Annotated in this window: 104 protein-coding genes, 5 tRNA genes, 2 pseudogenes and 1 riboswitch (2 of these 112 only partly in view); of the genes and pseudogenes, 83 read left to right on the plus strand and 28 right to left on the minus strand. The window is 71.9% G+C overall.

Going from position 1 to position 115,343, the window contains the following annotated elements; all coding sequences use genetic code 11:
• Window positions 1–1,398 carry the 3' portion of an acyl-CoA carboxylase subunit beta gene (locus tag B9S64_RS23820; protein WP_103490472.1) on the plus strand. The gene continues 186 nt to the left of window position 1, outside the view, so only the last 1,398 of its 1,584 coding nucleotides appear in the window; its start codon lies off the left edge, out of view; it ends in the stop codon at window positions 1,396–1,398.
• Between the two features lie 63 nt (window positions 1,399–1,461).
• Window positions 1,462–1,665: an acyl-CoA carboxylase subunit epsilon gene (locus B9S64_RS23825; RefSeq protein ID WP_103490473.1), complete on the plus strand. Its 204-nt coding sequence runs from the start codon at window positions 1,462–1,464 to the stop codon at window positions 1,663–1,665.
• Between the two features lie 95 nt (window positions 1,666–1,760).
• Here the strand turns inward: B9S64_RS23825 and B9S64_RS23830 are convergent, their stop codons facing one another.
• From B9S64_RS23830 to B9S64_RS23865, 8 genes are all read right to left on the minus strand, one after another.
• Window positions 1,761–2,342 (minus strand): ATP/GTP-binding protein, encoded by a 582-nt coding sequence (locus tag B9S64_RS23830; protein WP_014048542.1) that lies wholly within the window; start codon window positions 2,340–2,342, stop codon window positions 1,761–1,763.
• Window positions 2,323–2,982 (minus strand): DUF742 domain-containing protein, encoded by a 660-nt coding sequence (locus tag B9S64_RS23835; RefSeq protein ID WP_103492052.1) that lies wholly within the window; start codon window positions 2,980–2,982, stop codon window positions 2,323–2,325. The genes B9S64_RS23830 and B9S64_RS23835 overlap by 20 nt, the downstream gene beginning before the upstream one ends.
• A 90-nt stretch (window positions 2,983–3,072) precedes the next feature.
• Complete coding sequence (locus tag B9S64_RS23840) at window positions 3,073–3,486, minus strand: roadblock/LC7 domain-containing protein (RefSeq protein ID WP_006127847.1); 414 nt, start codon at window positions 3,484–3,486, stop codon at window positions 3,073–3,075.
• A 10-nt stretch (window positions 3,487–3,496) separates the two neighbouring features.
• A complete protein-coding gene (locus tag B9S64_RS23845; RefSeq protein ID WP_103492053.1) occupies window positions 3,497–6,736 on the minus strand; it encodes a nitrate- and nitrite sensing domain-containing protein in 3,240 nt (1,079 codons plus the stop codon).
• Between the two features lie 347 nt (window positions 6,737–7,083).
• The gene (locus B9S64_RS23850) at window positions 7,084–7,665 is read right to left on the minus strand and encodes an ATP/GTP-binding protein (RefSeq protein ID WP_003966011.1); all 582 of its coding nucleotides are present in this window, start codon (window positions 7,663–7,665) and stop codon (window positions 7,084–7,086) included.
• A complete protein-coding gene (locus B9S64_RS23855) occupies window positions 7,646–8,053 on the minus strand; it encodes a DUF742 domain-containing protein (RefSeq protein WP_003966010.1) in 408 nt (135 codons plus the stop codon). The genes B9S64_RS23850 and B9S64_RS23855 overlap by 20 nt, the downstream gene beginning before the upstream one ends.
• Window positions 8,054–8,187: 134 nt before the next feature.
• A complete protein-coding gene (locus tag B9S64_RS23860; protein ID WP_019992295.1) occupies window positions 8,188–8,601 on the minus strand; it encodes a roadblock/LC7 domain-containing protein in 414 nt (137 codons plus the stop codon).
• A gap of 9 nt (window positions 8,602–8,610) precedes the next feature.
• On the minus strand, window positions 8,611–12,423 hold the full coding sequence (locus B9S64_RS23865; RefSeq protein WP_109492106.1) for a nitrate- and nitrite sensing domain-containing protein: 3,813 nt from the start codon (window positions 12,421–12,423) through the stop codon (window positions 8,611–8,613).
• A gap of 611 nt (window positions 12,424–13,034) precedes the next feature.
• On the opposite strand from B9S64_RS23865, the gene B9S64_RS34595 reads away from it, so the two are divergent.
• From B9S64_RS34595 to B9S64_RS23905, 9 genes are all read left to right on the plus strand, one after another.
• Window positions 13,035–13,190: a hypothetical protein gene (locus tag B9S64_RS34595; protein WP_181012439.1), complete on the plus strand. Its 156-nt coding sequence runs from the start codon at window positions 13,035–13,037 to the stop codon at window positions 13,188–13,190.
• 118 nt (window positions 13,191–13,308) lie between these two features.
• The gene (locus B9S64_RS23870; RefSeq protein WP_103493548.1) at window positions 13,309–14,094 is read left to right on the plus strand and encodes a fumarylacetoacetate hydrolase family protein; all 786 of its coding nucleotides are present in this window, start codon (window positions 13,309–13,311) and stop codon (window positions 14,092–14,094) included.
• Window positions 14,087–15,598, plus strand: coding sequence for a glutamate--tRNA ligase (gltX, locus tag B9S64_RS23875; protein ID WP_103493549.1), 1,512 nt, complete (start codon window positions 14,087–14,089; stop codon window positions 15,596–15,598). The genes B9S64_RS23870 and gltX overlap by 8 nt, the downstream gene beginning before the upstream one ends.
• 99 nt (window positions 15,599–15,697) lie before the next feature.
• Window positions 15,698–16,417 carry an HAD family hydrolase gene (locus B9S64_RS23880; RefSeq protein WP_103493550.1) on the plus strand — a complete coding sequence of 240 codons (720 nt, stop codon included), beginning with the start codon at window positions 15,698–15,700 and terminating at the stop codon, window positions 16,415–16,417.
• 85 nt (window positions 16,418–16,502) lie between these two features.
• A tRNA-Gln gene (locus B9S64_RS23885) sits at window positions 16,503–16,574 on the plus strand.
• A 26-nt stretch (window positions 16,575–16,600) separates the two neighbouring features.
• Window positions 16,601–16,673, plus strand: a tRNA-Glu gene (locus tag B9S64_RS23890).
• 85 nt (window positions 16,674–16,758) lie between these two features.
• Window positions 16,759–16,831: transfer RNA gene (locus B9S64_RS23895), tRNA-Glu, on the plus strand.
• Window positions 16,832–16,843: 12 nt separating this feature from the next.
• Window positions 16,844–16,915, plus strand: a tRNA-Gln gene (locus B9S64_RS23900).
• A gap of 19 nt (window positions 16,916–16,934) precedes the next feature.
• A tRNA-Glu gene (locus tag B9S64_RS23905) sits at window positions 16,935–17,007 on the plus strand.
• Window positions 17,008–17,256: 249 nt separating this feature from the next.
• Here B9S64_RS23905 and ndgR read toward each other — a convergent pair.
• Window positions 17,257–17,973 (minus strand): IclR family transcriptional regulator NdgR, encoded by a 717-nt coding sequence (gene ndgR / locus B9S64_RS23910; protein ID WP_014048551.1) that lies wholly within the window; start codon window positions 17,971–17,973, stop codon window positions 17,257–17,259.
• A gap of 175 nt (window positions 17,974–18,148) precedes the next feature.
• Here ndgR and leuC point away from each other — a divergent pair, with 175 nt between their 5' ends.
• The 4 genes from leuC (at window position 18,149) to B9S64_RS23930 (ending at window position 21,301) form a co-directional block, all read left to right on the plus strand.
• On the plus strand, window positions 18,149–19,576 hold the full coding sequence (gene leuC, locus B9S64_RS23915; protein WP_103493551.1) for a 3-isopropylmalate dehydratase large subunit: 1,428 nt from the start codon (window positions 18,149–18,151) through the stop codon (window positions 19,574–19,576).
• A gap of 2 nt (window positions 19,577–19,578) precedes the next feature.
• The gene (gene leuD, locus B9S64_RS23920) at window positions 19,579–20,172 is read left to right on the plus strand and encodes a 3-isopropylmalate dehydratase small subunit (protein ID WP_103493552.1); all 594 of its coding nucleotides are present in this window, start codon (window positions 19,579–19,581) and stop codon (window positions 20,170–20,172) included.
• 104 nt (window positions 20,173–20,276) lie between these two features.
• A complete protein-coding gene (locus B9S64_RS23925) occupies window positions 20,277–20,504 on the plus strand; it encodes a hypothetical protein (RefSeq protein ID WP_028443234.1) in 228 nt (75 codons plus the stop codon).
• Window positions 20,505–20,647: 143 nt separating this feature from the next.
• The gene (locus B9S64_RS23930) at window positions 20,648–21,301 is read left to right on the plus strand and encodes an HU family DNA-binding protein (RefSeq protein WP_103493553.1); all 654 of its coding nucleotides are present in this window, start codon (window positions 20,648–20,650) and stop codon (window positions 21,299–21,301) included.
• 95 nt (window positions 21,302–21,396) lie between these two features.
• Here B9S64_RS23930 and B9S64_RS23935 read toward each other — a convergent pair whose 3' ends face one another.
• The gene (locus B9S64_RS23935; protein ID WP_103493554.1) at window positions 21,397–21,600 is read right to left on the minus strand and encodes a hypothetical protein; all 204 of its coding nucleotides are present in this window, start codon (window positions 21,598–21,600) and stop codon (window positions 21,397–21,399) included.
• Between the two features lie 215 nt (window positions 21,601–21,815).
• Window positions 21,816–22,499, minus strand: coding sequence for a 2-phospho-L-lactate guanylyltransferase (gene cofC / locus B9S64_RS23940; RefSeq protein ID WP_103493562.1), 684 nt, complete (start codon window positions 22,497–22,499; stop codon window positions 21,816–21,818).
• Between the two features lie 145 nt (window positions 22,500–22,644).
• On the opposite strand from cofC, the gene B9S64_RS23945 reads away from it, so the two are divergent.
• Genes B9S64_RS23945 through B9S64_RS23955 form a run of 3 tightly spaced genes read left to right on the plus strand, consistent with a single transcriptional unit; the run spans window position 22,645 to window position 25,644 of the window.
• Window positions 22,645–23,397 carry a 1-acyl-sn-glycerol-3-phosphate acyltransferase gene (locus tag B9S64_RS23945; RefSeq protein ID WP_103493555.1) on the plus strand — a complete coding sequence of 251 codons (753 nt, stop codon included), beginning with the start codon at window positions 22,645–22,647 and terminating at the stop codon, window positions 23,395–23,397.
• Complete coding sequence (locus tag B9S64_RS23950) at window positions 23,394–24,404, plus strand: NAD(P)H-dependent glycerol-3-phosphate dehydrogenase (protein WP_103493556.1); 1,011 nt, start codon at window positions 23,394–23,396, stop codon at window positions 24,402–24,404. The genes B9S64_RS23945 and B9S64_RS23950 overlap by 4 nt, the downstream gene beginning before the upstream one ends.
• Window positions 24,405–24,438: 34 nt before the next feature.
• A complete protein-coding gene (locus tag B9S64_RS23955) occupies window positions 24,439–25,644 on the plus strand; it encodes a D-alanine--D-alanine ligase family protein (protein WP_103493557.1) in 1,206 nt (401 codons plus the stop codon).
• 87 nt (window positions 25,645–25,731) lie between these two features.
• On the opposite strand, the gene B9S64_RS23960 is transcribed toward B9S64_RS23955, so the two are convergent.
• Together B9S64_RS23960 and B9S64_RS23965 are read right to left on the minus strand one after the other, a co-directional pair.
• Window positions 25,732–26,217: a DUF3515 domain-containing protein gene (locus B9S64_RS23960; RefSeq protein ID WP_103493558.1), complete on the minus strand. Its 486-nt coding sequence runs from the start codon at window positions 26,215–26,217 to the stop codon at window positions 25,732–25,734.
• A gap of 20 nt (window positions 26,218–26,237) precedes the next feature.
• Window positions 26,238–26,471: an Lrp/AsnC family transcriptional regulator gene (locus B9S64_RS23965; protein ID WP_103493559.1), complete on the minus strand. Its 234-nt coding sequence runs from the start codon at window positions 26,469–26,471 to the stop codon at window positions 26,238–26,240.
• Between the two features lie 321 nt (window positions 26,472–26,792).
• On the opposite strand from B9S64_RS23965, the gene B9S64_RS23970 reads away from it, so the two are divergent.
• On the plus strand, window positions 26,793–27,764 hold the full coding sequence (locus tag B9S64_RS23970) for a thiamine-phosphate kinase (RefSeq protein ID WP_103493560.1): 972 nt from the start codon (window positions 26,793–26,795) through the stop codon (window positions 27,762–27,764).
• Between the two features lie 10 nt (window positions 27,765–27,774).
• Complete coding sequence (gene thiD, locus B9S64_RS23975; protein ID WP_103493561.1) at window positions 27,775–28,584, plus strand: bifunctional hydroxymethylpyrimidine kinase/phosphomethylpyrimidine kinase; 810 nt, start codon at window positions 27,775–27,777, stop codon at window positions 28,582–28,584.
• Window positions 28,585–28,692: 108 nt separating this feature from the next.
• Here the strand turns inward: thiD and rpmB are convergent, their stop codons facing one another.
• Window positions 28,693–28,878 carry a 50S ribosomal protein L28 gene (gene rpmB / locus B9S64_RS23980; protein WP_003965989.1) on the minus strand — a complete coding sequence of 62 codons (186 nt, stop codon included), beginning with the start codon at window positions 28,876–28,878 and terminating at the stop codon, window positions 28,693–28,695.
• 252 nt (window positions 28,879–29,130) lie between these two features.
• Between rpmB and B9S64_RS23985 the strand changes: the two genes are divergently transcribed.
• The 12 genes and pseudogenes from B9S64_RS23985 to B9S64_RS35150 form a co-directional block, all read left to right on the plus strand.
• On the plus strand, window positions 29,131–30,783 hold the full coding sequence (locus B9S64_RS23985; protein ID WP_109492107.1) for a DAK2 domain-containing protein: 1,653 nt from the start codon (window positions 29,131–29,133) through the stop codon (window positions 30,781–30,783).
• A 48-nt stretch (window positions 30,784–30,831) separates the two neighbouring features.
• Entirely contained in the window at window positions 30,832–33,138 is a 2,307-nt protein-coding gene (gene recG, locus B9S64_RS23990) for an ATP-dependent DNA helicase RecG (RefSeq protein WP_103488934.1), read from the plus strand.
• Window positions 33,139–33,297: 159 nt separating this feature from the next.
• The gene (gene rsmD, locus B9S64_RS23995) at window positions 33,298–33,882 is read left to right on the plus strand and encodes a 16S rRNA (guanine(966)-N(2))-methyltransferase RsmD (protein ID WP_103489701.1); all 585 of its coding nucleotides are present in this window, start codon (window positions 33,298–33,300) and stop codon (window positions 33,880–33,882) included.
• 26 nt (window positions 33,883–33,908) lie between these two features.
• Complete coding sequence (coaD, locus tag B9S64_RS24000; RefSeq protein WP_181012179.1) at window positions 33,909–34,388, plus strand: pantetheine-phosphate adenylyltransferase; 480 nt, start codon at window positions 33,909–33,911, stop codon at window positions 34,386–34,388.
• Between the two features lie 97 nt (window positions 34,389–34,485).
• Entirely contained in the window at window positions 34,486–35,655 is a 1,170-nt protein-coding gene (locus B9S64_RS24005) for a cell division initiation protein (RefSeq protein ID WP_103489699.1), read from the plus strand.
• A 207-nt stretch (window positions 35,656–35,862) separates the two neighbouring features.
• Window positions 35,863–36,465 (plus strand): DUF177 domain-containing protein, encoded by a 603-nt coding sequence (locus tag B9S64_RS24010; protein ID WP_103489698.1) that lies wholly within the window; start codon window positions 35,863–35,865, stop codon window positions 36,463–36,465.
• A 2-nt stretch (window positions 36,466–36,467) separates the two neighbouring features.
• Complete coding sequence (gene rpmF, locus B9S64_RS24015) at window positions 36,468–36,641, plus strand: 50S ribosomal protein L32 (RefSeq protein WP_003965982.1); 174 nt, start codon at window positions 36,468–36,470, stop codon at window positions 36,639–36,641.
• A gap of 19 nt (window positions 36,642–36,660) precedes the next feature.
• Window positions 36,661–37,485, plus strand: coding sequence for a ribonuclease III (rnc, locus tag B9S64_RS24020; protein ID WP_103489697.1), 825 nt, complete (start codon window positions 36,661–36,663; stop codon window positions 37,483–37,485).
• Between the two features lie 78 nt (window positions 37,486–37,563).
• Window positions 37,564–38,421 carry a bifunctional DNA-formamidopyrimidine glycosylase/DNA-(apurinic or apyrimidinic site) lyase gene (gene mutM / locus B9S64_RS24025; RefSeq protein WP_103489696.1) on the plus strand — a complete coding sequence of 286 codons (858 nt, stop codon included), beginning with the start codon at window positions 37,564–37,566 and terminating at the stop codon, window positions 38,419–38,421.
• Between the two features lie 212 nt (window positions 38,422–38,633).
• Window positions 38,634–38,846, plus strand: a complete 213-nt coding sequence (locus B9S64_RS34200) for a hypothetical protein (RefSeq protein ID WP_146060082.1) — start codon at window positions 38,634–38,636, stop codon at window positions 38,844–38,846.
• Between the two features lie 52 nt (window positions 38,847–38,898).
• Entirely contained in the window at window positions 38,899–39,627 is a 729-nt protein-coding gene (locus B9S64_RS34205) for a hypothetical protein (protein ID WP_146060081.1), read from the plus strand.
• Between the two features lie 83 nt (window positions 39,628–39,710).
• Window positions 39,711–39,929: pseudogene (locus B9S64_RS35150) on the plus strand (site-specific integrase); the annotation flags it as partial.
• Window positions 39,930–39,957: 28 nt separating this feature from the next.
• Here the strand turns inward: B9S64_RS35150 and B9S64_RS24040 are convergent.
• A complete protein-coding gene (locus B9S64_RS24040) occupies window positions 39,958–40,929 on the minus strand; it encodes a CAP domain-containing protein (RefSeq protein WP_103489694.1) in 972 nt (323 codons plus the stop codon).
• A 159-nt stretch (window positions 40,930–41,088) separates the two neighbouring features.
• Between B9S64_RS24040 and B9S64_RS24045 the strand changes: the two genes are divergently transcribed.
• The 4 genes from B9S64_RS24045 (at window position 41,089) to B9S64_RS24065 (ending at window position 47,867) form a co-directional block, all read left to right on the plus strand.
• A complete protein-coding gene (locus tag B9S64_RS24045; protein WP_103489693.1) occupies window positions 41,089–41,370 on the plus strand; it encodes an acylphosphatase in 282 nt (93 codons plus the stop codon).
• 438 nt (window positions 41,371–41,808) lie between these two features.
• Complete coding sequence (locus B9S64_RS24055) at window positions 41,809–42,021, plus strand: hypothetical protein (protein ID WP_103489692.1); 213 nt, start codon at window positions 41,809–41,811, stop codon at window positions 42,019–42,021.
• 288 nt (window positions 42,022–42,309) lie between these two features.
• Window positions 42,310–46,194, plus strand: a complete 3,885-nt coding sequence (locus B9S64_RS24060) for a chromosome segregation SMC family protein (protein ID WP_109492108.1) — start codon at window positions 42,310–42,312, stop codon at window positions 46,192–46,194.
• Between the two features lie 254 nt (window positions 46,195–46,448).
• Window positions 46,449–47,867 carry a sugar porter family MFS transporter gene (locus B9S64_RS24065; RefSeq protein WP_103488476.1) on the plus strand — a complete coding sequence of 473 codons (1,419 nt, stop codon included), beginning with the start codon at window positions 46,449–46,451 and terminating at the stop codon, window positions 47,865–47,867.
• A 116-nt stretch (window positions 47,868–47,983) separates the two neighbouring features.
• Here B9S64_RS24065 and B9S64_RS24070 read toward each other — a convergent pair whose 3' ends face one another.
• Window positions 47,984–49,369, minus strand: coding sequence for a cytosine permease (locus B9S64_RS24070; protein WP_103488477.1), 1,386 nt, complete (start codon window positions 49,367–49,369; stop codon window positions 47,984–47,986).
• A 124-nt stretch (window positions 49,370–49,493) separates the two neighbouring features.
• On the opposite strand from B9S64_RS24070, the gene ftsY reads away from it, so the two are divergent.
• Window positions 49,494–50,696 (plus strand): signal recognition particle-docking protein FtsY, encoded by a 1,203-nt coding sequence (ftsY, locus tag B9S64_RS24075; protein WP_103488478.1) that lies wholly within the window; start codon window positions 49,494–49,496, stop codon window positions 50,694–50,696.
• A gap of 67 nt (window positions 50,697–50,763) precedes the next feature.
• On the opposite strand, the gene B9S64_RS24080 is transcribed toward ftsY, so the two are convergent.
• Complete coding sequence (locus tag B9S64_RS24080) at window positions 50,764–51,411, minus strand: bifunctional DNA primase/polymerase (RefSeq protein WP_103488479.1); 648 nt, start codon at window positions 51,409–51,411, stop codon at window positions 50,764–50,766.
• A gap of 427 nt (window positions 51,412–51,838) precedes the next feature.
• On the opposite strand from B9S64_RS24080, the gene B9S64_RS24085 reads away from it, so the two are divergent.
• The 5 genes from B9S64_RS24085 to ffh all read left to right on the plus strand — a co-directional run bounded on the left by B9S64_RS24085 (window position 51,839) and on the right by ffh (window position 59,685).
• Complete coding sequence (locus B9S64_RS24085) at window positions 51,839–53,314, plus strand: hypothetical protein (protein ID WP_103488480.1); 1,476 nt, start codon at window positions 51,839–51,841, stop codon at window positions 53,312–53,314.
• A 384-nt stretch (window positions 53,315–53,698) separates the two neighbouring features.
• Window positions 53,699–55,090, plus strand: coding sequence for an ammonium transporter (locus B9S64_RS24090; protein ID WP_103488481.1), 1,392 nt, complete (start codon window positions 53,699–53,701; stop codon window positions 55,088–55,090).
• The gene (locus B9S64_RS24095) at window positions 55,087–55,425 is read left to right on the plus strand and encodes a P-II family nitrogen regulator (RefSeq protein ID WP_103488482.1); all 339 of its coding nucleotides are present in this window, start codon (window positions 55,087–55,089) and stop codon (window positions 55,423–55,425) included. The genes B9S64_RS24090 and B9S64_RS24095 overlap by 4 nt, the downstream gene beginning before the upstream one ends.
• Window positions 55,426–55,462: 37 nt before the next feature.
• Window positions 55,463–57,919, plus strand: a complete 2,457-nt coding sequence (locus tag B9S64_RS24100; protein WP_103488483.1) for a [protein-PII] uridylyltransferase — start codon at window positions 55,463–55,465, stop codon at window positions 57,917–57,919.
• A gap of 218 nt (window positions 57,920–58,137) precedes the next feature.
• On the plus strand, window positions 58,138–59,685 hold the full coding sequence (ffh, locus tag B9S64_RS24105) for a signal recognition particle protein (RefSeq protein WP_103488484.1): 1,548 nt from the start codon (window positions 58,138–58,140) through the stop codon (window positions 59,683–59,685).
• A gap of 88 nt (window positions 59,686–59,773) precedes the next feature.
• Here the strand turns inward: ffh and B9S64_RS24110 are convergent, their stop codons facing one another.
• Window positions 59,774–60,679, minus strand: a complete 906-nt coding sequence (locus B9S64_RS24110) for a methyltransferase domain-containing protein (protein ID WP_109492109.1) — start codon at window positions 60,677–60,679, stop codon at window positions 59,774–59,776.
• 594 nt (window positions 60,680–61,273) lie between these two features.
• On the opposite strand from B9S64_RS24110, the gene B9S64_RS24115 reads away from it, so the two are divergent.
• The 17 genes from B9S64_RS24115 (at window position 61,274) to B9S64_RS24195 (ending at window position 74,185) form a co-directional block, all read left to right on the plus strand.
• The gene (locus tag B9S64_RS24115) at window positions 61,274–61,867 is read left to right on the plus strand and encodes a hypothetical protein (protein ID WP_014153813.1); all 594 of its coding nucleotides are present in this window, start codon (window positions 61,274–61,276) and stop codon (window positions 61,865–61,867) included.
• 157 nt (window positions 61,868–62,024) lie between these two features.
• On the plus strand, window positions 62,025–62,462 hold the full coding sequence (rpsP, locus tag B9S64_RS24120) for a 30S ribosomal protein S16 (protein WP_103488719.1): 438 nt from the start codon (window positions 62,025–62,027) through the stop codon (window positions 62,460–62,462).
• Between the two features lie 2 nt (window positions 62,463–62,464).
• Window positions 62,465–62,704: an RNA-binding protein gene (locus tag B9S64_RS24125; RefSeq protein ID WP_014048589.1), complete on the plus strand. Its 240-nt coding sequence runs from the start codon at window positions 62,465–62,467 to the stop codon at window positions 62,702–62,704.
• 90 nt (window positions 62,705–62,794) lie between these two features.
• A complete protein-coding gene (gene rimM / locus B9S64_RS24130; protein ID WP_103488718.1) occupies window positions 62,795–63,409 on the plus strand; it encodes a ribosome maturation factor RimM in 615 nt (204 codons plus the stop codon).
• Window positions 63,409–64,230, plus strand: coding sequence for a tRNA (guanosine(37)-N1)-methyltransferase TrmD (gene trmD, locus B9S64_RS24135; RefSeq protein ID WP_103488717.1), 822 nt, complete (start codon window positions 63,409–63,411; stop codon window positions 64,228–64,230). Before rimM ends, trmD begins: the two co-directional genes overlap by 1 nt.
• A 125-nt stretch (window positions 64,231–64,355) precedes the next feature.
• Window positions 64,356–64,706, plus strand: a complete 351-nt coding sequence (gene rplS / locus B9S64_RS24140) for a 50S ribosomal protein L19 (protein WP_028443269.1) — start codon at window positions 64,356–64,358, stop codon at window positions 64,704–64,706.
• A 45-nt stretch (window positions 64,707–64,751) separates the two neighbouring features.
• Window positions 64,752–65,537, plus strand: a complete 786-nt coding sequence (gene lepB / locus B9S64_RS24145; protein WP_103488716.1) for a signal peptidase I — start codon at window positions 64,752–64,754, stop codon at window positions 65,535–65,537.
• Window positions 65,530–66,570: a signal peptidase I gene (lepB, locus tag B9S64_RS24150; RefSeq protein WP_103488715.1), complete on the plus strand. Its 1,041-nt coding sequence runs from the start codon at window positions 65,530–65,532 to the stop codon at window positions 66,568–66,570. The genes lepB (B9S64_RS24145) and lepB (B9S64_RS24150) overlap by 8 nt, the downstream gene beginning before the upstream one ends.
• Entirely contained in the window at window positions 66,497–67,444 is a 948-nt protein-coding gene (lepB, locus tag B9S64_RS24155; protein ID WP_103488721.1) for a signal peptidase I, read from the plus strand. Before lepB (B9S64_RS24150) ends, lepB (B9S64_RS24155) begins: the two co-directional genes overlap by 74 nt.
• Window positions 67,445–67,495: 51 nt before the next feature.
• Complete coding sequence (gene lepB, locus B9S64_RS24160) at window positions 67,496–68,260, plus strand: signal peptidase I (protein ID WP_103488714.1); 765 nt, start codon at window positions 67,496–67,498, stop codon at window positions 68,258–68,260.
• Window positions 68,250–68,738: an NUDIX hydrolase gene (locus B9S64_RS24165; protein ID WP_103488713.1), complete on the plus strand. Its 489-nt coding sequence runs from the start codon at window positions 68,250–68,252 to the stop codon at window positions 68,736–68,738. Before lepB (B9S64_RS24160) ends, B9S64_RS24165 begins: the two co-directional genes overlap by 11 nt.
• A 63-nt stretch (window positions 68,739–68,801) precedes the next feature.
• Complete coding sequence (locus tag B9S64_RS24170) at window positions 68,802–69,110, plus strand: DUF2469 domain-containing protein (RefSeq protein ID WP_003965949.1); 309 nt, start codon at window positions 68,802–68,804, stop codon at window positions 69,108–69,110.
• 188 nt (window positions 69,111–69,298) lie between these two features.
• On the plus strand, window positions 69,299–69,658 hold the full coding sequence (locus B9S64_RS24175) for a YraN family protein (protein ID WP_028443275.1): 360 nt from the start codon (window positions 69,299–69,301) through the stop codon (window positions 69,656–69,658).
• Window positions 69,658–71,277, plus strand: coding sequence for a YifB family Mg chelatase-like AAA ATPase (locus tag B9S64_RS24180; RefSeq protein ID WP_103488712.1), 1,620 nt, complete (start codon window positions 69,658–69,660; stop codon window positions 71,275–71,277). Before B9S64_RS24175 ends, B9S64_RS24180 begins: the two co-directional genes overlap by 1 nt.
• A complete protein-coding gene (dprA, locus tag B9S64_RS24185) occupies window positions 71,274–72,449 on the plus strand; it encodes a DNA-processing protein DprA (RefSeq protein ID WP_103488711.1) in 1,176 nt (391 codons plus the stop codon). Before B9S64_RS24180 ends, dprA begins: the two co-directional genes overlap by 4 nt.
• A 249-nt stretch (window positions 72,450–72,698) precedes the next feature.
• Entirely contained in the window at window positions 72,699–73,535 is an 837-nt protein-coding gene (whiG, locus tag B9S64_RS24190) for an RNA polymerase sigma factor WhiG (RefSeq protein ID WP_028443278.1), read from the plus strand.
• A gap of 95 nt (window positions 73,536–73,630) precedes the next feature.
• A complete protein-coding gene (locus B9S64_RS24195) occupies window positions 73,631–74,185 on the plus strand; it encodes a TetR/AcrR family transcriptional regulator (protein WP_103488710.1) in 555 nt (184 codons plus the stop codon).
• A gap of 295 nt (window positions 74,186–74,480) precedes the next feature.
• Here the strand turns inward: B9S64_RS24195 and B9S64_RS24200 are convergent.
• Window positions 74,481–75,206: pseudogene (locus B9S64_RS24200) on the minus strand (peptidoglycan DD-metalloendopeptidase family protein); the annotation flags it as partial.
• A gap of 277 nt (window positions 75,207–75,483) precedes the next feature.
• Here B9S64_RS24200 and rpsB point away from each other — a divergent pair.
• From rpsB to B9S64_RS24245, 9 genes are all read left to right on the plus strand, one after another.
• Complete coding sequence (rpsB, locus tag B9S64_RS24205) at window positions 75,484–76,410, plus strand: 30S ribosomal protein S2 (protein ID WP_103488709.1); 927 nt, start codon at window positions 75,484–75,486, stop codon at window positions 76,408–76,410.
• A gap of 102 nt (window positions 76,411–76,512) precedes the next feature.
• Window positions 76,513–77,349, plus strand: a complete 837-nt coding sequence (gene tsf / locus B9S64_RS24210) for a translation elongation factor Ts (RefSeq protein ID WP_103488708.1) — start codon at window positions 76,513–76,515, stop codon at window positions 77,347–77,349.
• Window positions 77,350–77,506: 157 nt separating this feature from the next.
• Window positions 77,507–78,283, plus strand: a complete 777-nt coding sequence (pyrH, locus tag B9S64_RS24215) for a UMP kinase (RefSeq protein WP_103488707.1) — start codon at window positions 77,507–77,509, stop codon at window positions 78,281–78,283.
• A gap of 115 nt (window positions 78,284–78,398) precedes the next feature.
• Window positions 78,399–78,956, plus strand: coding sequence for a ribosome recycling factor (gene frr, locus B9S64_RS24220; protein ID WP_028443283.1), 558 nt, complete (start codon window positions 78,399–78,401; stop codon window positions 78,954–78,956).
• On the plus strand, window positions 78,956–80,044 hold the full coding sequence (locus B9S64_RS24225; protein WP_103488706.1) for a phosphatidate cytidylyltransferase: 1,089 nt from the start codon (window positions 78,956–78,958) through the stop codon (window positions 80,042–80,044). Before frr ends, B9S64_RS24225 begins: the two co-directional genes overlap by 1 nt.
• A 149-nt stretch (window positions 80,045–80,193) precedes the next feature.
• Window positions 80,194–81,300, plus strand: coding sequence for a 23S rRNA (adenine(2503)-C(2))-methyltransferase RlmN (gene rlmN / locus B9S64_RS24230; protein ID WP_028443285.1), 1,107 nt, complete (start codon window positions 80,194–80,196; stop codon window positions 81,298–81,300).
• A 99-nt stretch (window positions 81,301–81,399) separates the two neighbouring features.
• Window positions 81,400–81,515, plus strand: a riboswitch (TPP riboswitch).
• Window positions 81,516–81,586: 71 nt separating this feature from the next.
• Window positions 81,587–82,681, plus strand: a complete 1,095-nt coding sequence (locus B9S64_RS24235) for a thiamine ABC transporter substrate binding subunit (RefSeq protein ID WP_103488705.1) — start codon at window positions 81,587–81,589, stop codon at window positions 82,679–82,681.
• 59 nt (window positions 82,682–82,740) lie between these two features.
• The gene (locus tag B9S64_RS24240; protein WP_103488720.1) at window positions 82,741–84,354 is read left to right on the plus strand and encodes an iron ABC transporter permease; all 1,614 of its coding nucleotides are present in this window, start codon (window positions 82,741–82,743) and stop codon (window positions 84,352–84,354) included.
• A 2-nt stretch (window positions 84,355–84,356) separates the two neighbouring features.
• Window positions 84,357–85,388 carry an ABC transporter ATP-binding protein gene (locus B9S64_RS24245; protein WP_103488704.1) on the plus strand — a complete coding sequence of 344 codons (1,032 nt, stop codon included), beginning with the start codon at window positions 84,357–84,359 and terminating at the stop codon, window positions 85,386–85,388.
• Window positions 85,389–85,406: 18 nt separating this feature from the next.
• On the opposite strand, the gene B9S64_RS24250 is transcribed toward B9S64_RS24245, so the two are convergent.
• From B9S64_RS24250 to B9S64_RS24265, 4 genes are all read right to left on the minus strand, one after another.
• Complete coding sequence (locus B9S64_RS24250; protein ID WP_109492110.1) at window positions 85,407–86,570, minus strand: hypothetical protein; 1,164 nt, start codon at window positions 86,568–86,570, stop codon at window positions 85,407–85,409.
• Window positions 86,552–87,289 (minus strand): ABC transporter ATP-binding protein, encoded by a 738-nt coding sequence (locus tag B9S64_RS24255; protein ID WP_103488516.1) that lies wholly within the window; start codon window positions 87,287–87,289, stop codon window positions 86,552–86,554. Before B9S64_RS24255 ends, B9S64_RS24250 begins: the two co-directional genes overlap by 19 nt.
• A 249-nt stretch (window positions 87,290–87,538) precedes the next feature.
• Window positions 87,539–88,918, minus strand: a complete 1,380-nt coding sequence (locus B9S64_RS24260; protein ID WP_103488517.1) for an aspartate aminotransferase family protein — start codon at window positions 88,916–88,918, stop codon at window positions 87,539–87,541.
• Window positions 88,897–89,394 carry an Lrp/AsnC family transcriptional regulator gene (locus tag B9S64_RS24265; protein WP_028443292.1) on the minus strand — a complete coding sequence of 166 codons (498 nt, stop codon included), beginning with the start codon at window positions 89,392–89,394 and terminating at the stop codon, window positions 88,897–88,899. The genes B9S64_RS24260 and B9S64_RS24265 overlap by 22 nt, the downstream gene beginning before the upstream one ends.
• A gap of 177 nt (window positions 89,395–89,571) precedes the next feature.
• Between B9S64_RS24265 and B9S64_RS24270 the strand changes: the two genes are divergently transcribed.
• The gene (locus B9S64_RS24270) at window positions 89,572–91,011 is read left to right on the plus strand and encodes a gamma-aminobutyraldehyde dehydrogenase (RefSeq protein WP_103488524.1); all 1,440 of its coding nucleotides are present in this window, start codon (window positions 89,572–89,574) and stop codon (window positions 91,009–91,011) included.
• Window positions 91,012–91,113: 102 nt separating this feature from the next.
• Here the strand turns inward: B9S64_RS24270 and B9S64_RS24275 are convergent, their stop codons facing one another.
• A complete protein-coding gene (locus B9S64_RS24275; protein ID WP_103488518.1) occupies window positions 91,114–91,818 on the minus strand; it encodes a glycerophosphodiester phosphodiesterase in 705 nt (234 codons plus the stop codon).
• A 23-nt stretch (window positions 91,819–91,841) separates the two neighbouring features.
• Complete coding sequence (locus B9S64_RS24280) at window positions 91,842–92,876, minus strand: adenosine deaminase (protein WP_103488519.1); 1,035 nt, start codon at window positions 92,874–92,876, stop codon at window positions 91,842–91,844.
• A 118-nt stretch (window positions 92,877–92,994) separates the two neighbouring features.
• Between B9S64_RS24280 and B9S64_RS24285 the strand changes: the two genes are divergently transcribed.
• The gene (locus tag B9S64_RS24285; RefSeq protein WP_103488520.1) at window positions 92,995–93,690 is read left to right on the plus strand and encodes a DUF4190 domain-containing protein; all 696 of its coding nucleotides are present in this window, start codon (window positions 92,995–92,997) and stop codon (window positions 93,688–93,690) included.
• 49 nt (window positions 93,691–93,739) lie between these two features.
• On the opposite strand, the gene B9S64_RS24290 is transcribed toward B9S64_RS24285, so the two are convergent.
• Window positions 93,740–94,279 (minus strand): NADAR family protein, encoded by a 540-nt coding sequence (locus B9S64_RS24290; protein WP_103488525.1) that lies wholly within the window; start codon window positions 94,277–94,279, stop codon window positions 93,740–93,742.
• A gap of 228 nt (window positions 94,280–94,507) precedes the next feature.
• On the opposite strand from B9S64_RS24290, the gene B9S64_RS24295 reads away from it, so the two are divergent.
• The 8 genes from B9S64_RS24295 (at window position 94,508) to B9S64_RS24330 (ending at window position 104,219) form a co-directional block, all read left to right on the plus strand.
• Window positions 94,508–96,022 (plus strand): gamma-aminobutyraldehyde dehydrogenase, encoded by a 1,515-nt coding sequence (locus B9S64_RS24295; RefSeq protein ID WP_103488521.1) that lies wholly within the window; start codon window positions 94,508–94,510, stop codon window positions 96,020–96,022.
• Between the two features lie 45 nt (window positions 96,023–96,067).
• A complete protein-coding gene (locus tag B9S64_RS24300) occupies window positions 96,068–97,318 on the plus strand; it encodes a spermidine/putrescine ABC transporter substrate-binding protein (protein ID WP_103488522.1) in 1,251 nt (416 codons plus the stop codon).
• Between the two features lie 49 nt (window positions 97,319–97,367).
• Window positions 97,368–98,516 (plus strand): ABC transporter ATP-binding protein, encoded by a 1,149-nt coding sequence (locus tag B9S64_RS24305; protein ID WP_103488523.1) that lies wholly within the window; start codon window positions 97,368–97,370, stop codon window positions 98,514–98,516.
• The gene (locus B9S64_RS24310; protein WP_103505141.1) at window positions 98,513–99,451 is read left to right on the plus strand and encodes an ABC transporter permease; all 939 of its coding nucleotides are present in this window, start codon (window positions 98,513–98,515) and stop codon (window positions 99,449–99,451) included. Before B9S64_RS24305 ends, B9S64_RS24310 begins: the two co-directional genes overlap by 4 nt.
• Entirely contained in the window at window positions 99,448–100,254 is an 807-nt protein-coding gene (locus tag B9S64_RS24315; RefSeq protein ID WP_103491247.1) for an ABC transporter permease, read from the plus strand. The genes B9S64_RS24310 and B9S64_RS24315 overlap by 4 nt, the downstream gene beginning before the upstream one ends.
• Window positions 100,255–100,275: 21 nt before the next feature.
• Window positions 100,276–101,691 (plus strand): FAD-binding oxidoreductase, encoded by a 1,416-nt coding sequence (locus tag B9S64_RS24320; RefSeq protein ID WP_103491248.1) that lies wholly within the window; start codon window positions 100,276–100,278, stop codon window positions 101,689–101,691.
• A 141-nt stretch (window positions 101,692–101,832) separates the two neighbouring features.
• On the plus strand, window positions 101,833–102,303 hold the full coding sequence (locus tag B9S64_RS24325) for a hypothetical protein (protein ID WP_103491249.1): 471 nt from the start codon (window positions 101,833–101,835) through the stop codon (window positions 102,301–102,303).
• An 86-nt stretch (window positions 102,304–102,389) separates the two neighbouring features.
• Window positions 102,390–104,219, plus strand: coding sequence for a chitinase (locus tag B9S64_RS24330; protein WP_103491250.1), 1,830 nt, complete (start codon window positions 102,390–102,392; stop codon window positions 104,217–104,219).
• On the opposite strand, the gene B9S64_RS24335 is transcribed toward B9S64_RS24330, so the two are convergent.
• Together B9S64_RS24335 and gabT are read right to left on the minus strand one after the other, a co-directional pair.
• Window positions 104,170–104,988, minus strand: coding sequence for a phosphatase PAP2 family protein (locus B9S64_RS24335; protein ID WP_181012283.1), 819 nt, complete (start codon window positions 104,986–104,988; stop codon window positions 104,170–104,172). The genes B9S64_RS24330 and B9S64_RS24335 overlap by 50 nt on opposite strands.
• Before the next feature lie 148 nt (window positions 104,989–105,136).
• Window positions 105,137–106,477, minus strand: a complete 1,341-nt coding sequence (gene gabT, locus B9S64_RS24340) for a 4-aminobutyrate--2-oxoglutarate transaminase (protein ID WP_103491251.1) — start codon at window positions 106,475–106,477, stop codon at window positions 105,137–105,139.
• A gap of 246 nt (window positions 106,478–106,723) precedes the next feature.
• Here gabT and B9S64_RS24345 point away from each other — a divergent pair, with 246 nt between their 5' ends.
• From B9S64_RS24345 to aroA, 5 genes are all read left to right on the plus strand, one after another.
• Window positions 106,724–109,111, plus strand: a complete 2,388-nt coding sequence (locus tag B9S64_RS24345; protein WP_109492111.1) for an ATP/GTP-binding protein — start codon at window positions 106,724–106,726, stop codon at window positions 109,109–109,111.
• A 187-nt stretch (window positions 109,112–109,298) separates the two neighbouring features.
• Window positions 109,299–110,861, plus strand: coding sequence for a PucR family transcriptional regulator (locus tag B9S64_RS24350; RefSeq protein WP_103488615.1), 1,563 nt, complete (start codon window positions 109,299–109,301; stop codon window positions 110,859–110,861).
• A gap of 388 nt (window positions 110,862–111,249) precedes the next feature.
• Window positions 111,250–112,695, plus strand: a complete 1,446-nt coding sequence (locus tag B9S64_RS24355; protein WP_103488614.1) for an aldehyde dehydrogenase family protein — start codon at window positions 111,250–111,252, stop codon at window positions 112,693–112,695.
• Window positions 112,696–112,880: 185 nt separating this feature from the next.
• Entirely contained in the window at window positions 112,881–114,827 is a 1,947-nt protein-coding gene (locus tag B9S64_RS24360) for an acyl-CoA dehydrogenase family protein (protein WP_103488613.1), read from the plus strand.
• Window positions 114,828–114,904: 77 nt separating this feature from the next.
• A protein-coding gene (gene aroA / locus B9S64_RS24365) for a 3-phosphoshikimate 1-carboxyvinyltransferase (RefSeq protein ID WP_103488612.1) crosses the window boundary here: on the plus strand, window positions 114,905–115,343 show its start. The gene runs 800 nt beyond the window's last position; 439 of the gene's 1,239 nt are visible here — the first part of the coding sequence; its start codon is at window positions 114,905–114,907; its stop codon lies off the right edge, out of view.

A 115,343-nucleotide genomic window follows, 5' to 3' on the forward strand; every position in this document is an offset into this window, starting at 1 on the left:
GAGGTCGAGCAGCTGCGCCGGCACCGGGCGACCGGCTTCGGCCTGGAGGCCAAGAAGCCGTACACCGACGGTGTCATCACCGGCTGGGGCACGGTCGACGGCCGTACCGTCTTCGTCTACGCGCACGACTTCCGGATCTTCGGGGGAGCGCTGGGCGAGGCCCACGCCACCAAGATCCACAAGATCATGGACATGGCCATCTCGGCCGGTGCCCCGCTGGTCTCGCTCAACGACGGCGCCGGCGCCCGCATCCAGGAGGGCGTGAGCGCGCTCGCCGGATACGGCGGCATCTTCCAGCGCAACACCCGCGCCTCCGGGGTCATCCCGCAGATCAGCGTGATGCTCGGCCCGTGCGCGGGCGGGGCGGCCTACAGCCCGGCGCTCACGGACTTCGTGTTCATGGTCCGCGAGACCTCGCAGATGTTCATCACCGGCCCGGACGTCGTCAAGGCGGTCACCGGCGAGGAGATCACCCAGAACGGCCTCGGCGGCGCCGACGTGCACGCCGAGACCTCGGGCGTGGCGCACTTCGCGTACGACGACGAGGAGACCTGCATCGCCGAGGTCCGCTACCTCATCGGGATGCTGCCCTCCAACAACCGCGAGAACCCGCCCGTCGTCCCCAGCGACGACCCGGCCGACCGGCGCGGCGACGTCCTGCTGGACCTGGTCCCGGCCGACGGCAACCGGCCGTACGACATGCACAAGGTCATCGAGGAGCTCGTCGACGACGGCGACTTCCTGGAGGTCCACGAGCGCTGGGCCCGCAACATCGTGTGCGCCCTGGCCCGGCTCGACGGCCAGGTCGTCGGCATCGTGGCCAACCAGCCCCAGTCCCTGGCCGGTGTCCTGGACATCGAGGCGTCCGAGAAGGCCGCGCGATTCGTCCAGATGTGTGACGCCTTCAACATCCCGATCATCACTCTCCTGGACGTACCCGGCTTCCTGCCCGGCGTCGACCAGGAGCACGGTGGAATCATCCGGCACGGCGCCAAACTCCTGTACGCCTACTGCAACGCCACCGTGCCGAGGATCTCGCTCATCCTGCGCAAGGCGTACGGGGGCGCTTACATCGTCATGGACAGCCAGTCCATCGGCGCCGACCTCACCTACGCCTGGCCGACCAACGAGATCGCCGTCATGGGCGCCGAAGGCGCCGCCAACGTCATCTTCCGCCGCCAGATCGCCGACGCCGAGGACCCGGACGCCATGCGGGCCCGCATGGTCAAGGAGTACAAGGCCGAGCTGATGCACCCCTACTACGCCGCCGAGCGCGGACTGGTCGACGACGTCATCGACCCGGCCGAGACCCGCGAGGTCCTGATCGCCTCGCTCGCGATGCTCCGCACCAAGCACGCCGACCTGCCGTCCCGCAAGCACGGCAACCCCCCGCAGTAGGCCCGGCCGCCCGCGACGACCCCGCCCGCGTCCGCACCTCCTGCCCAGAAGACGGAGACACCCATGAGCGTCACCCCCGCCGAGTCCGTGCTGCGCGTCGAGAAGGGCCAGGCCGGCCCCGAGGAACTCGCCGCCATCACCGCCGTCCTGCTCGCCCGCGCCGCCGCGACGCCCGAGGCACCCGCCCGCCGCGGCCGCAGCACCGCCGGATGGCGCCGTCTGGAGCGCACCCCCGGCTTCCGCGCCCCGCACAGCTGGCAGGGCTGAGAACGGCCCCAGGGCCCCTCAGGGGCCCGGCACACCGCACGGCGAAGGCCCCCGTACTCGGAAGTACGGGGGCCTTCGCCGTGCGCGGCGGTCCCTCAGCGCAGCCGGGCCATCAGGGCGTGCTCGACCAGGGTGATCAGCGCGCTCTTGGCGTCGGCGCGGTGGCGGGCGTCCGTCGTCAGGATGGGGGTGTCCGGTCCGATCTGGAGGGCTTCGCGGACTTCGTCGGGGGTGTAGGGCTGGTGTCCGTCGAAGCCGTTGAGGGCGATGACGAAGGGGAGGCCGCTGTTCTCGAAGTAGTCGACGGCGGGGAAGCAGTCGGCGAGGCGGCGGGTGTCGACGAGGACGACGGCGCCGATGGCGCCGCGGACGAGGTCGTCCCACATGAACCAGAAGCGGTCCTGTCCGGGGGTTCCGAACAGGTAGAGGATCAGGTCCTGGTCCAGGGTGATGCGTCCGAAGTCCATGGCCACCGTGGTGGTGGTCTTGTCCCCGGTGTGGGTGAGGTCGTCGATGCCCGCGGACGCGGACGTCATCACGGCTTCGGTGCGCAGCGGGTTGATCTCCGAAACGGCACCGACAAACGTGGTCTTACCCACGCCGAAGCCCCCTGCCACCACGATCTTCGCCGAGGTAGTGGAGCGGGCCGCTCCGCCGCTAGAGCTTGCGAAGTCCACTGAGCACCCTTTCGAGCAGTGTCACATCTGGTTGGCCGCCGACGGCTTCGTCGCCGCCGGGCTGATGGATAGCGACGAGTCCGGCCTCGGCCAGGTCGGCGACGAGGATCCGGGCAACGCCGAGGGGGATCGAGAGCAGGGCCGAGATCTCGGCCACCGACTTGATCTCGATGCAGAGCCGGCAGATCCGCTGGTGCTCGGGCAACTGCCCTTGCAGCCGGGCGGGATCGGCCGTGGTACTGACCAGCGCCTCGATGGCGAGCTGGTAACGCGGCCGCGTCCGGCCGCCGGTCATGGCGTACGGACGGACCAGCGGGTTGTGCGAGGCGGGCTCCGGTGCCTGCCGCCCCACCGGCTCGACGCGCGCCGGCGGCGCGTCGTACCGCCGCGGTGGCTCCTGCCGGTACGGCCGGTGCTGCTGCCACCCGGAATCGGGCTGCTGCTGCGGCCAGTCGTCGTCCTGCGCGCGCCGGGCCTGCCGGGGCCCGACGCCCTGCCGGTGCGGCCCGCCGTACGGCTGGTACGGGTCACCGGGACCCTGTCCGCCGGGTACGGAGGGGGTGTCGAAACGGCTCTCGCCCTGGTGACCCGGAACGTGCCGACCACCCTCGAAAGGGTGTCCTCCTGCGGGTGTTGTCACGTTTCCTCCTCCGACCGACCGTCACCGTCCCAGTGGTGCCGCGTCACCGCACCTTATGGCGCGGTGACGAGAAACGCACTGTCCGTCTTGTTAGTTAAGAAGACTGCCCTGCAACTCCGCTCGGAGGTCGGGGGTCAGAACACTTCCCGCACGGTCCACGAGCAGGGCCATCTCGTACCCGACCAAGCCGATGTCGGCGTCCGGGTGGGCGAGGACGGCCAGCGAGGAACCGTCGGAGATGGACATGATGAAGAGGAATCCCCGCTCCATCTCCACCACGGTCTGGTTGACGGCGCCGCCCTCGAAGATCCGGGAGGCACCCGCCGTCAGCGACGTCAGACCGGAGGCCACGGCCGCCAGCTGGTCGGCGCGGTCGCGCGGGAAGCCTTCGGACATCGCCAGCAGGAGTCCGTCGGCGGAGACCACCACCGTGTGCGACACCCCGGGGGTGTTGTCCACGAAGTTGGTGATCAACCAGTTGAGATTCTGCGCCGCCTGGCTCATCGGGCTCACACTAACGCTCCTGGTTGTAGGTAGTACTTGTGTCCGACCCCGCGCTACGACCCCGCTGTACGCCCCGGCGCAGGTTGCTCAACCTGCCCCGGACGTCCTCGGGGGCGCGGGAGACCTGTGGGCCGCCCTGCTGGGTCTGCTCCGCGGTCCCCTCGACCAGATTGGCCTTGGGAACACGCAGCGGAAGGCCGGACGGGGTGACTCCGCCCGCCTTCGGGTCCTTGAGCCTCTCGGCCCGGTCCCAGCGCTCGTCGTTGGCCGAACGCCAGTCCTCGGAGCCGTCCCCCTCCGGCTGCGGCAGCTGGACCGGCGCGGCGGGCTGATCGTTTCCCCTGCCGGTGGGCTGCCAGTGCTGCTGGCCCGCGCCGCGGCGCGGGAGACCCGCCTCCGTCAGCTCGTGACCGGCCTCCGGGGCCGGTTCGGGGTGGTCGAAGCCCGCCTGCTCGGGCGCCTCGCCCGGAGCGGCTTCCGCCTCCGGCCGCGTGAGCGGCTCGTACCCGCCCTGGTAGCCGCCCTGGTCGGGCCACTCGGCCCCGGCACCCTGGTCCGGCCACTCGGTCCGGGCGTCCTGGTCCGGCCACTCGGGCCGCTGGGCCTGGGCGTCCTGGGCCGCGAACGGGTCGGCGTACGCGTCCGGCCCGGGAACGGAGGCCGGGTAGGCGCCTTCCGCGGAGCCGTCCGGCGCGTCCTGCCGCTCCGGCACGGCGTGCGGGGACTGCCCCGGGTAGGCGCCCCCGTCGGCGTACGGCTCGTAGCCGCCCTCGTAGCCGGTCCCGGCGTAGCCCTGCTGCTCCTGCTCCTGCGGGGCGTACGGCCCGGCCTGGTACGGCTCCTGGGCGAACTGGTCCTGCGGGTAGGCCTGCTGGGCCGCCGAGCCGTCCTGGAACGCCTGCTGCTCGTCGCCGGACCGCTCCTCCAGCGCGGCGCGCCGCTCCCCGCGCATCAGCGAGCGGTTGACCGGGTGCACCTGCGGGGAGTCCGTCTCCGGGGTCTCGTACCGCGAGTCGTCGAAGCCCAGCTCGGCCGCCGTACGCATCGCGGGCTGCTGCGGCACCGGCTCGAAGCCCTGCGCCCGCTGCTGCTCCGGGATGATCGAGGAGACGGTGAAGTCGCCCTCCGGAAGCGGCTCGCCGCCGCCCCCGTGGGTGATCGCGTCCGGCAGCATGACCAGCGAGGTGGTCCCGGCCTGTTCGCCCGAGGGGCGCAGCTGGACCCGGATGTCGTGCCGGTCGGCCAGCCGGCCGACCACGAACAGCCCCATGCGCTGGGAGACGGCGGCGTCCACGGTGGGCGGGTTGGCCAGCTTGTGGTTGATGTCCGCGAAGTCCTCGGCGGTGAGGCCGATGCCCTTGTCGTGGATCTCGATCATGACGCGGCCGTCGGGCAGCCGGGTCGCGGTGACGCGCACCTTGGTCTGCGGCGAGGAGAACGTGGTCGCGTTCTCCAGCAGCTCCGCGAGCAGGTGCACGAGGTCGGTCACGGCCTGGCCGTGGATCTCGCTCTCCGGAACACCGGTCAGCTCGATGCGCTCGTAGGACTCCACCTCCGAGGAGGCGGCCCGCAGCACGTCCACCAGCGGCACCGGCTGGTTCCAGCGGCGGCCCGGCTCCTCGCCCGCCAGGACGAGGAGGTTCTCGCCGTTGCGGCGCATACGGGTGGCCAGGTGGTCCAGCTTGAAGAGGCTCTCCAGCTGGTCCGGGTCGGCCTCGTTGTTCTCCAGGTCGGTGATCAGGGTCAGCTGGCCCTCGATGAGCGACTGGTTGCGGCGCGAGAGGTTGGTGAAGATCGCGTTGACGTTGCCCCGCAGCATGGCCTGCTCGGCGGCGAGCCGGACGGCCTCGCGGTGCACCTGGTCGAAGGCGCGGGCGACCTCGCCGATCTCGTCCTGGGTGTTGATCGGGATCGGCTGCACCCGGGTGTCCACCCGGCCGGGCTCGGCCCGCGAGAGCTGGTCGACCAGCGACGGCAGGCGCTGCTCGGCGATACCGAACGCGGCGGTACGCAGCCGGCGCATCGAGCGGCTCATCTGACGGGCCATCATCCCGGCGATCACGAACGCGGCCAGCAGGGCGACGATCACGATCGCGGCGTCGATGACCGCGTCGTTACGGGCGCCGGTGGAGATCTCGGCCGCCTCGGTCACCGCCTTGTCGACCAGCTCGTTCTCGACCGTGGTGTATCCGTCGAACTTGGCGGTGGCGGCGGCCGTCCAGGTCTCCGGGGTGATGCCCTTCGCCTTGAGCTGCTCCGGCGACTTGCCCAGACCGATCTGCTGGGCCATGCCGTCGAAGACCGAGCCGTCGATGCTCGGCGGCGTCACGAAGGGCTCACCGTCGGCCTCGGCGGCCGCACGGGCCTCCTTGAGCCGCTTGGCGCCCTCGGCGGCCTTGTCGGCCATGACCTCCTTGAGCCGGGCCGCGTCGGCCTCCGTGCCGCCCGAGGTGAACTCGGCGAGCGCGATCTTCTCCAGGTAGTTGTACGAGCTGAACGCCGTGACCTGGTCCTTGAAGGTGGCTTCCTCCCGGCTCGGGCGCACCAGCAGGTGCATGCCGATCGAGCGCTGAAGCGATTCCGCGGCCTTGGCCAGCTCGATGGCGTACACGGTACGGCCGTAGCTCGTGATGTTGCCGGTGCCCAGGCCGAGCTCGTTGGAGAACTCCATCAGCGAGTGCTGGACCTGGGTGTAGCCCTCCTCCGTCTTCACCGGGTCCATCGCCGCGGTGTAGGCGGAGTTGCGCAGCGCGGGGAGGAGCGGTTCCTCCGCCTTGAACAGCTTGAGGCGGCGGTCCAGGCCCTCCTTGGCCGGCATGTCCTGGACGGCGGCGTCGAACTTGGCGGCGGCGGCGTCCGACGTGGCCCGTGCGTCCTCCACCTCCTGGGCGGTGCGGTCGTTGGACAGCAGCGGCAGCGCGGTGAGGTCGCGCTCGTTCAGCAGCGCCTGCCCGTACTCCGAGGCGGCGCGGACGATCTGCGCCGTCTTCTCGGCCTCCTGGGCCTCGCTCCAGGTGTCGATCGAACCCTTCACCTGGAATCCGCCCATGACCAGGCCGACCAGGGCCGGGATCAGGAGGATGGCGTTCAGCCGGGTGGGTACACGCCAGTTGCGCGGGGACATCCGGCTGGTGCTGCCCGTCGCCGGTCCCGCGGTTGACGGCGTGTCGGCAGGCGGCGCCGCCGCACGGGGCGGAGGGGTGAAGTTTCCCCGCTCCGGCGCCGCGGAGCCCTCGTTGCTTCGCCTCACTCGACCAACAACCTCTCGGCGTCGGCACCTACGCTGTGCCGGATTATTCGTTCAGAGTCGTACTACACGGTGGTCGTGGCATTGCAGCACGTGGACGGGCCCCGTTCCAAACAGTCGGAATGCGCGATTCCGTGTGGCGCACTCCGCACATAAAACGGGCATAAAGAGCGAGCCCCGTCAAAAGGCGGGGCTCATGTGAGCGCAGTGGCACCGCTCGGATGCGTCGGGTATCGACCTGGGCCCAATTCTCTCTCGAAACGTTATGAAGGTGGGGGCGGGCGTGTCAAAGGACACAGGCCGCCCCCACCCGGCCGGCGCAACTTCCGCGGACCGCTGCTGACTTGGCCCTACTTGAGCCGGGCCATCAGGGCGTGCTCGACCAGCGTGATCAGACCGCTCTTGGCGTCCGCGCGATGACGGGCGTCCGTCGTGATGATCGGTGCGTCCGGTCCGATCTGGAGGGCTTCGCGGACTTCGTCGGGGGTGTAGGGCTGGTGTCCGTCGAAGCCGTTGAGGGCGATGACGAAGGGGAGTCCGCTGTTCTCGAAGTAGTCGACGGCGGGGAAGCAGTCGGCGAGGCGGCGGGTGTCCACGAGGACGACGGCGCCGATGGCGCCGCGGACGAGGTCGTCCCACATGAACCAGAAGCGGTCCTGTCCGGGGGTTCCGAACAGGTAGAGGATCAGGTCCTGGTCCAGGGTGATGCGTCCGAAGTCCATGGCCACCGTGGTGGTGGTCTTGTCCCCGGTGTGGGTGAGGTCGTCGATGCCCGCGGACGCGGACGTCATCACGGCTTCGGTGCGCAGCGGGTTGATCTCCGAAACGGCACCGACAAACGTGGTCTTACCCACGCCGAAGCCGCCCGCCACCACGATCTTCGCCGAGGTGGTGGCACGGCCCGTACCGCCGCTAGAGCTTGCGAAGTCCACTGAGCACCCTTTCGAGCAGTGTCACATCCGGCGCGCCGCCGGCCTCTCCGTTGCCCGGCTGGTGGATGGCCACCATGCCGGCTTCCGCCAGGTCCGCCACCAGGATCCTGGCCACACCCAGGGGCATGGACAGCAGGGCCGACACCTCGGCCACCGACTTGACCTCGCGGCAGAGGTGGCAGATCCGCTGGTGCTCGGGCAGCAGGGTGCCGAGATGAGCCGGGTCTGCCGTGGTGCTGACCAGTGCCTCTATCGCGAGCTGGTAGCGCGGCCGGGTCCGGCCGCCGGTCATGGCATAGGGACGGACCAGCGGCTGGTCGCCTTCACCGTCGTACGACGCGTGATGCAGCGCGCCGTACGGATCCGGTGAGGCGGGTGGCGGGGTCATGAATCCTCCGGGCGTGACAGCAGGATGTCGCCTTGCCGTCGGGAAGGGCCGGTGAGGGGACTGGGGCGGCCGGACGGGTGAGGGTTTCGGGTAGTACCTGGGTGGATCGTGTCAGGTCTCTGCCGCGAGGCCGCCTAGTGGAGCAGACTGCCTTGTAGTTCGGCGCGGAGGTCGGGGGTGAGGACGGTCCCCGCCCGGTCGACGAGGAGGGCCATCTCGTACCCCACCAGCCCGATGTCCGCTTCCGGGTGGGCGAGGACGGCCAGTGACGACCCGTCCGAGATGGACATGAGGAAGAGGAACCCGCGTTCCATCTCCACAACCGTCTGGCTCACGGCGCCGCCTTCGAAGATCCGGGAGGCACCCGCCGTCAGCGACGTCAGACCGGAGGCCACGGCCGCCAGCTGGTCGGCGCGGTCGCGCGGGAAACCTTCGGACATCGCCAGCAGCAGGCCATCCGCGGAGACCACCACCGTGTGCGACACCCCTGGGGTGTTGTCCACGAAGTTGGTGATCAGCCAGTTCAGATTCTGCGCGGCCTGACTCATCGGGCTCAACTAACGCTCCTGCTGGTGAGTGGGGCCGAGTTGGAAACTGCCGGTAGACGGGCCGTTGTTGGCCTGCCGTCCCTGCTGGATGCCCCGGCGGAGATTGGTCAGACGGCCGCGTACGTCATCCGGCGCACGCGAAACCTGAGGTCCGGACTGATGATTCTGCTGCTGAGCGGTGCCCGGTACCAAATTGGCACGTGGGACCCGTCGCGGCAGCCCGGACGTGGTGATCCCGCCGGCCGCGGGCTTCTTGGCCCGCTCCGCCTGGCGGACGAGCTCGTCGTTGGGCGAGGCACGCCAGGAGCTGGTGACCGGGGTGTCCGCCGCACCACGCCGGGGCATGGGCGGAGCCGGGTCGCCCACGGGCTCCGGGGCGGCCGGTGCCTGCGGCTCGGCGGGCGGCTGCCCGCCGCCCTGCGGCGGGCCGTGGAACCAGTTGGTCTCCAGCGTGTCGTACAGCGGCGTACGCCCGTCACCCGGACCGGCCGGCGGCAGCGCCTCCGGCTGCTGCGGCAGCGCGGGCCGGTGCTGCTGCTCGGACCGGTACTGCTGCTCGGGCGCCGGCGGACGCGGCCCGCCGAAGTCCGGGCCGTCGTGCCGCTGCGGTGCGGGCATCTGCGGAGCCTGGCCGCCGAAGCCCTGGTCGTGCGGCAGCGGGGCACCGAAGTCCGGGCGGGCGAACTGGGCGGTGCTCGCCGGGTCCATGCCCTGCTGCGGCGCCTGCGGGATCTGGGGCATCTGCGGTGCCTGCGGCGCCGAGAAGTCCGGGCGGGCGAACTCGGCCGTGGCGGCCGGGTTCTGACGGTCGTCCAGGGGCTGCCGCGAACCGGGCCCGCCGAACGGCTGGTTCGGGCCGTGGCCCTCGGCCGGGTTCACCCGGCCGAAGTCGGGCTCCTCGTGACCGCGCGGCGCGTCCAGCGGGGTGTGGCGCGGGGCGCCCGGCTCCTCGACGCCCCAGCTGGTGCTCTGGGGGCGCTGCGGCTGCGGGTTGCCGCCGGGCAGCTCCGCCCGCGGGCCGCCCGCGGGCGGAAGCCGCCGGGCCGGAGGGGCGGGCTGCTGGAAGCCGCCCTGGTTGCCCTGCTGCCCCTGGTTGCCCTGCTGGCCCTGGCCGTACGGGTCGCCGCTCTGGCCGAACGGGTCGCCGCCGCCCTGGCCGTACTGGTTGCCCTGGCCGTACATGCCGTCCTGGTGGTGCTGGGCCTGCTGCGGCTGCGGGTTCTGCCGGGCGGGCGGACCACTGCGGCCCTGCTGGCCGGAGCCCGAGTGTCCGAAGAGGTTCGGGCGGCCCGAGTCGGCGCCCGCGGACGGGTCCTGACCGCGTGCGCCGGCGCGGCCACCGCCGCCGAAGGCGCCGGAGAGCCCGCCGCCCTGACGCGGCGCGTCGTGCCGGCCCTGGCCCGGAACACCGGGTCCCTGCGTGCCGGGGCCCTGCTGCGGCTGACGCGGTCCGCCGTCGCGCGAGGGCAGGGCCGCCCGGGGCGACGCGCCCGCGCCGACCTGGCCGCGCTGGGGACCGGCGCCCAGCCCCTTGGCGGGGGCCGGGGGGCCGCCGAGACCGGCGCGCTGGTTGTTGCCGCCGCCGTTCGCTCCGCCGTTGCCGCCGCCGAGCAGTCCGCCGGGCGCACCGGGCTGCTGGCCCGGACCCTGCTTGGACGGCGGCTGCTTGCCGCCGTGCGCGACCTCCATGGGCAGCATGACCAGCGCGGTCGTACCACCGGAGTCGGAGGGCCGCAGCTGGATCCGGATGCCGTGGCGCAGGGACAGCCGGCCGACCACGAAGAGGCCCATGCGGCGGGAGACGGAGACGTCCACCGTCGGGGGCGCGGCCAGCCGCTCGTTGATCGCCGCCAGGTCCTCGGGGGAGAGGCCGATGCCGGTGTCGTGGATCTCCACGAGCACCCGGCCGTCGGGCAGCGCGTGACCGGTGACCCGGACCTTCGTCTGCGGCGAGGAGAACGACGTGGCGTTCTCCAGCAGCTCGGCGAGGAGGTGCACGAGGTCGTTGACGACGCGGCCGGCCACCTCGGTGGCGGGCACCGCGGCCAGTTCGATGCGCTCGTACTGCTCCACCTCGGACGCGGCGGCACGGAGCACGTCGACCAGCGGCACGGGACGCGTCCACCGGCGGCCCGGCTCCTCGCCCGCGAGGACGAGGAGGTTCTCGCCGTTACGGCGCATACGGGTCGCGAGGTGGTCGAGCTTGAAGAGCGAGGAGAGCTGGTCCGGGTCGGCCTCGCGCGACTCCAGTTCGGAGATCAGCGAGAGCTGACGCTGGATGAGGCCCTGGGAACGCCGCGAGAGGTTGGTGAACATCGCGTTGACGTTGCCTCGCAGGAGGGCCTGCTCGGCGGCGAGGCGGACGGCCTCGCGGTGCACGTCGTCGAAGGCCGCGGCCACCTGGCCGATCTCGTCCCGGGAGTGCACACCGACGGACTCGACGGAGGTGTCCACGTCCTGCGGGTCGGACTCGGACAGCTGCTTGACCAGCTCGGGCAGCCGGTCCTGGGCGACCCGGGTCGCGGTGTCCTGGAGACGCCGCAGCGAGCGGATCATGGACCGGGCCACCACGAAGGCGCCGACCAGCGACACACCGAGGACGACCAGGATCATCGCACCGTTGAGGATGGCCTCGCGCTGCGAACTCTCCCTCAGCTCACGGGCCTTGGTCTCCATCTCGCTGAGGAGCGTCTCCTCGATGGTCTTCATGGCCTGGATCTTGTTGGAGCTCTGGTCGTACCAGTCCATGTACGTGCGCGAGGTCTTGGAGCCCTCCATGCCCAGCGGGCTGTCGAGCACCTTCTTCGCGTACATGTCGGCCGCGGTGATCTCGGGGTTGCCGTTCTCCAGCGAGGCCAGCAGCTCGGTGGAGCTGTTGCCGGTGCTCTCGTACGTCGTTTCGAACGTCTGCTTGGACTGGGCTTCCTTGACGAGCGCGTTCCGGCCGAACGCCTGGTCGTTGTCGTCCAGGTGGCCCTTGGCGTTGTCGCTGGCGGGCAGGGCCGCCGCGATCACGGCGCGCTGCACGGAGGCGTACTCCTTGGCGGAGGAGAACGCCGCCAGGGCACGGGTCCGCTTGATCATGTCCGGGCTGCTGGTGGCCTGCGCCATGTCCTGCGAGAGGCTCAGCAGCGAGGAGATCAGCTGGCTGTACCGGTCGACCGTGTTGAGGCTGGGCGCGTCCTTGGCGTAGGCGTCCTTGCGGATGCTGGTCAGGTCGCCGAGCTGGTTGCTGATCTGGCTGACGCTCGCGTGGATGCTGTCCAGCGCCTCGTCGCCGGGGGTGTTGCCGATCTTGTCGGTGGCGTCGAGGAAGGTGGACTTGGCCCGGTCGGTGCGCTTGCGGGGCTCGGTGACCTTGTAGTCGGTCGCCTTGCCGCCGTTGGCCAGCGGGCCGGCGGACTGGTCGCGCTCGTTCTGGAGCGCGTTGGCCAGCAGCGTCGCCTGCTTGGTCATCTCGGTGAGCAGCTGCATGTGCTCCAACTGCTCCATGTCGTTCATGGATTCGTTGATGCGCATGCCGCCGAGCGTGGTCGCCGCGACCACGGGCAGGGCGAGCAGGGAGACCAGACGGGTGCTGATGCGCCAGTTACGCAGAGCGATGCGTGAACCGGCGGCGGAGGGACCCGTGGGATCGAGGGGCGGGGCGGTCTCCGCGCTCTCGCCCGTGGTGGTTCCCGGGCGTTGCGCGCGCTCGCCGCCGTCGCCGGCCGGTCCGGGGTTCTGGGCGTGCTGGGCCGAGGCGCCGCGGTCGCTGTCGCCGCGCGGCTCCTGATCCGCCGGAGCGTCCCCTCGGCCCTGGCGGGGCTGGGGAGACCCCATGCCATCCCTCTTGAAACGTCCCTGCACTAGCGTCGCAACCTCTGGACCAGGCGTCCCCCCGCGTAGAACGGCGGGACGGTGTCGGCGTCGTGGGGCGCTGGACGCGCCCCATGGTGGTCGTGAGTGACCGGCGTACTTCCCCCTCCCGCCGCCACTCGGCGCTGCGTTGCGCCCCTGCGCGCTGGGCCCTTGAACCCGGCGGCGGTGCGTGGAATTCCAGCACAGTGGCGGATCTCCAACAAGGCCCGTGTACCGGGCTGTGACCTGGATGACACCGTGTGATGAGCGGGTAACAAGCCGTGCAGAGCTTTCGGTGTCAAAGCATGTCAAAAGGGGCGGGTTTCCGGAGGGGGTGAGGTGTCCCAGACGGCATGATCGGGAGCGGAATGCGGGATTCAGTCATGCATTGTCCGTTTCCCCTGGCGCGGTCGGGCGCCCGGAATGATCCCTTTGTCGCCAACTTCGTGAGCAAACTCACATCATGATCGGCGTCTCACCGCGACTTCCGTGGGGAATCGCATGTTTAGCCTGGCGCTTTGCAGGGATAAGCGCATCCGACGAACCGGCTCCCCCTCAGGGCGGGGCCCGAGCGACAAGGGTCCACACGGCAGATGAAGACCACGACGTTCCGCAACCTGGCCAACCCCCGGCGCATCACGCTGACGCACCTGGAGGACGCCCGGACGCTTCAACTGCCGACCCCCCGGGCGAAGACCGCCGCCCTGCCGGACGTCACGGCCAACCCGCGCCGCACCGTCCGGGCCTGACGAAGACCCCCGCCACGCCCGCCGGGCGCCCCCGAAGGGGCGGGCCGGCGCCCCTCACCCGCGTTAGCCTGGAGCGTCAGTCTTCAGCCAGCCAGCAAGTGAGGGGCGACAGCATCCCGTGCGCATCGCCAGGTTCTCCATCGACGGCAATGTCGCCTTCGGCGCGGTCGAGGGCGAGGGGGCCATCGACTCCGGTGACCTCGTCCTCGACATCATCAAGGGCATCCCGTACACCGACTTCGAGCTCTCCGGGACCAAGGTCCCGCTGAAGAAGGTCCGGCTGCTGCCCCCCGTGCTCCCCAACAAGGTCGTGGCCGTCGGCCGCAACTACGCGGAGCACGCCGCCGAGATGGGCGGCGAGGTGCCCGACGTCCCGATCACCTTCTTCAAGCCCACCACCTCGGTGATCGGCTCGGGCGACGCCATCGAGTACCCCTCCTTCTCCCAGGAGCTGCACCACGAGGCCGAACTGGCCGTGGTGATCGGCCGCATGTGCCGCGAGGTCCCGCGCGAACGGGTCAAGGACGTCGTCTTCGGCTACACCTGCGCCAACGATGTCACCGCCCGTGACGCCCAGCGCCGCGAGGGGCAGTGGGCCCGCGCCAAGGGGTTCGACACGTCGTGCCCGCTCGGCCCCTGGGTGGAGACCGACCTCGACCCCGGCGACCTGGCCGTCCAGGCCACGGTCAACGGCGAGCAACGCCAGCTGGGCCGTACGAGCGACATGATCCGCTCGGTCGAGGACCTGGTCGTCCACATCACGGAGGCCATGACCCTGCTCCCGGGCGACGTGATCCTCACCGGGACCCCCGCGGGAGTTGGACCCCTGCACGCCGGCGACGAAGTCGCCGTCACCATCGAAGGCATCGGCACTCTCACCAACAAGGTGATCAAGCGTGGTTAACGCACCCTCCCCCAAGCTCTCGGCTCCGCTCGACCAGGGGGTACCCCCTCGCGTCCGTTTCTGTCCCTCACCCACGGGCAACCCCCATGTGGGTCTGGTCCGCACCGCCCTGTTCAACTGGGCGTTCGCGCGGCACCACCAGGGCACCCTGGTCTTCCGCATCGAGGACACCGACGCGGCCCGCGACTCCGAGGAGTCCTACGAGCAGCTGCTCGACTCGATGCGCTGGCTCGGGTTCGACTGGGACGAGGGCCCGGAGGTCGGCGGCCCGCACGCCCCGTACCGCCAGTCGCAGCGGATGGACCTCTACCAGGACGTCGCCGCCAAGCTGCTGGACGCCGGGCACGCCTACCCCTGCTACTGCACCACCGAGGAGCTGGACGCCCGCCGCGACGCCGCCCGCGCCGCCGGCCGGCCCTCGGGGTACGACGGCCACTGCCGTGACCTGAGCGACGAGCGGAAGGCCGCGTACGAGGCCGAGGGCCGTACCTCGATCGTGCGCTTCCGGATGCCCGACGAGGCGATCACCTTCACCGACCTGGTCCGCGGCGAGATCACCGTCCAGCCGGAGAACGTCCCGGACTACGGCATCGTCCGCGCCAACGGGGCCCCGCTCTACACCCTGGTCAACCCGGTCGACGACGCGCTGATGGAGATCACCCACGTTCTGCGCGGCGAGGACCTGCTCTCCTCCACCCCGCGCCAGATCGCGCTGTACCGGGCGCTGATCGAGCTGGGCGTCGCCAAGGACATCCCCGCCTTCGGTCACCTGCCGTACGTCATGGGCGAGGGCAACAAGAAGCTCTCCAAGCGCGACCCGCAGGCCTCGCTCAACCTCTACCGCGAGCGTGGCTTCCTGCCCGAGGGGCTGCTCAACTACCTCTCGCTGCTGGGCTGGTCCATCGCCGAGGACCGCGACATCTTCTCCCGCGACGAGCTGGTCGCCGCGTTCGACATCGCCGACGTCAACGCCAACCCGGCCCGCTTCGACCTGAAGAAGTGCGAGCACGTCAACGCCGAGCACCTGCGGGCGATGGACGTGAAGGCGTTCACCGAGGCGTGCGGCCCCTGGCTGAAGGCGCCGTTCGCCCCGTGGGCCCCGGAGGCCTTCGACGCGGAGCAGTTCGCCGAGATCGCCCCGCACGCCCAGACCCGGGTGACGGTGCTCTCGGACATCACGGCCAACGTCGACTTCCTCTTCCTGGACGAGCCGGTCGAGGACGAGGCGTCCTGGAAGAAGGCCATGAAGGAGGGCTCGGACGCCCTCCTCGTCAGCGCCCGCGCCGAACTGCTCGCCGCCGAGTGGAACGCCGAGGCCCTCAAGGCCGCCGTCCTGGCCGCCGGCGAGAAGCACGGCCTCAAGCTCGGCAAGGCGCAGGCCCCGGTCCGCGTCGCCGTGACCGGCCGCACGGTCGGCCTGCCGCTCTTCGAGTCCCTGGAGATCCTGGGCCGCGAGAAGACGATCGCCCGCGTCGACGCGGCACTGGCCAAGCTGGCCGGTTAGCGACGCCCGTAGGCGCGCCGGAGGCCGGGGTCCCCCACGGGGGAGCCCGGCCTCCGGCGTATCCGGTAGCGGGGCGGCGGGGCGGGGTAGGTTCGCCGCATGGCGATCCGCGCGGTCCTCTGGGACATCGACGACACGATCTTCGACTACTCCGGGGCCGACCGCACCGGCATGCGCGCGCACCTGGAGCGCGAGGGCTTCCCCGGGGGGTACGCCTCCCTGGAACGGGCCCTGGACGCCTGGAAGGCGATCACGGACGCGCAGTGGGCGCGCTTCGCCGCCGGGGAGACCGACTTCCAGGGGCAGCGCCGCGAGCGGGTGCGGGAGTTCCTGGGGCGGAGGATGAGCGACGCCGAGGCCGACGCGTGGTTCGGCCGGCACGCCGCGCACTACGAGGCCGCGTGGGCCCTCTTCCCGGACGTCCTGCCGGTGCTGGACCGGCTGGCCAGGAGCTTCCGGCACGCCGTCCTGTCCAACTCCAGCATCCACAACCAGGACCGCAAGCTCCGCGCGCTCGGCGTGCGGGACCGCTTCGAGGCGGTGGTGTGCGCGGTGGAGATCGGGGTCTCCAAACCGGACGCCGCGGCCTTCCACGCGGCCTGCGAGGCCCTGGCCCTGGACCCGCGCGAGGTGGCGTACGTCGGCAACGAACCCGACATCGACGCGGCGGGCGCCGTGGCCGCCGGGCTCAGCGGGATCTGGCTCGACCGTGACGGGCTCGGCGGGCGCCCCGAACTGGCCCGGATCACCGGCCTGGACGAGCTTCCCGGCCTGCTGGCGGGCGATACCCGTTTTGGAGCGCCGGACACCTTCGGGTAATGTTCTTCCTGCGCCGCCCGAGCGGGCCGAAAGATCCGGCCGGGAAGCGCGGACAGAGACAAGGCCCTCAGGGGTTGCGTTTCAGTGGGCTATGGTGTAATTGGCAACACTACGGTTTCTGGTACCGTCATTCTAGGTTCGAGTCCTGGTAGCCCAGCGCAGTACCGCACGATGAAGTAACAAGCCCCCGTTGTGTAGCGGCCTAGCACGCTGCCCTCTCACGGCAGTAGCGCCGGTTCGAATCCGGTCGGGGGTACAGATCCATCCCGCGAGAACGTCTGGGTCGCACCCATGTTCACGCGGTGACACCGCCCGGTTACCGCCGGGTGAGGATCGCTAGGGCCCCCGTTGTGTAGCGGCCTAGCACGCTGCCCTCTCACGGCAGTAGCGCCGGTTCGAATCCGGTCGGGGGTACGTGTACCACCATGGGCTATGGTGTAATTGGCAACACTACGGTTTCTGGTACCGTCATTCTAGGTTCGAGTCCTGGTAGCCCAGCGCAAGACCGAAGTAACAAGCCCCCGTTGTGTAGCGGCCTAGCACGCTGCCCTCTCACGGCAGTAGCGCCGGTTCGAATCCGGTCGGGGGTACAACTCGGCAGTACGGCAAGGTCCTTCACCCCGGTGAAGGGCCTTTTCGCTGTTCCGGACCGGTTCCCGCCGTGCGCTGTTCCGGGAGCCCTCAGGTGGTCTTGTGGCGAGTCCAGGTCTCCGGCCGCCATCTCCCGTGTGAAGCGGGCCTGTTGGACGAGATGCTCCACATCGCAGCGGCGAGCGGTGCGTGGGTGGAGGGGGCCGCCACGACGCTGGGGCGGCCAAGGGAGGGGGTGGGCGTGTGCCTCAGCCCGTGCGGCGCAGTGCCTCACTGAGCCGCGCGGCCGAGTCGATGACGGCCTGGGCGTGCATCCGGCCCGGGTGGCGCGTCAGCCGCTCGATCGGCCCGGAGACGGACACCGCCGCGACCACGCGGTTCGACGGGCCCCGCACCGGTGCCGAGACCGAGGCGACGCCCGGCTCGCGCTCACCGATCGACTGGGCCCAGCCCCGGCGGCGTACGCCCGAGAGGGCCGTCGCCGTGAAGCGCGCCCCCTGGAGGCCCCGGTGCAGGCGCTCCGGCTCCTCCCAGGCCATCAGGATCTGCGCGGAGGATCCCGCCTTCATGGTGAGCGTGGAGCCGACGGGTACCGTGTCCCGCAGTCCGGACAGCCGTTCCGCCGCCGCCACGCAGATCCGCATGTCGCCCTGCCGGCGGTAGAGCTGGGCGCTCTCGCCGGTGATGTCACGCAGATGTGTGAGCACGGGTCCGGCCGTCGCCAGCAGGCGGTCCTCGCCGGCCGCCGCGGCCAGCTCCGCCAGGCGGGGGCCGAGAATGAAACGGCCCTGCATGTCCCTCGCCACCATGCGGTGGTGTTCGAGTGCCACGGCCAGTCGATGTGCCGTCGGCCGTGCGAGCCCTGTCGCCGCGACCAGTCCGGCGAGGGTGGCCGGACCGGACTCCAGGGCGCTCAATACCAGAGCTGCCTTGTCGAGAACGCCGACGCCGCTAGAGTTGTCCATACGACGATACTCGCGTCTCACTCTGTGAAACGCAAGTTCAATTTTCCCCAGGAATTGCGAACCTGTACCGGCGGCCGCATCGCGGCTCGTAGTCGCCGCCCCGCTCGGGGGTCCGGACGGTGGCGCACCGAAATCTCTAGTTGGGCCGGCGAGGACGCCGGCCGGAGGGAAAGCGATGGGTAGGACACTCGCGGAGAAGGTCTGGGACGACCACGTCGTCCGGCGCGCGGAGGGCGAGCCCGACCTTCTCTTCATCGATCTGCACCTGCTGCACGAAGTGACCAGCCCGCAGGCGTTCGACGGTCTGCGCCAGGCCGGCCGCCCGGTCCGGCGCCTCGACCTCACCATCGCGACCGAGGACCACAACACCCCGACCCTCGACATCGACAAGCCGATCGCCGACCCGGTCTCCCGCGCCCAGCTGGAGACCCTGCGCAAGAACTGCGCGGACTTCGGCGTCCGGCTGCACCCGCTCGGCGACGTCGAGCAGGGCGTCGTGCACGTCGTGGGCCCGCAGCTGGGGCTGACCCAGCCCGGCACCACGGTCGTCTGCGGTGACTCGCACACCTCGACCCACGGGGCGTTCGGCGCGCTGGCCTTCGGCATCGGCACCAGCCAGGTCGAGCACGTCCTCGCCACCCAGACGCTCCCGATGGCCCGGCCCAGGACCATGGCGATCACCGTCGAGGGCGAACTGCCCGACAGCGTCACCGCCAAGGACCTCATCCTCGCCGTCATCGCCCGCATCGGCACCGGCGGCGGCCAGGGGTACATCCTCGAATACCGCGGATCCGCCATCGAGAAGCTCTCGATGGAGGCCCGGATGACCATCTGCAACATGTCGATCGAGGCCGGCGCCCGCGCGGGCATGATCGCCCCGGACCGCACCACCTTCGACTACCTGCGGGGCCGCGACCACGCCCCCCGGGGCGAGGACTGGGACGCCGCCGTGGCGTACTGGGAGACGCTGCGCACCGACGACGACGCGGTCTTCGACGCCGAGGTCCTCATCGACGCCACCGAGCTGGCGCCGTTCGTCACCTGGGGCACCAACCCCGGCCAGGGCGCGCCGCTGTCCGCCAGCGTCCCCGACCCGGCTTCGTACGAGGACGCCTCGGAGCGCCACGCCGCCGAAAAGGCCCTGGAGTACATGGGGTTGACCGCCGGGCAGCCGCTGCGCGAGATCAGTGTGGACACCGTCTTCGTAGGTTCCTGCACCAACGGCCGCATCGAGGACCTGCGCAACGCCGCCTCGGTCATGGAGGGCCGCAAAGTCGCCGACGGCGTACGGATGCTGGTCGTCCCGGGCTCCGTCCGGGTCGCCCTCCAGGCCGTCGAGGAGGGCCTGGACAAGGTCTTCACGGCCGCCGGCGCCGAATGGCGGCACGCGGGCTGTTCGATGTGCCTGGGCATGAACCCGGACCAGCTGGCCCCCGGTGAGCGCTCCGCCTCCACCTCCAACCGCAACTTCGAGGGCAGGCAGGGCAAGGGCGGCCGCACCCACCTGGTGTCCCCGCAGGTGGCCGCCGCCACCGCCGTGCTGGGCCATCTGGCCTCGCCCGCCGACCTGTCCGACACCCGTACGCCCGCCGGAGTCCGATAGCCATGGAAGCATTCACCGCACACACCGGCCGTGCCGTCCCGCTGCGCCGCAGCAACGTCGACACCGACCAGATCATCCCCGCGCACTGGCTGAAGAAGGTCACCCGGGACGGCTTCGAGGACGGGCTCTTCGAAGCCTGGCGCAAGGACGAGGACTTCGTCCTCAACCGCCCGGAGCGCGAGGGCGCGACGGTCCTGGTGGCCGGCCCCGACTTCGGCACCGGCTCGTCCCGCGAGCACGCCGTCTGGGCCCTGCAGAACTACGGCTTCAAGACCGTCATCTCCTCCCGGTTCGCCGACATCTTCCGCGGCAACTCGCTGAAGAACGGGCTGTTGACCGTCGTCCTCGACCAGGACGTCGTCGACCGGCTGTGGGAGCTGACCGAGTCCGACCCGGCCGCCGAGGTCACCGTGGACCTGGAGAAGCGGCAGGTCCTCGCGGCCGGGATCACCGCCGGTTTCGAGCTGGACGAGAACGCCCGCTGGCGGCTGCTCAACGGCCTCGACGACATCAGCCTCACCCTTCAGAACGAAGCGGACATCGCGGCCTACGAAGCGGGCCGACCGGCCTTCAAACCGCAGACCGTCCAGGCCTGATCAGCGCTTTTACCGCACTGCGCCCCCTGCCTCCCGGCAGGGGGCGCAGTCGCTTGTTGAGACCCCCTCGGGCGACAACTCGCCCCAGATGGCACAATCGGTGCATGGAACGCGACAGCCAACTCAAGCTCTATGGCGAAGTCGCCGACCGATTGAAGGAAGCGCACGCACGCGTGCGCGCACTGCAAGTCCCGGAGGGCGTACGGATGGCGCTCTCCCGGAAGCTGCTGGTCGTCACGGCCGCGGCTAAGCACGATCTCCCAGGTGCGGCAAGGCGCCTGGACCGATTGATGAAGGACCTCGATGAGGGCCGATTCCCCGAAGGTGACTGACTCCGCGGAACAGCGCGGCGGTCGACTTCGTTGCGGCACTAGGGTGATTAGCCCGTTTCGTGTTTGATTTGCGGTATATATCTGCCTAACGTGCGAAAACGCCTGAACAGTTTCGTTCCGGCAATGTCTCCGAAGGGGAAGACGTGAACAAGGCGCAGCTCGTAGAAGCGATTGCCGACAAGGTCGGCGGCAGGCAGCAGGCCGCCGACGCCGTGGATGTGGTGCTCGACGCGATCGTCCGCGCGGTCGTCGCCGGTGACCGTGTCTCGGTCACCGGTTTCGGATCGTTCGAGAAGGTCGACCGCCCGGCCCGCTACGCCCGCAACCCGCAGACGGGCGAGCGCGTGCGGGTCAAGAAGACGTCCGTGCCCCGGTTCCGCGCGGGCCAGGGCTTCAAGGACCTGGTGAGCGGCTCCAAGAAGCTCCCCAAGGGCGGCGAGGTCTCCGTCAAGAAGGCTCCCAAGGGCAGCCTCTCGGGCGGTTCTTCCACCCGTACGACGGCGAAGGCGGCCGCCAAGAAGGCCACCGCCAAGAAGGCCACGGCCCGCAAGACCACGGCGGCGGCCAAGAAGACCGCCCCGGCGAAGAAGACCACGGCGAAGAAGACGGCGCCCGCGGCCAAGAAGACCACGGCGGCGGCCAAGAAGAGCGCCCCGGCGAAGAAGGCCACGGCCACCAAGAAGGCGACCGCCACCAAGACGGCTCCCGCCAAGAAGACCACGGCGAAGACGGCGCCCGCGAAGAAGACCACGGCCCGCAAGACCGCCGCCAAGAAGGCGACCACCCGCAAGAAGTGAGAGCGGGCGGGCAGCGCTCACCGCTCGAAACGCGCCGGGCCGGGCTCCCCTCGGGGAGCCCGGCCCGCGGGCTTTCCGGAGCGCCGGCGGCGCCCTCAGAGCGTCTGGAGCGTCACCAGGGTGATGCGCAGCGACGCGCCCTCGCCCTCGGTCTCGATCCGTACCCGCTGCCCCGGCCGCAGCAGCAGCAGGCCGCCCGCGTCGAAGGCCGGGGCACCGAAGTCCACCGGGGTGCCGTCGTCCAGCAGCACACTGCCGGTCCTGGTCGCCGAGTCGTACGTGAACGAGGTCGCCTGCATGGGAGCCAGCCTAAGGGCTGTCCCGTCATCCCTGGTGGGCGCACGACGACAGCTACGGCACCTCGCCGCGTTGTCGGGACGCCCGAATACATCCAGTATGCGGACGTCCCTCCGCCTTGCGATGCTCCCCCACAGCCTGAACGGCGTGGGAGGTGCCCCCACCATCTGACGCCGCGCGCTGATCCACCACGGATCACGGGACAGCCCTTGAGGGCTTACCCGCACGCCCGTCCGGCCGCCGGGGCGCACAGGGCGGTGGTCCGGTGCCCCGCCCCCAGGGCCAGCGCCACCCGCAGGTCCTCCCCGGTGTCCACGTCCCTGCGGACCGAGTCGAGGCCCGCGGGCGGGACCTCCACCGCCCCCGACGCCAGGTGCCGGGCCCGCGACGGTCCCCCGAAAAAGGGCCGCAATTCCACACCGGAGGCGGCGGAAAGGAAAGTGGTGCCGATTCCCTGGGCGTCGGCGAGGAATGTACGGGGGAAAGCGGCCGCGAAATCCAGCACCCGTGCCAGTTCGGAGGGCCGCAGCGCCGGCAGATCCGCGTTGAGCGCGGCCACTGCGGCGTCCGGACGGTCCGCGCGCGCCGACCGGACACCGTGCTCCAGCGCCGCGTTGAGCCCGGCCGCCGGAACGTCCGCCACCGTACGGGCGCCGAGCGCGGCCAGCGCCGCCCCCGCCACCGGATCGTCCGTGACGACCACCACATCGCGCACCGCCGGGCAGGACAGCGCGGCGGACACCGTGTCCTGGGCGAACGCCAGTGCCAGCCGCGGCCGCTCCGCGCCGACCGCCCGCCCCAGCCTGCTCTTGGCGCGGGCGAGCGGTTTCAGCGGGACGACCAGGGACCAGGAGCCGGTCGGGTCGGTGTTCGTGGCGATCTCCCCCTCCGTACGCGTCAGGACCCATTCTCGCCCGCCGCTACGACAACCCGCGGGCCCGCCCCGGCGGGCGAGGCGTACGGTGTTCTCCACACAGCAGGCGCCCGGACCGGCACAGCACCGCCGCGGACCGGGCGGAGAACAGGCCCTAGAGGAAGGCGTCCGAGTGTCCCGCCGCAGAATCGGCTTCTGGTACCGCCTGGCGGCGGCCATCGCAAAACCGCCCCTGGTGGTTCTGTTCAAGCGCGACTGGCGGGGAATGGAACACATTCCGGCCGATGGCGGATTCATCACCGCGGTCAATCACAACTCGTATCTTGATCCGCTTTCGTACGGGCATTTCCAGTACAACACCGGTAGGGTACCCAGGCTCCTCGCGAAGGCCGGACTGTTCCGGGCGCCTTTCGTCGGCATGATGCTGCGCGGCACCGGTCAGATCCCCGTCTACCGCGAGACGAGCGACGCCCTGGGCGCGTTCCGGGCCGCCGTGGACGCCATCGAGCGGGGCGAATGCGTGGCCTTCTACCCGGAGGGCACCCTCACCCGCGACCCCGACATGTGGCCCATGGCCGGCAAGACCGGCGCCGCCCGCGTCGCCCTGATGACCAAGGCCCCGGTCATCCCCGTCGCCCAGTGGGGCGCCAACCTCGCGATGCCGCCGTACGCCAAGGAGAACAAGCTCCGGCTGTTCCCCCGCAAGACCCTCACGGTGCAGGCCGGGCCCCCGGTCGATCTGTCCCGCTTCCACGGCCTCGACCCCACCCCCGACGTCCTGCGCCAGGCCACCGAGGTCATCATGGCCGCGGTCACCGCGCAGCTGGAGGACGTACGCGGCGAGAAGGCGCCCGCCGAGCCCTACGATCACCGCAAGGCCCGTGCCGAACAGCGGCGCGAGGCAGAGGGAAAGGGATCCACGTGACGCACCCCGCGAAGGCAGCCGTCTTCGGAACCGGCTCATGGGGTACGGCCTTCGGCATGGTCCTCGCCGACGCGGGCTGCGACGTCACGCTCTGCGCCCGCCGCCCGGAGGTCGCCGAGGCGGTCAACCGGACCCGCACCAATCCGGACTACCTGCCGGGAATTGAGCTGCCCGCCTCGGTCCGGGCCACCACGGACCCCGCCGAGGCGCTGCGCGGCGCCGACTTCGCGGTGCTGGTCGTGCCCTCCCAGACCCTGCGCGCCAACCTCGCCGAGTGGACACCCCACCTGGAGCCCGGCACCGTCCTGGTCTCCCTGATGAAGGGCGTCGAACTCGGCACCACCAAGCGGATGAGCGAGGTCGTCCAGGACGTCACCGGGGTCGGCGCGGACCGCGTCGCCGTCGTCACGGGCCCCAACCTCGCCAAGGAGATCGCCGAACGCCGGCCCGCCGCCGGTGTCGTCGCCTGCTCCGACGAGAGCGTGGCCCAGCGGCTCCAGGCCGCCTGCCACACCTCGTACTTCCGCCCGTACACCAACACCGACGTCATCGGCTGCGAACTCGGCGGCGCCGTCAAGAACGTCATCGGCCTCGCCGTGGGCATCGCCGACGGCATGGGCCTGGGCGACAACACCAAGGGCTCGCTCATCACCCGGGGCCTCGCCGAGACCACCCGCCTGGGCCTGGCCATGGGCGCCGACCCGCTGACCTTCTCCGGACTCGCCGGACTCGGCGACCTGGTGGCCACCTGCTCCTCGCCGCTCTCGCGCAACCACACCTTCGGCACCAACCTCGGCCGCGGGATGACGCTCCAGGAGACCGTCGCCGTCACCCAGCAGACCGCCGAGGGCGTCAAGTCCTGCCGGTCGGTGCTGGATCTGGCGCGCCGGCACGGCGTCGACATGCCCATCACGGAGACGGTCGTCGGAATCGTCCACGAGGGTAAGTCCCCGGTGGTCGCGCTGAAGGAGCTGATGTCGCGCAGCGCCAAGCCCGAGCGACGCTGACCCGAGCCCTACCAGCAGGTACCCTCAACGCGATATGAGCAGCGAGAACCTCCCCCAGCGCCCTGAGAGCACCGCCGGAGCCGCACAGAGCCCCGCGAGCTCCGGACGGAGCTCCGAGCGGCCCCGCAAGCCGCGCGTGGCCGTCGTGTTCGGCGGCCGGAGCTCCGAACACGGCATCTCGGTCGTCACGGCCGGCGCCGTGATGAGCGCCCTCGACCGGACCAAGTACGACGTCCTGCCGATCGGCATCACCAGGGACGGCCGGTGGGCCCTGACGGCCGACGACCCGGTCCGCATGGCCATCACGGACCGGCGGGTCCCCGACGTGGACCAGCTCGCCGAACCGTCGGGGGGCGCCGTCACGCTCTCCGTCGACCCCGGCAACCGTGACGTCGTCGTGGGCGAACCCGGCGCGGTGCCCACGGTCCTGGGCGAGGTCGACGTCGTCTTCCCCGTGCTCCACGGCCCCTACGGCGAGGACGGCACGCTCCAGGGGCTCCTGGAACTGTCCGGAGTGCCCTACGTCGGCGCCGGGGTCCTCGCCTCCGCGATCGGCCAGGACAAGGAGTACATGAAGCGGGTGTTCACCTCCTTCGGGCTGCCGGTGGGCCCGTACGAGGTCGTCCGCCCCCGTGAGTGGGAGTCGGACCGCCCCGCCGCCCGCAAGCGCGTCATGGAGTTCGCCGCCGAACACGGCTGGCCGCTCTTCGTGAAGCCCGCCCGCGGCGGCTCGTCCATGGGCATCACCAAGGTCGAGGACGCCGCCGGACTCGACGAGGCCATCGAGGAGGCCCGCCGCCACGACCCCAAGTTCCTGGTGGAGTCCCTGCTGCGCGGCCGCGAGATCGAGTGCGGCGTGCTGGAGTTCGAGGACGGGCCGCGCGCCAGCGTGCCGGCCGAGATCCCCCCGGTCACCTCGCACGACTTCTACGACTTCGAGGCCAAGTACATCGACTCGGCGGCCGGACTGGTTCCCGCCCCGCTCACCGAGGAGCAGACCGCCGAGGTGCGGCGGCTGGCCGTGGACGCCTTCGAGGCCGCCTCCTGCGAGGGCCTGGTGCGCGCCGACTTCTTCCTCGCCGAGGACGGCACGTTCGTCATCAACGAGATCAACACCATGCCCGGGTTCACCCCGATCTCCATGTACCCGCGGATGTGGCAGGAGAGCGGCGTGAGCTACCCGGAGCTGGTGGACCGGCTGATCCAGGCGGCGCTGAACCGGTCCACCGGGCTGCGCTGACCCGCGCCAGGACTCCCGGGGCCGCCCGCGCGGGATTCCCCGGAGGCCGCGTCACGGCCCCGGGACGTCACGGCCCCGGGGGCCGCGTCACAGACTCTCGGGGACCGTCCGCGCGACGGGACCGGCGAACGCCGACAACGGGGTGATGTCATGGGCGAACTCGGTCCCGAGCGTCACCTCGACGTACGCCTCGCGGTAGGTGGTCGTGAACCGCGGACCGGCGTCCTCCCGCTGCTCCAGCAGCCAGTTGACGCCGTCCGCGTCGACCCCCTTGGACTGGGCGTCGTCCATCCGCGAGGGTCGCGGGACGCCGCAGCGCAGTACGATCGCCCCGTCCCCCCAGCCGGCGGTCAGCGCCGAGTCCGGTTCGGGGTCACTGCGTTCCAGGTCCACGACGGTCTCGGGCAGTTCCCTGTGCAGGGCCTCGCAGTACGCGGCGGCCCGGGACGACGGCGTGGGAACCGTGACCGCGGGCTGCCCGCCACCGGTGGAGCAGCCCGCCGCGGCCAGGACGGCCAGGGCGGCGGACGGGACGAGGCGGGCGGAGCGGGACCGGCGGCGGAGATGCGTCACCGGACCAGCGTAGACGGGGGTCAGAGGTGGACGATGGGGCAGGTCAGGGTTCGGGTGATGCCTTCCACCTGCTGGACTTTGGCGACCACCATGCGGCCGAGCGCGTCGACCGTCTCGGACTGCGCGCGCACGATCACGTCGTAGGGGCCTGTCACGTCTTCTGCCTGGATCACTCCCGGGATCTTTCCGATGGTCTGGGCGACGGTCGACGCCTTGCCCACTTCGGTCTGGATGAGGATGTACGCCTGTACCACGGAACCTCCAAGGCGGCCACGAGGATCATGTGGGGGAAAGGGACGCCACGTTATCGCGTCGCCGTGTGCCACGGGGAGACCTGGGGGCCGCCCGGCGCCCCGAGCGTGGCGTACGGACCACGGACGCCGACGTGTCCCGTGACGGTACCGACAGCGGTGGGGCCTCGCGACCGCGAGCCCGCCGGAGCGGAGGAGGGCCGGCCGCGCCGGTGCGCCCCGGGGCCGTCGGCGTGCTCCGCGGGCCGGACCGGGGCCCCGGCCCCGGAACCGCTGAAGCAGCCCGGACAGACGTCCGGTGCGATAGATGAGAGGTGAGACTCGGTGAAGGGAACCGTGGGCGAGTTGGGGGAGTTCGGGCTCATCAGAGAGCTCACTTCCCGGCTCACCACCACTCCGGCGGTACGGCTGGGACCGGGCGACGACGCCGCGGTCGTGGCCGCTCCCGACCGCAGGGTCGTGGCCAGTACGGACATCCTGCTGGAGGGCCGGCACTTCCGCCGCGACTGGTCGACGGCGTACGACGTCGGCCGCAAGGCGGCCGCACAGAACCTCGCCGACATCGCGGCCATGGGCGCCGTACCCACCGCCCTGCTCCTCGGCCTCGTCGTCCCCGCCGACCTCCCGGTCACCTGGGCCGCCGAACTCATGGACGGCCTGCGGGACGAATGCCAGGTGGCCGGCGCGGCCGTGGTCGGCGGGGACGTCGTCGGCGGCGACACGATCACCGTCTCCATCACCGCGCTCGGAGACCTGCGCAACCACGAACCCGTCACCCGGTCCGGCGCCCGGCCCGGCGACGTCGTCGCCGTCACCGGCTGGCTCGGCTGGTCCGCCGCCGGATTCGCCGTCCTCTCCCGGGGGTTCCGCTCCCCGCGGGCCTTCGTGGAGGCCCACCGGCGGCCCGAACCGCCGTACCACGCGGGCCCCGCGGCGGCCGGACTCGGCGCCACCGCCATGACCGACGTCAGCGACGGACTCGTCGCGGACCTCGGGCACATCGCCGAGGCCAGCACGGTGCGGATCGACCTCAGGGCCGGGCTCATCGACATCCCCTCGCAGATGTCCGACATCGGCCAGGCCGTCGGTGTGGACCCCCTGCAATGGGTGCTCACCGGGGGAGAGGACCACGCGATCGTGGCGACGTTCCCGCCGGACGTGAAGCTCCCGGCCCGCTGGAAGGTGATCGGGGAGGTCCTCAACCCCTCGGCGCTGCCCCAGGTCACGGTCGACGGGGCGCCCTGGACGAGCAAGGGCGGCTGGGACCATTTCGGGTCCATCGAGGACGCCCAGTAGATTCCGGTCCATGACCGTTTCCACAGCTGTCCCGCCCCGTGTGCTCACCGTCGCCGGATCGGACTCCGGCGGCGGTGCCGGCATCCAGGCCGACCTGAAGACGATGCTGGCCCTCGGCACCCACGGTATGAGCGTGCTGACCGCGGTGACCGCCCAGAACTCGCTGGGTGTGCAGGGCGCCTGGGAACTGCCCGCCGAAGCCGTGCGGGCCCAGTACCGCAGTGTGGTGGACGACATAGGCGTCCAGGCCGTGAAGACCGGCATGCTCGCCTCGGCCGCACTCGTCGAGACCGTCGCCGGACTCCTGGCCGGCACCGGCGCCCCGGTGGTCGTGGACCCGGTCGGCGTCTCCAAGCACGGGGACGCGCTGCTCGCCGCCGAGGCCCTCGACTCCGTACGCGCGAAGCTGCTGCCCCTCGCCACCGTGGCCACCCCCAACCTCGACGAGGTGGCCTGGCTCACCGGCCTCACCGTCACCGACGAACCCGGCATGCGCGAGGCCGCCGGCCGGCTGCTCGCCTTCGGGCCCCGCTGGGTGCTCGTCAAGGGCGGCCACCTCCCCGGTGACGCCGTCGATCTGCTCACCGACGGCGGCGAGGAGCACTGGCTGCGCGCCCCCCGGCTCGACAACCGGCACACCCACGGCACCGGCTGCACCCTGGCCTCGGCCATCGCCTGCCTGCTCGCCAGGGGCCAGGACGTGCCGAGCGCCGTCCGGGGCGCGAAGGAGTACGTCACCGGCGCCATCCGGGCCGGATTCGCGCTCGGCGCCGGGATCGGGCCCGTCCACCACGGCTGGTCGGCACGGACCACCGGCTGAGCCGGTACGGCCGGTCCACCCGCGACCGGGAAGAGGACAGCAAAAAGCCGGTCCACCGAGATGGACCGGCTTTTCGGGCAACCGGAAGGCTGCGCTACGACGGGAACGTCAGCGCGCGACCTTGCCGGCCTTGATGCACGAGGTGCAGACGTTGAGCCGCTTCGGCGTCCGACCGACCACGGCACGCACGCGCTGGATGTTGGGATTCCAGCGACGGGACGTACGGCGGTGCGAGTGCGAAATGCTGTTGCCGAAGCTCGGCCCCTTGCCGCAAACGTCGCAGTTGGCAGCCACGGGTCACTCCAAAGACTTCAGGTGCACTTACAGTGAATTCCGGCGCGCCGGAATCATTGCTGAAGTGGCGGTACCGGAGGAATGGCCCGACTTTCGTCGGGCAACCGAAGCAGCATACAACGGCTGCTCCGGGGATACGAAACTACCATGGCTCACCGGTCCCCCCGTCCGCACCTGTCCCCGCCGGGACCGGGCCCTGGGACTACCCTGCGGTGCAGTCCAGCCCCCACGGCCGCTTCAAGGAGGACCCCGGTGCCGCAGCCCCCCGACGCCCTGGACGCCGTCGCGGTGCGCACCTGGTGCTCCCTCGCCCTGGACGCGCTGGGCCGGGAACGCGAGGCGATCGACGCCATCAACGTCTATCCCGTGGCGGACGGCGACACCGGCACCAACCTCTACCTGACCATGGAGTCCGCGGCGGCGGCCGTCGAAGCCGTCTTCGCCGCCCACGAGACCGGCACCACCGTCCCCGCCCCCGCCGACGTCGTACGCGCCATGGCGCACGGCGCGCTGATCGGGGCCCGGGGGAACTCCGGCACGATCCTGGCCCAGTTGCTGCGCGGGATGGCGGGGGTCCTGGCCGAGGCCGGTGACGCGGACCACCTGCGCCGGGCGCTGGCCGAGGCCGCGGCCTCGGCCCGGCTGGCCGTCGCCCACCCCGTGGAGGGCACCGTGCTGACCGTCGCCACCGCGGCCGCCGAGGGCGCCGGGGCCGCGGAACCGGGCGTGGGCCTCACGGCGGTGGCCGCCGCCGCGTACGCCGGGGCGTGCGCCGCGCTGGCCCGGACCCCCGAGCGGCTCGCCGTCCTCGGCCGGGCCGGCGTCGTGGACGCGGGCGGACAGGGACTGGTGACCGTCCTCGGCGCCCTGCTGGAGGCGGTCGGCGGGCGGGCCCCGGCCGGACCGGTCCTCAGGGCACCCGGCGGGACGTCCGGAGGGACGCCGCCCCTCACCGGCGCCTGCGCCGAGGCGGACCCGGAGGGCGGCCCCGCCTTCGAGGTGATCTACCTGCTGGAGGCCTCCGACGAGGCCGTCGGCCGACTCCGTACCCGGCTGGACGCGCTCGGTGACTGCCTGGTGGTGGTCGGCGGCGACGGCCTCTGGAACGTCCACGTCCACGTGGACGACGCCGGGGCCGCCGTGGAGGCCGGAGTCGAGGCGGGCCGGCCCCACCGCATCCGGATCACCCACTTCGCGGCCGACCGGATGCGGGCCCACCGCGAACCCGTCCACCGCGAACCGGCCCAGCGCGCCGTCGTCGTGGTCGTCCCCGGCGACGGGCTTCTCGGCCTGTGCGCCGAGGCCGGGGCGACCACCGTCCTCGCCCGCCCCGGCGAACCGCCCGCCAGCGGTGAACTCGTCGACGCGATCCGCCGCGCGCACGCCCGCGAGGTGGTCCTGCTGCCCAACGACGCCGAACTGCGCCACACCGCCGCGGCCGCCGCCGAACAGGCGCGGGCCGAGGGCGTCCGCGTCGCCCTGATCCCCACCCGGGCCGCCGTCCAGGGCATCGCCGCCCTCGCCGTCCACGAACCCGGCCGCGGTTTCGACGAGGACGTGGTCGCCATGACCGCCGCGGCCGGCGCCACCCGGTACGCCGAACTCGCCGTCGCCGAACGGCAGTCGTGGACCACCGCCGGCATCTGCCAGGCAGGCGACGTCCTCGGCCTGATCGACGGCGACATCGCCGTCATCGGCGACGACGTCACCGGCACGGCCCGCACCGTCCTGGACCGGATGCTGTCGGCCGGCGGCGAACTCGTCACCCTCGTCCTGGGCGAGGAAGTGCCGGACGCCCTGGCCGGGGTCCTGGAGGAGCACGTACGCGAGGGACACCTCGCCGTCGACACCGTGATCTACCGGGGCGGCCCCCGGACGACACCCCTGCTGATCGGTGTGGAGTGAGCGGTTCCGGCGCAGCCGTCACCGCGATTGTCGGTGCCGTGGTGTGCAATGGAGCGCGTGTCTGCGTTCGATGAACCACTCAAGAAGCTGCTCGGCGGACCGACCGCGAAGGTGATGGCGGACCACCTCGACCTGCACACGGTCGGTGACCTCCTGCACCACTACCCGCGCCGGTACGAGGAGCGCGGCCGCCTCACCGCGCTCACCGACCTCCCGCTGGACGAGCACGTGACGGTCGTCGCCCAGGTCGCCGACGCCCGGGTCATGACGTTCAACGGCGGCCGTGGCAGGCGCCTGGAGGTCACCCTCACCGACGGCAGCGGACGGCTCCAGCTGGTCTTCTTCGGACACGGCGTCCACAAGCCGCACAAGGAACTGCTGCCGGGCCGCCGGGCGATGTTCGCGGGCAAGGTCTCCGTGTTCAACCGCAAGCTCCAGCTCGCCCACCCGACCTACCAGCTCCTGGACGTGCGCGACGAGGACGAGGCGACCGAGGCCGCCGACGCCTTCGCCGGACAGCTGCTGCCGATCTACCCCGCCTGCAAGCAGCTCGACTCCTGGCGGATCGCCAAGGCCGTGGACACCGTCCTGCCCAGCGCCGGGGAAGCGGTCGACCCGCTGCCCCCGTCCCTGCGCGAAGGACGCGGCTTCGTCTCCCTGCCCGAGGCGCTGCTCAAGATCCACCGCCCGCACACCAAGGCGGACGTGGCCGCCGCGCGCGAGCGGCTGAAGTGGGACGAGGCCTTCGTCCTCCAGGTCGCCCTCGCCCGCCGCCGCCACTCCGACACCGAACTCCCGGCCGCCGCCCGCGGGCCGGTGCCCGGCCGGCTGCTCGACTCCTTCGACGCCGGGCTGCCCTTCACCCTCACCGAGGGCCAGCGCATGGTCACCGACGAGATCTTCCGCGACCTGGCCACCGAACACCCCATGCACCGGCTGCTCCAGGGCGAGGTGGGATCCGGCAAGACCCTGGTCGCCCTGCGTGCCATGCTGCGCGTCGTCGACGCGGGCGGCCAGACCGCGCTGCTCGCCCCCACCGAGGTCCTTGCCCAGCAGCACCACCGCTCGATCACCGAGATGATGGGCGAGCTGGCCGAGAACTGGGGGCTGTGGCGCGAAGCGCCTCTCGACGAGGGGCGGCGGCCGGATGACGGGCGGGCGCCCGGCGGCTCGGGCCGGGGCACCAAGGTGGTGCTGCTCACCGGCTCCATGGGCACCGCGGCCCGCCGCCAGGCCCTGCTCGACCTGGTCACCGGCGAGGCCGGGATCGTCATCGGGACCCACGCGCTGATCGAGGACAAGGTGAAGTTCCACGACCTCGGCCTGGTCGTCGTGGACGAGCAGCACCGCTTCGGGGTGGAACAGCGCGACGCGCTGCGCTCCAAGGGCAAGCAGCAGCCCCACCTCCTCGTCATGACCGCCACCCCCATCCCCCGTACGGTCGCGATGACGGTCTTCGGCGACCTGGAGACCTCCGTCCTGGACCAGCTCCCGGCCGGCCGCTCGCCCATCGCCAGCCATGTCGTCCCCGCCAAGGACAAGCCGCACTTTCTCGACCGGGCCTGGGAGCGGGTCCGCGAGGAGGTCGAGGGCGGGCACCAGGCGTACGTCGTGTGCCCCCGCATCGGTGACGACACCGACGAGGCCGCCGAGAAGAAGGGCAAGAAGGGCGACGCCGCCCCGGACGACGCCGAGAAGAAGGGCAAGAAGGGCGACGCCGCCGCGGACGACGCCGAGAAGCGCCCGCCGCTCGCGGTCCTGGAGATCGCCGCGCAGCTCGCCCGGGGGCCGCTCGCGGGGCTCCGGATCGAGGTGCTGCACGGCAGGATGCCCCCCGACGAGAAGGACGACGTGATGCGCCGGTTCGCCGCCGGCCGGGTGGACGTCCTGGTCGCCACGACCGTCATCGAGGTCGGGGTGAACGTCCCCAACGCCACCGCCATGGTGATCATGGACGCGGACCGCTTCGGCGTCTCGCAACTGCACCAGCTGCGCGGACGCGTCGGACGCGGCTCCGCCCCCGGCCTCTGCCTCCTGGTCAGCGAGGCCCACGAGGCGAGCCCCGCCCGCGCCAGGCTCTCCGCCGTCGCCGCCACCCTCGACGGCTTCGAACTCTCCCGGATCGACCTCGAACAGCGCCGCGAGGGCGACGTCCTCGGCCAGGCCCAGTCCGGGGTCCGCTCCTCCCTGCGCGTGCTCAGCGTCATCGACGACGAGGAGGTCATCGCCGCCGCCCGCGAGGAGGCCGTCCGGATCGTCGCCGACGACCCCGCCCTGGAGCGGCTGCCGGAGCTGCGCACCGCCCTGGACGCCCTGCTCGACAAGGACCGGGAGGAGTACCTCGACAAGGGCTGACCGGCGCCGCGCGGGCGTCCCGCCCCGCAGGCCCGCCGGTGCGGCGGGGCGCCCCGCGAGGGGCGACCGGCACCGGGGCGGACCCGACGCCATATCGTGGGAGCACGGCGCGCGTCCCACCCCTGCGCGCCGCCCGCGACCCCCGAGGACCAGACACCCATGACCCGCGTGATCGCAGGTGTGGCCGGCGGACGCCGCCTGGCCGTCCCGCCCGGCACCGGCACCCGCCCCACCTCCGACCGGGCACGCGAAGGCCTCTTCTCCACCTGGGAGGCGCTCCTGGGCACCCTCGACGGCGTCCGCGTCGCCGATCTCTACGCGGGCTCCGGCGCCGTGGGTCTCGAAGCGCTCTCCCGGGGAGCCGCGCACGTCCTGCTCGTCGAGGCCGACGCCAGGGCCGCGCGCACCGTCCGGGAGAACGTCCGCGCCCTCGGGCTGCCGGGCGCCGAGGTGCGTACCGGCAAAGCGGAACAGACCGTGACGGGACCGGTGCCCGCGGACCCCTACGGCGCGGTCTTCCTGGACCCGCCGTACGCCGTCACCGACGACGATCTTCGCGAGATCCTGCTCACACTCCGTGCCCAGGGGTGGCTCACGGGCGATGCCCTCGTCACCGTGGAACGGAGCACCAGAGGCGGAGAATTCGCCTGGCCCGAAGGGTTCGATCCCCTGCGGGCCCGCCGTTACGGCGAGGCGACGTTTTGGTACGGTCGCGCCGCCTCTACGTGCGAAGACGCACGATGACCGCACCGGAGAGCGAGGGAACCACGTTGCGCCGCGCCGTCTGTCCCGGGTCGTTCGACCCCATCACCAACGGACATCTCGACATCATCGGTCGGGCCTCGAAGCTGTACGACGTCGTGCACGTCGCCGTGATGATCAACCAGTCCAAGAAGGGGCTGTTCACGGTGGACGAGCGGATCGACCTGATCCGCGAGGTCACGGCCGACTTCGGCAACGTCGAGGTCGAGTCCTTCCACGGCCTGCTGGTCGACTTCTGCAAGGAGCGCGACATCCCGGCGATCGTGAAGGGCCTGCGGGCTGTCAGCGACTTCGACTACGAGTTGCAGATGGCCCAGATGAACAACGGTCTCTCCGGCGTCGAGACGCTCTTCGTGCCGACGAACCCGACGTACAGCTTCCTGTCGTCCTCGCTGGTCAAGGAGGTCGCCACCTGGGGCGGGGACGTGTCGCACCTGCTGCCGCCGGCCGTCCACCAGGCCCTGGTGGAACGGATCCGCCGCCCGTGAGCCGCTGACGGGCCGTCACCAGGTGTCGGACGGGAGGCCACTGGCCGTACAGTCGTCCCGTCCGTCTCCAACAGCAGCAGAGAGTGGCGAGCACACGGTGGACGTGCAGAAGAAGCTCGACGAGATCGTCGAAACGGTCGGGAACGCCCGCTCCATGCCCATGTCGGCTTCCTGCGTGGTCAACCGCGCCGAGCTGCTCGCGTTGCTCGAAGAGGTGCGCGACGCCCTGCCCAACTCGCTCGCGCACGCCGAGGAGGTCCTCGGAGGCCGCGAGCAGGTCGTCGAGCAGGCCCGGCAGGAGGCGGGGCGGATCATCGAGTCCGCCCGCGCCGAGCGCGAGTCGCTGATCGCCGGCACCGAGGTCGCCCGGCGCTCCCAGGCCGAGGCCGACCGCATCCTGAGCGAGGCCCGCCGGGAGGCCGAGGAGGTCCGCGGCGAGGCCGACGAGTACGTCGACAGCAAGCTCGCCAACTTCGAGGTCGTCCTCACCAAGACCATCGGCTCCGTCGACCGGGGCCGCGAGAAGCTCCTGGGCCGCGGCGAGGGGACCGACCCCCAGGGCTACGAGGACCCGGACTACGCCGAGGCCCCGGAGCGCAGCGGCGACCCCGAGACCCTCAGGCGGCGCGCGGACGAGTACGTCGACGCCAAGTTCGGCGCCTTCGAGGCCGTCCTCGCCAAGACCCTGGAAGCCGTCGGCCGCGGCCGGCAGAAGCTGCACGGCCGGGTCGCCACCGACGAGCTGGGCGCGCACATGGCGGCCCAGGACGCGGCGGGCGGCCGGCTCCACACCAGCGACGAGGACCACTGGGCCGGACTGGCCGAGCTGGCCGCCCCGCAGCAGCAGGCCCCGCAGCAGCCCGTGTACGCCGAGCCCGCGCGGCAGGACTACGCGCCGGCGGCCGACTACCAGGACCCGGCGCAGGCCGACTACCAGGGCCCCGCGCAGGCCGGCTTCCAGGGGTCCCAGGACCCCGCGCAGGCCGGCTTCGCGGCCCAGGTCCCGCAGGAGGCCCCGTACGCGCAGACCTACGCCTACCAGGACCAGCCGCTCCAGCCGGACGGCTACGGCTACCAGGCGCAGCCCGACCCGTACGGCTACCAGTCCCAGCCCCAGGCCTACGACCCGAACCAGCAGGACTACGGCTGGTCCCCGCAGCCCCAGGCCCCCGCCCCGCAGGGCGACGGCGCGCTCGACGAGACCAGCCTCTTCGACACGAGCATGATCGACCTGGAGCAGCTGCGCCGGTACGAACAGGGGCGCTGAGCCGGCCGGGCCGCCGCCCGGAAGGACCGGATTGGGAGCTGAGCGGTGCGTCCAGTATCCTGGCTCCTCGGTCGCGCGTATGTACGTGATCCAGGCTGCCCGCTTCCCCTCAGGGGCGGGGGCGGTCCTCCCGAAGCCGCACATCGCACATGACTTTCGAAAGCAGGAGAAGCCCTGAACGGTCACCTCGACCACCGCAACCCCCTCGTGTTCGACACGCGCGAGCTGGGTCGGCGTCCCGGTGCCATGAAGCGGCTGACCCGGACGGTGGAAGCGCCGCAGGACCTCGGTATCGACGGGGTCATCGGTGTGCCGGAGAAGGCGCCCCTGGCGCTGGACCTCCGCCTCGAATCGGTCATGGAGGGGGTGCTCGTCACGGGCACCGCCCGCGCGACGGCCGAGGGGGAGTGCGTAAGGTGTCTGGAGCCGCTGACCCTGGAGGTCGAAGCGGACTTCCAGGAGATGTTCTCGTACCCTGACGCCGACGACCGGAGCCGCAGCGCGGATCCGGTCGACGACGCCGAGGACGACGAGGACAGGTTCTTTCTCGAGGACGGTTTGTTCGACCTCGAAACCGTGCTGCGTGACGCGGTGGTGCTCGCACTGCCGTTGCAGCCGGTGTGCAAGGAGACCTGTGCCGGTCTGTGTTCCGAATGCGGGATCAGGCTGGACGAGAATCCGGGCCACCACCACGATGCCGTCGACATCCGTTGGGCGGCACTGCAAGGACTCGCCGACACCGTTCAGGACGGCGAGAAGGACAACATGGGCGGCGCCGAACCTGGCGTCGACGAGAAGCAGGAGAAGTAGCCGTGGCTGTTCCGAAGCGGAAGATGTCGCGCAGCAACACGCGCCACCGCCGGTCGCAGTGGAAGGCTGCGGTCCCCACCCTGGTTTCGTGCGAGCGTTGCCAGGAGCCGAAGCTGCAGCACATCGCGTGCCCGAGCTGCGGCACCTACAACAAGCGCCAGGTCCTCGAGGTCTGAGCGGCTGGTGAGAGGCCCGATGTCTGAGTTGTCCAGCGCCAAGAAGCAGGCAGACAACATCAACACAGCCTCGTCCCACACGCTTCTGGAAGGGCGGCTCGGGTATCACCTCGAGTCCGCCCTTCTGGTGCGTGCGCTGACCCACCGTTCGTACGCGTACGAGAACGGCGGTCTGCCCACCAACGAGCGGCTGGAGTTCCTCGGGGACTCGGTGCTCGGCCTGGTGGTCACGGACACGCTGTACCGGACCCACCCCGACCTGCCCGAAGGCCAGTTGGCCAAGTTGCGGGCCGCGGTGGTCAATTCGCGTGCGCTTGCGGAGGTGGGCCGCGGGCTCGACCTCGGCTCCTTCATCCGGCTCGGCCGCGGTGAAGAGGGCACGGGGGGCCGGGACAAGGCTTCCATCCTCGCCGACACCCTCGAAGCGGTGATCGGCGCCGTCTATCTCGACCAGGGCCTCGACGCGGCCTCGGAGCTGGTGCACCGGCTCTTCGACCCGTTGATCGACAGGTCCTCCAACCTCGGGGCCGGCCTGGACTGGAAGACCAGTCTCCAGGAACTCACCGCGAGCGAGAGTCTCGGCGTGCCCGAGTACCTTGTCACGGAGACCGGCCCGGACCACGAGAAGACCTTCACTGCTGCCGCTCGCGTCGGTGGTGTCTCGTACGGCACCGGCACCGGCCGTAGCAAGAAGGAAGCGGAGCAGCAGGCGGCCGAGTCCGCCTGGCGCGAGATCAGCGCCGCCGCCGAGGCGCGGGAGGCGGCGGCGAAGTCCGCCGCCGGGGCAGGGGCCGCCGACATCCCTGCCGCGAACCCGTCGCACACGGACGCCGCTCCGGCCTGACCCGGTGAGAGCCCCCCGGTGCCGCCTGGCACCGGGGGGCTCTCGCTGTCCCGACCCCGTTCCCCGAGGAGCACCGCGATGCCCGAACTGCCCGAGGTCGAAGTCGTCCGCAGGGGGCTGGAGCACTGGGTCTCCGGGCGCACGGTCGAGGGCGTGGACGTCCTGCACCCGCGTGCCGTCCGCCGTCACCTCGCGGGCGGCACCGATTTCGCGGCCCGGCTCACGGGTCTGCGCTTCGGGACCGCGATGCGGCGCGGCAAGTACCTGTGGATCCCCCTGGACGAGGTGTCCGCCTCACTGCTCGGCCACCTCGGCATGAGCGGCCAGCTGCTCGTCCAGCCGTCCGACGCCCCGGACGAGAAGCACCTGCGGATCCGGGTCCGCTTCGCCGACGACCTCGGCACCGAGATGCGCTTCGTCGACCAGCGGACCTTCGGCGGCCTCTCGGTCCACGACAACACCCCGGACGGGCTGCCCGACGTCATCGCGCACATCGCCCGCGACCCGCTGGACCCGGCCTTCGACGACGCCGCGTTCCACACGGCGCTGCGCCTGCGCCGTACGACGATCAAGCGCGCCCTGCTCGACCAGTCCCTGATCAGCGGGGTCGGCAACATCTACGCGGACGAGGCGCTGTGGCGCGCCGGGATCCACTACGAGCGGCCGACGGCGTCCTTCACCCGGCCGAGGACGGCGGAACTGCTCGGCCACGTCCGGGCCGTGATGCGCGAGGCCCTCGACCAGGGCGGCACCAGCTTCGACAGCCTGTACGTCAACGTGAACGGCCAGTCCGGCTACTTCGACCGCTCGCTGGACGCCTACGGGCGCGAGGACGAGCCCTGCCACCGCTGTGGGACGCCGATCCGGCGTCGGCCGTGGATGAACCGTTCCAGCTACTTCTGCCCGCGCTGCCAGCGGCCGCCCCGCCCGGCCTGACCGGACGGCCGGCCTGCGGACCGGGCCCGAAGGCCCCGGATCCGGCGGGGGTGTCCGGCTCAGAAGCCGAAGAAATGGTGGATCAAGTTGGTGATCTGCGGCCACTAGTCGATCAACACGGCCACCTGCAATTTAACTTTCGCCTCCTGTCTAGACGGGGATAAGTGGCACTAGGTGGTGCGCCGGGCGGCGCAGTCCCGTACTCTTGCTGCATGACGACGCTGATGGATCCACAGGTACGCGAACGTACCCGTGCACGCCGAGTCGAGCTCTCGAAAGGGATTGGGGAGCCGACGGCGGGCGAGCGTCGTGCGCGCGAGGGCATCAGGGCTTCTTTCGACCGCCTGGATGGCAGCGACGGGGCGTACCTCGCACTTCTCACGGGAGCGTCAATCGAGGATCTTCGTCGCGTCGGCGCTGCCTGAGCGGAGTCTGTAGTACGTGACCAGGCCCCGCCTTCGTCCCACGTTACGTTGCGTGCACGAAGATCTTGGCGTTTCTATCCCGTCGGTGACGACTCCTCTGCACGAGATAGATCATCCTCTCGTGGCTCGCGCTCAGCAGCAGGCTGATGTGGCGCCCACGGAGAAGATCGCCAGCATTGATGACGTTGTGCTGCTTAAGTGCAAGCCGGGCGGTTCACGCTGGCGCGGAGCGGTTTGGGAAGATCAGAGCCTCGGTTCGGCTTGGCTTGTAGCTGCGGGGCAGCGCACAGCTGGAGCTCGTGACGACTTCTATCGACAGCTGTGTGATAGATGCACGCGAAAGCGGACTGCTCTAAATCGTGCTGGCGAGGAGTTGGAGCCGGGCAAGCGCACGTATAGCAAGCATCTCCTGCCGACCGATGATGATCAACTGCGCCTGAAAGCTGAGCGCGCCTATCAGGATCTGCAAGATGCGCGCGAGCGTGTCCCACAGTTGATCAAGGAAGCGCGAGGGAGCGCTGGGAAGCCGGTTCGTGGCGAGGTTTTCGGCACTGCCGTTGAGGCCGTTGTTTACACTGCTCTCGGCAGCTTCGATGAGCTCTACCTTGGCTTGAGGGTCATCGGCTCCGCGCCGGCGGGCGTCTATCACCTCATCTTGCAGCTAGCGGTACCTGAGGCCCTGGCAGATGATTGGGAGCCGATTGAGGCACCGCATAGGCCTGGTGAGCCTGGCGAGATCTTTTATTACACGCTGCTTGAGGTCCCAAGGCTGCGCAGCTGACTCACACCGAGTAGGGGTTATGAGCGGTTCGCGCGCCCGAAACGGCTCCTCGTACCCATCAACTCACCCCGACCCCCACCCCGTCCGCTCTACGGCATTTCTATGCTTCGGTGCTCCTGGACGCGGGGAGAGCATCAAGGTGCTGAGCGAGTACGAGTACCTGGGCCACCATGACCCCGGCTTCACACTGCGGACTTACACGCAATTGATGCCGTCGAGCGAGACCCGTACGCGCGCCCGCCGTGGATGCAGCCTGGGCCGCCCCGGCTGCCGATAGCGGCCCGGAGACGGCCCAGGAATAGGGATAGGTCGCGTTGACCTGCGGGGTTCTTAGAAGCCGAAGTCCTGCGTCCACCAGGGGCCGCCGGAGCCGAGGTGCACACCCACGCCGAGCGTCGTGTAGTCGCAGTTGAGGATGTTGGCGCGGTGGCCGTCGCTGGCCATCCAGGCGTCCATCACCGCCTGGGCGTCGGCCTGGCCGCGGGCTATGTTCTCGCCGCCCAGACCCGTCACCCCGGCCGCTTCGGCGCGGTCCCACGGGGTCGCGCCGTCGGGGTCGGTGTGGCCGAAGAAGTCGCGGGCCGCCATGTCCTCGCTGAAGGCCTGGGCGAGCGCGGTGAGCGAGGCGCTGGCGGTGACCGGGCTGCAGCCGACCTTGGCGCGTTCCTGGTTGACCAGGGAGAGCACGGCGGCCTGGGCGGTGGTCGCCGCCGGGGCGCTCGCCGAGCGGCTGGGGGAGGCGGACGCCGTCTTCGGCGCCGGGGCCTTGGTGGTGGGGCTCGCGCTCTTCTCGGGGACGGCGGTCTTCGGAGCCGTGGTCGTCCGTTCGGGCGTGGCCGTGGCGGTCTTCGAGGGCGCCTCGGTCGTCGCCGGAGCGGACGACGGCTTCGTGCCGCGTTCCGAGGCCGCGGCCGAGGGCTTGTCGTCGGTGCCGGCGGTCTTCGAGGGTGCCGCGGAACGGCCGCCGCCCCGGTCCGCCCCCGAGGAGGCCGCGGCGGAGGCGCCGTCGGTGGGGGACTCGGAGGAGCCGCCCTGCGTCAGCAGATCGGGTGCCCCGCCGGTCCGGTACGGGTCGGCGGTGGTGTCGCCGCTGACGCTGTACGTGTCGCCGCCGGGCAGCAGACCCGAGGCGACGGCGACCGCGCCGACGGCCACGGCGGCGGAGACCCCGAGGAGCCCGGCGCGCAGGGGTACTCCGGCCCGCTTCTTGCCATGGCCCTGACGGGTGGCCCGGTGTCCGCCCCCGGCACCGGCCGCGTTCTGCTCGGCAGGAGCTGCGCCCGCGCGTCGATGGCGTCCCATGAGCTGTGCCTTCCTCGTCCTCCAGGCGGCGCCGAGCGCGACGTCACCGTGTTCGCTGCCGCACTCACCCGTTCGGGTGAGGCTTGTGCGAGGGGACTGTACGCCATGGCGTACGGGGGCGACGTGCCCCGCGCGTATTCGCCCGGTTAGCGTTCGGACATGAATGAAGAGGCACGACTCGTCGTCTGGGTACGCGGTCAAGTACAGCAAGTGGGCTTTCGCTGGTTCACCAGGGAAAACGCATTGGGGATCGGCGGTCTCACCGGCTTCGCCCTCAATCTCGACGACGGCCGGGTCCAGGTCGTGGCCGAAGGGCCGCGTGAGAATTGCCACCGTCTGCTCGAATGGCTCGCCTCCGACGACACGCCCGGCCGGGTGGACGGAGTCACTGAGATCTGGGACACGCCTCGCGGCGGTTACGAGGGATTCGCCATCCGCTGATCACGCCCCCCGCGAGCCGGCGCCGATCCCCCGTGCGACCGGCGCGCGCCGAAAGGCGACCGGGCCGATCCGGATCCTCCGCACCCGAAATGACCTGCGAAAAAACCGAGGAGCGACCCATGGTTGCCAAGAACGGGAACTCGTGCCAGGCTGCGGCATTGACGAAGATCTCCACGCCCCTCGGGACCCCGAAGGAGAGCCGCGCCCGATGATCACCGGGCGGGGCGCCCCCGGGACACCCGCCTCCATGGGGCGTGATCGTGTTGACCGTCAAACTTTTTGGTGAGACGCTGAAAACCCCGCGCACCTTACCTGTTCGGCAGAGCTCGTCGGTAGCAGAACCACAGTGATGACAGGGCGAAGCCGAGCACCGCGGGTGCGATTCCCTCACGACCCACACCGCATCGGTCGGTCACTCATTGTGGAGGACCATCCATCATGGCAAAGGCGCTTCTCGGTTACGTCGGCGGTTCCGACCCGCGACTCCTCTCCGAGATGCGACGGCTCCAGCAGCGCGTCCAGGACCTGGAATCCGAGCTCGTACGGATCCAGAGTGAGAACGACGCGCTCAACGCCGCCGCTCAGCACCAGGAGTCGCTGCTCGACAGCATCGACATCGACGTACCCCAGGCGGAGCCCGCACTGACCTGATCCGTCCCCGGTCCCGGTAAGGGCCCCTCGGTCAGGCGTGCCCGCCACGCACCCTCACACGGAACACGTCTCCGTCACGGATCGTCGTCCCGGACACCGCGTCGCCCCGTGACGCGGCGGCTGCCCGCGATTCGTCACGCGGGCTTGCGTAAAGAGTGACAAGGGACGCCTCGGCGTCCCTTTTTCTTTGTCCCCCGGCCCGCCCCGGTGTACCGCTCTTCGCTTACCGTCTGATGTGCCCTGCACCTTCATCGGTGAAACCGGGAGTGAAAGGTAGAGTCCGGCGGCGTGCACCTCAAGGCCCTGACCCTGCGTGGTTTCAAATCGTTCGCCTCCGCCACGACCTTGCGGTTCGAACCGGGGATCACGTGTGTCGTGGGACCCAACGGATCCGGTAAATCCAATGTGGTGGACGCCCTTTCCTGGGTCATGGGCGAACAGGGCGCCAAATCCCTGCGCGGCGGCAAGATGGAAGACGTGATCTTCGCCGGTACCACGGGAAGACCACCGCTCGGCCGCGCGGAAGTGTCGCTGACCATCGACAATTCCGACGGTGCGCTGCCCATCGAGTACGCCGAAGTGACGATCACGCGGATCATGTTCCGCAACGGCGGCAGCGAATACCAGATCAACGGCGACACCTGCCGGCTCCTGGACATCCAGGAACTCCTCTCCGACTCCGGTATCGGCCGGGAGATGCACGTCATCGTCGGACAGGGCCGGCTCGACTCCGTCCTGCACGCCGACCCGACCGGCCGCCGCGCCTTCATCGAGGAGGCGGCGGGTGTGCTCAAGCACCGCAAGCGCAAGGAGAAGGCGCAGCGGAAGCTGGAGGCGATGGGGGCCAACCTCGCCAGGGTCCAGGACCTGACCGACGAGCTGCGGCGCCAGCTCAAGCCCCTGGGCCGGCAGGCGGCGGTGGCCCGGCGGGCCGCCGTCATCCAGGCCGATCTGCGCGACGCCCGGCTGCGGCTCCTCGCCGACGACCTGGTGCGGCTGCGCGAGGCCCTGCGCTCCGAGATCGCCGACGAGGCGGCCCTCAAGCGGCGCCGGGAGGAGGCGGAGGCCGACCTCAAGGCGGCGCTCGGCCGGGAGGCGGACCTGGAGGACGAGGTGCGGCGGCTGGCTCCGCGCCTCCAGGGGGCTCAGCGGACCTGGTACGAACTCTCCCAGCTCGCCGAACGCGTACGCGGCACGATCTCGCTCGCGGACGCGCGGGTGAAGAGCGCCACCGCGCCCCCCGAGGAAGAGCGGCGCGGCCGCGACCCGGAGGACATGGAGCGCGAGGCCGCCCGGATCCGCGAGCAGGAGGCGGAGCTGGCGGCGGCCCTGGAGGCGGCCGAGCACGCGCTCGACGACACCTCCGCGCACCGGGCGGAGCTGGAACGCGAGCTGGCCGCCGAGGAACGCCGGCTCCGGGACGCCGCCCGCGCCATCGCCGACCGGCGCGAGGGCCTGGCCCGGCTGACCGGGCAGGTCAACGCGGCCCGTGGCCGGGCGGGTTCGGCACAGGCCGAGATCGACCGGCTGGCCGCCTCACGGGACGAGGCCCGGCAGCGGGCGGCCGCCGCCCAGGAGGAGTACGAAAGGCTCAAGACGGAGGTCGAGGGGCTGGACGCCGAGGACCTGGAACTGGCGGAGCGCCACGAGGCCGCCGAACGGCATCTGGCCGAGGCCGAGTCGGCCCTCGGCGACGCACGGGAGGAGGCCACCACCGCCGAACGCCGCCGCGCCGCCCTCGCGGCCCGCCACGAGGCGCTCTCCCTCGGGCTGCGCCGCAAGGACGGCACGGGGGCCCTGCTCGGTGCGCGGGACCGGCTGTCGGGCCTGCTCGGCCCGGCGGCGGAGCTGCTCACGGTCTCCCCGGGGTACGAGGTCGCGGTAGCGGCGGCGCTGGGGGCGGCGGCCGACGCGGTCGCGGTGCGGGACACGGCCACGGCGGCGGAGGCGATCCGGCTGCTGCGCGAGCGGGACGCGGGGCGGGCGGCGCTGCTGCTGGGCCCTGCGGCAGGTGGACAGGTGCCCGCCCAGGAAGCGTCCAAAGCGGCGGGCCGGGAGCCCGGAGAGCCGGTGGCCGCCCCTTCCGCGGGCACGAACCCCCCGAGCGCCGGCGGACCCGCCACCCGCCCCGCCTTCCCGGCGCAGGCACCGGAGCCCGCCCAGGGTCCCGGCCGTACGGATCCGGAGCCGGAGGAGCCCTCGGAGTACCCCGCCTCCGGGACCGTGTCCACCGGTTCCGGAACGCCGGACGCGGAGGCCACGGCCCCGGTGCCCGGTACGCGGGCGGAGTCCTCCGCCCGGCGGACCCCGGGGGCGTCGGCGGTCCCGGGCCAGGTCTCCGGCCAGGCGGGCGGGGACCTCGCCACCCGCCGGACGCCCGCCGTGGCCACCCTGGTGCGGGGGCCGGCCGGACTGATGGCCGCCGTGGAGCGGCTGGTACGCGACATGGTCGTCGTCGGCACCCTCGAAGACGCGGAGGAGCTGGTCGCCGCCCATCCCGCGCTGACCGCCGTGACCACCGAAGGTGATGTCCTCGGGGCCCACTTCGCGCACGGCGGCTCGGCCGGCGCGCCCAGCCTGCTGGAGGTGCGGGCCGCCGTCGACGAGGCCGCCGCCGAACTGGCCGAGCTGGCCGTGCGGTGCGAGGAACTCGCCGCCGGGCAGCGGCACGCGGCCGAACGGCGTGCCGAGGGCGCGGCCCGTGCCGAGGAGCTGGGGGAGCGGCGCCGGGCCGCCGAGCGGGAGAAGTCCGGGGTCGCCCAGCGGCTCGGGCGGCTCGCCGGACAGGCCCGGGGCGCGGCCGAGGAGGCCGAGCGGACCGCGGCGGCCGCCGCCCGTGCCCAGGAGGCCCTGGAACGGGCCACCGAGGAGGCCGAGGAGCTCACCGAACGGCTGCTGGTCGCCCAGGAGACCCCGGTCGAGGAGGAACCCGACACCTCCGTACGCGACCGGCTCGCGGCCGACGGGGCGAACGCGCGCCAGACGGAGATGGAGGCCCGCCTCCAGGTCCGTACCCATGAGGAGCGGGTCAGGTCGCTCACCGGACGCGCCGACGCCCTCGACCGGGCGGCCGGGGCCGAACGTGAGGCCCGCGCCCGTGCCGAGCGGCGCCGGGCCCGGCTGCGGTACGAGGCCGGGGTGGCCGCCGCCGTGGCGTCCGGGGCCCGGCAACTGCTCGCCCACGTCGAGGTGTCCGTCGTACGGGCCGACCGGGAGCGGGCGTCGGCCGAGGCGGCGAAGGCCGAAGGCGAGCGGGAGCTGACGGCCGAGCGCAACCGGGGCCGGGACGTGAAGAGCGAACTGGACCGGCTCACCGACTCGGTGCACCGGGGCGAGGTGCTCGGCGCGGAGAAGCGGCTGCGCGTGGAGCAGCTGGAGACGAAGGCACTGGAGGAGTTCGGGGTGGAACCGGCGGACCTGGCCGCCGAGTACGGGCCCGACCAGCTGGTGCCGCCGTCCCCCGCGGCCGGTGACGAGGAGCTTCCGGAGGACCCGGAGCACCCCCGGAACCGTCCGGTGCCGTTCGTCCGGGCCGAGCAGGAGAAGCGGCTGAAGGCGGCCGAACGGGCGTACCAGCAACTCGGGAAGGTGAATCCGCTCGCCCTGGAGGAGTTCTCCGCGCTGGAGGAACGGCACAAGTTCCTCTCCGAACAGCTCGACGACCTGAAGAAGACGCGAGCCGACCTGACGCAGGTGATCAAGGAGGTCGACGAGCGGGTGGAACAGGTGTTCACGGAGGCGTTCCGGGACACCGCGCGTGAGTTCGAAGGCGTCTTCTCCCGGCTCTTCCCCGGCGGCGAGGGCCGTCTCGTCCTCACCGACCCCGGCAACATGCTGACCACCGGCCTGGACGTGGAGGCGAGGCCGCCGGGCAAGAAGGTCAAGCGGCTCTCCCTGCTGTCGGGCGGCGAGAGATCCCTTACGGCCGTTGCCCTCCTGGTCTCCATCTTCAAGGCGCGGCCCAGCCCGTTCTACGTGATGGACGAGGTCGAGGCGGCGCTCGACGACACCAATCTGCAGCGGCTGATCCGGATCATGGAGGAGCTCCAGGAGAGCTCCCAGCTGATCGTGATCACGCACCAGAAGCGGACGATGGAGGTCGCCGACGCGCTCTACGGCGTCTCGATGCAGGGCGACGGGGTGTCCAAGGTGATCAGCCAGCGTCTGCGCTGACGCCCGGCTTCGGCCGTTCGAGGGCCCTTACCCACCCTTCACACAATCTTCAACGTCCCCACGCGCATTCCGGGCACTCCTGGGTACTCGACCGTCCTGAACCGGGCCGCCCCCCCCGGTCCCGGCTACGAGACACGAACACATCAACCCCGCACGGTCGTTCCGGCGTTCAAGTGGTGGTCGCGTGAGACGTGTGCGCCACTGGGAGGGTTCACCCCCCACGCCTGACGGTGCGGCAGGCAACAGGAGCTCATGTGACCAGCGCAGCGCACGGACCGGAGTCCGGGGCCCGGGCGGCCCATCCGGACCATCTCGGGCATGTCATCTTCATCACGGCGGCCGCGGCGATGGGCGGCTTCCTCTTCGGCTACGACAGCTCCGTCATCAACGGCGCCGTCGAGGCGATCAGGGACCGCTACCACATCGGGTCCGGCACGCTGGCCCAGGTCATCGCCATCGCCCTGATCGGCTGTGCGATCGGGGCGGCCACCGCGGGACGTATCGCCGACCGGATCGGCCGTATCCGGTGCATGCGGATCGCCTCGGCGCTCTTCACCATCAGCGCCGTCGGGTCCGCCCTGCCGTTCGCGCTCTGGGACCTGGCGATGTGGCGCATCATCGGCGGCTTCGCGATCGGCATGGCGTCGGTCATCGGCCCCGCCTACATCGCCGAGGTCTCGCCGCCCGCCTACCGGGGCCGGCTCGGCTCCTTCCAGCAGGCCGCCATCGTCGTCGGCATCGCCGTCTCGCAGCTGGTCAACTTCGGCATCCTGCAGATCGCGGACGGCGACCAGCGGGGGAGGATCGCCGGCCTGGAGGCCTGGCAGTGGATGCTCGGTGTGATGGTCGTCCCCGCGCTCCTGTACGGGATGCTGTCCTTCGCGATCCCCGAGTCGCCGCGCTTCCTGCTCTCGGTCGGCAAGCGTGACCGGGCGCGCAAGATCCTCGAAGAGGTCGAGGGCAAGGGCGTCGACCTCGACGCCCGGGTGAACGAGATCGAGACGGCCATGCGCCGTGAGCACAAGTCGAAGTTCAGCGACCTGCTGGGCAGTCGCTTCGGCTTCCTGCCCATCGTCTGGATCGGTATCGGCCTGTCGGTCTTCCAGCAGCTCGTGGGCATCAACGTGGCGTTCTACTACTCGGCGACCCTGTGGCAGTCCGTGGGCATCGACCCGACGGACTCGTTCTTCTACTCGTTCACCACGTCGATCGTCAACATCATCGGTACGGCGATCGCGATGATCATGGTGGACCGGATCGGCCGCCGGCCCCTGGCGCTGATCGGCTCGACCGGTATGTGCATCGCGCTGGCGTTCGAGGCGTGGGCCTTCTCCGCCAAGCTGGTCGACGGCAAGCTGCCGACCACCGAGGGCACGGTGGCTCTGATCGCCGCCCATGTGTTCGTCCTCTTCTTCGCCCTCTCGTGGGGTGTCGTCGTCTGGGTCTTCCTCGGCGAGATGTTCCCGAACCGCCTCCGCGCCGCCGCGCTCGGCGTCGCCGCGTCCGCCCAGTGGATCGCCAACTGGGCGATCACCGCCAGCTTCCCGAGCCTGGCCGACTGGAACCTGTCGGCCACGTACATCATCTACGCCTGCTTCGCCGTGCTCTCGATCCCCTTCGTGCTCCTGTTCGTGAAGGAGACCAAGGGCAAGGCGCTGGAGGAGATGGGCTGATCCCGTCGCCCCTCCACCCCGCCCCGGTCCGTGCCGTACCGACCGGGGCGGCGCCCGTCGTCCGAGGCGCCGTCATCACCGTCCGACGTGACGCGTCGCCGTCGCCCAGGTCCCTGTCACGGGCTTACGCGGCGCTCCCCGCCGACGGGCCCCGACAGCACGGCGTACAGCCCGGCCGCGACGAGCGCCGACGAGGCCCAGCCCAGGCCGTTGCGCCCGATCCAGGTGGCGGCGAGCGGGCCGGTCAGCCATTGCGCCCGGACGAAGAGCAGCCCGACCACGAGGGCCACGGCCCAGGAGACCACCGCGGGCAGCCGGAACCCGGCCGTGTACCAGTAGGCGCTCGACGCGGTGGTGTCCATGAGCGCCTCGGCGTCGTACACCCGCCCCCGCAGCAGGTCCACGCCGAACACCCCGATCCAGGCGCTGAACGTCACGCCGAGCAGGGCCAGAAAGGTCAGGAAGGCGTCGAGGAAGCCCGTCGCCACCACCATCAGCCAGCCGCCGAGCAGCACACTGATCAAGGCGTTCACACCCACGGCCCAGCCGCGGGAGACCGGGAACCCGAGCGTCTGGGCGGTGAAGCCGGCGGAGTACATCGACATCGCGTTGATCATCACCATGCCGACCACGGCGATCAGCAGGTACGGCACCGAGATCCAGGCCGGAAGCAGCTCGCCGATGAAGGCCACCGGGTCCTCGGTGACGGCCAGCCCCGGGGCGCCCACCGCCATCACCGCGCCCATCGCCACCATCGGCCCCACCGTGACCACGGCGCCGCCCACGGTCGCCCCGACCATCGCCTTGGCCGACGCCGTACGCGGCAGGTAGCGGGCGAAGTCCGGGGCGGAGGGCACCCAGCTGATGCCCCCGGCGGCCAGCGTCCCGGCCCCCGCGACCATCAGCGCCGCCGGACCCGCGGGCCGGTCGAGGACCGCCCGCCACGGGGTCGTCACGGCCAGATGGACCAGGACGACCGCGCTGGCACCGCCGAAGAGGTACGCCGACGCCCCGCAGCACACCCGCAGCGCGCGGATGCCGATCCCCGAGACGAGGAAACCGGCGGCGACGAAGGCGGCCAGCGCCGCCAGGGCGAGCGTGCTCGTGCGCCGGACGCCCAGCATCAGGTCGAGCACCGCCAGCAGCGCGAAGGCGCCGGTCACCGCGTTGACGGTCTCCCAGCCCCAGCGGGCCACCCACAGCAGGGCCCCGGGCAACAGGTTGCCACGCTGCCCGAAGACCGCGCGCGACAGCGCCATGCCCGGCGCGCCCCCGCGCTTCCCGGCGATCGAGACCAGACCCACCAGGGAGAACGCGAGCAGCGGGGCCGTGACCGCGACGGCCAGCACCTGCCAGAGGTTGAGGCCGTTGAAGACGGTGAGCCCGGCGCCCACCGTCAGCAGCAGCACCGTCATGTTGGCCGTCACCCACGTGGGGAAGAGGGTGCGGACCCGGCCGGTGCGCTCCTCGTCGGGGACGGGGTCCAGGCCGCGGTTCTCCACGCGCAGCAGCGTACCGTTACACCCCCCTTTTGCCCCCAAAAGGCGTATAACGCCCGTGCGGCCCGTCCGGGGGACGCCCCGGAACCACTCCGCGACCACGGCTGTGGCCGATACTGGACGCGTTATGGAAATCGTCATCCTTGCTGTAGTCATCGCCCTGGTCGCGGTCGGCCTGATCAGCGGGCTCGTGGTCAGCAGCCGCAAGAAGAAGCAGCTGCCGCCCTCGGCGCCGTCGAGCACGCCGACCATCACTCCTCCCGCCGAGCCCCGTGTCGGCGAGGAAGCCGAGAAGCCGCGCGACGAAGCGCGGCGCACCGGCGAGGAGACCGGTCCCCCCGCCGGGACCCCCGTCGAGGAGGAGCCGGTCGTCCTCGAACCGGAGGCCCCCGCGCTGGAGGTCCCCGAACCCACCGCCGGCCGGCTGGTGCGCCTGCGCGCCCGGCTCGCCCGCTCGCAGAACTCCCTGGGCAAGGGGCTGCTCGCGCTCCTGTCCCGCGACAACCTCGACGAGGACACCTGGGAGGAGATCGAGGACACGCTCCTGACGGCGGACGTCGGTGTGGCCCCCACCCAGGAGCTCGTGGAGCGGCTGCGCGAACGGGTCCGCGTCCTCGGCACCCGCACGCCCGAGGAGCTGCGCGCGCTGCTGCGTGAGGAGCTCGTCAGCCTGCTCGGCCCCGACTTCGACCGCGAGGTGAAGACCGAGGGCGGTGCCGAGACGCCCGGCGTCGTGATGGTCGTCGGGGTCAACGGCACCGGCAAGACCACCACGACGGGCAAGCTCGCCCGGGTGCTGGTCGCCGACGGCCGCAGCGTCGTGCTCGGCGCCGCCGACACCTTCCGGGCCGCCGCCGCCGACCAGCTCCAGACCTGGGGCGAGCGCGTCGGCGCGCGCACCGTCCGCGGGCCCGAGGGCGGCGACCCCGCCTCCATCGCCTTCGACGCGGTGAAGGAGGGCATCGCCGAGGGGGCCGACGTGGTGCTCATCGACACCGCGGGCCGGCTCCACACCAAGACAGGGCTCATGGACGAGCTCGGCAAGGTCAAGCGGGTCGTCGAGAAGCACGGGCCGCTCGACGAGATCCTCCTCGTCCTCGATGCCACGACCGGGCAGAACGGCCTGGTGCAGGCCCGTGTCTTCGCGGAGGTCGTGGACATCACCGGCATCGTCCTGACCAAGCTCGACGGCACCGCCAAGGGCGGCATCGTCATCGCCGTCCAGCGCGAGCTGGGCGTCCCGGTCAAGCTCATCGGCCTCGGTGAGGGACCGGACGACCTCGCCCCGTTCGAACCGGGTGCCTTCGTCGACGCGCTGATCGGCGATTGACCGTACGCACACCGAGGAGCGCCGGAAGGGCGGTGGACCCCAGCGGGGGCTCACCGCCCTTCGGCCGTCACCAGCGGTGGCATATGTACGCCAGGGTGCCCAGCAGCAGCCGCGCCTGCGGGGGAGCGGCCGCGGTGTCCGGCGCGGGGGCCCGCAGCCAGCGGACCGGGCCGAGGCCGCCGAGGTCCGAGGGCGGGGCGGTGAGATAGGAGCCGCGGCCCATGGCGCGCAGGTCCAGGTCCGCGTCGTCCCAGCCCATCCGGTAGAGCAGCGTGGGCAGTTGGGCCGCGGCTCCCGGAGCGACGAAGAACTGTGTCCGGCCGTCCGGGGTCAGTGTGACCGGGCCGACCGGCAGGCCCATCCGCTCCATCCTGACCAGCGCGCGCCGTCCGGCCGCCTCTGCCACGTCCAGTACGTCGAACGTGCGGCCCACCGGGAGCAGGAGCGACGCGCCCGTCACCCCGGCCCAGGTGTCGGCGGCCGTCGCGAGGGTGGCACCGGCGGGGACCTCCAGGGAGAAGTCCAGCGGATGCGCGCCGGGGGCGGCGCAGGCGGCGTCCCCGCAGGAGCAGCCCCCCGCCGCCGCCCGCGCGCCGGGGGCGACCGCCCAGCCCCAGAGTCCCGTGTACTCGGCCACCGCGGACACTCCCGCCGCACGGCCGCGGCGCCGCGCCCCGGAGCGCATCTCGCGGATGCCGCCGATCGTGAAGCCCATGCCCCCTCCAACGGGTCCGACCCACCGTGGTTACGACGCCGGAGCGCGAAACGCCTCCGCCGCCGTGGGCGATCCCGCAGTGCGCGGGGGAGGCTCCAGGGGGGTGGTGCGCGCCTCCCGCGTGCGCCCCTGAATGCTTCACTCCGCTCTATGCTGATCGCGCTCTGTCAAGTGAATCGCGGACCAGGTCAGGCGCGTTCATCCGAAGGGGTGGCGAATGGTGGCGTTTCCGCACCCCCCTCGCCCCAGTGGTGACGGAGGCGTTACTGTCGGTACCCGAGCCTGCAATTGCATGTGCGTCCGTGGGTATGCCCCGGGCAACCCTGAAACCGGTGCGGCAGTGTGCGACCGCCGTACGGGCGGCACCGGAGCACGGCATTCTGATAGAGGTTCGCGCGAAAGATTCCAGCGGGATGGGGGCCTTCCAGTGAGTGGCAGCGGCGCAGGCGAGACGAATGCCGGAAAGCGCCCGAACGGGCAGCTCGGCTCGTGGTTCGTGCGCAGCGGCTGGTCGAAGGGCGAGCTCGCCCGCCAGGTGAACCGCCGGGCCCGCCAGATGGGGGCCCACCACATCAGCACCGACACCTCGCGGGTGCGGCGCTGGCTCGACGGCGAGCAGCCGCGCGAACCCATTCCGCGCATCCTCTCCGAGCTGTTCTCCGAACGCTTCGGCACCGTCGTCCCCGTGGAGGACCTCGGCCTGCGCTCCGCCCACCAGTCGCCCTCGGTGGCCGGGGTGGACCTGCCCTGGGCGGCCCCCCAGACGGTGGCGCTGCTCAGCGAGTTCTCCCGCAGCGACCTGATGCTGGCCCGGCGCGGCTTCCTCGGCAGCTCCCTGGCCCTGGCCGCCGGCCCCGCCCTCATCGAGCCCATGCAGCGCTGGCTGGTGCCCGTCACCCCGGCCGGCCGGCCCGAGCCGGAGCGGAAGGACGTGTCCTCGCGCCCTTCCAAGCTCTCCCCGCCCGAGCTGGACCTGCTGGAGTCCACCACCGCGATGTTCCGGCAGTGGGACGCCCAGTGCGGCGGCGGACTGCGCCGCAAGGCCGTCGTGGGCCAGCTCCACGAGGTCACCGACCTGTTACAGGAGCCCCACCCCGAGGCCACCGCCAAACGCCTCTTCCGCTGCGCGGCCGAACTGGCCGAACTGGCCGGCTGGATGAGCTACGACGTGGGCCTCCAGCCCACCGCCCAGAAGTACTTCGTGCTCGCCCTGCACGCAGCCAAGGAAGCCGGTGACAAGCCGCTCGGCTCCTACATCCTGTCCAGCATGAGCCGCCAGATGATCCACCTCGGACGGCCCGACGACGCCCTCGAACTCGTCCACCTCGCCCAGTACGGCAGCCGTGACTGCGCGACCGCCCGCACTCAGGCCATGCTGTACGCGATGGAGGCGCGCGCGTACGCGAACATGGGCCAGCCCAGCAAGTGCCGGCGCGCGGTCCGGATGGCCGAGGACACCTTCGCCGACGCGGCCTTCGAAGACGGCCCCGAGCCCGACTGGATCCGCTTCTTCTCCGACGCCGAGCTGCACGGCGAGAACGCCCACTCCTACCGCGACCTCGCCTACGTCGCGGGCCGCAGCCCCACGTACGCCTCGCTCGCGGAACCCGTCATGGCCCGCGCGGTGGAGCTGTTCAGCGAGGACGACGAGCACCAGCGGTCCTACGCCCTCAACCTCGTCGGCATGGCCACCGTGCACCTCCTGCGGCGCGAACCCGAGGAGTCCACCGTGCTGGCCACCCAGGCCCTGCGCGTCGCCAAGCGCGTCAGGTCCGAGCGCGTCAACACCCGGCTGCGCAAGACCGTCGACACCGCCGCCCGGGACTTCGGCGACATCCCCGAGGTCGCCCGGCTCACCGACCTGCTCACCGAACAGCTCCCGGAGACCGCCGAAGCGGTCTGACCGCTCCCGTACCGGAGCCCTGCCCCCGGCGTGCCGCCGGGCCCCTCGCCACCGGCCACGACAGCCGTCCCGTACATCCCGACCCGGCTCCCCCATCGCCAGGTCAGCGGACGGCTGCCGTGGCCGGTTCACGTCGTGCGCACGGCACGGGCCGCGCGAAACGCTCCGTATGCGGAGCCGCCGGCACGGCGGGCACCACAACGGATCAGCCACGCGTGGTTCATTCCCGCGTAACACCCCCCTCTCCTTCGTCACCGCCGCGAAACACCGTGCGGCATCCGTGGAAACGGCGCCGCGCGACGCTCGAAGCGCATACCGGCCCGCACCTTTTCACCGTGGTCCCGCACCCCCGCACGTGGCCGCACCGACGACGAGGAGACGCCGATGCCCCCAGGCATCACGACGCTTGCCGCAGACGCCCCCGAGCTGTCTGCCGCCAACACAGGGTTCATGCTCATCTGCTCCGCGCTGGTGATGCTCATGACCCCGGGCCTGGCCTTCTTCTACGGAGGCATGGTCCGCGTCAAGAGCACCCTGAACATGCTGATGATGAGCTTCGTCAGCCTCGGGATCGTCACGGTCCTGTGGGTCCTCTACGGATTCGGCCTCACCTTCGGCTCCGACGCCGGATCGGTCATCGGCTGGAGCTCCGACTACGCCGGCCTCAGCGGGATCGGCCTCACCGAACTCTGGGACGGCACCACCGTCCCGGTGTACGTCTTCGCCGTGTTCCAGCTGATGTTCGCCGTCCTCACCCCGGCCCTGATCAGCGGCGCCCTGGCGGACCGCGTCAAGTTCACCGCGTGGACGCTCTTCGTCGCCCTGTGGGTCACCGTCGTCTACTTCCCCGTCGCCCACTGGGTCTGGGGCTCCGGCGGCTGGCTCTTCGACCTCGGCGTGATCGACTTCGCCGGAGGCACGGCCGTCCACATCAACGCCGGTGCCGCCGCGCTCGGCGTGATCCTCGTCATCGGCAAGCGGGTCGGCTTCAAGAAGGACCCGATGCGGCCGCACAGCCTGCCGCTCGTCATGCTCGGCGCGGCCCTCCTGTGGTTCGGCTGGTTCGGCTTCAACGCCGGCTCCTGGCTGGGCAACGACGACGGCGTCGGCGCGGTCATGTTCCTCAACACCCAGGTGGCCACCGGCGCCGCGGTCCTCGGCTGGCTCGCCTACGAGAAGCTCCGCCACGGCACCTTCACCACCCTCGGCGCCGCCTCCGGGGCGGTCGCCGGACTCGTCGCGATCACCCCGGCGGGCGGCTCCGTCAGCCCGCTCGGCGCGATAGCGGTCGGGGCCGTCGCCGGTGTGGTGTGCGCCATGGCCGTCGGACTGAAGTACCGGTTCGGCTACGACGACTCCCTGGACGTCGTCGGCGTCCACCTCGTCGGCGGCGTCGTCGGCTCCCTGCTCGTCGGCCTCCTCGCCACCGGCGGGGTGCAGTCCGACGCCAAGGGCCTCTTCTACGGCGGCGGCCTCGACCAGCTCGGCAAGCAGGCCGTCGGCGTCTTCGCGGTCCTCGCGTACTCCCTGGTCGTCTCCGGTCTCCTGGCCCTCCTCCTCGACCGGACGATCGGGATGCGGATCGCCGAGGACGACGAGATCTCCGGCATCGACCAGGCCGAACACGCCGAGACGGCGTACGACTTCAGCGGCGCGGGCGGCGGCGCGGCCCCCCGCACCACCGCCGCGGCGAACGAGAAGGCCCTGAACAAGACGGCCCCGGCGAACAAGCAGGCCCCGAACAAGCAGGCCCCGAACACGAAGGTGGACGCGTGAAACTCATCACCGCGGTCGTCAAGCCCCACCGGCTGGACGAGATCAAGGAGGCGCTCCAGGCCTTCGGCGTCCAGGGCCTCACGGTCACGGAGGCCAGCGGCTACGGGCGCCAGCGCGGCCACACCGAGGTCTACCGCGGTGCCGAGTACACCGTCGACCTCGTACCGAAGATCCGCGTCGAGGTGCTCGTCGAGGACGAGGACGCCGAACAGCTCATCGAGGTGGTCGTCAAGGCGGCCCGCACGGGCAAGATCGGTGACGGGAAGGTCTGGAGCGTCCCGGTCGACACCGCGGTCCGCGTACGGACCGGCGAACGCGGCCCCGACGCCCTCTGACCGGCAACCCCCGAACGACCCGACGGAAGGCACCTGGGTGACCCGGACCGATGTGACCACCGAAGCGGAGAACCCGGGACCCAGCGGCTACGCGGCGGCCCGGCTGCGCCTCCTCCAGCGGGAGGCGCGGTCCGGGCCGCCGCGCCGTGCCGCCCTGGCCCGGCTCACCGACGACTGGCTGACCGCGCTGTTCACCACCGCCGCCGCGCAGACCGGGGTACGCGGCGCCGCCCTCGTCGCGGTCGGCGGATACGGCCGGGGCGAACTCTCCCCGCGCAGCGACCTCGACCTGCTGCTCCTGCACGACGGCAGCGCCGGACCCGCGGCCGTCGCCGCCCTCGCCGACCGCGTCTGGTACCCGGTCTGGGACCTCGGCCTGGCCCTCGACCACTCCGTACGCACCCACGCGGAGGTCCGGAAGGCCGCGGCGGACGACCTCAAGGTCCAGCTCGGCCTCCTCGACGCCCGCGCCGTCGCCGGCGACCTCGGGCGCGTCGCCGCCCTGCGCTCCGAGATCCTCACCGACTGGCGCAACCAGGCCCACAGGCGGCTGCCCGCCCTCGCCGCGCTCTGCCGGGAACGGGCCGAGCGCGCCGGCGAACTCCCCTACCTCCTGGAACCCGACCTCAAGGAGGCACACGGCGGCCTTCGCGACGCCACCGCGCTGCGCGCCGTCGCCGCCTCCTGGGTCGCCGACGCCCCCCGCGAAGGCCTCGCCGAGGCCCGCCGCGCCCTCCTCGACGTACGCGACGCCCTCCACCTCACCACCGGCCGCTCCACCGACCGCCTCGCCCTCCAGGAGCAGGACCAGGTCGCCGCCGCCCTCGGTCTCCTCGACGCGGACGCCCTGCTGCGCCAGGTCTACGAGGCCGCCCGCACCGTCTCCTACGCCACCGACGTCACCTGGCGCGAGGTCGAGCGTGTCCTGCGGGCCCGCTCCGCGCGGCCCCGGCTGCGCGGGCTCCTGAAAGGCGGCTCCAGGAACGCCCCCGAACGCGTCCCGCTCGCCGAAGGAGTCGTCGAGGCGGACGGCGAGGTGGTCCTCGCCCGCACCGCGCGCCCGGACAAGGACCCCGTCCTCACCCTCCGGGCCGCGGCCGCCGCCGCCGAGTCCGGGCTCCCGCTCTCCCGCCACCTCGTCCGGCACCTGCGGACCGGTGCCCCGCCGCTCCCGGTGCCCTGGCCCGCCGAGGCCCGGGAGGAGTTCGTCACCCTGCTCGGCGCCGGTGAGTCCACCGTCGCCGTCTGGGAGGCGCTCGAAGCGGAGGGCATCGTCGCCCGGCTGCTGCCCGACTGGGAACGGGTCCGCTGCCGCCCGCAGCGCAACCCCGTGCACACCTGGACCGTCGACCGGCACCTGGTCGAGACGGCCGTACGCGCCTCCTTCCTCACCCGCCGCGTCGGCCGTCCCGACCTCCTCCTGGTCGCCGCCCTGCTCCACGACCTCGGCAAGGGCCGGCCCGGCGACCACGCGGTGACCGGCGAGGTCATCGCCCGCGACACGGCCGCCCGCATCGGATTCGACCAGCGGGACACGGCCGTCCTCGCCACCCTCGTACGCCACCACCTGCTGCTCGTCGAGACCGCCACCCGGCGCGACCTGGACGACCCGGCGACCGTGCGCGCGGTCGCCGACGCCGTGGGCAGCGCCTCCACCCTGGAACTGCTGCACGCCCTCACCGAGGCCGACGCGCTGGCCACCGGACCGGCCGCCTGGAGCTCCTGGCGCGCCTCGCTCGTCACCGGCCTCGTCCGGCGCGTCGCCGCCCTGCTGGCGGGGGAGGAGCCCGCCGGACCGGAACCGCTCGCCGTCGGCGCCGAGCAGGAGCGCCTCGCCGTCGAGGCCCTGCGCACCGGCGGACCCGTCCTCGCCCTGCGCGCCGAGCCGGAACCCGCCCCGGAGGACGGCGACCCCGAACCCGTCGGCGTCGAACTCCACATCGCCCTGCCGGACCGGCCCGGTGTCCTGCCGGCCGCCGCCGGGGTGCTCGCCCTGCACCGGCTCACCGTCCGCGCCGCCGACCTGCGCGCCGTCGAACTCCCCACCGGGCTGGGCGGATCGGCCGGCCTGCTGGTGCTGAGCTGGCGGGTCGCCGCCGCGTACGGCTCCCTCCCGGCGACCGCCCGGCTCCACGCCGATCTCGTACGCGCCCTGGACGGCTCCCTGGACATCCGGGCCCGCCTCGCCGAACGCGAGGCCGCCTCACCCCGGCGGCGCGGGGCGAAGGCGCCGCCTCCCCGGGTGACCGTCGCCCCGGCGGGCTCCCGCCTGGCCACGGTCATCGAGGTACGCGCCCAGGACGCCCCGGGGCTGCTGCACCGGATCGGCCGGGCCCTGGAGCAGAGCGGGGTACGGGTGCGCAGCGCCCACGTCTCGACGCTCGGGGCGAACGCGGTGGACGCCTTCTACGTCACCGACGCGGCCGGCGAAACCTTGCCGCCCCCGGCCGCGGAGGCACTGGCCAGGGCGGTCGAGGCGGCCCTGCGGGAGTGACGCGCGGGAGGGCCCGCCCCGGGACGGGCCGGCACGCGGGGACGGACCGTCCGCGCGGCGGGGCCGCCGGAACGGGCGCCCGGCGCTCCCCGCGGACGGGATGCGCGCACGTGGTCTCCGCCCGGGTTTCTTCCGGGCGGAGACCGTCGTTTCCCGCGAGCCGGATACCCTGGGGTACTGCATCCGATTACCCCCGACCCTGAGGACCGACGAGCGCCGTGTTCGATACTCTCTCCGACCGCCTTGCCGCGACTTTCAAGAACCTCAGGGGCAAGGGCCGCTTGTCCGAGGCGGACATCGACGCCACGGCTCGCGAGATCCGTATCGCCCTGCTCGAAGCCGATGTCGCCCTGCCCGTGGTCCGGTCCTTCATCGCCAAGGTCAAGGAACGGGCCCGGGGCGTGGAGGTCTCCCAGGCGCTGAACCCGGCGCAGCAGATGATCAAGATCGTCAACGAGGAGCTCGTCTCCATCCTCGGCGGCGAGACCCGGCGGCTCCGGTTCGCCAAGAACCCGCCCACCGTGATCATGCTCGCCGGTCTCCAGGGCGCGGGTAAGACCACCCTCGCGGGCAAGCTCGGCCTCTGGCTCAAGGGCCAGGGCCACTCCCCACTGCTGGTCGCCTGTGACCTCCAGCGCCCCAACGCCGTCAACCAGCTGAGCGTCGTCGCCGACCGCGCGGGCGTCGCGGTGTACGCGCCGGAGCCGGGCAACGGCGTGGGCGACCCGGTCAAGGTGGCCAAGGACTCCGTCGAGTACGCCACGGCCAAGGTCCATGACATCGTCATCGTCGACACCGCCGGCCGTCTCGGCATCGACGAGGAGCTGATGCGGCAGGCCGCGGACATCCGCGACGCCGTCAGCCCCGACGAGATCCTCTTCGTCGTCGACGCGATGATCGGCCAGGACGCGGTCAACACCGCCGAGGCCTTCCGCGACGGCGTCGGCTTCGACGGTGTCGTGCTCTCCAAGCTCGACGGCGACGCCCGCGGCGGTGCCGCCCTGTCGATCGCCCATGTCACGGGCAAGCAGATCATGTTCGCGTCGAACGGTGAGAAGCTGGAGGACTTCGACGCCTTCCACCCCGACCGCATGGCCTCGCGCATCCTCGACATGGGTGACCTGCTCACCCTGATCGAGCAGGCGGAGAAGACGTTCAGCCAGGAAGAGGCCGCCAAGATGGCCTCCAAGCTGGCGTCGAGCAAGGGCAAGGACTTCACGCTCGACGACTTCCTGGCGCAGATGGAGCAGGTCCGCAAGATGGGCTCCATCTCCAAGCTGCTCGGGATGCTGCCCGGCATGGGGCAGATCAAGGACCAGATCAACAACATCGACGAGCGCGACGTCGACCGCACGGCCGCGATCATCAAGTCGATGACGCCGAGGGAACGCGCCGAGCCGACGCTCATCAACGGCTCCCGCCGGGCCCGTATCGCCAAGGGGTCCGGGGTCGAGGTCTCCGCGGTGAAGAACCTCGTGGAGCGCTTCTTCGAGGCCCGCAAGATGATGTCGAAGATGGCCCAGGGCGGCGGGATGCCGGGCATGCCCGGGATGCCCGGCATGGGGGGTGGCCCCGGCCGCCAGAAGAAGCAGGTCAAGCAGGCCAAGGGCAAGCGCAAGAGCGGCAACCCGATGAAGCGCAAGGCCGAGGAGCAGGCCGCCGCGGCCCGTCGTGAGCAGGCGGCGCAGGGCGGGGCGTTCAACCTGCCGGCCGAGGGCGACAAGAACTTCGAACTGCCGGACGAGTTCAAGAAGTTCATGGGCTGACCGGCGCCCCGGCACGGGCCGCACGCGTACGTACGTCAGGGGCGCCCCGCTCGGCGGGCGCCCCTTCGGCGTGTCTCCGGCCGGACGGCTACCTCGTCACGCACACCAGGTAGCGGAAGACGTTCGGCATCCGGACCGTGCCGTCGGGCCGCCGGTGCGGAAGCAGGGCCTCGGCGACCTCCTTCTCCACCCGGGAGCGGCCGGTCGCCCGCTCCGCCGCGTCGAACAGCCCGGTCGAGAGCAGGCCGCGTACGGCGCTGTCCACGTCGGCGTAGGCGAAGGGACAGGACACCCGGCCCGAACCGTCCGGTTTCAGCCCGGCCCGTGCCGCGACCTCCTCCAGGTCGTCCCGCAGCGCCGGACGCCAGCCGCCCGGACGCGCGGGACGCGCCGGCTCGGCGAGCCGGGCCGCCACCCGCAGCACCGGGGCCGTCGCGCACCGCTCCGGCGGCCCCCAGCCGGTCAGGACCACGGTGGCGCCCCGCACGGCCAGCGGGACGGCCTCCGCGAGCGCGGGCGCGAGCCCCTCGGAGTCACCGGCCGCACAGCCGATCGGGTGGAAGGCGGTCAGCAGGTTGTACGGCGGCGCGCCGGTCGTCGCGACGGCCGACGGCGGGCCCTCCACGAGCCGCGCCCGCCGGGCCGGCTCCGTGTCCCGCGCCCGTCCGCCGGAGCCCTCCGCCCACGTGCCGGAATTCTCCGCCCGTCCCGCGGACCCGAGGCGCTCCCTGGCCAGGGCGAGGCGTTCGCGGTCGGTGTCCACGCCGGTGACGCGCGCGCCGCGCGAGGCCGCCGCGAGCAGGGCGAGCCCGGAACCGCAGCCGAGGGAGAGCATCCGCGTCCCGGCACCGACCTCCAGCCGGTCGAACACGGCCTCGTGGAGCGGCGCCAGCACGCGCTCCTGGATCGCGGCCCAGTCGCGGGCGCGGGTACCGGGATCCACCGGGGCGGACGAAGCCGCGTACGTGTGGTGCCGGACGAGCGTGGGTGTCATGGAATGCGCCCCAATCCGCCGAGAGGTCGGTCGTGCCCGGGTGGACGGTCCCCCACGCGGATGCGGTACCGGGCGCGCCCGGCCCCGGGTGCCGGGGACTCCACGTCCGCCGCCCCGTCCAGACGCCTGACGGGGTGGGGCGGCCGTGTCGCTCGCGTGCTCCGGCCGTGCGCCCCGGCACCGGCCCGAGGCCGGGCCGCCGGACCGGCACGCCCGCCGCTCGCTCTTCCCCCCAGTCTCACCCGGCACACGGGACGCGGCACGTCGAGCGGTCCTGCCCGGCACCGGACGCGGCACGTCGAGCCGTCCTGCCCGGCACCTGGACACGGCACGTCGAGCTCCGGCCCCGCGACGCCCCCGCACCGTGGTCCGCGGCGTCGCGGGGCCGGGGGTAATGTCGCTGTCCGGGCGCCCGCCTACAGGCCGGGGCGTACGGCAGGCTACGTACCGCCTTGGTGCGAGCTGTGTGACTTCTCCGCAGATCTGCGCACCCGACCTCGTCCGGACGCATCAGCGACAACTGACTGGTACGTGCAAATTATTTGGGATGCCCTGGAATAGGAACACCGGAGCACCCACGATCGTTGTCACGACGTGAGCACGACACCACCTGTACTTGCCGCAGAGCTGGCGCAGGCGTGGGCCGACATTCAGCGGTACCACCCCGAGCTGCCGGACCTTGCCGCCCCCGAGTCCCTGATCGGAGAGTCCTCGTCCGCCTGTGGCGCCGAGCTCTCCTTCGAACGACTGCTCCATGAGGCAGTCCATGGAATCGCCGCCGCGCGAGGTGTCCGGGACACCTCGCGGGCCGGCCGCTACCACAACCGACGCTTCCTCGCGATCGCCGAGGAGCTGGGCCTCGACCATGCCGAGGAGCCCCACCCCAGCAGTGGATTCTCGTTGGTGACGCTGAATCCCGAGGCCAAACGCAGATACCGCCCGACGGCCGAGCGGCTGCAGCGCGCCCTCAAGGCGCACACCGTGGCCACCGCCGCGGACACCAAGCGCTCCTTCCGCGGTCCCGCGGCCCGGCACGGATCCTCCGGTGGAGGCGTCCGCGTCAAGGCCGTCTGCGACTGCGGGCGCAACGTCCGCGTCGTCCCGTCCGTCCTCGCCCAGGCGCCGATCGTCTGCGGCGGATGCGGCAAGCCCTTCCGCATCCCGGAAGGGGCGGTCGCGGTCGGGTGACCCGATGTGGTGTGGCACAATGGCTAGCTGTACTCGACAGCCGCATAGGACCCCTCTCTCCTCCGGCTGACGCGTCCGTCGGGCACCCGAGTACCGCAACCCCACGTGGCATCTTCGTTGTGCCCAACCACGTCAGAGACCAGGAGACACCACTCCCGTGGCAGTCAAGATCAAGCTGAAGCGTCTGGGCAAGATCCGTTCGCCTCACTACCGCATCATCGTCGCCGACTCCCGTACCCGCCGTGACGGCCGGGCCATCGAGGAGATCGGCCTGTACCACCCGGTGCAGAACCCCTCGCGCATCGAGGTCAACTCGGAGCGCGCGCGGTACTGGCTGTCCGTCGGCGCCCAGCCGACCGAGCCGGTCCTCGCGATCCTGAAGCTCACCGGTGACTGGCAGGCCCACAAGGGTCTCCCGGCCCCCGCGCCGCTCCTGCAGCCGGAGCCCAAGGCTGACAAGCGTGCCCTCTTCGAGTCCCTGAGCCTGGATGGCGACGAGACCAAGGGCGAGGCCATCACGCAGAAGGCCAAGAAGTCTGACAAGAAGGCGGACGAGGCGTCTGACGCCGCGTCCACCGAGTCGACCGAGGCCTGAGCATGCTCGAGGAGGCTCTTGAGCACCTCGTGAAGGGCATCGTCGACAACCCCGACGATGTGCAGGTCGCCTCGCGTGACCTGCGCCGTGGACGCGTGCTGGAGGTCAGGGTCCATCCCGAAGACCTCGGCAAGGTGATCGGCCGCAACGGCCGCACCGCACGCGCCCTGCGTACCGTCGTGGGTGCCATCGGCGGCCGCGGTATCCGCGTCGACCTCGTCGATGTGGACCAGGTCCGCTGAGGAGTTGAACACCGGCCGGGGCCGGGGAGGGCTTTCGAGCCGTCCCCGGCCTTTGTCGTCCGTACGTACACCATCACCGGGAGTAACAGCGTGCAGTTGGTAGTGGCGCGGATCGGCCGCGCCCACGGCATCAAGGGCGAGGTCACCGTCGAGGTGCGCACCGACGAGCCCGAACTCCGGCTCGGCCCCGGAGCCGTCCTGGCCACCGAACCGGCGGAACGGGGCCCCCTGACCATCGAGACGGGCCGCGTGCACAGCGGCAGGCTCCTGCTGGGCTTCGAGAACGTCCGGGACCGTACGGCCGCCGAGGCGCTCCGCAACACCCTGCTCATCGCGGAGGTCGACCCCGCCGAACTGCCCGAGGACCCGGAGGAGTTCTACGACCACCAGTTGATCGACCTCGACGTGGTCCTCGCCGACGGCACCGGGATCGGCCGGATCACCGAGATCAGTCATCTGCCGTCCCAGGACCTGTTCATCGTGGAACGCCCGGACGGCAGCGAGGTGATGATCCCGTTCGTCGAGGAGATCGTCGCCGAGATCGACCTGGAGGAGCAGCGGGCCGTCGTCACACCGCCGCCCGGTCTGATCGACGAGAGCGAGGCCGTCGTCGCCTCCGCGCGCGACGCCGACGGGGCCGATGGGGCCGACGGGGCCGCGGACGAGGCGGAGCGGGCCGGTACGGCGGAGAAGGGCGACGCGTGATGCGTCTCGACGTCGTCACGATCTTCCCGGAGTACCTCGAACCGCTGAACGTCTCGCTCGTCGGCAAGGCCCGCGCCCGGGGCCGCCTCGACGTCCACGTCCACGACCTGCGCGACTGGACGTACGACCGGCACAACACGGTGGACGACACCCCTTACGGCGGCGGCCCCGGCATGGTCATGAAGACCGAGCCGTGGGGTGACGCCCTGGACGACGTCCTGGCCGACGGGTACGAGTCCGGGGCGCACGCCCCCGTGCTCGTGGTGCCCACGCCCAGCGGGAGGCCCTTCACCCAGGAACTGGCCGTGGAGCTGTCCGGGCGGCCGTGGCTGATCTTCGCCCCGGCCCGTTACGAGGGCATCGACCGCAGGGTGACCGAGGAGTACGCGACCCGGATGTCCGTGGTGGAGGTCTCCATCGGGGACTACGTCCTGGCCGGCGGGGAGGCCGCCGTCCTGGTCGTCACCGAGGCCGTGGCCCGGCTGCTGCCCGGCGTGCTGGGCAACGCCGAATCGCACCGGGACGACTCCTTCGCTCCCGGGGCGATGGCCGACCTGCTCGAAGGCCCGGTGTACACCAAGCCGCCGGAGTGGCGTGGGCGCGGTATCCCTGAGGTGCTGCTCAGCGGGCACCACGGGAAGATCGCGCGCTGGCGCAGGGACGAGGCGTTCCGCCGGACCGCCCTCAACCGGCCCGATCTCATCGAGCGGTGCGAGGCGTCCGGCTTCGACAAGAAGGACCGCGAGATCCTCTCGATCCTCGGCTGGTCCCCGGAGTCCGGGGGGCGATTTTGGCGCAGGCCCGGAGCCGTGGAAGAATAGGCCAGCCGTACGTCCGGTGTGCGCCCCTGCCACAGGGGGAACGACGCCCACCCGACGCGATCGGCCTTTCGTACTTCACTCTCTCCCGTCGATGACCTGTGGCATCGGCGAAGAAAGCAGACACCATGACTTCCCTGCTCGATGGCGTCAACGCCGCCTCCCTCCGTACCGACCTCCCGGCCTTTCGCCCGGGTGACACGGTCAACGTCCACGTGCGCGTGATCGAGGGCAGCCGCTCCCGTATCCAGCAGTTCAAGGGCATCGTCATCCGCCGCCAGGGCTCGGGCGTCAGCGAGACCTTCACGGTCCGCAAGGTCTCCTTCAGCGTCGGCGTCGAGCGCACCTTCCCGGTGCACAGCCCGATCTTCGAGAAGATCGAGCTCGTCACCCGCGGTGACGTCCGTCGCGCCAAGCTGTACTTCCTCCGTGAGCTGCGTGGCAAGGCCGCGAAGATCAAGGAGAAGCGCGACCGCTGATTCACCTCCGGCGTCCACAACGCGGCCGGATAGGATTCGGCCCCGATGGACACCGACGCACGACACACGGAGCGCGATCGCTCCTCCGCACCCGAGGACGGGACGGAGGAGGGGTCGCGCTCCGCGCGTGCTCCGGCCCCTGAGGCCGGACGGACCGCCTGGGGCCGGGTGGCCCTCCTGGGGGCGCTCTGCACCGTGGCGCTGCTGCTGTTCAGCGCCTTCGTGCTCCAGCCCTTCCTCATCCCCAGCGGCTCGATGGAGCCCACGCTGCGCGTCGGGGACCGGGTGCTGGTCAACAAGCTGGCGTACCGTTTCGGCTCCGAGCCGCGCCGCGGCGACGTGGTGGTCTTCGACGGGACCGGGTCCTTCGTGCCGGAGACGCCCGGCGACGACTCCGTGGGCTCCCTGCTGCGCGGGGTGGCCGCTTCCCTGGGACTGGGCGAGCCCGTCGAGACCGACTTCGTGAAGCGGGTGGTGGGCGTGGGGGGCGATCACGTGGTCTGCTGCGACGAGCGGGGCCGGATCGAGGTGAACGGCGACCCGGTCGACGAGGAGTACGTGCACCCGGGCGACGAGCCGTCCCAGGTCGCCTTCGACATCGAGGTGCCCGACGGCAGGCTGTGGATGATGGGTGACCACCGCTCCCGCTCCCGGGACTCCCGGGACCACCTGGGACAGCCCGGTGGAGGCATGGTGCCCGTCGACCGGGTGGTCGGGCGGGTCGACTGGCTCGGCTGGCCGTTCGGCAGGCTCGGGTCCCTGGACGGGACCGACGCCTTCACCGGTATCGCCTCCGCGGGCATACGGCCGGCGGGCGCGGACCGTGGGTAGGCGGGGGCGCGGACGCGGCGAACCGGACAGCCACGTACCGGGGAGCGGGCCCGACGGGGCCCGTACGCTGCCCACCCGGGCCGAGCGCCGCAAGCTGGCGCGCAAGGTACGCCGCCGCAGGCGCGGGACGGCGCTCACGGAGATACCCCTTCTGGTGCTGGCGGCGCTGGTGATCGCGCTGGTGCTCAAGACCTTCCTCGTCCAGGCCTTCGTGATCCCGTCCGGGTCGATGGAGCAGACGATCCAGATCGGCGACCGGGTACTGGTGGACAAGCTGACACCGTGGTTCGGGACCGAGCCCCGGCGCGGTGACGTCGTCGTCTTCCAGGACCCGGGCGGCTGGCTGCCCAAGGGGGAGGCCTCCACCGAGGAGTCCCCGGTCGGTGTGAAACAGGTCAAGGAGCTGCTGACCTTCATCGGACTGCTGCCCTCGGACGACGAGCAGGACCTGATCAAGCGCGTGGTGGGTGTGGGGGGCGACACGGTCGCGTGCTGCGGAGCCGACGGCAGGGTCACCGTCAACGGCGTCGCGCTCGACGAGCCGTACCTGCATCCGGACAGTGAGCCATCCACGGTCCAATTCGAGGTAAAGGTTCCCCCCGGCCGTCTCTTCGTCATGGGCGACCACCGGTCCAATTCCGCGGACTCGCGGTTCCACCTCGACGAACCGCACCACGGGACGGTCTCCGGGGAACAGGTCGTCGGACGTGCCGTGGTGATCGCCTGGCCCGTCGCCCACTGGCACGGCCTGGAGGAACGCGGGACGTACGCGACCGTGCCCGACGGGCGTGCCGGGACGGCGGCGGGGGCGGATCCGTCGAATAGTGTGGACCACCAGGATCTGAACGGAATGGTCCTGCTCCCGACCCCTGCGGAACTCCCGCTCGTTATGGGAGTGGTGGGCCTGCGCCGGATCGGGCGCGGGCGGTGGCACGGAGTGAGGAGTAGATGTGGGGGACGTGGCGGTCGGCGCACGATCCGGACACGACGGGCCCGAGGACCGGCCCCCGAACGGCGGGGTCCCGGTGGATGACGGCGGATCCCCCGGCTTCGCGTCCCCGGGCTCCGTACCCCCGGGTGCGGAGCCTCCCGGCGGGGACGCGTCGCAGGACGGTTCCGCGAGCGGCGGCGGTACGGCGCCGAAGAAGCCGCGCTCGTTCTGGAAGGAGCTGCCGCTCCTCATCGGCATCGCGCTGATCCTGGCGCTGCTGATCAAGACCTTCCTGGTGCAGGCGTTCTCGATCCCCTCGGACTCCATGCAGAACACCTTGCAGCGGGGTGACCGGGTCCTCGTGGACAAGCTGACGCCGTGGTTCGGATCCGAGCCGGAGCGCGGCGAGGTCGTGGTCTTCCACGACCCGGGCGGCTGGCTGGAGGGCACCGAGACGCCCGAGCCGAACGCGGTGCAGAACTTCCTCAGCTTCATCGGGCTGATGCCGTCCGCCAAGGACAAGGACCTGATCAAGCGGGTCATCGCGGTCGGCGGCGACACGGTGGAGTGCAAGAAGAACGGACCGGTGACGGTCAACGGCAAGGAGCTGGACGACAAGTCGTTCATCTTCGAGGGCAACAGCGCCTGCGACGACCAGCCCTTCGGTCCGATCCACGTGCCGGAGGGCCGGATCTGGGTCATGGGCGACCACCGTCAGAACTCGCTGGACTCCCGGTACCACCAGGAGCTCCCCGGCCAGGGCACGGTGTCCGTGGACCAGGTCGTCGGACGGGCCGTCCTCGTGGCCTGGCCGGTCAACCGCTGGTCGACCCTGCCGGTCCCGAAGACCTTTGACCAGCCCGGACTGAACGCGGCGGCCGCCGCCGCCGTGCCGGGCGCGCTCGGTGTGGCCGGGGCACTGCCCCTCGTGTTCTGGCGCCGCCGGAGGCTGACCCGGGAGCGTACCGCCGGGTAGGGTGCCGACTCGGATCAGCGACGGTCGGTCTCGGATGGGGGAGGCGCTGGAATGAGCGGAACAGGACGTGGGGACGACGGCCGCGGCCGGCTCGGCAGAGTGCTGTCGAACCTGGCCGTGGCCGTCGGCTGTGTGCTCTTCCTCGGCGGCTTCGCCTGGGCGGCGGTGGTGTACAAGCCGTACACCGTGCCGACCTCGTCGATGTCCCCCACGGTGAACGCCGGGGACCGGGTCCTCGCCGAGCGGGTGGACGGTGCCGAGGTGAGGCGCGGTGACGTGGTCGTCTTCACCGACACGGTCTGGGGCGACGCCCCGATGGTGAAGAGGGTCGTCGGAGTGGGCGGCGACGAGGTCACCTGCTGTGACGGCGTCGGCCGGCTGACCATCAACGGCAAGGCCGTCGAAGAACCGTATCTGCGGGCGGACGGTACGGGGACCTCGGGCGGCAGCCCGGCCTCCGGCCAGGACTTCACCGCACGGGTGCCCGAGGGCAAGCTCTTCCTCCTGGGCGACGAGCGCACCGGCTCGCTGGACTCCCGGGTCCACCTGGAGGACGTCGACCAGGGCGCGGTGCCGCGCGGCGCCGTACAGGCCCGGGTGGACGCGGTGGCGTGGCCGCTGAACGGCATGATCGGCAGGCCGGAGGGGTTCGCCGCCCTGCCCGGCGGTGTGTCCGAGGAGGGTCCGCTGCCCCTCCAGGCGGGTGCCGTGGCGCTGGGGGTCGTGCTGATCGTGGGAGGGTCGGTGTACGGGCCGCTCGCGGCCCGCTCCGCGCGTCGGACGAAGCGGACGGGGGCGTCCACCGGTGGCCGCTGAGGCACGGAAGGTCGCCCGGGTCGTCCTGCTGGACCCCGAGGACAGGATCCTGCTGCTGCACGGATTCGACCCGGAGGACCCCTCGACGCGCTGGTGGTTCACCCCGGGCGGCGGTCTGGAGGGCGACGAGAGCCGGGAGGAGGCGGCCTTGCGGGAGCTCGCCGAGGAGAGCGGCATCACGGGCGCGGACCTCGGCCCGCTGCTGTGGACCCGGATCTGCTCCTTCCCGTTCGACGGGCGGCGCTGGGAACAGGACGAGTGGTACTACCTGGCGCGCACCGAGCGGACGGCCACGGACGTGAGCGGGTTCACGGAACTGGAGCGGCGCAGTGTCTCCGGTCTGAGGTGGTGGACCTCCGCCGAACTCCTGGCGACGCGTGAGACGGTGTACCCGACCAGACTCGCCGGGCTGCTGCGTACGCTGCTCGACGAGGGCCCTCCACGCGTCCCGCAGGTTCTCGCCCCCGAAATCGCCTAATCCTCCGGGGGCGGTCGAAGCTGACGCACAATAGGGGGACGCACGGCTGAAGGGGAACATGCCATGAGCGCCGAGGACCTCGAGAAGTACGAGACCGAGATGGAGCTGAAGCTCTACCGGGAGTACCGAGACGTCGTCGGGCTGTTCAAATACGTGATCGAGACCGAGCGGCGGTTCTACCTCACCAACGACTACGAGATGCAGGTGCACTCGGTCCAGGGCGAGGTCTTCTTCGAGGTCTCCATGGCTGACGCGTGGGTCTGGGACATGTATCGACCCGCCAGGTTCGTCAAGCAGGTGCGGGTGCTGACGTTCAAGGACGTGAACATCGAGGAGCTCAACAAGAGCGACCTCGAACTCCCGGGCGGCTGACGGGGCGGCGGCCGGGCCAGGGCGCGCCAGGCGGCGGGCGGGGCCGGCTGGGCGGCTCTGCTCCCTCTGCTCCGGCTTGCCGTCTCACCCCATGGGGTGGCCGGGATATCCACATCGACGAGGTTGTCCACCAAGATCCAAAAGATCGGGTGACAGGCGCCAGAGTCGGTGCCGGAGGTGGTGCCGGGATGAACGCACGGGGAGCACTCGGGCGGTACGGCGAGGATCTGGCGGCGCGGCTGCTGACCGAGGCCGGAATGGCCGTGCTGGAGCGCAACTGGCGCTGTCGCGCGGGAGAGATCGACATCGTCGCCAGGGACGGCGACGCGGTGGTGATCTGCGAGGTGAAGACCCGCAGGTCAGCCGCCTTCGAGCATCCGATGCAGGCCGTCACGCCGGTCAAGGCGGACCGGCTGCGCAGGCTCGCCGAGATCTGGCTCGCCCGGCACGGCGGCGCTCCGCCGGGCGGGGTCAGGATCGATCTGGTCGGCGTCCTCCTTCCCCGGCGGGGTGCGCCGGTCACCGAGCACGCGCGGGGTGTGGCCTGATGGGGTTCGCGCGGGCGTGTTCGGTGGCGCTGGCGGGCGTCGAAGGCGTGGTGGTGGAGGTCCAGGCGGATCTGGAGCCGGGTGTGGCGGCGTTCACCCTGGTCGGGCTGCCGGACAAGAGCCTGGTGGAGAGCCGCGACCGGGTCAGGGCCGCGGTGGTGAACTCGGGGGCCGAGTGGCCCCAGAAGAAGCTGACGGTGGGGCTGTCGCCCGCCTCCGTACCCAAGAGCGGTTCGGGTTTCGATCTCGCCGTGGCGTGCTCGGTGCTGGGCGCCGCGGAGCGGATCGACCCGGCCGCCATCGCTGATGTGGTGATGATCGGGGAGCTGGGACTGGACGGCCGGGTGCGCCCGGTGCGCGGTGTCCTGCCGGCGGTCCTGGCGGCGGCGGAGGCGGGGTACCGCCAGGTGGTGGTGCCGGAGCAGACCGCCGGGGAGGCCGCCCTGGTACCGGGCGTCTCCGTCCTCGGGGTGCGGAGCCTGCGGCAGCTGATCGCGGTGCTCGGCGACGAGCCGGTGCCGGACGAGCCCGTGGCCGACGGGGGACGCCCCGACCCCATGCTGGCCGGGCTGATGGTGCCGGGCGCGGGCATCGGCACGGGACTGGCGGCGGGCGGCCGGGGCGCGGGGCAGCAGCCCGACCTGGCGGACGTCGTCGGCCAGACCAGGGCGCGCAAGGCGCTGGAGGTCGCCGCGGCCGGCGGGCACCATCTGCTGCTCTCCGGCCCGCCGGGAGCGGGCAAGACCATGCTGGCCGAGCGGCTGAGCGGGATCCTGCCACCCCTGTCCCGGCGGGAATCCCTCGAAGTGACGGCGGTGCACTCGGTGGCCGGGATCCTTCCCCCGGGCGAACCACTGGTCACCAGGGCGCCGTACTGCGCGCCGCACCACTCAGCGACCATGCAGTCCCTGGTGGGCGGAGGCAACGGCCTGCCGCGCCCCGGAGCCGTCTCCCTGGCACACCGGGGGATCCTCTTCCTGGACGAGGCCCCCGAATTCTCCGGGCGCGCGCTGGACGCCCTGCGCCAGCCCCTGGAATCCGGACACGTGGTGATCGCGCGCGCCGCCGGGGTGGTTCGGCTGCCCGCCGGCTTCCTGCTGGTGCTGGCCGCCAACCCCTGCCCGTGCGGGCGGCACACGCTCACCGGCGCGGGCTGCGAATGCCCGCCCTCGGCCGTCCGCCGCTATCAGGCCCGGCTGTCCGGGCCGCTGCTGGACCGGGTGGACCTCAGGGTCGAGGTGGAGCCCGTGGGCCGGGCGGACCTGATGGGGTCCGGCGGCCGCGGCGAGTCCTCGGCCGAGGTCGCCGCGCGGGTGCGCGCGGCCAGGGCACGGGCCGTGGAGCGGCTGGCGGGCACGCGATGGAGCGCCAACAGCCAGGTGCCGGGGCATGAGCTGCGGACCCGGCTGACCGCGGCACCGGGCGCCCTGATGGCGGCCGAGCGGGACATGGAGCGGGGCCTGCTCACGGCACGGGGGCTGGACCGGGTGCTGCGGGTGGCGTGGACCGTGGCGGACCTCCGGGCGGCCGACCGCCCGGACGCCTCCGACATCGCGGTGGCCCTGGAGCTGCGTACCGGGATCCACCGGGGGGCCCTGCTCAAGGCCGGTGCGTCATGAGCGTCCGGGCTGCTGTCCTCGACGCGGAACGCCGGGCCAGGGCCGCCCTGACCCGTGTCCTGGAACCCGGCGACGAGCGGGGCGGCCGCTGGCTCCGCGAGCTGGGAGCCGTCGAGCTGCTGCGACGGCTCTCGGGCCCGGAGGGCCGGGACGGCGGGGTGCTCGGGGGTGTGACGGCGGCGCGCCTGGCGGGATACCGGTTACGGGCCGCCGGGGTCGAGCCCGACCGGGACCTGGCCGCCGTGGACGCCGTCGGCGGGCGCTTCGTCTGCCCGGGGGACGGGGAGTGGCCGAGCCAGCTGGACGACCTGGGGGACGCGCGGCCCGTCGGGCTCTGGGTGCGGGGCGTTCCCGATCTGCGCCTCTGGGCGCTGCGGTCGGTCGCGGTGGTCGGGGCCCGTGCCTGCACGCCGTACGGGGCGCACATGGCCGGCACCCTCGGCGCGGGGCTGGCGGAGCGCGGCTGGGTGGTGGTGTCGGGGGCCGCCTTCGGAGTGGACGGGGCGGCTCACCGCGGGGCGCTGGGCGCCGGCGGGGCGACCCTGGCCGTGCTGGCCTGCGGCGTGGACGTCGCCTATCCGCGCGGACACACCGAACTGATCGGCCGCATCGCCGAACAGGGTCTCGTCATCGGGGAGTTGCCGCCCTCCGAGCATCCGACGCGCAGCAGGTTCATCCTGCGCAACCGGGTGATCGCCGCGCTCACCCGGGGCACGGTCGTGGTGGAGGCGGAGTACCGCAGCGGCTCACTGGTGACGGCCAGGAGCGCCCAACGGCTGGGCCGCTCCACGATGGGGGTGCCCGGACCCGCGACGAGCGGGCTTTCCGCCGGGGTGCACGAACTGCTGCGCGGTGAGGGGGTCCTGGTCACGGACGCCGCGGAAGTCATCGAGCTGGTGGGGGAGATCGGGGACCTCGCACCCGTCCGGCGCGGCCCCGTGCTGCCCCGTGACCTCCTCGACCCCGCCGCCGCGCGCGTCCTGGACGCCCTGCCCCGGACCGGGGGCATGGACGGGCGCGACGTGGCGCGGGCCGCCGGGACGTCCACCGATGAGGCACTCGGCCGTTTGTACGAACTGCACTCACTGGGGTTCGTAGAACGGGAGAGCGATGGATGGAGGTTGACGCCCGTACCCACACACAATGGGGATGCGCGGCGAGGCGGTACTTGACCTGAAGCATTCGGGTGAAAAGGTGATGCCGATGACCTCGGCGGCACCCGACGAGGCCTACAGGGCCGGTGTGTGCGGCGCCGGTCCCGGTCCCGGCCCTGTCCGAAGGAGCGGTGGGGAGGCCGGAATCGCACGGTACGGATCCCCGGTCCTGTGCACACCGCAACACGTCAGTCACGCTACGCTCGCAAGGATCCCGCCCCAGAGACACGTCCCAGCACCACACAGCAGAACGGCTCAAGGCACCACATGCCCCAGCACACCTCCGGGTCTGACCGCGCGGCCGTACCACCGGCTGCGCGTGGCACTGTGCGTCCGTCCGCCCCCTCCTCGCTCGACGAGTTGTGGCGTTCCTACAAGACCACGGGCGACGAGCGGCTGCGGGAGCAGCTGATCCTGCACTACTCGCCCCTGGTGAAGTACGTCGCCGGCCGGGTCAGTGTGGGGCTGCCGTCCAACGTGGAGCAGGCGGACTTCGTCTCGTCCGGGGTCTTCGGACTGATCGACGCCATCGAGAAGTTCGACCTGGAACGCGCGATCAAGTTCGAGACGTACGCGATCACCCGGATCCGCGGGGCGATGATCGACGAACTGCGGGCGCTGGACTGGATCCCCCGGTCCGTGCGGCAGAAGGCCCGTAACGTCGAACGGGCCTACGCCACGCTGGAGGCGCAGTTACGGCGGACCCCCTCGGAGGCCGAGGTCGCCGCCGAGATGGGCGTCACCCTGGAGGAACTGCACTCCGTTTTCAGCCAGTTGTCGCTCGCCAACGTGGTGGCGCTGGAGGAGTTGCTGCACGTCGGCGGGGAGGGCGGCGACCGGCTCAGCCTGATGGACACCCTGGAGGACACCGCGGCCGACAACCCGGTCGAGGTCGCCGAGGACCGGGAGCTCAGACGGCTGCTCGCCCGTGCCATCAACACCCTCCCCGAGCGGGAGAAGACCGTGGTCACCCTCTACTACTACGAAGGACTCACCCTCGCCGAGATCGGCAACGTCCTCGGGGTCACCGAGAGCAGGGTCAGCCAGATCCACACCAAATCGGTGCTGCAACTCCGCGCGAAACTGGCTGACGCCGGACGCTGAGCGAGCGGCTTCGGCCAGTCGATCACGGACGCGCACCTTCCCTCGGCCACCCGCCGCCGTAGAGTGGAGACGTGCCCAGGATTCGAGCGGCCTCCGTGGCCGAGCACCGGACCATGCAGCGCGGCGCCCTCCTGGACGCCGCGCGTTCCCTGCTGTCCGAGGGCGGTACGGAGGCGCTGACCTTCCCCGCCCTCGCGGAGCGCACGGGGCTCGCCAGATCCTCGGTCTACGAGTACTTCCGGTCCCGCGCGGCCGTCGTCGAGGAACTCTGCGCCGTCGACTTCCCCGTCTGGGCGGCCGAGGTCGAGAACGCGATGGCACGGGTGGACACCCCCGAGGAGAAGATCGAGGCATACGTACGCCGCCAGCTCGACCTGGTCGGGGACCGGCGGCACCGCGCGGTCGTCGCGATCTCCGCGAGCGAGCTGGACGCCGGGGCCCGGGAGAAGATCCGGGCCGCGCACGGCGGTCTGATCGCCATGATCGTCGAGGCGCTGGGCGACCTGGGCCACACCCAGGCGAGGCTGGCCGCGATGCTGCTCCAGGGCTCGGTGGACGCGGCGGTACGCCGTATCGAGCTGGGGGTGGAGGAGCCCGGCGCGGTCGCCGACGCCGCCGTGGCGATGGTCCTGCGCGGCGTGCGGGGCTGACACCGCCCTTCCGGTGAGCCGCGGCCTCTGCCGCCGGCCGGAGTTCGTCCGCCTCATGGGCTTTGACCTGCTCATAGGCCTCGTCCGCCTCATAGGCCTTGTCTGCCTCATGGGTCCCGGCCGCCTCAAAGGCCTCGTCCGTGCGGGCCGGCGCGGCGGTCGGCACGGGAACTCCGAACACCGGCAGCAGCCGGGAAGGGCTCCGCCGCAGCAGGGAAGGCGGCAGCAGGGACAGCGGGTCCAGATAGACGTCCTCGCGCCGCAGCCCCCAGTGCAGACAGCGGGACGCGCAGTGGGAGACCCCCGCCCCGGTCGTCCCGACCCTCTGTCCAGCGGCCACCTCGTCCCCCTTCGCGACATCCGCCCGCACCGGTTCGTAGGTGAAGCGCAGCGGCGGGTCACCGCTGCCGGCCACCTCGACCGAGACCACCCCGCGCCCCGCCACCTGGCCCGCGAACAGGACACGGCCCGGCGCGGCCGCCCGCACCACGCTGCCCGGCACGGCCGCGAGATCGACCCCGCGATGCCCCGGTCCGTAGGGGCCCGCGGGAGGTTCCCAGCCGCGCGTGATCCGTGGCCGCCCCGCGAGCGGCCAGCTCCGTTCCCCGGAAGCGCCGGCACGGAGCGACGTGGGCCCGGACCGGGCGGCGGACGTCTCGGCCGCGACCCGTAAGGCCAGCCTCCCCGGCCCCGGGGCCCCCGAGCCCGCAGCCCCGGCCACGGACAACCCGGCGACCTGGAACACCAAGACCACCAGCAGAAGCAGCAGAAACGGCAGCACCGGCAGAGCCACCGGAAACGCAGCAAGCCCCGCCTGGCCAGGAAGCCCAAGCCCCGCGTGCTGAGGCGGCACCACCGGAACCGACGGGGCGCCCCGGACTCCCCGGTCCCGCGCGGCCCCGAGCGGTGCCCCGGCCGTCGGGGGCGGGGCGGCCGGATGTCCCCGCCGTGGCTCGGCCCGGCGCCTCCGCGGGTGCTCGTACCGCCGCCCGCCGGCCGTTACTTCGGGTGTGCGTCGCATGACGCAACGATCCCCTCCGCGCCCGCTCCATGGGGATCACGGTCCGGATCTGTGGACGGCCGAGCGGTTGTGGACATCGCCGTCACCCGGCACCCGGCGGGTCCCGTACACTTCTTCTGGCGATCCGGGTCACCGGGTCGACTTCGCACGCCCCGCCACCTCCCTCTCAGCGGACGGTGGCCGCGCTCCTCGGTCCCTTGTGGCACGGCGCGTAGGGGCGTCAGGCGCGAGCGCAATCCTGCGGTCGCGACAACCGAGTACCTCAAGGAGTACGGCCATGGCCGTCGTCACGATGCGGGAGCTGCTGGAGAGCGGCGTCCACTTCGGTCACCAGACCCGCCGTTGGAACCCGAAGATGAAGCGCTTCATCTTCACCGAGCGCAACGGCATCTACATCATCGACCTGCTCCAGTCGCTGTCGTACATCGACCGCGCCTACGAGTTCGTCAAGGAGACCGTCGCCCACGGCGGCTCCATCATGTTCGTGGGTACCAAGAAGCAGGCCCAGGAGGCCATCGCCGAGCAGGCGACGCGCGTCGGCATGCCGTACGTCAACCAGCGTTGGCTCGGTGGCATGCTCACCAACTTCTCCACCGTCTACAAGCGCCTTCAGCGTCTGAAGGAGCTCGAGCTCATCGACTTCGAGGACGTGGCCGCCTCCGGCCTCACCAAGAAGGAGCTCCTGGTCCTCTCCCGCGAGAAGGCCAAGCTGGAGAAGACCCTCGGTGGTATCCGCGAGATGCAGAAGGTGCCCAGCGCCGTCTGGATCGTCGACACCAAGAAGGAGCACATCGCCGTCGGTGAGGCGCGCAAGCTCCACATCCCGGTCGTCGCGATCCTCGACACCAACTGCGACCCCGACGAGGTCGACTACAAGATTCCGGGCAACGACGACGCGATCCGCTCCGTCACCCTGCTCACCCGCGTGATCGCCGACGCCGTCGCCGAGGGCCTCATCGCCCGTTCCGGTGCCGCCACCGGTGACTCGAAGCCGGGCGAGAAGGCCGCCGGCGAGCCGCTCGCCGAGTGGGAGCGCGACCTGCTCGAGGGCGAGAAGAAGGACGACGCGGAGGTCCAGTCCTCCGTCGAGACCGAGAAGGACGCCGACGCGGACGCCAAGCCGGCCGTCGTCGCCGCCGAGCAGGCCGAGGCCACCGAGGCCCCCGCCGCCGAGGCTCCGGCCGCGGACGCCGAGCAGGCCTGACACCCGACAGTCACGGCTGAAGACGGCGGGGGCCGGTGCACAGGCACCGCCCCCGCCGTTGACCCGTAGATCTTTCAGACTTCGAGAGAGAAACACAGACTCATGGCGAACTACACCGCCGCCGACGTCAAGAAGCTCCGCGAGCTCACCGGCGCCGGCATGATGGACTGCAAGAAGGCGCTCGACGAGGCCGACGGCAACGTCGACAAGGCCGTCGAGGCTCTCCGTATCAAGGGTCAGAAGGGCGTCGCCAAGCGCGAGGGCCGTTCCGCCGAGAACGGTGCCGTCGTCTCGCTGATCTCCGACGACAAGACCTCCGGCGTCCTGCTCGAGCTGAAGTGCGAGACGGACTTCGTCGCCAAGGGCGAGAAGTTCCAGACCGTCGCCAACGCGCTCGCCGCCCACGTCGCCGCGACCTCCCCGGCCGACCTCGACGCGCTGCTCGCGTCGGAGATCGAGGCCGGCAAGACCGTCCAGGCGTACGTGGACGAGGCCAACGCCAACCTCGGCGAGAAGATCGTCCTGGACCGCTTCGCGCAGTTCAGCGGCGGTTACGTGGCCGCGTACATGCACCGCACGATGCCCGACCTCCCGCCGCAGGTCGGCGTCCTCGTCCAGCTGGACAAGGAAGACGCCCAGGTCGCCAAGGACGTCGCGCAGCACATCGCCGCCTTCGCGCCGAAGTACCTCAACCGCGACGAGGTCCCGGCCGAGACGGTCGAGAACGAGCGCCGTGTCGCCGAGGCCACCTCGCGTGAGGAGGGCAAGCCCGAGGCCGCCCTCCCGAAGATCGTCGAGGGTCGCGTCAACGGCTTCTTCAAGGAGGTCGTCGCCCTGGAGCAGGCCTTCGCCAAGGACAACAAGAAGTCGGTCCAGAAGGTCCTGGACGAGGCCGGTGTCAGCCTGACGCGCTTCGCGCGCATCAAGGTCGGCATCTGAGTCCGTCCGCGAACAACGGCAGACCCGATAGGGTCTGGTGCAGTCGTCGGCCGCACCATGCCGGACGACCGCAGATCTGACGAGGAGGCCATTGCCGCTGAGGGACACCAGACCCACCGGCAATGGCCTTCTTCGTATGTGCACGAGGAGAATCTCCATGAACAACGGCGCGGGCACCACACAGGGTGATCACAAACGCGACGACGGCAAGGTGTCCGGACGCTTCATGCTGAAGCTGTCCGGCGAGGCGTTCGCCGGTGGCGGCGGTCTGGGCGTCGACCCCGACGTCGTGCACGCCATCGCCCGTGAGATCGCCGCGGTCGTACGCGACGGCGCCGAGATCGCGGTCGTCATCGGTGGCGGCAACTTCTTCCGTGGAGCCGAGCTCCAGCAGCGCGGAATGGACCGGGCACGGTCCGACTACATGGGCATGCTCGGCACGGTCATGAACTGCCTGGCGCTCCAGGACTTCCTGGAGAAGGAGGGCATCGACTCACGCGTCCAGACCGCCATCACCATGGGTCAGGTAGCCGAGCCGTACATCCCGCTCCGCGCCGTACGGCACCTGGAGAAGGGACGCGTCGTGATCTTCGGCGCGGGCATGGGGATGCCGTACTTCTCCACCGACACCACCGCCGCCCAGCGCGCCCTGGAGATCGACGCCGAGGCGCTGCTCATGGGGAAGAACGGGGTGGACGGGGTCTACGACTCCGACCCGCGCACCAACCCCGAGGCGGTGAAGTTCGACGCGCTGGAGTACGGCGAGGTGATCACCCGTGACCTCAAGGTCGCCGACGCCACCGCCATCACGCTCTGCCGTGACAACGCACTGCCGATCCTCGTCTTCGAGCTGACCGCGGAGGGCAATATCGCCCGCGCGGTCAAGGGTGAGAAGATCGGCACGCTGGTGAGCGGCGAGAGCACCCGGGCCTGACGGCCCACAGGATGGACAACGGCCTGCCGGTCGGACACCGTGCAGGTGAGGACGCGACGCAGGATCCGCAGGGCCCGACGATGCCGGGTCCACCCAAGACACGCAGGAGCACGTGGTGATCGAAGAAATCCTCCTCGAAGCCGAGGAGAAGATGGAGAAGGCCGTCGTGGTCGCCAAAGAGGACTTTGCCGCGATCCGCACCGGCCGTGCGCACCCGGCGATGTTCAACAAGATCGTCGCCGACTACTACGGCGCGCTGACCCCGATCAACCAGCTGGCCTCGTTCTCGGTCCCCGAGCCGCGGATGGCCGTGGTGACCCCGTTCGACAAGACCGCCCTGCGCAACATCGAACAGGCGATCCGCGACTCCGACCTCGGCGTCAACCCGAGCAACGACGGCAACATCATCCGCGTGACCTTCCCGGAGCTCACGCAGGACCGCCGCAAGGAGTTCATCAAGGTCGCCAAGAACAAGGCCGAGGACTCCAAGATCTCGATCCGCGCCGTCCGCCGCAAGGCCAAGGAGTCGCTGGACAAGCTCGTCAAGGACAAGGAGTCCGGCGAGGACGAGGTCCGCCGCGCGGAGAAGGAGCTCGACGACACCACGGCGAAGTACGTCGCCCAGGTGGACGAGCTGCTCAAGCACAAGGAAGCCGAGCTGCTCGAAGTCTGATGAACGACTCCTCCTGGGGCGCCCCGCAGGGAGCCGGCTACCGGGGCGCGCCCGAGATGGGGGCCGCCCCGGCGGGTCCCGCCCACGATGTGCACGGCGCCCAGCAGACTCGGCCCATGCCCATCGTGCCGGACGTTCCCGACGAAGGTAGAGCCGCCGACGACCGCGACGACCGGAACAGGGACGCCACACACGTCAGCGGCCCCCTGTTCCGCGACGAGAGGCCGCAGGAGCCCATGTCCGCCCCGACGCCCCCGCCCCCGCCGCAGAAGAAGCGCGCGGGGCGGGACCTGCGCGCCGCCATAGGGGTCGGGGTCGGGCTCGGCGCCGTCGTCATCGGCTCGCTGTTCGTGGTGAAGGCCGTCTTCGTCGGCGTGGTCGTGCTGGCGGTGGTGGTCGGACTCTGGGAACTCACCTCCCGGCTCAAGGAGCGCAAGGGCATCGACGCCCCGCTCGTCCCGCTCGCCGTCGGCGGCGCCATGATGGTGGTCGCCGGCTACGTGTGGGACGCGCAGGGCGCCTGGATCGCCATGGCGCTCACCGCGCTCGCGGTGCTCGTGTGGCGGATGACGCGGCCGCCCGAGGACTACCTCAGGGACGTCACGGCGGGGGTCTTCGCCGTGTTCTACGTGCCGTTCCTCGCCACGTTCGTCTCCATGATGCTCAGCGCGGACGACGGCGCGTGGCGGGTGCTGGTCTTCCTGCTGCTCACGGTGGTCAGCGACACCGGTGCGTACGCGGTGGGCTGGCGCTTCGGCACGCACAAGCTCGCCCCCCGGATCAGCCCCGGCAAGACCCGGGAGGGCCTGTTCGGCGCGGTGGCCTTCGCGATGGTCGTCGGCGCGCTCTGCACGCAGTTCCTCATCGACGGCGGGCGGTGGTGGCAGGGGCTGCTGATGGGCCTCGCGGTGGCCGCCAGCGCCACGCTCGGCGACCTCGGTGAGTCCATGATCAAGAGGGATCTCGGGATCAAGGACATGGGCACGCTGCTGCCGGGCCACGGCGGCATCATGGACCGGCTCGACTCCCTGCTGCCCACGGCGCCGATCGTCTGGCTGCTGCTGGTGGTGTTCGTGGGTTCCGGCTGACGGCCGCCCCCGACAGCCCACACCTGAGGTCCGCCGCTCCCGGAGCGGCGGACCTCAGGCACGTACCGGCGGCCGCGGAAGGCCCGTCCCACGAGGGCGAACGCCGGGCGGAGTGAGTACCCCGGCGTGTCTGCCACACTGGAAGAACCATGCCTAAGCCCGGAGAACTCACTTTCGTCGCGCCCCGCGGAGCCAAGAAGCCCCCGCGGCACCTCGCCGACCTCACGCCCGACGAGCGCAGGGAGGCGGTCGCCGCGATCGGTGAGAAGCCCTTCCGCGCCAAGCAGCTGTCGCAGCACTACTTCGCGCGGTACGCGCACGACCCGGCCGAGTGGACGAACATCCCCGCCGGGTCGCGGGACAAGCTCGCCGAGGCGATGTTCCCCGACCTGATGTCCGTGGTGCGCCACATCAGCTGCGACGACGACACCACCCGCAAGACCCTGTGGAAGCTGCACGACGGGACGCTCGTCGAGTCCGTCCTCATGCGGTATCCGGACCGGGTGACGATGTGCATCTCCTCCCAGGCCGGCTGCGGGATGAACTGCCCGTTCTGCGCCACCGGGCAGGCCGGGCTCGACCGCAACCTGTCGACCGCGGAGATCGTCCACCAGATCGTGGACGGCATGCGCGCCCTGCGCGACGGCGAGGTCCCGGGCGGGCCCGCGCGGCTGTCCAACATCGTCTTCATGGGCATGGGCGAACCGCTGGCCAACTACAAGCGCGTCGTCGGGGCGATCCGCCGGCTGACCGACCCCGACCCGGACGGGCTCGGGCTGTCGCAGCGGGGCATCACGGTGTCCACGGTGGGCCTGGTTCCGGCCATGCTGCGTTTTGCCGACGAGGGATTCAAGTGCCGCCTCGCCGTCTCGCTGCACGCCCCGGACGACGAGCTGCGCGACACCCTCGTCCCCGTGAACACCCGCTGGAAGGTCCGGGAGGTCCTGGACGCTTCGTGGGAGTACGCGGAGAAGTCCGGCCGCCGGATCTCCATCGAGTACGCGCTGATCCGCGACATCAACGACCAGGCGTGGCGGGGCGATCTGCTCGGCCGGCTGCTCAAGGGCAAGCGGGTGCACGTCAACCTCATCCCGCTGAACCCCACGCCCGGCTCCAAGTGGACCGCGTCGCGGCCCGAGGACGAGAAGGCGTTCGTCGAGGCCATCGCGGCCCACGGGGTGCCGGTCACGGTCCGCGACACCCGCGGCCAGGAGATCGACGGCGCCTGCGGGCAGCTCGCCGCCTCCGAGCGCTGAGCCGGATCCGGCCGGGCCGCGGCGGCCCGGCCGGACGGCCGTGAACCGGCCGACGAGGCGTTTTCCGGCCGGTGTAGCCTGGCCGGGAGATTCAACTTCATATTCCGACAGGGGAGCGCCACAGCGCTGAGAGTGCGGCACCGGACACCGGTCGTCGCAGACCCTCTGAACCTCGCCCGGGTCATTCCGGGTAGGAAGTTCGGACCTTACTCAAGCTGTTGCGCCCTGCCCGCTCACCGAGCGGGCGGGGCCGCGTCTCTTCCTGGTCACCCCCAGGAGGAATCACATGAGCACCACCACGAAGTACGCGGCGACCGCCCTCGCCGCCACGCTCGGCGTCACCGCCCTCGCGGGCTGCGGCAGCTCCGACGACGCCTCCGGGACCGGGAATTCCGGCGGGTCCAAGACCGTCACGCTGGTGAGCCACGACTCCTTCGACGCCTCGGACTCCGTCCTCAAGGCGTTCACGAAGGAGACCGGCTACACGGTCAAGGTCCTCAAGAGCGGTGACGCCGGAGCCGCGCTCAACCAGGAGATCCTGACCAAGGGCTCCCCGCGCGGCGACGTCTTCTTCGGCGTCGACAACACCCTGCTCTCCCGGGCCCTGGACAACGGGCTGTTCACCCCGTACGAGGCGAAGGGCCTCGACCGGGTCGCCCCCGACGTCCAGTTGGACGCGGACAAGCACCGGGTCACCCCCGTGGACACCGGCGACATCTGCGTCAACTACGACGTGAAGTACTTCGCCGACAAGAAGCTCGACCCGCCGGCGTCCTTCGACGACCTGCTGAAGCCCGCGTACAAGGACCTCCTCGTCACCGAGAACGCCGCGACCTCCTCGCCCGGCCTCGGCTTCCTGCTGGGCACCGTCGCCACCTACGGCGACAGCGGCTACCAGGACTACTGGAAGAAGCTGAAGGCCAACGGCGTCAAGGTCGTCGACGGCTGGGAGCAGGCCTACAACGAGGAGTTCTCCGGCTCCGCGGGCGGCAGGAAGGCCGGTGCCGACCGGCCGCTCGTCGTCTCGTACGCCTCCAGCCCGCCCGTCGAGGTGCTGTACGCCGATCCGCAGCCCGAGAAGGCGCCGACCGGGGTCGCCACCGGCACCTGCTTCCGGCAGATCGAGTTCGCCGGACTGCTCGACGGCGCGAAGAACCAGGCGGGCGGGAAGGCACTGCTGGACTTCCTGATCAGCAAGCCGTTCCAGGAGGACATGCCGCTGAAGATGTTCGTGAACCCCGTCGCGAAGGACGCCGCGCTGCCCGAGCTCTTCACCGAGTTCGGCGCGCAGGCCGCGAAGCCCGCGACGGTGGCCCCGGACAAGATCGCCGAGCACCGTGAGCAGTGGGTCCGGTCGTGGTCCTCGATCACCGTGAAGTAGCCGTGCCCGCCGCACGCCGCGGCGGGCGACGGCGGGACGGCGCGCTGCGGCTCGGCCTGATGGCCGTGCCCGTGGCCTTCTTCGCGCTGTTCTTCGCCTACCCCGTCGCGGCGATCGTCGGCCGCGGGCTGAAGGCGGACGGCGCCTGGCAGTGGGGCCGGGCCGGCGAGGTGCTGACCCGGCCGGACCTCCTGGACGTCCTGTGGTTCACTACCTGGCAGGCGCTCGCCTCGACCGCGCTCACCCTGCTGATCGCACTGCCGGGCGCCTATGTCTTCGCCCGCTTCGACTTCCCCGGCAAACAGCTGCTGCGCGCCGTCGTCACGGTGCCGTTCGTGCTGCCCACGGTCGTCGTGGGCACGGCCTTCCTGGCGCTCCTGGGGCGCGGCGGACTGCTCGACGACTTGTGGGGCGTACGGCTGGACACCACGGTGTGGGCGATCCTGCTCGCCCACGTGTTCTTCAACTACGCGGTCGTCGTACGGACCGTCGGCGGTCTCTGGGCGCAGCTCGACCCCCGCCAGGAGGAGGCCGCACGGGTGCTCGGCGCCGGGCGCCTGGCCGCCTGGCGGCGGGTGACCCTGCCCGCGCTGGCCCCCGCCGTGGCCGCCGCCGCGCTGATGGTCTTCCTCTTCACCTTCACCTCCTTCGGCGCCGTCCAGATCCTCGGCGGCCCCTCCTACTCCACGCTGGAGGTGGAGATCTACCGGCAGACCGCCCAGCTGCTCGACCTGCCGACGGCCGCCGTGCTCACCCTGGTCCAGTTCGCCGCGGTCGGCGCGATCCTCGCCGTGCACGCGTGGACCGTGCGGCGCAGGGAGACGGCCCTGCGGCTGGTGGACCCGGCGCAGACCTCCCGGCCGCCCCGCGGCGCCGGACAGCGGGCCCTGCTCGGCGGGGTGCTGCTGACCCTCGCGCTGCTGGTCGTGCTGCCGCTCGGCGTCCTGGTGGAACGCTCCCTGGACACCTCCGGCGGGTACGGCTTCGGCTTCTACCGCGCGCTCCAGTCCGCCGAGGCGAGCGGCTCCACCTTCCTGGTGCCGCCGCTGGAGGCCATCGGGAACTCGCTGGAGTACGCGCTGGCCGCGACCGCCATCGCCCTGGTGATCGGCGGGCTCGCGGCGGCGGCGCTCACCAGGCGCGCCGGGCGGCTGGTACGCGGCTTCGACGCGCTGCTGATGCTGCCGCTCGGCGTCTCCGCGGTCACCGTCGGCTTCGGTTTCCTGATCACCCTGGACAAGCCCCCGCTCGATCTGCGGACGAGCTGGATCCTCGTACCGCTCGCCCAGGCGCTGGTCGGCGTGCCCTTCGTCGTGCGGACCATGCTGCCGGTGCTGCGGGCCGTGGACGAACGGCTGCGGGAGGCCGCCGCCGTCCTCGGCGCCTCGCCGCTGCGCGCCTGGCGGGAGGTGGACCTGCCGCTGGTGCGCCGGGCGGTGCTGGTCGCCGCCGGCTTCGCGTTCGCCGTCTCGCTGGGCGAGTTCGGCGCGACCGTGTTCATCGCACGGCCCGACAACCCCACGCTCCCGGTCGCGGTGGCGCGGCTGCTGGGGCGCTCCGGCGAGCTCAACTACGGCCAGGCGATGGCCCTCAGCACGATCCTGATGCTCGTCTGCGCGGCGTCGCTGCTGCTGCTGGAACGTATCCGCACCGACCGATCCGGGGAGTTCTGAGCATGCTGGCACTGGAGTCGGCCACGGTCAGGTTCGGGAAGCGGACCGCCCTGGACGCGGTGGACCTGGAGGTCGCCGACCACGAGATCGTCTGTGTGCTGGGGCCCAGCGGCAGCGGCAAGTCCACCCTGCTGCGGGCGGTGGCCGGGCTCCAGCCGCTGGACGGCGGCCGGGTGCTCCTCGACGGCCAGGACCAGGGCGCGGTGCCCGTGCACCGGCGCGGGGTCGGGCTGATGTTCCAGGACCACCAGCTCTTCCCGCACCGGGACGTCGCCGCCAACGTCGCCTTCGGGCTGCGGATGCGCGGTGTGCCCCGGGCCGAGCGGGACGACCGGGCCGGTGAACTCCTCGACATGGTCGGCCTGCCAGGCGCCGGACGGCGGGCCGTGGCCGCGCTCTCCGGCGGTGAGCAGCAGCGGGTTGCCCTGGCCCGCGCCCTGGCCCCGAGGCCGAGACTGCTGATGCTGGACGAGCCCCTCGGACAGCTGGACCGGAGCCTGCGCGAACGCCTGGTGGTCGAACTGCGTTCCCTGTTCGGCCGGTTGGGTACGACGGTGCTCGCCGTGACCCATGATCAGGGCGAGGCCTTCGCGCTCGCCGACCGGGTGGTGGTGATGCGGGACGGCCGGATCACCCAGACCGGGAGCCCGCTGGAGGTCTGGCAGCGGCCCGCCTCCGCCTTTGTCGCCCGGTTCCTCGGCTTCGACAACGTGGTGGAGGCGAGCGTCGGCGGGGGCGCGGCGGACACCGTCTGGGGCAAGGTGCCGGTGCCGGACGGCTCGCCCGAGGGCCGGTGCGACCTGCTGGTCCGGCCCGCCGGGGTGCGGATCGGCGCCCCGGACACCGGGCTGCGCTGCACCGTGGGCGTACGGACCTTCCGGGGCCACCACGTCACCGTCCTCCTGTACCCGGACGACGGCCCCGCCCTGGAGGCGGAGTGCACGCTGCGCGACACCCCCGTGGAAGGGGCCGTGGTCGGCGTCGAGTTCGACCCGTCCGAGACCGTGGTGCTGCCCCCGGCCGACCGCCTCTGACCGCGCGGCCCCGGCGGATCAGCCCGCCAGAGGCAGTGCGGCCAGCTCCGCGACCACCCAGGTCAGCGGGGCGAACACGGCCAGCAGCACCGCCGCGCGCAGCGCCGTGGCGGCGCGCAGGGCGGACGGCGGGGCGCCGATCCGCAGCACCGCCTCGGTCGTGCGGGCCCGCGCCTGCTTGGCCTCCAGGGCGGAGGTCAGCAGCGTGGCGCCCGTACAGCCCAGCACCAGCACCGCGCCCAACGCCGTGAGCGGGCCGAACGGGCGCGGCTCGCCGGTGTACAGCACCGACGCGGCGATCACCCCCGACAGCACCGCGCACACGACGCCCAGCGGACGGCCGACGCGGCGTGCCTCGTCCATCAGGACCCGCCCCGCCAGCAGCCGGACGGCCCCGGGGCGCACCGCCTGGAGGAGCTTGCCGCAGAGGTAGGTCACACCGGGGCCGGCCATGGCCAGACCGATCGCCGTGAGGGTCCATCCCACCAGCACGCTCGCCGGGGCGGAGTCGAGCCTGCCGGGCAGCGGGAGCGGGTTGCCCGCCGAGCCCCGGCTGCCGTACGCCTCCACCGCGAGGCCGGCCGCCGCCAGGGCCACGCCCCAGGGCAGCCCCGTCGGCGCGGGTGCCGGGGCGAGCCGCTCCTCGGCCTCCGGGGCGCCGGACGGCGCGCCGGGCCGGGAGCGCAGCGCCAGCCCGCTGGCCGCCGCCGACGCCAGCGGTACCAGCGCCAGCAGCGTCAGGGCCGCGGCGAGGGGCAGCGGGGTTCCGGCGCCCAGGAACGCGGCGGCGCCCCCGTCGAAGGGCAGCCCGGCGAGGTCGCCGCGCAGATGCAGGAAGCAGAGCAGCGCCACCACCGAGCCCAGCGTGGTGGACACCGCCGTGGACACGGCCGCCAGCGCTCCGAGCCGGGCCGGGCCCATGCCGGCGGCGAAGAGCCCCGGCCGCGGCCGGGTGCTGGGGTCCGTACGCGCGATCGCGACGGCCAGCTGGACGGTCGCGGCCAGCGGGACGGCGCACCACAGCAGCCGCAGGACCGAACTCGACGCGTGGGCCGGATGCCCGGAGGCGTATCCGAGGGTGCACAGGAGGAGGAAGCCGACCCCGGCCGACGCGGCGGCCAGCAGCAGCCGCCGCACCAGCACCAGGGGGTGCGAACCGCGGGTCAGACGGAGAGCGAGCACGCCGAGGCGCCTTCCGTGTCGGCCACGGCGGGCAGGGAGACGGTGGTGACGCGGCGGCCGTCCAGCAGACAGACCGTACGGTCGGCAAGGGCGGCGATCTCGGCGTCATGGGTGGCGAGCACGACCGTGATGCCGTGCGAGCGTGCCGCGGTGGTCAGGGTGCGCAGCAGTTGGGCGCGCTCGGCCCGGTGCAGCGTGGCGGTGGGCTCGTCGGCGAAGATCACGGCCGGCGAGGCGGCCAGCGCACGGGCCACCGAGATCCGCCGGCGCTGCGACTGGACCAGGGCGTGCGGCCGCTTCTTCGCGAGCGGGCCGATGTCCAGGCGCTCCAGCCACTCGGTCGCGGCCTTCCTCGCCGCCCGGTGCGAGACGCCCCGCAGCAGCAGCGGAAGCGCCGTGTTCTCCCAGGCGGTGAGCTCCGGTACGAGGTCCGGTTCGGCGCCGATCCAGCCGAACCGGTCGCGGCGCAGCTGTTCGCGCAGCCGGGGACCCATGGTGTGCACCGGGACGCTGTTGAACCAGACCTCGCCCTCCTGGGGCACGAGCTGTCCGGAGAGGCAGTGCAGCAGCGTCGTCTTGCCGCTGCCGCGCGGGCCGGTCACGGCGAGGACCTCGCCGTCGCGGACACCGAGGGAGACACCGCCGAGCCCCGGGGATCCGTTGTGGGAGTGGTGCAGGGAACGTGCCCAGATCACGTCGTTGTCGGGCGGGGCCACCATGCGTACACCTCGGTTCCGGATCAGATTTCCTCATCCCCCGTTCGGGGGAACGGGGACATGGCCGATCGGTCACTCGGCACGCTAGGCAGCCGGACCGGGGTGTCGGGACAGTACGTGGCCCGCACGCCGCCCTTCTCACTCGAACGGGTGAAATTCGCGCCCTGTGGGTGGCAGGACGGTGGCAGGACGGCCGCAGGGCCCCGGCGGTCGGCCGGGGCCCCACGGCCACGTCGTCACGTCGTCACGCCGTCAGAGCTTCGCCCACGCCTCGGTGAGGACGCCGCGCAGGATGCCCTCGATCTCGTCGAACGTCGAACGGTCGGAGATCAGCGGCGGCGCGAGCTGGATCACCGGGTCGCCGCGGTCGTCGGCCCGGCAGTACAGGCCGTTCTCGTACAGCGCGTGGGAGAGGAAGCCGTACAGGACGCGCTCGGTCTCCTCGGCGTCGAACGTCTCCTTGGTCGCCTTGTCCTTCACCAGCTCGATGCCGTAGAAGAAGCCGTTGCCCCGGACGTCGCCGACGATCGGCAGGTCGTGGAGCCTGCTCAGGGTGGTGAGGAAGGCGTGCTCGTTGTCCAGGACGTGCTGGTTGAGGCCCTCGCGCTCGAAGATGTCGAGGTTGGCGAGCGCGACCGCGGCGGAGACCGGGTGGCCGCCGAAGGTGTAGCCGTGCAGGAAGGTGTTGTCGCCCTCGTAGAACGGCTCGGCCAGCCGGTCGGAGATGACACAGGCCCCGATGGGGGAGTAGCCCGAGGTCATGCCCTTGGCGCAGGTGATCATGTCCGGCACGTAGTCGAACTTGTCGCAGGCGAACATCGTGCCCAGCCGGCCGAAGGCGCAGATGACCTCGTCCGACACGAGCAGGACGTCGTGCCGGTCGCAGATCTCGCGCACCCGCCGGAAGTAGCCGGGCGGCGGCGGGAAGCAGCCGCCGGCGTTCTGCACCGGCTCCAGGAACACCGCGGCGACGGTGTCCGCGCCCTCGAAGAGGATCTGCTGCTCGATCTGGTCGGCGGCCCAGCGGCCGAACGCCTCCGGGTCGTCGCCGAAGAGCGGCGCACGGTAGATGTTGGTGTTCGCCACCTTGTGCGCACCCGGCACCAGCGGCTCGAACGGGGCCTTGAGCGCGGGCAGTCCGGTGATCGACAGGGCGCCCTGCGGGGTGCCGTGGTAGGCGACGGCCCGCGAGATCACCTTGTGCTTGGCCGGCTTGCCGGTGAGCTTGAAGTACTGCTTGGCCAGCTTCCACGCCGTCTCGACGGCCTCGCCGCCGCCGGTGGTGAAGAAGACCTTGTTGAGGTCGCCGGGAGCGTGGCCGGCCAGCCGCTCGGCCAGTTCGACGGCCTTGGGGTGGGCGTAGGACCACACCGGGAAGAAGGCCAGCTCCCGCGCCTGCTCGTACGCCGCCTCGGCCAGCTCGCGGCGGCCGTGCCCGGCGTTGACCACGAACAGGCCGGAGAGGCCGTCGAGGTAGCGCTTGCCCCGGTCGTCGTAGATGTAGGTGCCCTCACCACGGACCATGGTGGGTACGGGCGCGTCCGCGTAGTCGGACATACGGGTGAAGTGCATCCACAGGTGGTCGTACGCGGTTCGGCTGAGGTCCTTGCTCACGGCTGTCGGGTTCCCCACATGTAGGTCTGCTTCTTGAGCTTGAGGTAGACGAAGCTTTCGGTGGAGCGCACGCCGGGGACGGCCCGGATGCGGGTGTTGATCGTCTCCAGCAGGTGGTCGTCGTCCTCGCAGACGATCTCCACCATCAGGTCGAAGGAGCCCGCGGTCATCACCACGTACTCGCACTCGCTCATGGCCGACAGGGCCTCGGCCACCGGGTCGAGGTCCCCCTCGACGTTGATGCCGACCATCGCCTGGCGCATCAGGCCCACGGTGAGCGGGTCGGTGACGGCCACGATCTGCATCACGCCCTGGTCGAGCAGTTTCTGCACCCGCTGGCGCACCGCCGCCTCGGAGAGGCCCACGGCCTTGCCGATCGCGGCGTAGGGACGGCGTCCGTCCTCCTGGAGCTGTTCGATGATCGCGAGGGAGACGGCGTCGACCGCCGTCGACGGTCCGTGCCCTGTTCTGGAGTCTGCGTTACGGGTGGCCACCCACCCACTCTGCACCGCGACTCGTCTGTCTGGCAAGCGTAAACCGATGAAATCCGTTGTCCTGGAGCCAGAATCTCACTGAATCCGTAGGTGACGGTGGGTGGGTATGTCGAAAGCGTCACCGGACCGTCTAGGGTGGGTGTCTCACCCATCGGACAGCCGACAGGAGGGGTGGTCGTGACCACCGAGGTGCGCCGTCTGCGCAACTACATCGACGGAGAGTTCCGGGACGCCGCGGACGGGCGGACCACCGACGTGGTCAACCCGGTGACGGAGGAGGTCTACGCGACCGCCCCGCTCTCCGGCCAGGCCGACGTCGACGCCGCCATGGAGGCGGCCGCCGCCGCGTTCCCCGCGTGGCGGGACGTGACGCCCGCCGAGCGCCAGAGGGCGCTGCTGAAGATCGCCGACGCCTTCGAGGAGCGGGCGGAGGACCTCATCGCGGCGGAGTCGGAGAACACCGGCAAGCCGCTGGGGCTCACCCGCACCGAAGAGATCCCGCCGATGGTCGACCAGATCCGGTTCTTCGCCGGTGCGGCCCGGATGCTCGAAGGCCGGTCGGCCGGGGAGTACATGGAGGGCCTGACCTCGATCGTCCGCCGCGAGCCGGTGGGCGTCTGCGCGCAGGTCGCCCCGTGGAACTACCCGATGATGATGGCCGTGTGGAAGTTCGCCCCGGCGCTGGCCGCGGGCAACACCGTCGTCATCAAGCCGTCCGACACCACCCCGGCCTCCACGGTGCTGATGGCCGAGATCATCGGGCAGATCCTCCCCAAGGGCGTCTTCAACGTCCTGTGCGGGGACCGCGACACGGGTCGCGCGATGGTGGAGCACCCGGTCCCGGCGATGGCCTCCATCACCGGTTCGGTGCGGGCCGGCATGCAGGTCGCCGAGTCGGCGGCCAAGGACCTCAAGCGGGTCCACCTGGAGCTCGGCGGCAAGGCCCCGGTCGTGGTGTTCGAGGACGCCGACATCGCCACGGCCGTCGCCGGCATCTCCGAGGCGGGCTACTTCAACGCCGGCCAGGACTGCACGGCGGCGACCCGCGTCCTGGTCCACGAGTCCGTCCACGACGCGTTCGTCACCGCGCTCGCCAAGGCGGCGGCCGACACGAAGACGGGCCTCCCGGACGACGAGGACGTGCTGTACGGACCGCTGAACAACGCGAACCAGCTGGCGCAGGTCAGCGGCTTCGTCGAGCGGCTCCCCGCGCACGCCCGGGTCGAGGCCGGCGGCCACCGGGTCGGCGACAAGGGGTACTTCTACGCCCCGACCGTCGTCTCCGGGCTCAAGCAGGACGACGAGATCATCCAGCACGAGGTCTTCGGGCCCGTCATCACCGTCCAGTCCTTCACGGACGAGGCCCAGGCGCTCACCTACGCCAACGGTGTGGAGTACGCGCTGGCCTCCTCGGTGTGGACCAAGGACCACGCCCGCGCGATGCGCATGTCCAAGAACCTGGACTTCGGCTGTGTGTGGATCAACACCCACATCCCGCTCGTCGCCGAGATGCCGCACGGCGGATTCAAGAAGTCCGGGTACGGCAAGGACCTCTCGGCGTACGGCTTCGAGGACTACACCCGCGTCAAGCACGTCATGACGTCCCTCGACGGCTGATCCGGCCGGTCCGCGTTCCCACGGCCCCGGGCTGCCGCCCGGGGCCGTTCGCGTACCCGGCGGGCCGTCACGGGCACCGGTGCGGGCCCGCGGCCCCGGCCGTCAGGCGTCCGTGCGGCGAGCGGGGCCGTCGAGCAGGGCGCGAAGGGCGTCGATCCGGTTGGTGGTGATCGAGTCGACGCCGCATCCGGTCAGCCGGCGCATCGTCCGCCGGGTGTCCGCCGTCCAGACGGAGACCAGCAGCCCGTCCGCATGGATCCGGGCGGCCAGCTCACGGTTCATCAGCCCGAAACGGTAGTTCAGCCAGCGCGGCCGGACGGCTTCCAGCAGGACGGGGCGCGGCGGGGCCGATGTCGTCCAGGTCAGCGCGATCTCCGCGGCCGGGTCGGCCTCGCGCACCCGCAGCATGGCCGCCGTGTCCGCGCAGTAGTACACGCGCTCGGCCGCCCCGCAGTCATGGACCGCCCCCACGATCCGCCGCACCGAGGCGTCGGTCGATCCGGGCAGGTCGAGCATGAGCCGGCGGGACCCGGCCGCGGCCAGCGCCTCGCGCAGGGCCGGGACCCCGCCGCCGGTCCGCTCGGTCAACTCCCGGTGGCTGAGCCGGTCGAGCCGGACGTCCTGGCCCCACAGGCGCTCCAGCGTGGAGTCGTGCAGCAGGACGGGCACCCCGTCGCGGGTGACCCGGACATCGACCTCGACCGCGTCCGCCCCCCGCTCGACGGCGGACCGGACCGAGCGGAGGGTGTTCTCACGGGCGCGGTAGGGATCGCCGCGGTGGGCCACGGCGGTGACGGTGCTGACCATGGGCCCATTGTGACGGCAGGAGGTCACCGCCCGGGAGCGGCCGCCCAGTTCTCCGTGTACGTGTCGATCTCGGCGGCCAGCGCCCGCTTGCCCGCCGGGTCCAGGAACGAGGCCTCCACGGCGTTCTTGGCCAGCGCCGCCAGTCCGCGTTCGTCCAGGTCCAGTAGCCGGGCGGCCACGGCGTACTCGTTGTTGAGGTCGGTGCCGAACATGGGCGGGTCGTCGCTGTTGACGGTGATCAGGACCCCTGCCTCGGCCATCTCCCGCACCGGGTGCTGATCGATCTCGGCGACCGCCCGGGTCGCGATGTTCGAGGTGGGGCAGACCTCCAGGGCGATCCGGTGCTCCGCGAGGTGGGCCAGCAGCTTCGGGTCCCGCACCGAGCTGGTGCCGTGGCCCACGCGCTCGGCGCGCAGGAACGTCAGCGCGTCCCAGACGGTCTGCGGGCCGGTGGTCTCCCCGGCGTGCGGGACGGAGTGCAGCCCCTCGGCGATGGCCCGGTCGAAATAGGGCTTGAACTGCGGGCGGTCCACCCCGATCTCGGGACCGCCGAGACCGAAGGAGACGAGCCCCTCGGGCCGCAGGTCCACCGCGAGCCGGGTGGTCTCCTCGGCGGCCTCCAGTCCCGCCTCGCCGGGGATGTCGAAGCACCAGCGCAGCACGACGCCCAACTCCGCCTCGGCGGCCTTGCGGGCGTCCTCGATCGCCTCCATGAAGCCCGCTTCCGGAATGCCGCGCCGGGTCGAACTGAACGGCGTGACCGTCAGCTCCGCGTACCTGATGTTCTGCCGTGCCATGTCCCGGGCGATCTCGAACGTCAGCAGCCGGACGTCCTCCGGAGTGCGGATCAGGTCCACCACCGAGAGGTACACGTCGATGAAGTGCCCGAAGTCGGTGAACGTGAAGAAGTCCGACAGCGCCTCCGGGGCGGTGGGGACGGCGGAGTCGGGGTGGCGGGCCGCCAGTTCGGCCACGATGCGGGGCGAGGCCGAGCCGACGTGGTGCACGTGGAGCTCGGCCTTGGGCAGCCCCGCGATGAAGGGGAACAGCTCGTTCATCGGATCTCCCGGATCTCAGGTCGTGGGCCGGGAGCACCGGCCGCACCGATCATCGTATGCGGGGCCTGCGGGCCCGGTGCCGGGCCGTAGCATGGCGGGACCACGATGGGGGAGGCCCATGTCAGACAACACACAGCAGCCCGGGGGCGGACCCGCGCCGCACGACCCGTGGGCGCCGCCGGAGAACAGGGTGGAACTGGGCAAGCCCACCGGTGCCCCCCGGCCGCCGGGCGTGCACGACCAGCCGACAGTCACCGCCGCCCCGGGCCCGGACCCGGGCGCCGGGCCGATGCCCGCGCCCCCGGCCGGAGGCTTCGCCCCGCCTCCCGGCGGTGACGTACCCCCGCCGCCGGTCGCACCGAACGGACCGGGATGGTCCGGGGCGCAGTACGGCTACCCGGCCACGCCCCCCGCTCCCGCGCCCGCCCCGCCGTACGCCGGCTACCCGGGATACCCCGGGTACGGGGGCCAGCCGGCCTGGGGCGGACCGGCACCCGCCAACGGCCTCGGCGTCGCCGCGATGGTGCTCGGCATCGTCGGGGTGGTCGGCTTCTGCATGTGGGGGATCGGCATCGTCCTCGGCGTCCTCGCGCTGGTCTTCGGCATCGTCGGACACGGCCGGGTCAAGCGCGGCGAGGCGGACAACGGCGGAATGGCGCTCGCCGGGATCATTCTCGGATCGGTCTCGATCGTGATCGGCGGCGTCTTCCTCGTCCTCCTCATCATCGGTGTCACCGACGGCGGTTCGAGCGGCGAGGAGTACGGGTACGACGACCCGTTCGCCACCTCCCTGGTCGTCGGCGCCGGACGCTGAGGGCTGTCCCGGGCCCGCCGGACCGTGTCCCGGCCGGCGGGCCCGCGCCTCATGCCTCCCGCAGCCGCGCACGCGCCTCCATGAGCGCGAAGCCCAGCAGGTTCAGCCCCCGCCAGGAGGCCGGGTCGGCCGCCCGGGGATCGTCCGCCGCGAGGCCGATGCCCCAGATCCGGTCCCTCGGGCTCGCCTCGACCAGCACCCGCTCACCGGTGCCCAGGAGATAGTCCCGCAGCGCCGGATCCTGGCCGAACTTGTGCGCGCTGCCCGCCACCACCAGGGCGAAGCGCTCCCGCCGCCAGACGTCGTCGTCGAAGCCCCCGACCAGCCTGCCCACCGCCTTGGCCTGCGCCGGGCCGCGCGCGGCCACGGCCCGCGCCTCGGCCTCCGCGTCGCCGAACAGCCGGGCCTTGCCGGCTATCATCCAGTGCTCGGCCGTCGCGTACCGCACACCGTCCACCGTGAACGGCGAGGGCCACCACTGGCTGAGGCAGCCCGTCCCGAGCTGTCCGTCCGCACGGGGCCGATGCCCCCAGAACGCCAGGTACTTCACGCGCCCGCCCCGCGCCGACCGTGCCAGCAGCTCGTCCATGTACGTCTGTTCCATGGCCTGTTCCATGGCAGCCGAGTCTGTCACCCGGCTCTGACACCGGGCCCGGGATTTCCTTGCCCCCGTATCGCGGCCTTCGATAGATTCCGTCGCGTAATCAAATGGCAACAACGGAATCACTTGTTGATGAAGGGTGTCTCTGTCAGGATCGGCAGTCAATTCGGCAAGAAGCTACGTCGTCCGGTCACCAGCGCGGTACGGGAGAACGTCATGGGCACAGGCTTCGAGGTGGCGGACCGTTTCGCGGACGGGTCGCAGTTCATCGGCGGGCGGCCGCGGCCCGGCACGTCGGGCCGGTACCAGGAGGTGGTGGACCCCGCGACGGGCGCCCGGGTCCACCGCTACGAGACGGCCGGCACCGACGACGTCGACGCCGCGGTCGCCGCCGCCCGTGCCGCCTACCCCGGCTGGGCGGGGGCCACCCCCGCCGAGCGGTCCGGCCTGCTGCACCGCTTCGCGGGCGTACTCGACGCCAGGGCCGCCGACCTCGCGTACGCCGAATCGCTCCAGTGCGGTAAACCCGTCAAGCTCTCCAGCGGGTTCGACGTCCCCGGCACCATCGACAACACCGCCTTCTTCGCCGGTGCCGCGCGCCGTCTGGAAGGGACGGCGGCCGCCGAGTACAGCGGTGACCACACCTCCTGCGTACGCCGCGAGCCCCTCGGGGTCGTCGGCTCCGTCGCACCGTGGAACTACCCGCTCCAGATGGCCGCCTGGAAGATCCTCCCGGCGATCGCCGCGGGCAACACCGTCGTCCTCAAGCCGGCCGAGATCACCCCGCTCACCTCGCTGATGTTCGCCCAGGCGGCCACCGACGCCGGGATCCCGGACGGAGTGGTCAACATCGTGGCCGGCACCGGACCGGACGCCGGTGAGCACCTCGTCGGCCATCCCGACGTCCGGATGATCTCCTTCACCGGTTCCACGGACGTCGGCAGGCGGGTCGCCGCGCTCGCGGGCCCCACCGTCAAGCGGCTGCACCTGGAACTGGGCGGCAAGGCCCCCTTCCTGGTGTTCGACGACGCCGACCTGGACGCGGCGGTCCACGGGGCGGTCGCGGCGGCGCTGATCAACACCGGCCAGGACTGCACGGCCGCCACCCGCGCCTACGTCCAGCGCCCCCTGTACGACGCGTTCGTGAGCGGTGTGGCCGGACTGATGGAGACCGTCCGGCTCGGCGACCCCTTCGACCCCGCGACCGACCTCGGCCCGCTGGTCAGCCACCGGCACCGCGACCGCGTCGCCGGATTCGTCGAACGGGCGCGGGCGTACGCCACGGTCGTCACCGGCGGCGAGGCACCCGGCGGCGACCTGGCGGACGGCGCCTACTACCGGCCCACGCTCATCACAGGCGCCGCCCAGGACAGCGAGGCCGTCCGCGCGGAGATCTTCGGCCCGGTCCTGGTCGTCCTGCCCTTCGACACCGACGACGAGGGCATCCGCCTCGCGAACGACACCCCCTACGGACTCGCCGCCTCCGCCTGGAGCCGCGGCCTGTACCGGGCGAACCGCGCCACCCGGGAGATCAGGGCGGGCTGCGTGTGGATCAACGACCACATCCCGATCGTCAGCGAGATGCCGCACGGCGGCTACCGGGCCAGCGGTTACGGCAAGGACATGTCGTCGTACTCCTTCGAGGAGTACACACAGGTCAAGCACGTCATGTACGACAACACCGCGGTGGCCCGGAAGGACTGGCACCGCACCGTCTTCGGGGACCGATAAGAGGCCGCCGCCCGGCGGCCGCACCCACCCGGAAGGGCAACGCGTATGCAGGAGTACGAGGCCGAGGGCCTCTCCGCGCCGCGACTCGCAGCGATGCGGCGCAGCCTGTCAGGCGGCCGGGGCGCACTCACCCGCCGCTCCCTCCTGAGGGCGTCGGGCGCGGGCGCGGGCGTGCTCGGCGGCCTCGCCGCACTGGGCGCCTGCGGTATCCCGCCCGCGAAACGGGCGGACGGGGGCGCGGCCGCCTCCGACGACCACTCGGACCGCGAGAAGCGCGTCACCTTCTCCAACTGGACCGAGTACATGGACGTCGGCGACGACGGGCAGAGCCGCCCGACCCTCCGGACGTTCACCGAACGCACCGGGATCACGGTCAAGTACACCGAGGACATCAACGACAACGTCGAGTTCTTCGGGAAGGTCAAACCGCAGCTCGCCGCGGGCCAGGACACCGGGCGGGACCTGATCGTCGTCACGGACTGGCTCGCCGCCCGGATCATCCGGCTCGGCTGGGCGCAGAAGCTCGACCCGGCGAACCTGCCGCACGCGTTCGCCAACCTCACGGCGCAGTTCCGCTCGCCCGACTGGGACCCGGGACGGGCCCACTCCTATCCCTGGAGCGGCATCCCCACCATCATCGCCTACAACGCCAGGGCGACCGGCGGCCGCACCGTCGACTCCGTGACCCAACTGCTCGACGACCCACGCCTCAAGGGCCGGGTGTCCTTCCTCTCCGAGATGCGCGACTCGGTGGGCATGACCCTCCTCGACATGGGCCGCGACCCCGCCTCCTTCACCGACGCCGACTACGACGCGGCGATCGCCCGGCTCCAGGACGGCGTCGACCGCAAGCAGATACGCCGCTTCACCGGCAACGACTACACCGCGGACCTCAGCAAGGGCGACATCGCGGCCTGCGTCGCCTGGGCCGGGGACATCGTCCAGCTCCAGGCCGACAACCCGGACATCAAGTACGCGATCCCCGCCGCCGGATACGTCACCGCCACCGACAACCTGCTGGTCCCCGCCAAGGCGCGGCACAAGACCAACGCCGAGCGGCTCATCGACCACTACTACGAACCCCCGGTCGCCGCCCGGCTCGCCGCGTACATCAACTACGTCTGCCCGGTGGACGGGGTGGCCGCCGAACTCGCCGCCATCGACCCGGCCATGGCCTCCAACACGCTGATCCTCCCGGACGGGCGGATGACCGCGAAGTCGCACGCCTTCCGCTCCCTCGAACCCGACGAGGAGACGGCGTACGAGGAGAAGTTCGCCGCGCTCCTCGGCGCCTGACCGGCCCGTCCCTCCCCGATCTCCCCCGACACCCCTGGGACCGCGACCCATGACACAGCAGCAGACGACGGGCGGCGACGTCCGGCTGACCGGCATCAGCAAGACCTACGGCTCCTTCACCGCCGTCCACCCCCTCGACCTGACCGTCCCACAGGGCTCCTTCTTCGCCCTGCTCGGCGCGTCCGGCTGCGGCAAGACCACCACCCTGCGGATGATCGCCGGCCTGGAGGAGGCCACCACGGGCACCGTCTCTCTCGGCGGCAGGGACATCACGGCCCTCCCGCCGCACCGACGGCCCGTCAACACCGTCTTCCAGAGCTACGCCCTCTTCCCCCATCTCGACGTCACCGAGAACGTCGCGTTCGGCCTGCGCCGCCGGGGGGTGACCCCGGTGAAGAAGCGGGTCGCCGAGATGCTGGACCTCGTCCAGCTCGGCGACTTCGCCCGCCGCAGGCCGCACCAGCTCTCCGGCGGCCAGCAGCAGCGCGTCGCCGTGGCCCGCGCGCTCATCAACCACCCCCAGGTGCTCCTGCTCGACGAACCGCTCGGCGCCCTCGACCTCTCCCTGCGGCGGCGGATGCAACTGGAGCTCAAACGCATCCAGACCGAGGTCGGCATCACCTTCGTCCACGTCACCCACGACCAGGAGGAGGCCATGACCATGGCCGACACGGTCGCCGTGATGAACGGCGGCCGCGTCGAACAACTCGGCGCCCCCGCCGAGCTGTACGAGAACCCGCGCACCACCTTCGTGGCGAACTTCCTCGGCACCTCCAACCTCATCGAGGCCGAGATCGTGTCCGCCGGCACGGACGTCGTCGTCTCGGCGGGCGGCGGAACGCTCCGGCTGCCCGCCGGCCGGTGCCCCGCCCCGGCACCGCCCGGCGGCAGGCTCCTCGTCGGCGTACGGCCCGAGAAGATATCCCTCGACCCCGCCGCCGACGCGGACCCGGGCGACGGCCGCAACCGGGTCACCGGACGGATCACCGAGGCCGGCTTCCTCGGTGTCAGCACCCAGTACCTCGTGGAGAGCCCCGCCGGCAAGGCGCTCCAGGTCTACGAGCAGAACACCGGGCACCGCCGGAGCCTCGCCCCCGGGAGCGAGGTTGTCCTGCACTGGGACCCCGCCCACACCTTCGCCCTCGACGCCGCCCAGGACATGGAGGCCGGTGTGCAGAGCGTCCAGGACACGCCGTGAGCGCGACCGGCGCGCCACCGGCGCCACCGGCGCCGCCCGCCGCCCCCGCGCCCCCGGTCCGCGGGCGGTCCGTCCGCAAGCGGCTCGTCCCCTACTGGCTGCTGCTCCCCGGCATTCTGTGGCTGCTCGTCTTCTTCGCGCTGCCGATGGTCTACCAGGCGTCCACCTCCGTACAGACCGGATCCCTGGAGGAGGGGTTCCGGGTCACCTGGCACCTGGCGACCTACCAGGACGCGCTCGCCGACTACTACCCGCAGTTCCTCAGGTCCCTGCTGTACGCCGGTACCGCCACGCTCCTGTGCCTGCTGCTGGGATACCCGCTCGCCTACCTGATCGCCTTCAAGGCCGGCCGGTGGCGCAACCTGGTGCTCGTGCTGGTCATCGCGCCCTTCTTCACCAGCTTCCTGATCCGCACGCTCGCCTGGAAGACCATCCTCGCGGACGGCGGCGCCGTCGTGGAGGCGCTGAAGGCGCTGCACGTCCTGGACGTCACCGGCGCGCTCGGCTGGACCGAGGGCGACCGCGTCCTGGCCACCCCGATGGCCGTCGTCTGCGGACTGACGTACAACTTCCTGCCGTTCATGATCCTCCCGCTCTACACCTCGCTGGACCGCATCGACCCCCGGCTGCACGAGGCGGCGGGCGACCTGTACGCCACGGCGGCCACCACCTTCCGCACGGTCACCCTCCCGCTGTCCATGCCCGGGGTCGTCGCCGGCACCCTCCTGACGTTCATCCCGGCCAGCGGCGACTACGTCAACGCGGAACTCCTCGGCTCCACGGACACCAAGATGGTCGGCAGCGTCATCCAGTCCCAGTTCCTGCGGGTCCTGGACTACCCGACGGCGGCCGCCCTCTCCTTCATCCTCATGGCGGTCGTCCTGCTGGTCGTCACCGTCCACATCCGCCGCTCCGGGACGGAGGACCTCCTGTGACCCGTCTGCTCCACGCGCTGCGGCGGCACCTGGTCGTGATCGCCGGGCTGCTGACCCTGGCCTACCTGGTCCTGCCCAACGTCGTCGTCATGGTGTTCTCCTTCAACCGGCCGAACGGCCGCTTCAACTACACCTGGCAGCGGTTCTCCCTGGACGCCTGGAAGGACCCCTGCGGGGTCGCCGACCTCTGCGGCTCGCTCTCCCTGTCCCTGCGGATCGCCGCCCTGGCGACGCTCGGGGCGACCGTGCTCGGCACGATGATCGCCTTCGCGCTGGTCCGCTACCGCTTCCGGGCCCGGGGCGCGGTCAACTCGCTGATCTTCCTGCCCATGGCCATGCCCGAAGTGGTGATGGCCGCGTCCCTGCTGACGCTCTTCCTCAACATGGGGGCCGAACTCGGCTTCCGTACCGTGCTGATCGCGCACATCATGTTCTGCCTCAGCTTCGTCGTGACGGCCGTCAAGGCGCGGGTGATGTCGATGGACCCGCGCCTGGAGGAGGCCGCCCGCGACCTCTACGCGGGACCCGCGCAGACCTTCCTCCGGGTGACCCTGCCGATCGCGGCCCCGGGCATCGCGGCCGGCGCGCTGCTCGCCTTCGCGCTCTCCTTCGACGATTTCATCATCACCAATTTCAACGCCGGTTCCACGGTGACCTTCCCCATGTTCGTCTGGGGATCGGCCCAGCGCGGAACACCCGTACAGATCAATGTCATCGGTACGGCCATGTTCGCCGTCGCCGTCGCCGTGGTCGTCGTGGGACAACTGGTGGCCGACCGGAGAAAGAGCAGAGCCGAGAAGTGATTCCCGAAGGAGTTGGAAACCATGGCCCCGGACGCCCTGCGCCGTGCGGCGGCATCCCTTTCCGGTGCGCGCCCGCTGTCCTACTGGCTCGACGACCCCGCGAAACCGGAGGCGCTCCCCGCGCTCACCGGTGACGCGGTCTGCGACCTCCTGGTGGTCGGCGGCGGCTACAGCGGGCTGTGGACCGCGCTGCTCGCCAAGGAGCGCGACCCCGGACGCGAGGTGGTCCTCATCGAGGCGCGCGAGGCGGGCTGGGCCGCCTCGGGCCGCAACGGAGGATTCTGCGCCGCCTCGCTGACCCACGGGACGGCCAACGGCCTGGAGCGCTGGCCCGAGGAGATCGCGAAGCTGGAGGAGCTGGGCGCGGCCAACCTGGACGCCATCGAGGCGGCCGTCGCCCGCCACGGCATCGACTGCGACTTCGAGCGCACCGGAGAGATCGCGGTGGCCACCCGCCCCCACGAGCTGGCCGACCTGCGCGCCTGGCACCGCCGCACCGAGGAACTCGGGCTCGCCACACCGGAGTTCCTGGACCGCGAACAGGTACGGGCCGAGGTGGACTCCCCGGCCTTCCTGGGTGGCCTGTTCGACCGGCGCGGGGTCGCCATGCTCCACCCGGCGAAGCTCGCCTGGGGGCTGAAGCGGGCCTGCCTGCGTCTCGGCGTACGCGTCCACGAGCACACCCCGGGCCTGGAGCTCGCCCGCTCGGGCGCCGGGATCGCGGTGCGCACCCCGTACGGCAGGGTCTTCGCCCGGCGGGCCGCGCTCGGGACGAATGTCTTCCCGTCCCTGGTCGCACGGCTGCGCCCGTACACCGTCCCGGTGTACGACTACGCGCTGATGACGGAGCCGCTGAGCGCCGGTCAGCTCGCCTCGATCGGCTGGCGAAACCGGCAGGGAATGAGCGACGGAGCCCATCAGTTCCACTATTTCCGGTTGTCGTCGGACCACCGGATCCTGTGGGGCGGATATGACGCCGTCTATCCGTACGGAGGCCGTCTGGATTCCGCCCTCGACCAGCGCCCCGAGACCTTTCTGAAGCTCGCCGGGCATTTCTTCGAGTTTTTTCCGCAGCTTTCCGGCGTGCGTTTCTCCCACGCCTGGGGAGGGGTGATCGACACCTGTTCGCGCTTTTCCGCGTTCTTCGCGACGGCGTACGGGGGACGGGTCGCCCACGCGGCCGGATACACCGGTCTGGGCGTCGGGGCCACCCGCTTCGGGGCCGAGGTCATGCTCGATCTGCTGGCCGGGGAGCGCACGGAACGCACCGGGCTCCGGATGGTCCGCTCCCGGCCGCTGCCCTTCCCGCCCGAGCCCTTCGCCTGGGCGGGGATCTCGCTCACCAAGAGGTCGATGGCCCGCGCGGACAGCCACGGCGGCCACCGCGACCCGTGGCTGAGGGCCATGGACCGGCTGGGGTTCGGTTTCGACAGCTGAGCGGCCCGGACGGCGGGGGAGTGATTCATCTCACGGCCGTCCGCCGTCCCGACCCGCGTCATGATCGTGCCCGGCCGCTCTCTCTCCCCGTACACACCGGCAGGACCCTGCCGGTTCTCACGGGGAAAGGAAGGGGCAGTCATGGCCGACACGGGGGCCAGGACCGGGATCGAATGGCTCGTATCGGCGGCACCGGACCCGGACGCCTGCCGCCGGGAGTGGGAGCGCGTCCCCCTGGGGATCGCGCTGCTCCCCGCCGGCGGACGCTGGGACGTGCTCGCCGTACCGGTGGAGCTGGGGTATCCGACGCTCGACGTGCTCACCCGCCTCGTCCACCGGCCCGGACCGGTGCTGCTGGGTTTCGGGGACGCCCGGATGGGCTTCTTCGTGCCGCCCGGCACGGCCTCGGGATGGCTGGGCACCGGGGTGCGGGGGATCGGCCGGGGCAGCTGGATCGCCGTACCCCGGCCCGGCCGGACGGTCGGGGCGGCACGGTGGCTGCTCCCGCCCGACGGGTCGGGGACGCTCGTCGATCCGGTCCTCCTGGAGCTCGCGCTGCACGAGGCCGCCGCCGCCCGTGCCGCCCGCGGGGGGACGGCCCCGGAGGACTGAGGGACTGCCAGAGGTCTTGACAAGTGGATTGGTCTGGACCATGTTGTGCGCGGCCGCACTCAATTCCCCCCAGCACGGAGGCTGTTGTGGAACGCACCGGACCACCCGCCCGATTCACCGGACTTCTGGCCGTCTGTTCGGCGGCCCTGCTCGCCGCCGCGGGGCTGGTCGCCTCGGCGCCGGCCGCCACCGCCGCCGACGCCGACCTGGCACGCAACGGCGGCTTCGAGGCGGGTCTGGACGGCTGGACCTGCTCGGGCGGCAGCGGAACCGTCGTCAGCACCCCGGTGCACAGCGGCACATCGGCGCTGAAGGCGACCCCGGCCGGCAGCGACAACGCCAAGTGCTCCCAGACCGTGACGGTCAAGCCCGACTCCACGTACACGCTCCAGGCGTGGGTGCGGGGGGACTACGTCTACCTCGGCGCGTCCGGCACCGGCACCACGGACGTCTCCACCTGGACCCAGTCGGCCGGTGCGTACACCAAGCTCAGCACCTCCTTCAAGACCGGCCCCGCGACCACCTCGGTCACCGTTTACACCCACGGCTGGTACGGCACTGCCGCCTACTACGCCGACGACCTCACCCTGGTCGGCCCCGGCGGCGCCCCCGCAACCGTGCCCGCCGCCCCCACCGGTCTGAAGGCCGGCACGGCCACCTCCACCTCCGTCCCGCTGAGCTGGACCGCCTCCGCCGGAGCCACCGGCTACCAGGTCTACCGCGACGGCACGAAGGTCCAGACCGCCACCGGTGCCTCCGCGACCGTGACGGGGCTGACCGCCTCCACCGCTTACAGCTTCCAGGTCAGCGCGGTCAACGCCGCCGGTGAGTCCGCGAAGTCGGCGGCCGTGAGCGCCACCACCACCTCCGGCGGCGGCCAGGAGGGCGGCGGCGGGGACCTGCCCGCCCACGCCCTCGTCGGCTATCTGCACGCCAGCTTCGCCAACGGCTCCGGCTACACCCGGATGGCCGACGTCCCCGACTCGTGGGACGTCATCAACCTCGCCTTCGGTGAGCCGACCTCCGTCACCTCCGGCGACATCCGCTTCTCGCTCTGCCCCGTCGCCGAGTGCCCGGGTGTGGAGAGCGAGGCGGAGTTCAAGGCCGCCGTCAAGGCCAAGCAGGCGGCGGGCAAGAAGGTCCTGATCTCCATCGGCGGCCAGAACGGCCAGGTGCAGCTCAACTCCACGGCCGCCCGCGACACCTTCGTCTCCTCGGTGTCCAAGATCATCGACGCCTACGGGCTGGACGGCCTGGACATCGACTTCGAGGGCCACTCGCTCTCGCTGAACACCGGTGACACCGACTTCCGCAACCCGACGAGCCCCGTCGTCGTCAACCTCATCTCGGCCGTGAAGACCCTCAAGGCCAAGTACGGTGAGGACTTCGTCCTCACCATGGCCCCCGAGACCTTCTTCGTGCAGCTCGGCTACCAGTACTACGGCTCCGGTCCCTGGGGCGGCCAGGACCCGCGCGCCGGCGCCTATCTGCCCGTCATCCACGCCCTGCGCGACGACCTCACCCTGCTGCACGTCCAGGACTACAACTCGGGCTCCATCATGGGCCTGGACAACCAGTACCACTCGATGGGTGGCGCCGACTTCCACATCGCCATGACCGACATGCTGCTCACCGGCTTCCCGGTGGCCGGCGACCAGACCAAGGTCTTCCCGGCGCTGCGCCCCGACCAGGTCGCCATCGGCCTCCCGGCCTCCACCCAGGCGGGCAACGGGCACACCTCACCGGCCGAGGTCACCAAGGCGCTGAACTGCCTGACCAAGAAGACCGACTGCGGCAGCTACCAGACCCACGGCACCTACCCCGGGCTGCGCGGGCTGATGGCCTGGTCGATCAACTGGGACCGCTTCAACAACGGGGAGTTCGCGAAGAACTTCGACGCCTACTTCGGGAACTGACCTCCCGGAGGACGAGCAGCAGCGCGGCCGCCAGGCACCAGCTGGCGAGCACGTCCAGCGGCCAGTGGTAGCCGCGCAGCACCAGACCGATGCTCGTCGCCGCCGTCAGCAGGACGGCGGCGACGAGCATCATCCATGAGCGCCGCATGTACGGGGCGAGGAGCAGGGCGGCAGCCCCGTACGCCACGGCGGCGGTCGCCGTGTGGCCCGAGGGGTAGTAGCCGGTCGCCTCCGTCAGCGGCCCCTGCCGGTCGGTCCACAGCTTGACCGGGACGACCAGCAGCGGCACCGCCACCATGGCCAGGACCGCGTACAGCGCCTCCCGGCGGGCCCGGCGCAGCCAGGCCACGAGGACGGCACATGCCAGCACGGGCACGGCGACCTCCATGTTGCCGAGGTCCGCGAAGAGGTCGGACAGCGCGGCGGGCCCCCGTCCGGCCAGCGCCAGGCCCAGCCGCTCGTCGGGCCCGAGCAGCGGGCCGTCGGCCACGACCTGCCAGGTGACGAGGGCGAAGACGGCCAGCGGCGCGGCGAGCCGGGAAAAGAGAAGGACCGGCCACCGGGGAACGGGGGGGAGTGTTCCGGGGTGGCCGGTCGGATCGGTGTGCCGCGCGCCCCGGGGGGTGTGGGGCGGGCGGCCGTCCGATCGGTGAGGAGTTCCGGAGCGCGATGCTCCAGCGGTGTGCGCCGAGGCGCTGCCGGGACGGTGCTGGGGGAGCCCCGGCCCGGCATCACCCGCAGCTTCCTGCGGGCGGGGTGTTTCTCTCATCTGTGGAAACCGTACGTCAGGGGGAGGTGGGCCGACAGGGCCAACGGTATCCCGCCATCGCCCCCGCACACCTTCTTCACAGGCCCTCACGAGCGGCCCGGTCGATGCCGCCGAAAACGGCTCCCGGACCCGGTTCCACCCGTACGTATCAGAGGGTGGCGAAGGCCTGTTCGAGGATGTCCAGGCCCTCGTTCAGCAGGTCCTCCCCGATCACCAGCGGCGGCAGGAAGCGCAGGACGTTGCCGTAGGTGCCGCAGGTCAGCACCAGCAGGCCCTCGGCGTGGCAGGCCTTGGCCAGCGCCGCCGTCGCCGCCGCGTCGGGCTCCTTCGTACCGGACTTCACCAGCTCGATCGCGATCATGGCGCCCCGGCCCCGGATGTCCCCGATGACACCGCCGTTCGGGAGCTTCGCCCGCATCTCGCCCAGGCGGCCCTTCATGACCTCCTCGATGCGCCGGGCCCTCCCGTTCAGGTCCAGTTCGATCATCGTCTCGATGGCACCGAGCGCACCGGCGCACGCCACCGGGTTGCCGCCGTAGGTGCCGCCGAGGCCGCCGGAGTGCGCGGCGTCCATGATCTCGGCGCGGCCGGTCACCGCGGAGAGCGGCAGGCCGCCCGCGATGCCCTTGGCCGTGGTGATCAGGTCCGGGACGATGCCCTCGTCCTCACAGGCGAACCACTGGCCGGTACGGCAGAACCCGGACTGGATCTCGTCCGCGACGAAGACGATGCCGTTGTCCTTCGCGAACCGCGCGATCTCCGGCAGGAAGCCCTTCGCCGGCTCGATGAACCCGCCCTCGCCGAGGACCGGTTCGACGATGATCGCCGCGACGTTCTGCGCACCGATCTGCTTGGTGATCTCGTCGATGGCCTGCGCCGACGCCTCGGCCCCGGCGTTCTCGGGACCGGTCGGCCAGCGGTAGCCGTACGCCACCGGCACGCGGTACACCTCGGGCGCGAACGGCCCGAAGCCCTGCTTGTACGGCATGTTCTTCGCGGTCAGCGCCATCGTGAGGTTGGTCCGGCCGTGGTAGCCGTGGTCGAAGACGACCACCGCCGTCCGCTTCGTGTAGGCGCGGGCGATCTTCACCGCGTTCTCGACGGCCTCGGCGCCCGAGTTGAACAGCGCCGACTTCTTGGCGTGGTCGCCCGGGGTCAGCTCGGCCAGCCGCTCGCAGACCTCCACGTACCCCTCGTACGGCGTGACCATGAAACAGGTGTGGGTGAAGTCGGCGAGCTGCGCCGACGCGCGGCGGACGACCGCCTCCGCGGAGGCGCCCACCGAGGTCACGGCGATGCCGGAACCGAAGTCGATCAGCCGGTTGCCGTCCACGTCCTCGATGATCCCGCCGCCCGCGCGGGCGGTGAACACCGGCAGCGTGGAACCCACGCCGGCGGCGACCGCCGCCGTACGGCGGGCCTGAAGCTCCACCGACTTCGGGCCGGGGATGGCGGTGCGGACGCGGCGCTCCTGCGGGATGTCGGACATGCGGGGCTCCTGGGGGTGTTCCGGACACTTCTCTTCCGTGCAGGCTAGGGGCGGCGACCGCCGGGGGTCATGCTCCGCTGCGGAGTGGTGTGCGCGCGCCGTTGTCCGCCGCGGACAGAAGGCCGTACGGGCAAGGAGCGCACCCGGCACCGCGCCCATCCGGCCGCATTGCTGAACTCGCCGTGTCCTGGCACTAGATTGGCCGGTGCAGAAGGCGGGACCTGGCTGGTCAGGGGGCGGCGGTTCATGGACACCGAAGGCACGTACGACGCACGGGGCACCCACCCGGAACGGGTGCCCCGCCCGGCGGGCCCACCACCCGCCGCGCCACCGCCGCCCGCACCGCCCCCGTACGCCCCGCCGCCCCCCGGCCACGCCCCGGCCGCCGGGGCCCGGCCCCCGCTCGCCGAGTGGCTGCGCACCCCGCGCCCGGCCCGCGACCCCGGCGTCTGGCGGTACGGCCACACCCCGCGCCCGCCCGAGAAGGCCGAAGGGGTGCCCGACCGCTCCCTGCTGGTCGGAGCGCTGATCTCCGTGCTGAGCGCACTGCTCCTGTGGTCGCTGTGGCGCAACGGGTACATCCCCTACCGGCTGGTGCCGGTGAAGCTCTTCACCCCGGGCGAGTGGTGGTACCCGGGCACCTTCGGGGGTCCCCGGACGATCGAGGGCAGCGACGCGCTCACGGTCTACGAGGCCGTGCTCTTCGGCCTCCTGGTCTACGGCTGCCTGCGCCTCGGGAACTGGGCCGAACTCTTCCGGCGGCACGTCGCCGGACGCGGCCGGTCCTTCCTCGCCCTGGCCACGGCCGCCGCGGCGGGACTCGCCCAGCTCCTGGTCTGGAAGGACACCGTGCCGGTCGTCCGCCCGGTACTGATCCTCGTCGCCTCCGTCTTCGGCGGCGAGATCTACCAGAGCCAGAGCGTCGTCAACGTCGTCTACGGCCTCATCACCCTCGGGGTGCTCTGGCCGTTCGCCCGCCTCGGCCGCTGGCGCGATCTGTTCGCCGCACGCCGTACCGCCCGTGCCTCCGACACCCCCGGGGTCCCGCCCGTGCCCCCGGGGACCCCCGCCCCCGACGAGTGGCCGGAGCTGCGCGCGGCCGGCCGGACCGACGCCGCCCAGGCCCTCACCGCCGAGGTGCGGACCGGCCGGATGAACGACGTGGACGTGGCCCGGCTGCGCCACGCCTGGACGGTGGGCCGGGCCCACCCCGAACGGCTCGCCGCGCTCGACGAGGCCGTGCTGCGCAGCGGCGGCGCGGCCGCTCTGCACCCGTCGGGCGCCCGCGACCTGCCCGCCCGCACCGCCCGCCACGACCTGCTCACCGGCCAGGTCCGCGTCGGCAGCTTCGCGGACGACCCGCACAACCCGTACGCCCTCCGCGGCTCCGGCGCCGCCCTGGAACCCGCGCTGCTGGGCACCTCGCTGCTGGCGGTCGGTCCGCCCGGGTCGGGCAAGACCGCCCGGCTGGTGCGCCCGGTCGTCGAGTCCCTCGCCCTCCAGGCGCTCGCCGGACGGGCCGCCGTCCTCGCGGTCGGCGCCGCCGGGAACCCCCTCGGCCCCGACGACGCCTACGACGTCGTCGTACGGATCGGGGACCCCGCCTCCGTGCACGACTTCGACCTGTACGGCGGCACCACGGACCCCGACGAGGCGGCGGGCGTCCTCGCGGAAGGGCTCGTCGGCGACGTCCCGGGCCTGGACAGCAGGCGCGCCGCCACCGTGCTCGCCCAGCTCATCGGCCCCTACCGCGCGGTCCACGGCCACTTCCCCGGGGTGCCCGCGCTCCGCGAACTCCTCGACGGCGACCACGGCGCGGCCGACGCGCTGCGCACCGCGCTCGCCACCGGCGGCCACACCGCCATGCTGCGCGAACTGGACGCCCGCACCCGGCAGCGCGGCGGCCCCGGGGACCCCGGACCGGTCCTCGCCGACCGGGTCGCGCTGCTCGACCGGCCCGCCTTCGCACCGTTCTTCGCCACCGGACCCGAAGCCCGGCCCTTCTCCCTGCGGTCGCTGGAACACCTGCCCCTGCGGGTCAGGATCGACCTCCCGGAGAGGGCCCACGCCGAGGCCTCCCGGCTGCTCACCCGGCTGGTCCTCGCCCAGTTCACCGCCGTCGCCGCCGCCCGCGCGGACCGGACGCTCTTCGTCTGCCTGGTCCTGGACGACGCCACCCAGGCCGTCACCGCCGAGACCGTACGCGGCATCAGGCGGCTGCGGTCCGTCAACGCGGGGGCCGTGCTCACCCTGCGGACCGTCGACGACGTCCCGGAGGCCCTGCACACCGCGCTGCTCGGCGGCGTCGGCTGCCGCATGGCCTTCTGCGGGGTCACCACCTGGGACGGCAAGCGGTTCGCGGACGTCTGGGGCAAGGAGTGGGTGGAGACCCGGGAGGTCGCCCAGCACGCCGTCTTCGCCGACCAGCCGTTCACCCGCGCCCTGCACGGCCTGCGCAAGCTGGTCACCGGCAAGGCCGTCACCCGGGACGCCGTGACCGTGCGCCGGGTGGAGCGGGAGCGCTGGTCGGCCTCCGAGCTGGCGTACTCCCTGCCCGCCGGGCACGCGGTCCTGTCGCTGACCACGGTGGACGGTGCGCACACCCCGCCCCTCCTGGTGAAGCTGGACGGCTGAGCCCGGCGTACCCCGGCCCGCCCCGCCCGGCCCCGGGCGGGGCGGGCCGGTTACGCGCAATGCGCCGCCCTGGCAGAATCGGAAGCGGCCGTCTGTACGGGACGGCGCAATCCGACTCCAGACGCAACCGACTCCCGCGCGCAACCGGCGCCCCGACGCAACCGACTCCCAGAGGTCCGGCGGTCCCATGCCACCCACACTCGCCTCGCTCGTCCAGCACCCGTCGCTCAGACTCAGGGTCCGCGCCGGGGCGGACCGGCTCACCACACCCGTGCGCTGGGCCCACGCCAGCGAGCTGGCCGACCCCGTGCCGTACATGGACGGCGGCGAACTGCTCCTGATCACCGCGACCAACCTGGACGCCGAGGACCCCGGGACGATGCGGCGGTACGTCCGGCGGCTGGCGGCCGCCGAGGTCGCCGGGATCGGCTTCGCCGTCGGGGTCACCTACGACGAGGTCCCCGCCGCCCTCGTCGAGGCCGCCGAGGAAGCGGGGCTGCCGCTCCTGGAAGTGCCCCGGCGCACGCCGTTCATCGCCATCAGCAAAGCCGTGTCGGCGGCCATCGCGGCCGACCAGTACCGGGCCGTCACCGCGGGCTTCGAGGCACAGCGCGAACTGACCCGGGCGGCGCTGGTCGGCGAGGGCCCCGCCGGGCTGGTCACCCGTCTCGCCGCACAGGTGGACGGCTGGGCCGCGCTCTACGACACCTCGGGCGCCGTCGTCGCGGTGGCGCCGGACTGGGCGGCCCGGCGGGCCGCCCGCCTCACCGGCGACGTACGCCGGCTGGGGGACCGCGCGGCCCCGGCCAGCGCCGTCGTCGGCGGCCCCGAGGACCGCGTGGAGCTCCAGTCCCTCGGCACCGGCCGGCTCGCCCGGGGCGCCCTCGCCGTGGGTACGGGCGCCTCCCTGGGCACGGCCGAGCGGTACGCGGTGCACTCCGCCGTGGCTCTGCTGACCCTCACCACCGCCCGTTCCCGCTCGCTCCAGGACGCCGAACAGCGGCTGGGGGCGGCGGTCCTGCAGATGCTGCTCGCGGGCCAGCCCGACCACGCCCGCGCCGTCGCGGGGGACCTGTACGGCGCGCTGCTGGACGCCCCCTTCCGGCTGCTCATCGCCGAGGCGTCCGACCCGGCGACGCTCACCGAGACCATGGAAGCCGCCGCCGCCCGGTCCGGGGAGACGCTGCTGATGGTGCCGGAGGGCGACCGGGTCGTGGTGCTGGCCGCCGACGGCGGCGCCGCCGTCGGCGCGTGCGCGGCGTACGCCCAGGCGCAGGACGACCGTCCGGCGCGCGAGCCCGTCAAGGAGGACACGGACGTCGCCGTCGGACTGTCGGCCCCGGCGGGCCCGATAGCGGCCTCCTCCGCGTACAAGCAGGCCGAGCAGGCCCTCTCGGTGGCGCGCCGCCGGGGCAGGGCCCTGGTCGAGCACGAGGAACTGGCCACCGGCTCGGTGCTGCCGCTGCTCGCCGACGACGCGGTGCGCGCCTTCGCGGACGGGATGCTCCGCCCGCTGCGGGAGCACGACGCGAAGGGCCGCGGCGACCTGGTCGCCTCCCTGCGCGCCTGGCTCTCCCGGCACGGCCAGTGGGACGCCGCGGCGGCGGACCTGGGCGTCCACCGCCACACGCTGCGCTACCGGATGCGCCGCGTGGAGGAGATCCTGGGCCGCTCGCTGGACGACCCGGACGTGCGGATGGAGCTGTGGCTGGCCCTCAAGACGACGGCCGCCTCCTCGGGAACCCCGTAGGCCCCGGTCCCGGCCCGCCCTGTCTGCGCTGTCTGCGCTGTCTGCCCTGTCGTCCCGTGTCCCGCGTGGCCCCGCGCCCCGTCGTCCCACGTGCCCGTGCCGCAGGCCGCCAGTCCGTACGCCGCATACCGCGCCGTCCGGCGACGGCGTACCGGCGGGGCGTACCGGTGACCGGCGTACCGGCGACGGTGAGCGGTGCCTCGCGGCCGCCCCGCCACCGCATGCGCCGAACCGGCGTATCCGCCGTCCGCTCTGCTCCACCCCGGACAAACCTCATCCGCCCCCTCGCCCCCTACCGTGGGCCTGGGCGGTGTGCCGACACGGCCCGGGGCCATCCCGCGGTGGCCCTGACGATCTTGTTCACCACCCCCGAAGGGCCGGAACCGCCATGACCTCCACCCACGCTTTCTGGCTGGCCGGCCGTCAGGCCACCGGCGAGGACAGCTTCGACGTCACCAACCCCTGGGACGGCCGGCTCGTGGCGACGGTCGCCGTGCCGACCGAGGCCCAGGTCGAGGAGGCCGTCGCCGCCGCCCACGCCGTGCGCGAGGAGTTCGCCGCGACGCCGGCGCACGTACGGGCCGCCGCGCTGGACCACGTCGTACGCCGCCTCACCGAGCGCACCGAGGAGATCGCCCAGCTGATCTCCGCCGAGAACGGCAAGCCCGTCAAGTGGGCCCGCGGCGAGGTCGGGCGGGCCGTGTCCGTCTTCCGGTTCGCCGCCGAGGAGGCCCGCCGCTTCAACGGCGGCGAGGCCCAGCGGCTGGACACCGACGCCGGCGGCACGGGCCGTCTCGCGCTGACCCGCCGTTTCCCGCGCGGCCCCGTCCTCGGGATCGCCCCCTTCAACTTCCCGCTCAACCTGAGCGCCCACAAGGTCGCCCCGGCCATCGCCGTCGGCGCGCCGATCATCCTCAAGCCCGCGCCGGCCACGCCTGTCTCCTCGCTGATCCTGGGCGAACTACTGGCCGAGACCGACCTCCCGGCCGGTTCCTGGTCGGTGCTGACCGTGCCCAACGACCGGATGCCCGCCCTGGTCCAGGACGAGCGGCTGCCGGTGATCTCGTTCACCGGATCCGGCCCGGTCGGTTACGCGATCATGGAGTCGGTGCCGCGCAAGCACTGCACGCTGGAACTCGGCGGCAACGGCGCGGCCGTCGTCCTCGCCGACTGGTCCTCGGAGGAGGACCTGGACCGGGCCGCGAGCCGTATCGCGACCTTCTCCAACTACCAGGGCGGCCAGTCCTGCATCTCCGTGCAGCGCGTCATCGCCGACGCCTCGGTGTACGACCGGCTCGTGCCCAAGATCACCGCCGCCGTCGAGGCCCTGGTGACCGGCGACCCGTCCGACGCGGCCACCGACGTCGGCCCGCTGGTCAGCGAGGACGCCGCCCGCCGGGTGGAGTCCTGGGTCGACGAGGCCGTCGCGGCCGGCGCCACCCTGCACACCGGCGGCACCCGCGACGCGGCCACCTACGCCCCCACGGTCCTCACCGACCTGCCCGCCACCACCACCCTCGCCCACGAGGAGGTCTTCGGGCCGGTGCTGTACGTGCGGCGGGTGGACGGAGAGGCCGAGGCCTTCGCCGCCGTCAACGACTCCAAGTACGGCCTCCAGGCAGGGGTCTTCACCCACGACCTGGAGACCGCCTTCCGCGCCCACCGCGCCCTGGAGGTCGGCGGCGTGGTCATCGGCGACGTCCCCTCCTACCGCGCCGACCAGATGCCGTACGGCGGCGCCAAGCAGTCCGGCGTGGGCCGCGAGGGCGTGCGGTACGCGATGGACGACTACACCTACGAGCGGGTCCTCGTCCTCACCGGCCTGGCCCTGTAGCCGCCCGCGCGTACCGGACCGGCCGGAGCCCGCCGCACGGCGGACCCCGGCCGGTCCCGCGTCCCGCCGCGAGCCCGCCGCACGGTGGTAGGGGTGGCGCAGATGGGGTACATACGGACGAGTGGTACCGATCGGTCCGCGCAACGCCCGACCACCGTCCCGACTCGCGGCGAGGTGAGCTCCTCATGTCCGCCCCATCCGACACCCCCCAGGCTCCCGGCATCACCGAGCGCGAAGCACGGCGGGTGGCCGAGGCCGCCCGTGAACAGGACTGGAAGAAGCCGAGTTTCGCCAAGGAGCTCTTCCTCGGACGCTTCCGGCTCGACCTGATCCACCCCCACCCCGTGTCCGGCGTCGAGGACGTGCGGCGCGGCGAGGCGTTCCTCTCCCGGCTGCGCGCGTTCTGCGAGACCCGTGTCGACGGGGCGCTGATCGAGCGCGAGGCCAGGATCCCCGACGACGTGGTGGACGGTCTCAAGGAGCTGGGCGCGCTCGGCATGAAGATCGAGACCAGGTACGGAGGCCTCGGCCTGACCCAGGTCTACTACAACAGGGCGCTGGCGCTGGCCGGTTCGGCCAGCCCCGCCATCGGCGCCCTGCTCTCCGCCCACCAGTCCATCGGCGTCCCGCAGCCGCTGAAGATGTTCGGCACCCAGGAGCAGAAGGACACCTTCCTGCCGCGCCTGGCCCGTACCGACATCTCCGCCTTTCTGCTCACCGAGCCCGACGTCGGCTCCGACCCGGCCAGGCTCGCGACGGCGGCCGTCCCGGACGGCGACGACTACGTCCTGGACGGGGTGAAGCTCTGGACGACCAACGGCGTCGTCGCCGACCTGCTCGTCGTGATGGCCCGGGTCCCCGCCTCGGAGGACCACAAGGGCGGCATCACGGCCTTCGTCGTCGAGGCGGACTCGCCGGGCATCACCGTGGAACACCGCAACGCCTTCATGGGCCTGCGCGGCATCGAGAACGGCGTGACCCGCTTCCACGGCGTCCGCGTCCCGGCGGCCCACCGCATCGGCCCGGAGGGCGCCGGACTCAAGATCGCCCTCACCACCCTCAACACCGGCCGGCTCTCGCTGCCCGCCATGTGCGTCGGCGTCGGCAAGTGGTCCCTGAAGATCGCCCGCGAGTGGTCGGCCGTACGCGAGCAGTGGGGCAGGCCGGTCGGCCGGCACGAGGCCGTCGGCGCGAAGATCTCCTTCATCGCGGCGACCACCTTCGCACTGGAGGCGGTCGTCGACCTCGCCTCCCAGATGGCCGACGAGAACCGCAACGACATCCGCATCGAGGCCGCCCTGGCCAAGCTGTACGGCTCCGAGATGGGCTGGCTCATCTCCGACGAACTGGTCCAGATCCGCGGCGGACGCGGCTTCGAGACCGCCGACTCGCTCGCCGCGCGCGGCGAACGCGCGGTGCCCGCCGAGCAGATGCTCCGCGACATGCGCATCAACCGGATCTTCGAGGGCTCCACGGAGATCATGCACCTGCTGATCGCGCGGGAGGCGGTCGACGCCCACCTCAAGGTCGCCGGCGACATCATCGACCCCGACAAGCCGCTCTCCGACAAGGCGAGGGCGGGCGTCGACGCCGCCGGGTTCTACGCCCGCTGGCTCCCCAAGCTCGTCAGTGGCCCCGGCCAACTCCCCAACGCCTACGGTGAGTTCCGTGTCCCGGGGCACCCCGACCTCTCCGGTCATCTGCGCTCGGTCGAGCGCTCTGCCCGCAAACTGGCCCGCTCGACCTTCTACGCCATGTCGCGCTGGCAGGGGCGCATGGAGACCAAGCAGGGCTTTCTCGGCCGCGTCGTGGACATCGGCGCCGAACTCTTCGCGATGAGCGCCGCCTGCGTCCGCGCCGAGCACCTGCGCGCCGACGGCGACCACGGCCGTGAGGCGTACCAGCTCGCCGACGTCTTCTGCCGGCAGGCCCGCCTCCGGGTGGAGGAACTGTTCACCCGGCTGTGGTCCAACACCGACGCCGTCGACCGCCGCGTGGTCGACGGCGTCCTGTCGGGCGCGTACACCTGGCTGGAGGAGGGCGTCATCGACCCCAGCGGCGACGGGCCCTGGATCGCCGACGCCTCACCCGGCCCGACCGCCGGGGAGAACGTCCACCGCCCCATCCGCTGAACCGGCCGGCCGCGGGGCGCGTCCACTGCCTGGACGCGCCCCGCGCGCACGCCCGCCACCGGGCAGGATGGGGGCCCGTGACCGTCATCCACGTCCCCGGCTCCAAGTCCGTCACCGCCCGCGCCCTGTTCCTGGCCGCCGCGGCGGACGGCACCACCACCCTGCTGCGCCCCCTGCTCTCCGACGACACGGAGGGGTTCACCGAGGGCCTGACCCGTCTGGGATACGCGGTGACACGCGAGCCGGACCGCTGGCACGTCGAAGGGCGCCCCGAGGGCCCCTCGGTCACCGAGGCCGAGGTCCACTGCCGCGACGGGGCCACCACCGCGCGCTTCCTGCCCACGCTCGCCGCCGCCGCGGCCTCCGGCACGTACCACTTCGACGCCTCCGCCCAGATGCGCCGCCGCCCGCTCGCCCCGCTCACCGAGGCGCTGCGCACCCTGGGCGTGCACCTGCGCCACGAAGAGGCCGAGGGCCACCACCCGCTCACCGTCAGGGCCTCCGGGGTCAAGGGCG

Source organism: Streptomyces sp. SM18 (assembly GCF_002910775.2).
Lineage (GTDB): Bacteria > Actinomycetota > Actinomycetes > Streptomycetales > Streptomycetaceae > Streptomyces > Streptomyces halstedii.

Coding starts and splice junctions, on each gene's coding strand:
- B9S64_RS23825 (WP_103490473.1), top strand. CDS start 1,462: ATGAGCGTCACCCCCGCCGAGTCCGTGCTGCGCGTCGAGAAGGGCCAG.
- B9S64_RS23840 (WP_006127847.1), bottom strand. CDS start 3,486: ATGAGCCAGGCGGCGCAGAATCTCAACTGGTTGATCACCAACTTCGTG.
- B9S64_RS23855 (WP_003966010.1), bottom strand. CDS start 8,053: ATGACCCCGCCACCCGCCTCACCGGATCCGTACGGCGCGCTGCATCAC.
- B9S64_RS23860 (WP_019992295.1), bottom strand. CDS start 8,601: ATGAGTCAGGCCGCGCAGAATCTGAACTGGCTGATCACCAACTTCGTG.
- B9S64_RS23865 (WP_109492106.1), bottom strand. CDS start 12,423: ATGGGGTCTCCCCAGCCCCGCCAGGGCCGAGGGGACGCTCCGGCGGAT.
- B9S64_RS34595 (WP_181012439.1), top strand. CDS start 13,035: ATGAAGACCACGACGTTCCGCAACCTGGCCAACCCCCGGCGCATCACG.
- B9S64_RS23880 (WP_103493550.1), top strand. CDS start 15,698: ATGGCGATCCGCGCGGTCCTCTGGGACATCGACGACACGATCTTCGAC.
- ndgR (WP_014048551.1), bottom strand. CDS start 17,973: ATGGACAACTCTAGCGGCGTCGGCGTTCTCGACAAGGCAGCTCTGGTA.
- leuC (WP_103493551.1), top strand. CDS start 18,149: ATGGGTAGGACACTCGCGGAGAAGGTCTGGGACGACCACGTCGTCCGG.
- leuD (WP_103493552.1), top strand. CDS start 19,579: ATGGAAGCATTCACCGCACACACCGGCCGTGCCGTCCCGCTGCGCCGC.
- B9S64_RS23925 (WP_028443234.1), top strand. CDS start 20,277: ATGGAACGCGACAGCCAACTCAAGCTCTATGGCGAAGTCGCCGACCGA.
- B9S64_RS23935 (WP_103493554.1), bottom strand. CDS start 21,600: ATGCAGGCGACCTCGTTCACGTACGACTCGGCGACCAGGACCGGCAGT.
- B9S64_RS23955 (WP_103493557.1), top strand. CDS start 24,439: ATGAGCAGCGAGAACCTCCCCCAGCGCCCTGAGAGCACCGCCGGAGCC.
- thiD (WP_103493561.1), top strand. CDS start 27,775: ATGACCGTTTCCACAGCTGTCCCGCCCCGTGTGCTCACCGTCGCCGGA.
- recG (WP_103488934.1), top strand. CDS start 30,832: ATGGAGCGCGTGTCTGCGTTCGATGAACCACTCAAGAAGCTGCTCGGC.
- rsmD (WP_103489701.1), top strand. CDS start 33,298: ATGACCCGCGTGATCGCAGGTGTGGCCGGCGGACGCCGCCTGGCCGTC.
- rnc (WP_103489697.1), top strand. CDS start 36,661: ATGTCTGAGTTGTCCAGCGCCAAGAAGCAGGCAGACAACATCAACACA.
- mutM (WP_103489696.1), top strand. CDS start 37,564: ATGCCCGAACTGCCCGAGGTCGAAGTCGTCCGCAGGGGGCTGGAGCAC.
- B9S64_RS34200 (WP_146060082.1), top strand. CDS start 38,634: ATGACGACGCTGATGGATCCACAGGTACGCGAACGTACCCGTGCACGC.
- B9S64_RS24040 (WP_103489694.1), bottom strand. CDS start 40,929: ATGGGACGCCATCGACGCGCGGGCGCAGCTCCTGCCGAGCAGAACGCG.
- B9S64_RS24045 (WP_103489693.1), top strand. CDS start 41,089: ATGAATGAAGAGGCACGACTCGTCGTCTGGGTACGCGGTCAAGTACAG.
- B9S64_RS24055 (WP_103489692.1), top strand. CDS start 41,809: ATGGCAAAGGCGCTTCTCGGTTACGTCGGCGGTTCCGACCCGCGACTC.
- ftsY (WP_103488478.1), top strand. CDS start 49,494: ATGGAAATCGTCATCCTTGCTGTAGTCATCGCCCTGGTCGCGGTCGGC.
- B9S64_RS24080 (WP_103488479.1), bottom strand. CDS start 51,411: ATGGGCTTCACGATCGGCGGCATCCGCGAGATGCGCTCCGGGGCGCGG.
- B9S64_RS24090 (WP_103488481.1), top strand. CDS start 53,699: ATGCCCCCAGGCATCACGACGCTTGCCGCAGACGCCCCCGAGCTGTCT.
- B9S64_RS24110 (WP_109492109.1), bottom strand. CDS start 60,679: ATGACACCCACGCTCGTCCGGCACCACACGTACGCGGCTTCGTCCGCC.
- B9S64_RS24125 (WP_014048589.1), top strand. CDS start 62,465: ATGCTCGAGGAGGCTCTTGAGCACCTCGTGAAGGGCATCGTCGACAAC.
- trmD (WP_103488717.1), top strand. CDS start 63,409: ATGCGTCTCGACGTCGTCACGATCTTCCCGGAGTACCTCGAACCGCTG.
- rplS (WP_028443269.1), top strand. CDS start 64,356: ATGACTTCCCTGCTCGATGGCGTCAACGCCGCCTCCCTCCGTACCGAC.
- lepB (WP_103488716.1), top strand. CDS start 64,752: ATGGACACCGACGCACGACACACGGAGCGCGATCGCTCCTCCGCACCC.
- lepB (WP_103488714.1), top strand. CDS start 67,496: ATGAGCGGAACAGGACGTGGGGACGACGGCCGCGGCCGGCTCGGCAGA.
- B9S64_RS24170 (WP_003965949.1), top strand. CDS start 68,802: ATGAGCGCCGAGGACCTCGAGAAGTACGAGACCGAGATGGAGCTGAAG.
- B9S64_RS24175 (WP_028443275.1), top strand. CDS start 69,299: ATGAACGCACGGGGAGCACTCGGGCGGTACGGCGAGGATCTGGCGGCG.
- B9S64_RS24180 (WP_103488712.1), top strand. CDS start 69,658: ATGGGGTTCGCGCGGGCGTGTTCGGTGGCGCTGGCGGGCGTCGAAGGC.
- dprA (WP_103488711.1), top strand. CDS start 71,274: ATGAGCGTCCGGGCTGCTGTCCTCGACGCGGAACGCCGGGCCAGGGCC.
- whiG (WP_028443278.1), top strand. CDS start 72,699: ATGCCCCAGCACACCTCCGGGTCTGACCGCGCGGCCGTACCACCGGCT.
- rpsB (WP_103488709.1), top strand. CDS start 75,484: ATGGCCGTCGTCACGATGCGGGAGCTGCTGGAGAGCGGCGTCCACTTC.
- tsf (WP_103488708.1), top strand. CDS start 76,513: ATGGCGAACTACACCGCCGCCGACGTCAAGAAGCTCCGCGAGCTCACC.
- pyrH (WP_103488707.1), top strand. CDS start 77,507: ATGAACAACGGCGCGGGCACCACACAGGGTGATCACAAACGCGACGAC.
- B9S64_RS24225 (WP_103488706.1), top strand. CDS start 78,956: ATGAACGACTCCTCCTGGGGCGCCCCGCAGGGAGCCGGCTACCGGGGC.
- rlmN (WP_028443285.1), top strand. CDS start 80,194: ATGCCTAAGCCCGGAGAACTCACTTTCGTCGCGCCCCGCGGAGCCAAG.
- B9S64_RS24235 (WP_103488705.1), top strand. CDS start 81,587: ATGAGCACCACCACGAAGTACGCGGCGACCGCCCTCGCCGCCACGCTC.
- B9S64_RS24240 (WP_103488720.1), top strand. CDS start 82,741: ATGGCCGTGCCCGTGGCCTTCTTCGCGCTGTTCTTCGCCTACCCCGTC.
- B9S64_RS24245 (WP_103488704.1), top strand. CDS start 84,357: ATGCTGGCACTGGAGTCGGCCACGGTCAGGTTCGGGAAGCGGACCGCC.
- B9S64_RS24255 (WP_103488516.1), bottom strand. CDS start 87,289: ATGGTGGCCCCGCCCGACAACGACGTGATCTGGGCACGTTCCCTGCAC.
- B9S64_RS24275 (WP_103488518.1), bottom strand. CDS start 91,818: ATGGTCAGCACCGTCACCGCCGTGGCCCACCGCGGCGATCCCTACCGC.
- B9S64_RS24280 (WP_103488519.1), bottom strand. CDS start 92,876: ATGAACGAGCTGTTCCCCTTCATCGCGGGGCTGCCCAAGGCCGAGCTC.
- B9S64_RS24285 (WP_103488520.1), top strand. CDS start 92,995: ATGTCAGACAACACACAGCAGCCCGGGGGCGGACCCGCGCCGCACGAC.
- B9S64_RS24290 (WP_103488525.1), bottom strand. CDS start 94,279: ATGGACGAGCTGCTGGCACGGTCGGCGCGGGGCGGGCGCGTGAAGTAC.
- B9S64_RS24295 (WP_103488521.1), top strand. CDS start 94,508: ATGGGCACAGGCTTCGAGGTGGCGGACCGTTTCGCGGACGGGTCGCAG.
- B9S64_RS24300 (WP_103488522.1), top strand. CDS start 96,068: ATGCAGGAGTACGAGGCCGAGGGCCTCTCCGCGCCGCGACTCGCAGCG.
- B9S64_RS24305 (WP_103488523.1), top strand. CDS start 97,368: ATGACACAGCAGCAGACGACGGGCGGCGACGTCCGGCTGACCGGCATC.
- B9S64_RS24320 (WP_103491248.1), top strand. CDS start 100,276: ATGGCCCCGGACGCCCTGCGCCGTGCGGCGGCATCCCTTTCCGGTGCG.
- B9S64_RS24325 (WP_103491249.1), top strand. CDS start 101,833: ATGGCCGACACGGGGGCCAGGACCGGGATCGAATGGCTCGTATCGGCG.
- B9S64_RS24335 (WP_181012283.1), bottom strand. CDS start 104,988: ATGAGAGAAACACCCCGCCCGCAGGAAGCTGCGGGTGATGCCGGGCCG.
- gabT (WP_103491251.1), bottom strand. CDS start 106,477: ATGTCCGACATCCCGCAGGAGCGCCGCGTCCGCACCGCCATCCCCGGC.
- B9S64_RS24345 (WP_109492111.1), top strand. CDS start 106,724: ATGGACACCGAAGGCACGTACGACGCACGGGGCACCCACCCGGAACGG.
- B9S64_RS24350 (WP_103488615.1), top strand. CDS start 109,299: ATGCCACCCACACTCGCCTCGCTCGTCCAGCACCCGTCGCTCAGACTC.
- B9S64_RS24355 (WP_103488614.1), top strand. CDS start 111,250: ATGACCTCCACCCACGCTTTCTGGCTGGCCGGCCGTCAGGCCACCGGC.
- B9S64_RS24360 (WP_103488613.1), top strand. CDS start 112,881: ATGTCCGCCCCATCCGACACCCCCCAGGCTCCCGGCATCACCGAGCGC.